Origin of the sequence: Streptomyces sp. NPDC051041 (genome assembly GCF_044456065.1) — a bacterium.
GTDB lineage: Bacteria > Actinomycetota > Actinomycetes > Streptomycetales > Streptomycetaceae > Streptomyces > Streptomyces glaucus.
This window is the reverse complement of the sequence record NZ_JBITFM010000004.1, coordinates 226,123-310,349: the sequence shown is the minus strand read 5'-3', so window position 1 is coordinate 310,349 and position 84,227 is coordinate 226,123. Positions and strand designations below refer to the sequence as shown.

The 84,227-nt window shown below is 73.2% G+C and carries 69 protein-coding genes and 2 pseudogenes (1 of these 71 running past the window's edge); 29 read left to right on the top strand and 42 right to left on the bottom strand.

Features of this window, described 5'->3' with window-relative positions:
• Window positions 1-117: 117 nt before the first annotated feature.
• Window positions 118-1,071, bottom strand: a complete 954-nt coding sequence (locus tag ACIBAI_RS10015) for a heme o synthase (RefSeq protein WP_399032677.1) — start codon at window positions 1,069-1,071, stop codon at window positions 118-120.
• A 373-nt stretch (window positions 1,072-1,444) separates the two neighbouring features.
• Here ACIBAI_RS10015 and tkt point away from each other — a divergent pair, with 373 nt between their 5' ends.
• The 5 genes from tkt to pgl are packed head-to-tail and all read left to right on the top strand — an operon-like array spanning window position 1,445 to window position 8,101.
• Window positions 1,445-3,532, top strand: a complete 2,088-nt coding sequence (gene tkt / locus ACIBAI_RS10010) for a transketolase (RefSeq protein ID WP_399032675.1) — start codon at window positions 1,445-1,447, stop codon at window positions 3,530-3,532.
• A 34-nt stretch (window positions 3,533-3,566) separates the two neighbouring features.
• On the top strand, window positions 3,567-4,685 hold the full coding sequence (gene tal, locus ACIBAI_RS10005) for a transaldolase (protein WP_399032673.1): 1,119 nt from the start codon (window positions 3,567-3,569) through the stop codon (window positions 4,683-4,685).
• A 4-nt stretch (window positions 4,686-4,689) separates the two neighbouring features.
• Window positions 4,690-6,213: a glucose-6-phosphate dehydrogenase gene (zwf, locus tag ACIBAI_RS10000; protein ID WP_399032671.1), complete on the top strand. Its 1,524-nt coding sequence runs from the start codon at window positions 4,690-4,692 to the stop codon at window positions 6,211-6,213.
• A complete protein-coding gene (gene opcA / locus ACIBAI_RS09995) occupies window positions 6,210-7,319 on the top strand; it encodes a glucose-6-phosphate dehydrogenase assembly protein OpcA (protein WP_399032669.1) in 1,110 nt (369 codons plus the stop codon). The genes zwf and opcA overlap by 4 nt, the downstream gene beginning before the upstream one ends.
• Window positions 7,316-8,101 (top strand): 6-phosphogluconolactonase, encoded by a 786-nt coding sequence (gene pgl / locus ACIBAI_RS09990; RefSeq protein ID WP_399032667.1) that lies wholly within the window; start codon window positions 7,316-7,318, stop codon window positions 8,099-8,101. Before opcA ends, pgl begins: the two co-directional genes overlap by 4 nt.
• Window positions 8,102-8,206: 105 nt before the next feature.
• Here the strand turns inward: pgl and ACIBAI_RS09985 are convergent, their stop codons facing one another.
• Window positions 8,207-8,800 (bottom strand): TetR/AcrR family transcriptional regulator, encoded by a 594-nt coding sequence (locus tag ACIBAI_RS09985; protein ID WP_399032665.1) that lies wholly within the window; start codon window positions 8,798-8,800, stop codon window positions 8,207-8,209.
• A 156-nt stretch (window positions 8,801-8,956) separates the two neighbouring features.
• Here ACIBAI_RS09985 and ACIBAI_RS09980 point away from each other — a divergent pair, with 156 nt between their 5' ends.
• Window positions 8,957-9,388 (top strand): nuclear transport factor 2 family protein, encoded by a 432-nt coding sequence (locus ACIBAI_RS09980; RefSeq protein WP_399032663.1) that lies wholly within the window; start codon window positions 8,957-8,959, stop codon window positions 9,386-9,388.
• Entirely contained in the window at window positions 9,385-10,242 is an 858-nt protein-coding gene (locus ACIBAI_RS09975; RefSeq protein ID WP_399032661.1) for an NmrA family NAD(P)-binding protein, read from the top strand. The genes ACIBAI_RS09980 and ACIBAI_RS09975 overlap by 4 nt, the downstream gene beginning before the upstream one ends.
• A 196-nt stretch (window positions 10,243-10,438) precedes the next feature.
• Here the strand turns inward: ACIBAI_RS09975 and ACIBAI_RS09970 are convergent, their stop codons facing one another.
• The 5 genes from ACIBAI_RS09970 to ACIBAI_RS09950 form a co-directional block, all read right to left on the bottom strand.
• The gene (locus ACIBAI_RS09970; RefSeq protein WP_399032659.1) at window positions 10,439-11,278 is read right to left on the bottom strand and encodes a carbohydrate ABC transporter permease; all 840 of its coding nucleotides are present in this window, start codon (window positions 11,276-11,278) and stop codon (window positions 10,439-10,441) included.
• Window positions 11,275-12,633: an ABC transporter permease subunit gene (locus ACIBAI_RS09965; RefSeq protein WP_399032657.1), complete on the bottom strand. Its 1,359-nt coding sequence runs from the start codon at window positions 12,631-12,633 to the stop codon at window positions 11,275-11,277. Before ACIBAI_RS09965 ends, ACIBAI_RS09970 begins: the two co-directional genes overlap by 4 nt.
• 1 nt (window position 12,634) lies before the next feature.
• The gene (locus tag ACIBAI_RS09960) at window positions 12,635-13,960 is read right to left on the bottom strand and encodes an ABC transporter substrate-binding protein (RefSeq protein WP_399032655.1); all 1,326 of its coding nucleotides are present in this window, start codon (window positions 13,958-13,960) and stop codon (window positions 12,635-12,637) included.
• Between the two features lie 48 nt (window positions 13,961-14,008).
• Window positions 14,009-15,646, bottom strand: a complete 1,638-nt coding sequence (locus tag ACIBAI_RS09955) for a glycoside hydrolase family 13 protein (protein WP_399032653.1) — start codon at window positions 15,644-15,646, stop codon at window positions 14,009-14,011.
• Window positions 15,647-15,860: 214 nt separating this feature from the next.
• Entirely contained in the window at window positions 15,861-17,123 is a 1,263-nt protein-coding gene (locus ACIBAI_RS09950) for an ABC transporter substrate-binding protein (RefSeq protein ID WP_399032651.1), read from the bottom strand.
• A gap of 122 nt (window positions 17,124-17,245) precedes the next feature.
• Here ACIBAI_RS09950 and ACIBAI_RS09945 point away from each other — a divergent pair, with 122 nt between their 5' ends.
• From ACIBAI_RS09945 to ACIBAI_RS09935, 3 genes are read left to right on the top strand one after another with little or no spacing between them, the layout of a single operon-like run.
• Entirely contained in the window at window positions 17,246-17,761 is a 516-nt protein-coding gene (locus tag ACIBAI_RS09945) for a PadR family transcriptional regulator (RefSeq protein ID WP_344600892.1), read from the top strand.
• Window positions 17,758-18,510: an ABC transporter ATP-binding protein gene (locus tag ACIBAI_RS09940; RefSeq protein ID WP_399032649.1), complete on the top strand. Its 753-nt coding sequence runs from the start codon at window positions 17,758-17,760 to the stop codon at window positions 18,508-18,510. The genes ACIBAI_RS09945 and ACIBAI_RS09940 overlap by 4 nt, the downstream gene beginning before the upstream one ends.
• A gap of 54 nt (window positions 18,511-18,564) precedes the next feature.
• The gene (locus ACIBAI_RS09935; RefSeq protein WP_399032647.1) at window positions 18,565-20,850 is read left to right on the top strand and encodes an FtsX-like permease family protein; all 2,286 of its coding nucleotides are present in this window, start codon (window positions 18,565-18,567) and stop codon (window positions 20,848-20,850) included.
• 84 nt (window positions 20,851-20,934) lie between these two features.
• Here ACIBAI_RS09935 and pgi read toward each other — a convergent pair whose 3' ends face one another.
• From pgi to ACIBAI_RS09870, 13 genes are all read right to left on the bottom strand, one after another.
• Window positions 20,935-22,590 (bottom strand): glucose-6-phosphate isomerase, encoded by a 1,656-nt coding sequence (gene pgi / locus ACIBAI_RS09930; protein ID WP_399032645.1) that lies wholly within the window; start codon window positions 22,588-22,590, stop codon window positions 20,935-20,937.
• Window positions 22,591-22,663: 73 nt separating this feature from the next.
• Window positions 22,664-23,932 carry an MFS transporter gene (locus ACIBAI_RS09925; protein WP_399032643.1) on the bottom strand — a complete coding sequence of 423 codons (1,269 nt, stop codon included), beginning with the start codon at window positions 23,930-23,932 and terminating at the stop codon, window positions 22,664-22,666.
• A 120-nt stretch (window positions 23,933-24,052) separates the two neighbouring features.
• A complete protein-coding gene (locus tag ACIBAI_RS09920; protein ID WP_003957010.1) occupies window positions 24,053-24,388 on the bottom strand; it encodes an RNA polymerase-binding protein RbpA in 336 nt (111 codons plus the stop codon).
• 238 nt (window positions 24,389-24,626) lie between these two features.
• Complete coding sequence (secG, locus tag ACIBAI_RS09915; protein WP_399032894.1) at window positions 24,627-24,857, bottom strand: preprotein translocase subunit SecG; 231 nt, start codon at window positions 24,855-24,857, stop codon at window positions 24,627-24,629.
• Window positions 24,858-24,958: 101 nt separating this feature from the next.
• Window positions 24,959-25,735, bottom strand: coding sequence for a triose-phosphate isomerase (tpiA, locus tag ACIBAI_RS09910; protein ID WP_399032641.1), 777 nt, complete (start codon window positions 25,733-25,735; stop codon window positions 24,959-24,961).
• Window positions 25,736-25,741: 6 nt separating this feature from the next.
• Entirely contained in the window at window positions 25,742-26,953 is a 1,212-nt protein-coding gene (locus ACIBAI_RS09905; RefSeq protein ID WP_399032639.1) for a phosphoglycerate kinase, read from the bottom strand.
• A 140-nt stretch (window positions 26,954-27,093) separates the two neighbouring features.
• Window positions 27,094-28,101, bottom strand: a complete 1,008-nt coding sequence (gene gap, locus ACIBAI_RS09900; RefSeq protein WP_344600906.1) for a type I glyceraldehyde-3-phosphate dehydrogenase — start codon at window positions 28,099-28,101, stop codon at window positions 27,094-27,096.
• Between the two features lie 235 nt (window positions 28,102-28,336).
• Window positions 28,337-31,315 (bottom strand): M14 family zinc carboxypeptidase, encoded by a 2,979-nt coding sequence (locus ACIBAI_RS09895; RefSeq protein WP_399032637.1) that lies wholly within the window; start codon window positions 31,313-31,315, stop codon window positions 28,337-28,339.
• A 151-nt stretch (window positions 31,316-31,466) separates the two neighbouring features.
• Entirely contained in the window at window positions 31,467-32,456 is a 990-nt protein-coding gene (gene whiA, locus ACIBAI_RS09890; RefSeq protein ID WP_344600910.1) for a DNA-binding protein WhiA, read from the bottom strand.
• Window positions 32,447-33,514, bottom strand: a complete 1,068-nt coding sequence (gene yvcK, locus ACIBAI_RS09885; protein WP_399032635.1) for a uridine diphosphate-N-acetylglucosamine-binding protein YvcK — start codon at window positions 33,512-33,514, stop codon at window positions 32,447-32,449. Before yvcK ends, whiA begins: the two co-directional genes overlap by 10 nt.
• Complete coding sequence (gene rapZ, locus ACIBAI_RS09880) at window positions 33,511-34,512, bottom strand: RNase adapter RapZ (RefSeq protein ID WP_399032633.1); 1,002 nt, start codon at window positions 34,510-34,512, stop codon at window positions 33,511-33,513. Before rapZ ends, yvcK begins: the two co-directional genes overlap by 4 nt.
• Window positions 34,509-36,551, bottom strand: a complete 2,043-nt coding sequence (uvrC, locus tag ACIBAI_RS09875) for an excinuclease ABC subunit UvrC (protein ID WP_399032631.1) — start codon at window positions 36,549-36,551, stop codon at window positions 34,509-34,511. The genes rapZ and uvrC overlap by 4 nt, the downstream gene beginning before the upstream one ends.
• 132 nt (window positions 36,552-36,683) lie before the next feature.
• A complete protein-coding gene (locus tag ACIBAI_RS09870) occupies window positions 36,684-37,106 on the bottom strand; it encodes a Rieske 2Fe-2S domain-containing protein (RefSeq protein WP_399032629.1) in 423 nt (140 codons plus the stop codon).
• A 180-nt stretch (window positions 37,107-37,286) separates the two neighbouring features.
• On the opposite strand from ACIBAI_RS09870, the gene ACIBAI_RS09865 reads away from it, so the two are divergent.
• The gene (locus ACIBAI_RS09865) at window positions 37,287-38,360 is read left to right on the top strand and encodes a LacI family DNA-binding transcriptional regulator (RefSeq protein WP_399032627.1); all 1,074 of its coding nucleotides are present in this window, start codon (window positions 37,287-37,289) and stop codon (window positions 38,358-38,360) included.
• Window positions 38,341-39,252, top strand: a complete 912-nt coding sequence (locus tag ACIBAI_RS09860) for a carbohydrate kinase (RefSeq protein ID WP_399032626.1) — start codon at window positions 38,341-38,343, stop codon at window positions 39,250-39,252. Before ACIBAI_RS09865 ends, ACIBAI_RS09860 begins: the two co-directional genes overlap by 20 nt.
• A 310-nt stretch (window positions 39,253-39,562) precedes the next feature.
• On the opposite strand, the gene uvrA is transcribed toward ACIBAI_RS09860, so the two are convergent.
• Window positions 39,563-42,577, bottom strand: coding sequence for an excinuclease ABC subunit UvrA (gene uvrA / locus ACIBAI_RS09855; RefSeq protein WP_399032624.1), 3,015 nt, complete (start codon window positions 42,575-42,577; stop codon window positions 39,563-39,565).
• Window positions 42,578-42,801: 224 nt separating this feature from the next.
• Between uvrA and ACIBAI_RS09850 the strand changes: the two genes are divergently transcribed.
• The 5 genes from ACIBAI_RS09850 (at window position 42,802) to ACIBAI_RS09830 (ending at window position 47,215) form a co-directional block, all read left to right on the top strand.
• Window positions 42,802-43,488, top strand: a complete 687-nt coding sequence (locus ACIBAI_RS09850) for a maleylpyruvate isomerase family mycothiol-dependent enzyme (RefSeq protein ID WP_399032623.1) — start codon at window positions 42,802-42,804, stop codon at window positions 43,486-43,488.
• Between the two features lie 60 nt (window positions 43,489-43,548).
• Window positions 43,549-44,205, top strand: coding sequence for an MBL fold metallo-hydrolase (locus ACIBAI_RS09845; RefSeq protein WP_344600928.1), 657 nt, complete (start codon window positions 43,549-43,551; stop codon window positions 44,203-44,205).
• A gap of 471 nt (window positions 44,206-44,676) precedes the next feature.
• Window positions 44,677-45,561, top strand: coding sequence for an ABC transporter substrate-binding protein (locus ACIBAI_RS09840; RefSeq protein WP_399032621.1), 885 nt, complete (start codon window positions 44,677-44,679; stop codon window positions 45,559-45,561).
• On the top strand, window positions 45,558-46,466 hold the full coding sequence (locus ACIBAI_RS09835; RefSeq protein WP_399032619.1) for an amino acid ABC transporter permease: 909 nt from the start codon (window positions 45,558-45,560) through the stop codon (window positions 46,464-46,466). The genes ACIBAI_RS09840 and ACIBAI_RS09835 overlap by 4 nt, the downstream gene beginning before the upstream one ends.
• A complete protein-coding gene (locus ACIBAI_RS09830; RefSeq protein ID WP_399032617.1) occupies window positions 46,463-47,215 on the top strand; it encodes an amino acid ABC transporter ATP-binding protein in 753 nt (250 codons plus the stop codon). Before ACIBAI_RS09835 ends, ACIBAI_RS09830 begins: the two co-directional genes overlap by 4 nt.
• A 43-nt stretch (window positions 47,216-47,258) precedes the next feature.
• Here ACIBAI_RS09830 and aroQ read toward each other — a convergent pair whose 3' ends face one another.
• Window positions 47,259-47,732, bottom strand: a complete 474-nt coding sequence (gene aroQ, locus ACIBAI_RS09825; protein WP_399032615.1) for a type II 3-dehydroquinate dehydratase — start codon at window positions 47,730-47,732, stop codon at window positions 47,259-47,261.
• A gap of 508 nt (window positions 47,733-48,240) precedes the next feature.
• On the opposite strand from aroQ, the pseudogene ACIBAI_RS09820 reads away from it, so the two are divergent.
• Window positions 48,241-49,499: pseudogene (locus ACIBAI_RS09820) on the top strand (MFS transporter).
• Window positions 49,500-49,511: 12 nt separating this feature from the next.
• Here ACIBAI_RS09820 and ACIBAI_RS09815 read toward each other — a convergent pair.
• From ACIBAI_RS09815 to ACIBAI_RS09790, 6 genes are all read right to left on the bottom strand, one after another.
• Window positions 49,512-50,612: a calcium:proton antiporter gene (locus ACIBAI_RS09815; protein WP_399032613.1), complete on the bottom strand. Its 1,101-nt coding sequence runs from the start codon at window positions 50,610-50,612 to the stop codon at window positions 49,512-49,514.
• A gap of 326 nt (window positions 50,613-50,938) precedes the next feature.
• A complete protein-coding gene (locus tag ACIBAI_RS09810; protein ID WP_399032611.1) occupies window positions 50,939-51,940 on the bottom strand; it encodes a TerC family protein in 1,002 nt (333 codons plus the stop codon).
• Between the two features lie 313 nt (window positions 51,941-52,253).
• Window positions 52,254-54,257: a TerD family protein gene (locus ACIBAI_RS09805; protein ID WP_399032609.1), complete on the bottom strand. Its 2,004-nt coding sequence runs from the start codon at window positions 54,255-54,257 to the stop codon at window positions 52,254-52,256.
• A 50-nt stretch (window positions 54,258-54,307) separates the two neighbouring features.
• Complete coding sequence (locus tag ACIBAI_RS09800; RefSeq protein WP_399032607.1) at window positions 54,308-54,886, bottom strand: TerD family protein; 579 nt, start codon at window positions 54,884-54,886, stop codon at window positions 54,308-54,310.
• Between the two features lie 182 nt (window positions 54,887-55,068).
• Entirely contained in the window at window positions 55,069-57,198 is a 2,130-nt protein-coding gene (uvrB, locus tag ACIBAI_RS09795) for an excinuclease ABC subunit UvrB (RefSeq protein WP_399032605.1), read from the bottom strand.
• Window positions 57,199-57,238: 40 nt separating this feature from the next.
• Complete coding sequence (locus tag ACIBAI_RS09790; RefSeq protein WP_399032603.1) at window positions 57,239-58,102, bottom strand: MHYT domain-containing protein; 864 nt, start codon at window positions 58,100-58,102, stop codon at window positions 57,239-57,241.
• A gap of 280 nt (window positions 58,103-58,382) precedes the next feature.
• On the opposite strand from ACIBAI_RS09790, the gene ACIBAI_RS09785 reads away from it, so the two are divergent.
• Window positions 58,383-59,306, top strand: coding sequence for a glycerophosphodiester phosphodiesterase (locus tag ACIBAI_RS09785; RefSeq protein ID WP_399032601.1), 924 nt, complete (start codon window positions 58,383-58,385; stop codon window positions 59,304-59,306).
• A complete protein-coding gene (locus ACIBAI_RS09780; protein ID WP_399032599.1) occupies window positions 59,303-59,857 on the top strand; it encodes a methylated-DNA--[protein]-cysteine S-methyltransferase in 555 nt (184 codons plus the stop codon). The genes ACIBAI_RS09785 and ACIBAI_RS09780 overlap by 4 nt, the downstream gene beginning before the upstream one ends.
• Window positions 59,858-59,914: 57 nt before the next feature.
• Here the strand turns inward: ACIBAI_RS09780 and ACIBAI_RS09775 are convergent, their stop codons facing one another.
• Window positions 59,915-60,343 carry a VOC family protein gene (locus ACIBAI_RS09775; RefSeq protein ID WP_399032597.1) on the bottom strand — a complete coding sequence of 143 codons (429 nt, stop codon included), beginning with the start codon at window positions 60,341-60,343 and terminating at the stop codon, window positions 59,915-59,917.
• A 649-nt stretch (window positions 60,344-60,992) separates the two neighbouring features.
• Between ACIBAI_RS09775 and ACIBAI_RS09770 the strand changes: the two genes are divergently transcribed.
• A complete protein-coding gene (locus tag ACIBAI_RS09770) occupies window positions 60,993-62,120 on the top strand; it encodes a magnesium and cobalt transport protein CorA (protein ID WP_399032595.1) in 1,128 nt (375 codons plus the stop codon).
• A 553-nt stretch (window positions 62,121-62,673) separates the two neighbouring features.
• Here the strand turns inward: ACIBAI_RS09770 and ACIBAI_RS09765 are convergent.
• A complete protein-coding gene (locus ACIBAI_RS09765) occupies window positions 62,674-63,306 on the bottom strand; it encodes a uridine kinase (RefSeq protein ID WP_399032593.1) in 633 nt (210 codons plus the stop codon).
• A gap of 324 nt (window positions 63,307-63,630) precedes the next feature.
• Here ACIBAI_RS09765 and ACIBAI_RS09760 point away from each other — a divergent pair, with 324 nt between their 5' ends.
• Window positions 63,631-65,121, top strand: coding sequence for a glutamate synthase subunit beta (locus ACIBAI_RS09760; protein ID WP_399032591.1), 1,491 nt, complete (start codon window positions 63,631-63,633; stop codon window positions 65,119-65,121).
• Between the two features lie 273 nt (window positions 65,122-65,394).
• Here the strand turns inward: ACIBAI_RS09760 and ACIBAI_RS09755 are convergent, their stop codons facing one another.
• From ACIBAI_RS09755 to ACIBAI_RS09745, 3 genes are all read right to left on the bottom strand, one after another.
• Entirely contained in the window at window positions 65,395-66,198 is an 804-nt protein-coding gene (locus ACIBAI_RS09755) for an SAM-dependent methyltransferase (RefSeq protein WP_399032589.1), read from the bottom strand.
• A gap of 89 nt (window positions 66,199-66,287) precedes the next feature.
• Window positions 66,288-66,563, bottom strand: a complete 276-nt coding sequence (locus ACIBAI_RS09750) for a DUF397 domain-containing protein (RefSeq protein ID WP_399032587.1) — start codon at window positions 66,561-66,563, stop codon at window positions 66,288-66,290.
• The gene (locus ACIBAI_RS09745; protein ID WP_399032585.1) at window positions 66,564-67,424 is read right to left on the bottom strand and encodes a helix-turn-helix domain-containing protein; all 861 of its coding nucleotides are present in this window, start codon (window positions 67,422-67,424) and stop codon (window positions 66,564-66,566) included.
• Window positions 67,425-67,651: 227 nt separating this feature from the next.
• Here ACIBAI_RS09745 and ACIBAI_RS09740 point away from each other — a divergent pair.
• From ACIBAI_RS09740 to ACIBAI_RS09730, 3 genes and pseudogenes are all read left to right on the top strand, one after another.
• Window positions 67,652-68,275, top strand: a pseudogene (locus tag ACIBAI_RS09740) (ATP-binding protein); the annotation flags it as partial.
• Between the two features lie 170 nt (window positions 68,276-68,445).
• Window positions 68,446-68,886, top strand: coding sequence for a hypothetical protein (locus tag ACIBAI_RS09735; RefSeq protein WP_399032583.1), 441 nt, complete (start codon window positions 68,446-68,448; stop codon window positions 68,884-68,886).
• A 266-nt stretch (window positions 68,887-69,152) separates the two neighbouring features.
• Window positions 69,153-71,093: an ABC transporter ATP-binding protein gene (locus tag ACIBAI_RS09730; protein ID WP_399032581.1), complete on the top strand. Its 1,941-nt coding sequence runs from the start codon at window positions 69,153-69,155 to the stop codon at window positions 71,091-71,093.
• Between the two features lie 16 nt (window positions 71,094-71,109).
• Here ACIBAI_RS09730 and ACIBAI_RS09725 read toward each other — a convergent pair whose 3' ends face one another.
• Both ACIBAI_RS09725 and ACIBAI_RS09720 read right to left on the bottom strand, forming a co-directional pair.
• Window positions 71,110-71,295, bottom strand: coding sequence for a hypothetical protein (locus ACIBAI_RS09725; protein ID WP_399032579.1), 186 nt, complete (start codon window positions 71,293-71,295; stop codon window positions 71,110-71,112).
• 466 nt (window positions 71,296-71,761) lie between these two features.
• Complete coding sequence (locus ACIBAI_RS09720) at window positions 71,762-73,618, bottom strand: FUSC family protein (protein WP_399032577.1); 1,857 nt, start codon at window positions 73,616-73,618, stop codon at window positions 71,762-71,764.
• 336 nt (window positions 73,619-73,954) lie between these two features.
• On the opposite strand from ACIBAI_RS09720, the gene ACIBAI_RS09715 reads away from it, so the two are divergent.
• Window positions 73,955-74,905, top strand: a complete 951-nt coding sequence (locus ACIBAI_RS09715) for an expansin EXLX1 family cellulose-binding protein (RefSeq protein WP_399032575.1) — start codon at window positions 73,955-73,957, stop codon at window positions 74,903-74,905.
• 90 nt (window positions 74,906-74,995) lie between these two features.
• Here the strand turns inward: ACIBAI_RS09715 and ACIBAI_RS09710 are convergent, their stop codons facing one another.
• From ACIBAI_RS09710 to ACIBAI_RS09700, 3 genes are all read right to left on the bottom strand, one after another.
• Window positions 74,996-75,778 carry a nucleotidyltransferase family protein gene (locus ACIBAI_RS09710; RefSeq protein ID WP_399032573.1) on the bottom strand — a complete coding sequence of 261 codons (783 nt, stop codon included), beginning with the start codon at window positions 75,776-75,778 and terminating at the stop codon, window positions 74,996-74,998.
• A gap of 200 nt (window positions 75,779-75,978) precedes the next feature.
• The gene (gene pip, locus ACIBAI_RS09705) at window positions 75,979-76,938 is read right to left on the bottom strand and encodes a prolyl aminopeptidase (RefSeq protein WP_399032571.1); all 960 of its coding nucleotides are present in this window, start codon (window positions 76,936-76,938) and stop codon (window positions 75,979-75,981) included.
• A gap of 41 nt (window positions 76,939-76,979) precedes the next feature.
• Window positions 76,980-77,768: a uracil-DNA glycosylase gene (locus ACIBAI_RS09700; RefSeq protein ID WP_399032569.1), complete on the bottom strand. Its 789-nt coding sequence runs from the start codon at window positions 77,766-77,768 to the stop codon at window positions 76,980-76,982.
• Window positions 77,769-77,917: 149 nt separating this feature from the next.
• On the opposite strand from ACIBAI_RS09700, the gene ACIBAI_RS09695 reads away from it, so the two are divergent.
• Window positions 77,918-78,547: an RNA-binding S4 domain-containing protein gene (locus ACIBAI_RS09695; protein ID WP_399032567.1), complete on the top strand. Its 630-nt coding sequence runs from the start codon at window positions 77,918-77,920 to the stop codon at window positions 78,545-78,547.
• 362 nt (window positions 78,548-78,909) lie between these two features.
• On the opposite strand, the gene ACIBAI_RS09690 is transcribed toward ACIBAI_RS09695, so the two are convergent.
• From ACIBAI_RS09690 to rpsA, 4 genes are all read right to left on the bottom strand, one after another.
• Complete coding sequence (locus tag ACIBAI_RS09690; protein ID WP_344600989.1) at window positions 78,910-79,290, bottom strand: tetratricopeptide repeat protein; 381 nt, start codon at window positions 79,288-79,290, stop codon at window positions 78,910-78,912.
• 50 nt (window positions 79,291-79,340) lie between these two features.
• Entirely contained in the window at window positions 79,341-79,949 is a 609-nt protein-coding gene (coaE, locus tag ACIBAI_RS09685; RefSeq protein WP_399032565.1) for a dephospho-CoA kinase, read from the bottom strand.
• Window positions 79,950-80,034: 85 nt separating this feature from the next.
• Window positions 80,035-80,973: a PAC2 family protein gene (locus tag ACIBAI_RS09680; RefSeq protein WP_399032563.1), complete on the bottom strand. Its 939-nt coding sequence runs from the start codon at window positions 80,971-80,973 to the stop codon at window positions 80,035-80,037.
• Window positions 80,974-81,250: 277 nt separating this feature from the next.
• Window positions 81,251-82,741: a 30S ribosomal protein S1 gene (gene rpsA / locus ACIBAI_RS09675; RefSeq protein WP_344600994.1), complete on the bottom strand. Its 1,491-nt coding sequence runs from the start codon at window positions 82,739-82,741 to the stop codon at window positions 81,251-81,253.
• A 307-nt stretch (window positions 82,742-83,048) separates the two neighbouring features.
• Between rpsA and ACIBAI_RS09670 the strand changes: the two genes are divergently transcribed.
• Both ACIBAI_RS09670 and hrpB read left to right on the top strand, forming a co-directional pair.
• The gene (locus ACIBAI_RS09670; RefSeq protein ID WP_399032560.1) at window positions 83,049-83,921 is read left to right on the top strand and encodes a class I SAM-dependent methyltransferase; all 873 of its coding nucleotides are present in this window, start codon (window positions 83,049-83,051) and stop codon (window positions 83,919-83,921) included.
• 97 nt (window positions 83,922-84,018) lie between these two features.
• A protein-coding gene (gene hrpB / locus ACIBAI_RS09665) for an ATP-dependent helicase HrpB (protein WP_399032558.1) crosses the window boundary here: on the top strand, window positions 84,019-84,227 show its start. It continues 2,338 nt past the right edge of the window; 209 of the gene's 2,547 nt are visible here — the first part of the coding sequence; the start codon lies at window positions 84,019-84,021; its stop codon lies beyond the right edge, outside the window.

Below are 84,227 nucleotides of genomic sequence, written 5' to 3'. Positions count from 1 at the left end.
GCTCCTCCTAAATCGTGGGGGGCGGCCGGCGGGCCCCGGCCCCCCCGGGGGGGGGCCGGCCCGGGGGGGGGGGGGGGGGGGGGGGCGCCCCCCCCCCCCCCCCCCCGCCGGCGGCGCTCAGCGCAGGAAGGGGTCCACCGCGATCGCCAGGAACAGCACCGACACATAGGTGATGGACCAGTGGAACAGCCGCATCTCCTTGAGCTTGGCGCCCGTCACCTCGGCCCTGGCCCGGTTCTGCAGCGCGTGCGCCTCCCACAGCCACCAGCCGCCCGCCGCCAGGGCGACCGCGGTGTAGAACCAGCCGGTGTAGCCCAGCGGGGTCAGCAGCAGCGACACCGCGACCATCACCCAGCTGTAGATCACGATCTGCCGGGCGACCACCTTGTTGGAGGCGATGACCGGCAGCATCGGCACGCCCACGCGCGCGTAGTCGTCCTTGACCTTCATGGACAGCGGCCAGTAGTGCGGCGGCGTCCAGAAGAAGATGACCATGAAGAGGACGACCGGGGCCCACGACAGCGAGTTCGTGACGGCCGACCAGCCGATCAGCACCGGCATGCAGCCGGCGATGCCGCCCCACACGATGTTCTGCGACGTGCGGCGCTTGAGGATCATCGTGTAGACGACCACGTAGAACAGCAGCGCGCCGAGGGAGAGCCAGGCCGACAGCCAGTTGACGGTGAGGCCGAACAGCAGCGTCGAGACGACCGCCAGCGTGATGCCGAAGGCGAGGCACTCGCGGGGGCCGACCATGCCGGTGACCAGGGGGCGCTGCGAGGTGCGGTCCATCAGCGCGTCGATGTCGCGGTCGAGGTACATGTTCAGCGCGTTGGCGCCGCCCGCGGACAGGTAGCCGCCGAGGCAGGTGAGCAGCACCAGCGTCAGGTCGGGCACACCCTGCTCGGCGAGGAACATCACCGGGACCGTGGTGATCAGCAGCAGCTCGATGATCCGCGGCTTGGTCAGTGCCACGAACGCCTTGACACGGGCCCCGAACGGCCGGTGACTGGAGCTCCTGCTCTCCCCCAGCACCCCCGCTGGACGGGATTCGACGGCCGTCACGCACACCCCTACAGAGACATCCCAGCAAGCCCGCCCGCGTGAAGTACGGGTAAAGGCTCGCGCGTACCACGCCACTGTAGACGTTGCCCATATCCCGGCCTCCGTGGGGGTGGGGTCGTGTTGGCGGACGTGATCCGACGGGCGCACAGCAGCTCGATCGAGCACCCGGATGAGCGGCCCCGTCTTCACCTGTCACCTGCGGTTCCGGGCGGTCGGCAGGCGCGCCGCGAAGAGTCCCGGCAGTCTGTGACGACACGCAAAAACGCACGTACTTCCGGGGGTAGGCTCGACACGGCCGGCCGACGCACGGACACGCCGGCCCCCGGTGGGCGCCCACGTGCACCGGACTACGACATGTGGAGAGGAGCCCTGACCCAGGGTGAGCACCAAGCCGACCACCACAGACTTCGACTGGACCGAGTTGGACCAGCGTGCCGTCGACACCGCGCGTGTCCTGGCCGCCGATGCCGTACAGAAGGTCGGCAACGGCCATCCGGGTACGGCGATGAGCCTGGCGCCGGCCGCCTACACCCTCTTCCAGAAGGTGATGCGGCACGACCCGGCGGACGCGGACTGGGTCGGACGGGACCGCTTCGTGCTGTCCGCCGGCCACTCGTCGCTGACTCTCTACATCCAGCTGTACCTGGCCGGCTTCGGCCTGGAGCTGGAGGACCTGAAGTCCTTCCGCACCTGGGGCTCCAAGACGCCGGGCCACCCCGAGTACGGGCACACCGTGGGCGTGGAGACCACCACCGGCCCGCTCGGCCAGGGCGTCGCCAACGCCGTCGGCATGGCCATGGCCGCCCGCTACGAGCGCGGCCTGTTCGACCCGGAGGCCGCCCCCGGCGAGTCCCCCTTCGACCACTTCGTCTACTGCATCGCCGGGGACGGCTGCCTGCAGGAGGGCATCTCCGCCGAGGCCTCCTCCCTGGCCGGCCACCAGAAGCTCGGCAACCTGATCCTGCTGTGGGACGACAACCACATCTCGATCGAGGGCGACACCGCCACCGCCGTCTCCGAGGACACCGTCAAGCGGTACGAGGCCTACGGCTGGCACGTGCAGCGCGTGGCGCCGCAGGAGAACGGCGACCTGGACCCGCGGGCGATCTTCGAGGCGATCCAGCGGGCCAAGGAGGTCACGGACCGGCCGTCCTTCATCGCGATGCGCTCGATCATCGCCTGGCCGGCGCCGAACGCGCAGAACACCGAGGCCGCGCACGGCTCGGCGCTGGGCGAGGACGAGGTCGCGGCCACCAAGCGGGTCCTCGGCTTCGACCCGGCCAAGACCTTCGAGGTCGCCGAGGAGGTCATCGCCCACACCCGCAAGGCCCTGGACCGGGGCGAGGCGGCCCGTGCCGTGTGGGAGAAGTCCTTCCAGCAGTGGCGGGACAACAACCCCGAGCGGGCCGCCGAGTACGACCGGGTCAGCAGGGGCGAGCTGCCCGCGGGCTGGGAGGAGAAGATCCCGGTCTTCGAGGCGGGCAAGGCGGTCGCCACCCGTGCCGCGTCCGGCAAGGTGCTCCAGGCGCTCGGCGCGGTGATCCCCGAGCTGTGGGGCGGCTCCGCCGACCTGGCCGGCTCGAACAACACCACCATCGACAAGACGTCGTCGTTCCTCCCGGCGGACAACCCGCTGCCGGAGGCCGACCCGTACGGCCGCACCATCCACTTCGGCATCCGCGAGCACGCGATGGCCGCGGAGATGAACGGCATCGCCCTGCACGGCAACACCCGCATCTACGGCGGCACCTTCCTGGTGTTCTCCGACTACATGCGCAACGCCGTGCGGCTGTCGGCGCTGATGCACCTGCCGGTGACGTACGTGTGGACGCACGACTCCATCGGCCTGGGCGAGGACGGCCCCACCCACCAGCCCGTCGAGCACCTGGCCGCGCTGCGCGCCATCCCGGGCCTGAACATCGTGCGCCCGGCCGACGCCAACGAGACCGCCATCGCCTGGCGGGAGATCCTCAGGCGCTGGACGAAGGAGTTCGGCAAGGGGCAGCCGCACGGCCTGGCCCTCACCCGGCAGGGCGTGCCGACGTACGAGCCCAACGAGGACGCGGCGCGCGGCGGGTACGTGCTGTTCGAGGCCGAGGGCGGCGAGGCGCAGGTCATCCTCATCGCCACCGGATCCGAGGTGCACGTCGCCGTGGAGGCGCGCGAGCGGCTCCAGGCCGAGGGCGTGCCCACGCGGGTGGTGTCGATGCCGTCCGTGGAGTGGTTCGAGCAGCAGGACCAGGGGTACCGGGACAGCGTCCTGCCGCCGTCGGTGAAGGCCCGAGTCGCGGTGGAAGCCGGGGTCGGACTGACCTGGCACAAGTACGTCGGGGACGCCGGCCGCATCGTTTCCCTGGAGCACTTCGGCGCGTCCGCCGACGGCAAGGTCCTTTTCCGCGAGTTCGGCTTCACTGCGGAGAACGTGGCGGCCGTGGCCCGGGAATCGATCGCCGCAGCACAGCGCTGACGCTCATACACGACACGTAGGAGATGGAATTTCCATGACCGACGCACTGAAGCGCCTCTCCGAGGAAGGCGTCGCGATCTGGCTGGACGACCTGTCGCGCAAGCGGATCACGTCCGGCAACCTCGCTGAGCTGATCGACCAGCAGCACGTCGTGGGCGTCACCACCAACCCGACGATCTTCCAGAAGGCGATCAGCGAGGGCGACGGCTACGACCAGCAGCTGTCCGACCTCGCCGCCCGCCGGGTGACGGTCGAAGAGGCCATCCGCATGATCACCACGGCGGACGTCCGGGACGCCGCCGACATCCTGCGGCCCGTCTTCGACGCCACCGGCGGCCAGGACGGCCGGGTCTCCATCGAGGTGGACCCGCGCCTGGCGCACGACACCAAGGCGACGGTCGCCGAGGCCAAGCAGCTCGCCTGGCTGGTGGACCGCCCCAACACCCTGATCAAGATCCCGGCGACCGAGGCGGGCATCCCGGCCATCGCCGAGGTCATCGGCCTGGGCATCAGCGTCAACGTCACGCTGATCTTCTCCCTGGAGCGCTACCGGAAGGTCATGGACGCGTTCCTGACCGGCCTGGAGAAGGCGAAGGAGCGCGGCCTGGACCTGTCGCAGATCCACTCCGTGGCGTCCTTCTTCGTCTCCCGCGTCGACACCGAGATCGACAAGCGGATCGACGCGCTCGGCACGGACGAGGCCAAGGCCCTGCGCGGCAAGGCCGCGGTCGCCAACGCGCGCCTGGCCTACCAGGCCTACGAGGAGGTGTTCGGCTCCGAGCGCTGGCAGGCGCTGGAGAAGGCCGGCGCCAACAAGCAGCGCCCGCTGTGGGCGTCGACCGGGGTGAAGGACAAGGCGTACAGCGACACGATGTACGTCACCGAGCTGGTCGCGCCGAACACGGTGAACACCATGCCGGAGGCCACGCTGCTGGCCACCGAGGACCACGGCGAGATCACCGGCAACACCGTCGCCGGCACCTACGAGCAGGCCCGTGCCGACCTGGACGCGGTCGAGGCGCTCGGCATCAAGTACGACGACGTGGTGCAGCTGCTGGAGAAGGAGGGCATCGAGAAGTTCGAGGCGTCCTGGAACGACCTGCTGAAGTCGACCGAGGCGGAGCTCAAGCGCCTCGCCCCCGCGGAGGGCTGAACAGGTGTCGAGCGGCAATCCGCTGCGTGATCCGGCCGACCGGCGGCTTCCGCGGATCGCGGGGCCGTCGGGGCTGGTCATCTTCGGTGTCACGGGTGATCTGTCCCGCAAGAAGCTGATGCCGGCCGTGTACGACCTGGCCAACCGGGGGCTGCTGCCGCCGGGGTTCTCGCTGGTGGGGTTCGCCCGCCGGGAGTGGGCCCATGAGGACTTCGCGCAGGAAGTGCACGACGCGGTCAAGGAGCACGCCCGCACCCCCTTCCGGGAGGAGGTCTGGCAGCAGCTGATCCAGGGCATGCGGTTCGTGCAGGGCACCTTCGACGACGACGCCGCCTTCGAGCGGCTGCGCGCCACGATCGAGGAGCTGGACAAGGCGCAGGGCACCGGCGGCAACTTCGCCTTCTACCTGTCGGTGCCGCCGTCGGCGTTCCCGGTGGTCATCCGGCAGCTGAAGAAGCACCGGCTGGCGGAGCAGCGCGACGGTTCCTGGCGGCGGGCGGTGATCGAGAAGCCGTTCGGGCACGACCTGGCCTCGGCCGAGGAGCTGAACGCGCTGGTGCACGAGGTGTTCGCGCCGGAGCAGGTGTTCCGCATCGACCACTACCTGGGCAAGGAGACGGTCCAGAACATCCTGGCGCTGCGCTTCGCCAACCAGCTGTTCGAGCCGATCTGGAACCGGTCCTTCGTGGACCATGTGCAGATCACCATGGCCGAGGACATCGGCATCGGCGGCCGGGCGGGCTACTACGACGGCATCGGCGCGGCGCGGGACGTCATCCAGAACCACCTGCTGCAGCTGATGGCGCTGACCGCGATGGAGGAGCCGGCCTCCTTCGACGCCGATGCGCTGGCGGCGGAGAAGACCAAGGTGCTCGGCGCGGTGCGGCTGCCGCGGGACCTGGCCCGGTCCACGGTGCGGGCCCAGTACACGGCCGGCTGGCAGGGCGGGGCGAAGGTGATCGGCTACCTGGAGGAGGAGGGCATCGACCCGAAGTCCACCACCGACACCTACGCGGCGATCAAGCTGGAGGTGGACAACCGCCGCTGGGCGGGGGTGCCGTTCTACCTGCGCACCGGCAAGCGGCTGGGCCGCCGGGTGACGGAGATCGCGGTGGTCTTCCAGCGTGCTCCGCACTCGCCGTTCGGCGCCACCGCCACCGAGGAGCTGGGCTCGAACGCGATCGTGATCCGGGTCCAGCCCGACGAGGGGGTCACCGTCCGGTTCGGCTCCAAGGTGCCGGGCACGTCGATGGAGATCCGGGACGTGTCGATGGACTTCGCCTACGGCGAGTCCTTCACCGAGTCCAGCCCGGAGGCCTACGAGCGGCTGATCCTGGACGTGCTGCTGGGCGACGCCAACCTCTTCCCGCGCACCGAGGAGGTGGAGCTGTCCTGGAAGATCCTCGATCCGATCGAGGAGTTCTGGGCCGCCCACGGCACTCCGGCCCGGTATCCGGCCGGGACCTGGGGGCCGGCCGAGGCGGAGGAGATGCTGCGGCGAGACGGACGGAGCTGGCGCCGGCCATGAGGACAGACCTGACCGACACCACGGCCAGCAAGATCAACAAGGCGTTGGTGCAGGGCCGCCGCGCCATCGGCACCCCGGCCGTGGGCATGGTGCTCACCCTCGTCATCGTCACCGACGAGGAGAACGCCTACGACGCCCTCAAGGCGGCCAGCAACGCCGCCCACGAGCACCCCGCCCGCACCCTGGTCGTCGTCAAGCGCGTCTCGCGCTCGCCGCGCGACCGCACGCAGTCCCGGCTGGACGCCGAGGTCCGGGTGGGCGCCGACGCGGGCACCGGCGAGACGGTGATCCTGCGGCTGTACGGAGAGATCGTCGACCACGCCGACTCGGTGGTGCTGCCGCTGCTGCTGCCGGACGCGCCGGTGGTGGTGTGGTGGCCGGTGAACGCGCCGCTCGACCCGGCGAAGGACCCGCTGGGCGCCCTCGCCCAGCGCCGGATCACCGACCTGTACGCCGCCGAGGAGCCGATCCGGGAGCTGGCCGCGCGGGCGGACGCCTACACGCCGGGCGACACCGACCTGGCCTGGACCCGGATCACGCCGTGGCGCTCGATGCTGGCGGCCGCCCTCGACCAGGTCGACTGCGAGGTCCAGGCCGTCGACGTGGAGGGCGAGGAGTTCAACCCGAGCTGTGAGCTGCTGGCGATGTGGCTCGCGGACCGGCTGGACGTCCCCGTCACGCGTTCGCTGTCCGGCGGACCGGGTCTGACGGCGGTCCGCATGGACACCGACTGCGGCCCGATCGTCCTGGACCGCGCGGACGGCTCGCTCGCGACCCTGTCCATACAGGGCCAGCCGGCCCGCGCGGTGGCGCTGAAGCGGCGGGACACGGCCGAGCTGATCGCGGAGGAGCTGCGGCGCCTGGACCCGGACGACACGTACGCGTCGTCGCTGCGGTACGGGGTGGACCGGCTGAAGCCGGCGAGGGACCCGGAGCCGGCGCGGCCGGCGGCCAAAGGAGAACCCGCGAGCGGCGGGGAGGAGCCGGTCGCGGTCCCCGCTCCCGTCGAGACCGCTGCGAAAGCACCCGCGGCGGAAGCGACGGCGAAGGCGCCGGTGAAGCAGGAGTCCCCCACCCCGGAACCGGTGCGGAAGGCGGCGAAGTGAGTACGGCACCCCAGCTCGTCGTGCACCGCGACAAGGAGCTGATGGCCCAGGCCGCGGCGGCCCGGCTGATCACGAAGATCGTGGACGCGCAGGCCTCCCGGGGCTCGGCGTCCGTGGTCCTCACCGGAGGCCGCAACGGCAACGGGCTGCTCGCCGCGCTGGCCGCCGCGCCGGCCCGGGACGCCGTCGACTGGAGCCGCCTGGACCTGTGGTGGGGCGACGAGCGGTTCCTGCCGGAGGGCGACCCGGAGCGCAACGTCACGCAGGCGCGGCAGGCGCTGCTGGACGCGGTGCCGGTGGACCCCGAGCGCGTGCACGCCATGCCCGCGTCGAACGGCCCGTACGGCACGGACGTGGAGGCGGCGGCGGCCGCGTACGCCCAGGAGCTGGCGCGGGCGGCGGGACCGGAGAACCACGGCCCCGTCCCGGTGTTCGACGTGCTGATGCTGGGTGTCGGCCCGGACGCGCACGTGGCGTCGCTCTTCCCCGAGCTGCCGGCGGTCCGGGAGACGGAGCGGACGGTGGTCGGCGTGCACGGCGCGCCCAAGCCGCCGCCGACCCGGATCACGCTCACGCTGCCGGCGATCCGCGCGGCCCGCGAGGTGTGGCTGCTGGCGGCCGGCGAGGACAAGGCGCAGGCCGCGGCGATCGCCCTGTCGGGCGCGGGTGAGATCCAGGCTCCGGCGGCGGGTGCGTACGGCCGGGCCCGCACGCTGTGGCTGCTGGACGCGGCGGCGGCCGCGCAGCTGCCGCGGTCGCTGTATCCGCCGGCGTCGCCGTGACGGCGACGGCGCCCCGGTCCCGGTGAGCGGCCGGTGTCCCACGACACACGTGGGGCACCGGCCGCTTCCGCGTTCCCGGGGCCGTGTCCGCCTCGCGCCGACCGGTCACGGCCCGGCGTCCGGCTCCCGCAGCACCCGGGTGACATGGGCGGCCAGGTCGGCCCGGAGGCTCTCCCGGGTCATGTGCTCGCGGTCGACGAGGTGGTCGACGAGGTCGGCGCGGACGGCCGCGAGCAGCGCGTGCGCGGTGAAGCCGGCGCCGGTCAGGCCGGGGATCTCCGCCAGGACGTCCCGCAGCGTGCGGTGCCACCAGTCGTAGTGGTCCGTTCGGTAGGGGCTGTCGCTTCCGGTCCCCTCCAGCGCCAGTGAGAGGTGCCGGTGGTCGAGCTTGAAGCACAGGACCGCGTCCAGCAGGGCGTGCACGCGCTCGACGGGCGGGGTGCCGGGGCCGAGGGGAGGGGGGCCGTCGGCGACGGCCCGGCGCAGCGGTTCGAGCCGGGCCTCGCAGAGCGCGAGGATCAGGCCGGTGCGGTCGGCGAAGCCGCGGAAGAGGGTGCCCTTGCCGACGCCGGCGGCGGCCGCGATGTCGGCCATGGTCACGTCCTCGGGGCGGGCGCACTCGGCGAACAGCCGGTCGGCCGCCGCGAGGACGGCTTCGCGGTTGCGCAGGGCGTCCGCGCGGGGCTTGCGCTCGGGCACGGGTTCCTCCGGTGAGACACGACGGGGACGGGGACGGACCCCGGCGGACACATGAAGCGGACCGCCGGTCCGCATCGACTTGATAAGCGGACCCTGGGTCCGTATTCTCGCTTAAGCGGACTCGCGGTCCGCATTCTATCGGAGGAGGAAATCGCCATGACCACGCACGCGCGGACGGCGGCCGACGTCTACCGCCACGGCCTTCGGCTGCTGCTCGACGGGAACATCCCCGCCTGGGTCGACCTGTGGGCCGACGACGGCGTGTTCGAGTTCCCCTTCGCCCCCGAGGGGTGGCCGAAGCGCCTGGAGGGCAAGGCCGCCGTGGGCGCGTACATGCGCCACTACCCCGAGCGCATCGAGCTCCACGAGTTCCCCGAGCTGGAGATCCACCGGACCGAGGACCCGGGGACCGTCGTGGTGGAGATGCGCGCCCTGGGGCGCCTGGTGCAGACCGGGCAGCCCTACGACATGACCTACATCGCCGTCGTGACGGTCGCGGACGGCCGGATCACCCGCTACCGCGACTACTGGAACCCGCTCGCGGTCCCGCGGGACGGCGCGGCCGACTTCGCGGAGGCGGGCCGGTGACCGCCTCCCCCGCCACCCTGGTCATCGGCGCCACCGGCACGACCGGCAGCCGGGTGGCCGCCGGGCTCACCGCACGCGGCCACCGGGTCCGGGCCGCGAGCCGGCGCGCCGCTCCCGTCGAGGGCGCCACCGCCGTCCGCTTCGACTGGTACGACCCCGCGACGCACGAGGAGGCCCTGCGGGACGCGGACCGGGTCTACCTCGTCCCGCCCCTCGCCTCCGCCGACCCGGCCGCCGTGATGCTGCCCTTCCTGGAACGGGCCCGGGCGGCCGGAGTGCGCCGGGCCGTGCTGCTCAGCTCCTCGGCGATCCCGGCCGGCGGCCCGGCCGTCGGGCAGGTGCACCAGGCCCTGCCCGGTCTGTTCGACGAGTGGGCGGTGCTGCGGCCGTCGTGGTTCATGCAGAACTTCACCGGCGACCACATGCACGCCCGCAGCATCCGCGAGCAGGGCGTGATCCTGACCGCGGCCGGTGAGGGGCGGGTGGCCTTCGTCGACGCCGACGACATCGCGGCCGTCGCGGTGCACGCGCTGACCGCCGGGCGGAGCCCCGACAGCGACCTGGTCGTCACCGGTCCGCGGGCGCTGAGCCACACCGAGGTGGCCGCCGTCCTCAGCGAGGTGACCGGCCGTGAGGTCGTCCACCGGCGGCTGACGTACGAGCAGCTGCGCGATCGCCTGGCGCTGAGCATGCCCCGCGAGTTCGCCACCGTGCTCGCGGACCTGGACCGGGCGATCGCCGGCGGGGCCGAGGACCGGGTCACCGACACCGTGGAGCGTCTGACCGGGCGTCCGCCGCGCGACTTCCGTGCCCACGTGGAGCGGGCCCTGGCGCGGGAAGCCGCCGTCCGGTGACCCGGCGGGCGGCGTCCGCCCGCCGGACAGCGGCGCCCGGTGCGTGCTTCGGCAAGCGGCGCGGGGGACGCGCGGCGGAGCCGCCCCCGTACCCGCGCGCCGTGCGGCGAACGGGCGTGCCGGGCGCCGCGACGCCGCGGGGAGCCGCCGGAGGGGCTCCGGGTGCCGGGCCGGCGCACCCGGAGCCCCTCCGGCGCTACTTCACCGACCCCGCCATCACGCCCTGCACGAAGTGCCGCTGGAAGGCGAAGAACACGACCAGCGGCACGATCAGCGACAGGAAGGCGCCCGGCGCCAGCACGTCGATGTTGCTGCCGAACTGCCGGATCTGCGACTGGAGCTCCACGGTCAGCGGCTGGGCGGAGCTGTCGGCGAAGAGCAGCGCCACCAGCATGTCGTTCCACACCCACAGGAACTGGAAGATGGCGAGGCTGGCGATGGCGGGCCGGCCCACCGGCAGCACGAGCCGGGTGAAGATCCGCCACTCGCTGCCGCCGTCCATGCGGGCCGCCTCCAGCATCTCCTTGGGCATCTCGGCGAAGTAGTTCCGCAGCAGGAACACCGCGAACGGCAGCCCGTACGCCACGTGGAAGAGCACCACGCCGGGGATCGTGCCGAACAGGCCGAGCTGGCCGAAGAGCTTGGCGACGGGCAGCAGGCCGATCTGCACGGGCACCACCAGCAGGGCCACCACGACCAGGAAGACGGCGTCCCGGCCCGGGAAGTCCAGCCAGGCGAAGGCGTATCCGGCGAGCGCCGCGACGACCACGACCAGCACGGTCGTCGGCACCGAGATCAGCACCGTGTTCCAGAAGGCCCGGGTGATCCCGCTGTTGTCCAGCAGCGCCGCGTAGTTGTCGAAGGAGAGCCGGCCGGGACTGGTGAACACCGTCCACCAGCCGCCCTCGGCGGTGTCCTCGGCGGACCGCAGGGACGACAGGAACAGCCCGGCCAGCGGGGTCATCCACACCAGCCCGACCACCACGAGGAAGGCCTGGACGACCCCGTTGGCCAGGGAGCGCCGGACGGTGTTCATCGCTGACTCCTTCGGAAGCGGCGGACGTTGAAGACCATGGCCGGGATCACCAGCAGCAGGAGCAGCACGCCCAGGGCGCTGCCCAGCCCCTGGTTGTTGCCGCCGCCGAACGACACCAGCCACATCTGGGTCGCCAGCACGGTGGCGTCCTCCTGCACGGGCCCGGGAGCGATGATGTAGACGAGGTCGAAGACCTTCATCACGTTGATCACCAGGGTCACGAAGACCACCGTCAGCACCGGCGCGAGCAGCGGGACGGTGATCCGGCGGAAGATCTGCCACTCGTTGGCGCCGTCCATCCGCGCCGCCTCCAGCGCGTCCCGCGGCAGCGTCGACAGCCCCGCGCCGATCAGCACCATCGCGAAGCCGGTCCAGATCCACAGGTAGGCCCCGATGATCGCGGGCGTGACGAGCGTCGGCCCGAGCCAGGAGACGCCCTCGTAGGGCGGGGCGAAGTTCGCGGCGGGGAGCCGGACGGTGTACGAGCCGTCGGCCAGGTCCGCGAAGCGGAAGGAGCCGTCGGACGCGGTGGTCGTGGAGGCGACCGCCCTGCCGTCGCGCACCGCCTCGACCCTCATCTCCGGCAGCCCGCTCTCCCGCCGGTCGACCACGCCCTGCTCCCCTCCCCCGCCGGGCGTGAAGTCGAGGTACACCACGCCGCGCAGTTCACCGGGGCCGGCCGTGCGCGCGGCGGCCCCGTACGCGGGCTCGGCGCCGGCGGGCAGGTCCTTCGGCTGCACGCCGACCAGGCCGAGTGCCACCGTGTCGCCCGGCGACACGCCGGTGGCCGTCCGGTACGAGCCGTCCGCCTCCTCCGTCAGCCCCTGCCCGTCCCGGGCCCGGGCCGTCGGGTAGGAGGAGGTGCCCTCGAAGGCGTCGTGGACGGCGACCACGGCGGCGTTCAGCACGCCCTTGTCCGGGTCCTCGTCGTAGGCGAGCCGGAAGATGATGCCCGCGGCGAGGAAGGAGACCGCCATCGGCATGAACAGCAGCAGCTTGAAGGCGGTGGCCCAGCGGACCTTCTCGACGAGGACGGCCAGGATCAGTCCGAGGCCGGTCAGCAGCGTCGGCGCGACGACGACCCAGACGGCCGTGTTGCGGATGGCCTTGAGCGTCGCCGGGTCGCGGAACATCTCGGCGTAGTTCTCGCCGCCCACGAAACGGGTGCCGGAGGCGTCGAAGAAGCTGCGGCCGACGGAGAACAGCACCGGGTAGACGACGAGCGCGCCCAGCAGGAGCAGCGCGGGCAGGACGAAGAGCAGGGCGACGCCCCGTCCCCGCCGCCGCGGGCGCCGGGTGGTCCCGGCGCCGGCGGCGGCCGGCGGGCTCGTCTCTTTCACGAGCGTGGTCGTCATGTCAGCCCCGGTACGCCTTGGCCGCCGCGGCCTCCAGCTTCGCCGCCGTGGCCTTCGGGTCGGACGGGTCGCGCAGGAAGTCCTGCAGCAGCTTCCACTCGCCGGCGCCCTTGGTGCCGCCGAAGGCCGCCGGGGCCTGGTCGGACATGTCGAAGCGGACCGAGTCCCCGGCCTGCACGAGGGACTCGGCGGTGGCCCGGGTGACGTCGTCGCCGTACGAGGCGAGGTCGAGCTTCCGGTTCGGGGAGAGGAAGCCGCCCGCCTCGGCCCACACGGCGGCGGCCTCCGGGGTGGCCAGGTACTCCAGGAGCGCCTGGGCGGCCTTCTGGTTCTTGCCGTCCTTCAGGACGACGGCCGCGTCGCCGCCGCTGACCACCGGCGCCCTGCCGTCGCCGACCGCGGGGAACGGGAAGAAGTCCGCGTCCTCGCCGATCGACTTGCCGAACTGGTCCTTGGCGACGCCGGCGACGAAGTCGCCCTCGTAGACCATGCCGGCCTCGGGCTCCGGCCCGAACACCTTCTCCACCGAGCCGGGGAAGTCGGTGTTCAGGGCGCCCTTCTGGCCGCCCGCGATCAGCTGCTTGTCCTTGAAGAGCTTGCCGAGCGTGGTGAGCGCCTCGACCACGGAGGCGTCGGTCCACTTCAGCTCGTGCGCGGCGAGGGCGTCGTACTTCTCGGGACCGGCCTGGGAGAGGTAGATGTTCTCGAACCAGTCGGTGAGGGTCCAGCCGTCCTGTCCGGCGACCGAGAACGCGGCGAGCCCGGAGTCGGAGACGGTCCGCCCGGCCTCCAGCATCTCGTCGTACGTCTTCGGCGGCTTCACCCCGGCCTGGGCGAGGGCGTCGGGGCTGTACCAGACGGTCGACTTGTGGGCGGCCTTGAAGTACAGGCCGTACAGGGTGCCGTCGACGCTGCCGTAGTCCTTCCAGACGTTCGCGTAGTTGGCCTCCACGGCCTGCCGCGTCTTCGGCGACAGCGGCTTGAGCCAGCCCTGCTTCGCGAACTGCTGGAGCACGCCGACCTGCGGGACCATCACGACGTCGGGGGCGTTGCCGCCCTCGATCTTGCTGCCGACGACGGTGGAGACGTTGTCCCCGGTGGACACGAACTGCGTCTTGGCGCCGGTCTTCTCGGTGAAGGCGTCCAGCACCTTCTGGAAGTTCTGCTGCTCGGTGCCGGACCAGACACCGGCCACCGTGACCGTCTGGCCGCTCAGCGCCTTGTCGCCGCCGGCGGCGGTGACGGGGCCGCCGCCGCAGGCGGTCGCGCCGAGCGCCAGGACGAGCGCGGTGCAGCTCGTGAGCAGGGTGGTACGTCGTCGCATCATCGTTGATGTCCCTTCGGTGGGATGGGAGGTGACGGTGGCTCGGCGGTCTCAGAGGTCGGTGATCCACCAGGCCGCCGTCGAGCCGGGCAGCACCCCGGCCTGGCAGGGGGCGCTGGCGAGCAGCGGGGTGCCGGGGACCGGCGCGGGCGTGGGGGCGGTGCCGAAGTTCACGGCGCACACCAGGTCGTCGCCGCGGACGAAGGCCAGGACGCCCGGCGGGGTCTCCAGCCAGCGCAGCGTGCCCTCGCCCAACTGGGGCAGCGCGGCGCGCAGTTGCAGGCCGTCGCGGTACAGGTGCCAGAAGGAGCGGGTGTCGGCGAGGGCCCGGTCGGTGGCGTACTCGGCGAAGTAGTCGGGCTGCGGCAGCCAGGGGCGGGCGTCCTCGGCGCCGGAGGTGAAGCCGAACGGCGAGGCCTGCCCCGACCACGGCAGCGGCACCCGGCAGCCGTCGCGGATCCGGGCGCGGCTGCCGGTGCGGCGGAAGATGGGGTCGGTGAGCACGTCGTCGGGCAGGTCGACGACCTCGGGCAGGCCCAGCTCCTCGCCCTGGTAGATGTACGCGGCTCCGGGCAGCGCCAGCATCAGCAGCGCGGCGGCGCGGGCGCGGGCGGCGCCCAGTCCGCTGCCCTGCGGGGTGGGCTCGCCGTAGCGGGTGACGGTGCGGACCTGGTCGTGGTTGTTGAGGACCCAGGTGACCGTGGAGCCGGTGCCGGCGATGTCCTCCATCGCCTCGGAGATGACCTTGCGGAAGGCGTCCGGGTCCCAGGGGGCGCTGAGCAGGTCGAAGAAGAAGGCCTGGTGCAGCTCGTCCGGGCGGACGTACTTGGCGTGCTCGCGGGCGGTGGGCACGGAGACCTCGCCGACCAGCAGGCGCTCGCGGCCGTCGCGGGCGGTGTACTCCTCGCAGATCGACCGCCAGCGCCGCCACACGTCGTGCACCTCGGGCTGGTTCCAGGCGAGCGGGTTGACCGAGTCGCGGGTGCGGGCGTCGGCCTCCGGGTCGTCGGAGTCGGGCAGGTCGGGGTGCTTGAACAGGCCGGCGGCGACGTCGATGCGGAAGCCGTCCACGCCCCGGTCCAGCCAGAACCGCAGGATGCGGTCGAACTCGGCGGCCACGGCGGGGTTGCGCCAGTTCCAGTCCGGCTGCTCGGGCGTGAACATGTGCAGGTACCACTGGCCGGGCCGCCCGTCGGCCTCGGTGACCCGGGTCCAGGCCGGGCCGCCGAACATGGCGTGCCAGTTGTTGGGCGGCTCGCCGCCGTCCGGGCCGCGGCCGTCGGCGAAGTGGAAGCGGGCGCGGGCCGGGCTGCCGGGCGGGGAGGCCAGCGCCTCGCGGAACCAGGGGTGCTCGCTGGAGCAGTGGTTGGGGACGATGTCCAGCAGGACCTTGATGCCGAGCCGGCGGGCGGCCGCGACCAGCAGGTCGAACTCGGTGAGGTCGCCGAAGACCGGGTCGACGTCGCAGTAGTCCGCCACGTCGTAGCCGTGGTCGTGCTGCGGCGAGGGATAGAAGGGGCTCAGCCAGATCCCGTCGACGCCCAGCTTCTTCAGGTACGGCAGCCCGGCCCGGACCCCGGCGAGATCGCCGATGCCGTCGCCGGTGCTGTCCAGGAAGCTGCGGACGTACACCTGGTAGATCACTGCGTCGCGCCACCAGTGGCGGGTGTCGATGCGCTGGAGACTCACCCCGTCGACCTGTCTGTGCGTGCGGAAGCCCGGGCGTGCGCGCTCCGGGCTGGTGGTTATGCATTCATGTTAAGTAGGCGTGTCGCGAAGGTGTCAACGAACAGTGCGCGGATACCGGTAATTTGAGGTTGAGGGATACCGACTTATACCGTCATTTCTCCCTCGGAGGAGACATCTCCGTTACCTAACAAGTAACTAGTGAGGGGACGGGAGGCTAGCGGCGGGAGATCGCGGCCAGCTCGCGCGCCAGCCTGCGCACCGCGGCCTCGGGCGTCTGGCGCCCGGTCATCGCGTCGTGCACGACCGCCTGCACCGCGAGGCTGACCTGGTCGTAGCGCGGGCTCTTGGGGCGCGGCGCGGCGGCCAGCACGCTCTCCCGCAGGGTCGGCAGGTAGGGGTAGTCGCGGACGAGTCCGGGGTCCTCGTACAGATCGGCGCGCACCGGCGGCAGCGCGCCGCGCGTGAGCACCTGGCGCTGGACGCGCTCGCTGGTCAGGTACGCGATCAGGCGCGCGGCCGAGTCGGGGTGCCGGGCGTGCGCGCTGACGGCCAGGTTGGAGCCGCCGAGGACGCTCGTCCCCGGCCCGTCCGGCCCCGGCAGCGGCACGGCGCCGACCTTTCCGGCGACCTTCGAGCCCGCGGCGGAGGCGCCGACGTAGGCGTACGGCCAGTTGCGCAGGAAGAGCAGCCGGCCGTCCAGGAAGGCCTGCTTGGACTCCTCCTCCTTGTACGTCAGCGCCTCCCGCGGTATCCAGCCCGCGCGCACCCCGCGGGCGAGGAACCCGATGCCCTCGCGGGCCGCCGCCGAGTCGACGGTGACGCGCTCGCCCTCGTCGCCGAGGATCGTGCCGCCCGCCGAGTAGACGGCCTCGGCCGCGTTGACGGTGAGCCCCTCATAGGGGAGGAACTGGCCGGCGTAGCCGCCGAGCCCGTGCCTCGGGGCGATGGTCCTCGCCTGCCGCTCCAGCTCGGCCCAGGTGCGCGGCGGCGGGACGCCCTCCGCGGCGAGGACGTCCTTGCGGTACAGCAGCAGACCGGCGTTGGTGACGTACGGGACGGCGTACAGCTGCCCGTCGTAGGTCGCGGTGCCGACGACCGGCGGCAGGAAGGCGCCGAGGGGGAAGCGGTCGCGCGGCAGGGGCCGTATCCAGCCCGCCGCGGCGAACTCCGACGTCCAGTTGACGTCGATGTTGAGCACGTCGAACCGGCCCCGGCCGCCGCGCAGGTCGGTGACCATCTGGGCGTGGGTCTCGTCGGCGGAGTCGGGCAGTTCGACGAGGGTGACCCTCTCCCCGGGACGGGCGCGGTTCCAGCCCTCCAGCAGGGGGCCGAGATAGCCGGTGAGGTCGCCGGCGGTGGCGAGGGTGAGCGGGCCGCGGCCCGGCCGGTCGTCGGCACGGGCGCCCGAGGCGACGTATCCGGTCAGGACGACGACGAGAACGAGGAGGCCCCTACCCGCGGCACGCATCCACCGCATAGGTTCCTCCCTGTACACCGGCCCCGGGCGCCTTCGTCCGCAGTCAGAGGCCATGTATACCTGTTAGGTATGGGCGATACTAGGGCCTGGCACACATTACGGAGGACAGGAGGACTGCACGCGTGCGCCTGCCCCTCCTGGCACTCCTCGCCCGCGGCCCCGCCCACGGCTACGAGCTGAAGCAGGACCTTGAGCAACTGCTGGGCTCCGCGTACCCTCAGCCGAACGTCGGCCAGATCTACGTCACCCTCGGCCGCCTCGAGAAGCAGGGACTGATCGAGGGCGAGGACGTCGAGCAGTCCAGCCGGCCCAACAAGAAGGTCTACCACCTCACCGACGCCGGGCGGGCGGCGCTGCGCGCCTGGTTCGAGGAGCCCGAGGACGAGCCGCGGGTGCGGGACGAGTTCTTCATGAAGCTGGCCCTGGCCCCGCAGACCGGTCTCGCCGACCAGATCGCCCTCATCAACAAGCAGCGGCGCCAGTACCTCAACACGATGCGTCAGCTGTCGCGGCTGGCCGCCGCCGAAGACCGGGACAACCGCATCGCCCATCTGCTGATCGAGGGCGCGATGCTGCACCTGCAGGCCGACCTCGACTGGCTGGAACGGTGCCAGGAAGAGCTGGAGGAGCTGGAGTGAGCGAGGGCCCCCCTCCCGTGCTGCGCGCCGAGGGCCTGGTCAAGACGCACCACGGCGAGGGCGCGCCCGCCCATGCCGTGCGCGGGGTCGACCTGTGCGTGGGGCGGGGCGAGTTCGTGGCGGTCACCGGCCCGTCCGGCGCCGGCAAGTCGACGCTGCTGCACCTGCTCGGCGGGCTCCAGCGGCCCGACGCCGGCCGCATCTGGCTGGACGGCGAGTGCACGGACGGCTACGGCGAGGCCCGCTGGGCCGTGGAGCGCCGCAAGCGCATCGGGATCGTCTTCCAGTTCTTCAACCTGGTGTCGAACCTGTCCGTCGCCGACAACGTGGAGCTGCCCGCCCTGCTCGCCGGGGTCCCGCCGAAGCGGGCGCGGGCCGAGCGGGAGGAGCTGCTGGCCGAGCTGGGGCTCGCGGGCAAGGAGCGCAGCATGCCGGGCGAGCTGTCCGGCGGTGAGCAGCAGCGGGTCGCGCTCGCCCGGGCCCTGGTCAACCATCCGCCGCTGCTGCTGGCCGACGAGCCCGCGGGCAGCCTGGACAGCCGGGGCACCCGCGAGGTGATGCGGCTGCTGTCCCGCTTCCACCAGCGTGGCCAGACGATCCTGCTGGTCACCCACGACGCCCGGCTGGCGAGCGCCGCGGACCGGGTGATCAGCTTCTTCGACGGGCGGATCGTGGACGACGCGGAGCTGGACGGCGGCCCGCCGCCGCGCCGCTCGGGAATCTCCGGCGTGCTGGAGCTCAGGGACTGACATGCGGGTGTACGACCGTGGCCGCGCCGTGTGCGGGCCGAGGGGCTGAGGCCGGTGCGAGCCACCCTGCGCTGGGCGCACTCCGATCTGCGCACGCACCGCGGCGAGGCGCTGTTCCTGGTCCTCGCCACGGCGGGCATCGTCGTGTCGCTGCTGCTGGCCACGGCCCTGTTCGGGTACGCGACCAATCCCTGGCAGCGCGTCTTCGCCCAGGCGCGCGGCGCCCACGTGTGGCTGCACACCGACGCCGCCGCCGACACCCGCGAGCTGGCGGCGCTGGACGGCGTCGAGTCCGTCGCCGGCCCCTATCCCGTCGCCTCCGTCACGGTCGCCTCGCGCGGCACGCGGGCCTCGGTCGAGCTGCGCGGCACCTCCGCCGAGCCGCCGTCCGTCGGCCGCCCGCTGCTCACCTCCGGGCGCTGGCTGGCGGCCACCGCCCCGAACGGCGTGGTCCTGGAGAGCCGGCTCGCCCGCACCCTGCTGGCCCAGCCCGGCGACACGCTCACCGTGCCCGGCACCGCACGGGAGCTGACCGTCGTGGGCGTCGCCGACAGCGCCGAGCCCCGCTACCGGCCGGGTGAGCGGCCGGGGCTGGTGTGGGCGCTGCCGTCCGCCGTGCCCGACCCCGGCGGGCAGGTGATCGGGCTGCGGCTGGCGGACCCCGGCGACACGGACTACGCCGTCCAGCGCGCCGTGACCGTGCTGGGCGCCGGGGCCATCGGCGAGGTCTCCACCTGGACGCAGGCCCGCGCCGAGGCGCAGGGCGACAACCGGCTGCTCGGGCAGGTGCTGGGCCTGTTCGGGCTGGGGGCGCTGGCCGCCGCCGGGTTCGCCGTGCACGGGGCGATCGGCACCCGGATCCGCGGCCATCTGCGGGACATCGCGGTGCTGAAGGCGATCGGCTTCACCCCGGGCCAGGTCGTCCGCGTCTTCCTGCTGCAGCACCTCGCCTACGCGCTGCTGGGCGCCGCGGCCGCCGCCGCGCTCACCGAGGCGCTGGGCAGCCGTGTCCCGGGGCGGCTCGGGGACGCGGTCGGCGTGTGGCAGGGGCTGCCCGGGCACACGCCGGCCCTGTGCGCGGTGCCGGTGGGAGCGGTGCTGTTCATCGGCGCGACCACCGGGCTCGCCGCGTGGCGGGCGGGACGGGTACCGCCGGTGCCGGTGCCGCGGCCCGCGGGGCCGCCGGGCGGGCGGCTGTCGGGGACGGCACGCCGGGCGCTGGGCCTGCGGGTGCCGCCCGCGCTGGTCCTGGGCTGGCACAAGGCGTTCACGCGCCGCCCGCGTTCGCTGGGCACGGTCGTCCGGCTGGCCCTGCCGCTGCTGCTGATCGTGGTGGCGATGAGCGCGTGGACCACCATCGACCGCTTCCACAGCAGGCCCGAGCAGGTCGGCCTGCCCGCCGCGCTCACCGTTCACGCGGACACCGGCCTGGGCGACGGGGAGGTGCGCGCCCTGCTGGAACGCGATCCGCAGGTCGCCGCCGCCCACCCGGGCGTCGAGGTCGCCGCCCTGGTCCCGGGCCAGACGGCGACCATCGCCCTGCGCGGCCTCGGCACCCGCGCGGACCCCTACCCGTACGCCCTGGCCGAGGGCCGGCCCGCGCGCGGACCCGACGAGGCGGTGGCCGGGCAGGGACTGCTCGACCTGCTGGACGTGCGCGTCGGCGACTGGGTGCGGATGACCGTGGGCGAGCGGCCGCAGATCCTGCACATCGTGGGCCGCAGCGTCGAGCCGGAGAACGCCGGCCGGGTCGTCTCCACCTCCCTCGACACCCTCCGCGAGAACGACCCCGGGCTCGGTCCGAGCTTCTACCAGCTCCGCCTGGACCCGGGCGCCGATCCGCACCGGGTCGCCGACCGGCTCGCCGCGGCCGGGCGCGGCCACCTCGACGTGCACACCGTCACCAACCCGGCCGACGGGCTCTCCCCCCTGCGCGGCGTCGTCCTCGGCCTGATCGCCGTCCTCGCCCTCATCGGCCTCATCGAGCTGCTGACGGCGATCGGCGGCACCGTACGGGAGAGCGAACGCGATCTGCTGGCCCTGAAGGCGATCGGCCTGTCCCCCCGGCAGATCACCGCGATCACGGTCACCGCCACCGGCTGCACGGCCCTGGCGGCCGTGCTCCTCGCCCTCGCCCTGGGGCTGCCGCTCGCGCACTGGCTGATCGACGCCCAGGGCAGGTCGAGCGGCATCGGCGCCGGCATCGCCCAGGGCCCCTCCCCCGCGCTCCTGCTGCTCCTGGGCGCCGCCGCAGTCCTCGGCGCGAGCGCCCTCGCCGCCCTCCCGGCGTCCCGCGCGGCCCGCCGGCGCCTCGCGGACACCCTGACCGCGGTCGCCTGACCGGCGGCCGCCCGGGTGCGGGCCGGCTCGCGGGAGCGGACGGCCGTGCGCCGCCCGCTCCCGCTCCCCCGGGCCGTCAGGCGGTCACTGCCGCCCGCGCAGCTCCCGGTAGGCGGCGACCAGGGCCTTGGTGGAGGCGTCCAGGCCCGCCACCTCGGCGCCCTCGGTCAGCGCGGGCTCGACGCGCTTGGCGAGGACCTTGCCGAGCTCGACGCCCCACTGGTCGAAGGAGTCGATGTTCCAGACCGCGCCCTGCACGAACACCTTGTGCTCGTAGAGGGCGACCAGCTGGCCGAGGACCGACGGGGTCAGCTCGCGCGCGAGGATCGTGGTCGTCGGGTGGTTGCCCTTGAACGTCCTGTGCGGCACCAGCTCCTCCGGCACCCCCTCCGCCCGCACCTCGTCCGGCGTCTTGCCGAACGCCAGCGCCTGCGTCTGCGCGAAGAAGTTCGCCATCAGCAGGTCGTGCTGCGCCTTGAGCCCGTCGCTCAGCTCGGCGACCGGCTCGGCGAAGCCGATGAAGTCCGCCGGGATCAGCTTCGTGCCCTGGTGGATGAGCTGGTAGTAGGCGTGCTGCCCGTTGGTGCCCGGCGTGCCCCACACGACGGGCCCGGTCTCCCACGCGACCTCCCGCCCGTCCCGGCCGACGTACTTGCCGTTGGACTCCATGTCCAGCTGCTGCAGATAGGCGGTGAACTTGGACAGGTAGTGGCTGTAGGGCAGCACCGCGTGCGACTGGGCGCCGTGGAAGTTGCCGTACCAGATGCCCAGCAGGCCCAGCAGCAGCGGCACGTTGGACTCGGCGGGCGCGGTCCGGAAGTGCTCGTCGACGAGGCGGAAGCCGTCCAGCATCTCCCGGAACCGGTCCGGCCCGATGGCGATCATCAACGACAGGCCGATGGCGGAGTCGTACGAGTACCGGCCGCCGACCCAGTCCCAGAACTCGAACATGTTGGCCGGGTCGATGCCGAACTCGGCGACCTTCCCGGCGTTCGTCGACAGGGCGACGAAGTGCTTCGCGACGGCCTCCTGGCCGGCGCCCAGCCCGCTCAGCAGCCAGGCGCGGGCCGAGGCGGCGTTGGTGATGGTCTCGATGGTGGTGAACGTCTTGGAGGCGATGACGAACAGCGTCTCGGCCGGGTCGAGGTCGCGGGTGGCCTCGTGCAGGTCGGCGCCGTCGACGTTGGAGACGAAACGGACCGTCAAGGAGCGGTCGGTATAGCTGCGCAGCACCTCGTACGCCATCGCCGGGCCCAGGTCGGAGCCGCCGATGCCGACGTTGACGACGTTCCTGATGCGCTTGCCGGTGTGGCCGGTCCACGCACCGGAGCGGACCCGCTCGGCGAAGTCGGCCATCCTGTCCAGCACGGCGTGCACGCCCGGCACGACGTTCTCCCCGTCGACCTCGATCACCGCGTCGCGCGGCGCCCGGAGCGCGGTGTGCAGCACGGCCCGGTTCTCGGTCGTGTTGATCCTCTCCCCGCGGAACATCGCGTCCCGCAGGCCGAAGACGTCGGTGGCGGCGGCCAGCTCCCGCAGCAGCCGCAGCGTCTCGTCGGTGACCAGGTGCTTGGAGTAGTCGACGTACAGGTCGCCGACCCGGAGCGTGTAGCCGGTGCCGCGGCCGGGGTCGGCGGCGAACAGCTCGCGCAGCTGCACCTCGCCCAGCTCCTCGCGGTGCTTGGCCAGCGCGGTCCACTCGGGCGTCTGGTCGAGCCTGGTACGGCCGTCTGCGTTCATCTCGTACTCCAGCCTTCTTCCTTGCCTGCCTGTGCTGCGTACCTTGTCCCGCTGCCGGTCCCAACCTAGTTGATCAGCGCGCTGCGTGAGCCGTCGAGGCGTCGTCGTGCGGTGCAACAGCAGGTACGTCGGGCTTGCGCGCGGGTTTCAGGGCGGTGACGGACAGCGCGAAGAAGGCGGCGGCGAGCAGGGCCGGGGTGTGCGCTCCCCAGGCCGTGACGGCGGCCCCGCCCAGCAGCGCGCCGAGCGGTGTCCCGGCCACCGCGAGGGTCCGGTAGGCCGAGCCGACCCGGCCAAGCGCCCCGGCGGGGCTGCGCTGCTGCATCAGGGTGGTCGTGCCGACGTTCCACACCATGCCCATGAACCCGAACACGGCCATGGCGGCCACCAGCGCGGCCAGACTGCGCACCGTCCCCATGACCACGAGCGCGGCGGTCTGCACGCAGCCGGCGAGCAGCACCCCGCGCACCCGCCCGACGCGGGCCGCGAGCCGCCGGTCGGCCGCTCCCCCGGCCAGGCTGCCGACCGTGTACGAGGTCGTCGCCGCCGCGTACCCCGCACTGCCCGCGTGCAGGCGGTCGGTCACCAGGAGCACCAGAGTGGCGACGAGGGCGCCCATGCCGATGTTGCACAGCGCGGTGGCGGCGCACAGGCCGCGCAGGACCCTGTCCCGTATCAGGATGCGCAGCCCGTCCGCGATCTCCCGGCGCAGCGTGCCGCCCGAGGGGCGGGCCGCCCGCTCGGGCGCGGCGGTCCGCACCGAGGCCACCAGCGCGGCGGCCGACAGGAAGGTGGCGGCGTCGACCGCGAAGGGCGCGGCGGCCCCCGCCGCCAGCAGCAGCGGCACGACCGGCCCGCCGAGCAGGCCGCCCGCGACGCGCTGGCCGGTCATCAGCCGCGCGTTGGCGCTGCCGAGCGCGTCGGGGCCGACCAGGGAGGGCAGCAGGGCCGTGGCGGCGTTGTCGAAGAGCGTCTGGAGCGTGGTGAGGGCGAAGGCGAGCGCGACGAGCAGCCCGATCGAGACGTGACCGCAGGCGACGGCCACCGCGAACGCCGCGACCAGCAGCCCCCGTACCGCGTCCACCGCCCACATCGCGCGCCGCTGGTCCACGCGGTCGGCGACGGCGCCGCCGAGCAGTCCGAAGAGGATCCACGGCAGATAACCGCAGGCGGTGACGGACACGACGAGCAGTGGCTCGTCGGTCAGCGACACGGCCAGCAGGGGCAGCGCGGCCGTGCGCAGCGCGTCACCGAAGCTGGAGAGCACGGCGGCGCTCCACAGCCGCCCGAATCCTCCGCGCCACGCGGGCGCACGCCCGGCTTCCGCCTCGGCCGTCGCCATGATTCCCCCTACGGTTCGCCCGATGGACACACCGTAGGGGGCGCCACTGACAACCGGCCCCGGGCGGCCGGAAACAGCTCCGGCCAGACACCTCTCGGTGCCCGGCCGGTTCCTGAACTCCTAGATCTCGCCCCGCAGTTTGGCGAGCGCCTCGGCGAGGATCGCCTCGCCGTCCGCGTCGCTGCGGCGCTCCCGCACGTACGCCAGGTGCGTCTTGTACGGCTCGGTGCGCGGCGGGTCCGGCGGGTTGTCCCGGTCCTGTCCGGCCGGGAAGCCGCAGCGGGGGCAGTCCCAGGTGTCGGGGACCTGCGCGTCGCTGGCGAAGCTCGGCTGCGTCTCGTGCCCGTTGGAGCACCAGAAGGAGATGCGCAGACGCGGCGCGGACTCGCCGCGCTCGGCCTCGCCCATCGGCCCCGCCCCGACCCGGCTGCCTCGGATCGCGTTGCCACTTGCCACGGTCGTAACTCCCTGCGTGATGGTGCCGCGAAGCGAGTCGGCGTTTCGCTTCGCTGCGAGCGCCTCAGTCTACGTAAGGCCCAACGCGCGTCCAGTGATGGGAGTTACAGCCCCCGCACCCAGACGCACGCCCCATGATAGGCCGCGCAGGGCAGCGCGTACCGAACATGGGGCGTCGAGTGCAGAGGTGCGTGCCGCGAGGGCGGCGCCGACCAGGGGTTCGCGGTCGGTACGCCGGTCAGCTGTTCGCCTTCATCAGGATCCCGAGCACGATGATGCACGCGAACCACAGCAGACCGACCACCACGGTGATCCGGTCGAGGTTGCGCTCGGCGACCGAGGAGCCGCCGACGGACGACTGCATGCCGCCGCCGAACATGTCGGACAGGCCGCCGCCCTTCCCCTTGTGCATCAGCACCAGCAGCATCAGCAACAGGCTGAAGACGATCAGGGCGATCGAGAACCCCATAACCACGGCTGGACCAACTTCCTCGGATTCTGACGGACGACGGGGTCCAGCGGACACTGCTGGACCCCGCAAGGGTACGACGTATCGCCGTTACCGCATACTCACTGATCGCGGAAGCGTACGATCTTGACGAACTCGTCGGCGTCCAGCGAGGCGCCGCCGACCAGGGCGCCGTCAATGTCGGGCTGCGCCATGATCTCGGCGACGTTGCCGGCCTTGACCGAGCCGCCGTACTGGACGCGCACCTTGTCGGCCACCTCCTGCGAGTACAGCTCGGCGACCTTGGCGCGGACGGCGGCGCAGACCTCCTGGGCGTCCTCGGCGCCGCAGACCTTGCCGGTGCCGATGGCCCAGACCGGCTCGTAGGCGATCACGATCGTCTCGGCCTGCTCGGCCGGGAGGTCCTTCAGGCCGGCCTCGACCTGGGCGAGGGTGTGCGCGACGTGGTTGCCCGCCTCGCGCACCTCCAGCTCCTCGCCGACGCACAGGATCGGGGTCAGGCCGTGCTTGTAGGCGGCCTTGACCTTGGCGTTCACCAGCTCGTCGGTCTCGTTGTGGTACTGGCGGCGCTCGCTGTGGCCGATCACCACGTACGTGCACTTCAGCTTGGCCAGCATCGGGCCGGAGATCTCGCCGGTGTAGGCCCCGCCGTCGTGCGCCGAGATGTCCTGGGCGCCGTACTTGATGCGGAGCTTGTCGCCGTCGACCAGGGTCTGCACGGAGCGCAGGTCGGTGAAGGGCGGCAGGACGGCGACCTCGACGGCCTCGTAGTCCTTGTCGGCCAGGGCGAAGGCGAGCTTCTGGACGTGGGCGATGGCCTCCAGGTGGTTGAGGTTCATCTTCCAGTTGCCCGCCATCAGCGGCGTGCGCGTGCTCATAAGGGGTCAGTCCTCCAGTGCGGCGAGGCCGGGGAGCGTCTTGCCCTCGAGGTATTCGAGGGAGGCGCCGCCACCGGTCGAGATGTGGCCGAATGCCTGCTCGTCGAAGCCCAGGGTGCGCACGGCGGCGGCGGAGTCGCCGCCGCCGACCACGGTGAAGCCCTGGGAGTCGACGAGGGCCTGGGCGACCGCCTTGGTGCCCTCGGCGTAGTCGGGGTGCTCGAAGACGCCCATGGGGCCGTTCCAGAAGACGGTGGCGGCGTCGGCGAGCTTCGAGGCGTACAGCTTGCGGGTCTCGGGGCCGATGTCCAGGCCCTCCTGGTCGGCGGGGATGGCGTCCGCGGCGACGACGGCGGGGTTGGCCGGCGCCTTGGTCTTCAGGTCCGGGAAGTCGGTCGAGACCAGCGCGTCGACCGGCAGGACCAGCTCGACGCCCTGCTTCTCGGCGCGCTCCAGGTACTCGGTGACGGCCGGGATCTGGTCCTCCTGCAGCAGGGACTTGCCGACCTCGTAGCCCTTGGCCTTGAGGAAGGTGTAGGCCATGCCGCCGCCGATGAGCAGGCGGTCGGCCCTGCCGAGCAGCTGGTCGATGACGGCGAGCTTGTCGGAGACCTTGGCGCCGCCGAGGGCGACGACGTACGGCCGCTTGACGTCCTCGGTGAGCTTCCTCAGGACGCCGACCTCGGTGGCGATGAGGTGGCCGGCGTAGTGCGGGAGCTTCTTCGGCAGGTCGAAGACCGAGGCGTGCTTGCGGTGCACCGCGCCGAAGCCGTCGCCCACGTAGACGTCCGCGAGGGCGGCGAGCCGGTCGGCGAAGGCGCCGCGGTCGGCGTCGTCCTTGGCGGTCTCGCCGGGGTTGAAGCGCAGGTTCTCCAGGACGGCGACCTGGCCGTCGGCGAGGCCGGAGACGGTGGACGTGGCGGACTCGCCGACCGTGTCCTCGGCGAACGCGACGTCGGCGCCGAGGAGTTCGCCCAGGCGCGCGGCGGCGGGAGCGAGGGAGAAGGCCGGGTCCGGGGCGCCCTTGGGGCGGCCGAGGTGCGAGGCGACGACCACGCGGGCGCCCGCGTCCGCGAGGGCCTTGACGGTGGGCAGGACGGCGCGGATGCGGCCGTCGTCGGTGATGGCGGTGCCGTCGAGCGGCACGTTCAGGTCGGCGCGGACGAAGACCCGCTTGCCCGCGACGCCTTCGGAGAGCAGTTCGTCGATCGTCTTCATGGGGACTCCTGAGGGGCTCGTGATCGCTCGGAAGCGCTCGTGATCGAACAGGGCTGATCTGTACGTGAGTCAGGGCTCGGGCAGCGCGGTCGCGCGCTGCCCGAGCCCTGCTCTCACATCGAGGTGCCCGCTCTGTTCGGTCAGAGCTGGTCGCCGACGAAGACCGTCAGGTCGACGAGGCGGTTGGAGTAGCCCCACTCGTTGTCGTACCAGCCGATGACCTTCACGTTCTTGCCCTCCTGGACCATGGTCAGGGAGGAGTCGAAGGTGCAGGACGCCGGGGCGTTGACGATGTCGGAGGAGACGATCGGGTCCTCGGTGTACTCGAGGATGCCCTTGAGCTCGCCCTCGGCGGCCTTCTGGAAGGCGGCGTTGACCTCTTCCTTGGTGACCTCGCGGGACAGCTCGACGACGAGGTCGGTGACCGAGCCGGTCGGGACCGGGACGCGCATGGCCATGCCGTCCAGCTTGCCCTTGAGCTGCGGAAGGACCAGGGCGGTGGCCTTCGCGGCGCCGGTGGTCGTCGGGATGATGTTCTCGGCGGCGGCCCGGGCGCGGCGCAGGTCCTTGTGCGGGAAGTCCAGGATGCGCTGGTCGTTGGTGTAGGCGTGCACCGTCGTCATCAGGCCCTTGACGATGCCGAAGTTCTCGTCGAGGACCTTCGCCATCGGCGCCACGCAGTTGGTGGTGCAGGAGGCGTTGGAGATGACGTGGTGGTTCGCCGGGTCGTACTTGTCCTGGTTGACGCCCATCACGATGGTGACGTCTTCGTTCTTCGCCGGGGCGGAGATGATGACCTTCTTGGCGCCGCCGGCGAGGTGCTTCTCGGCGTCTTCCTTCTTGGTGAAGATGCCGGTGGACTCGATGACGACGTCGACGCCCAGCTCGCCCCACGGGATGTCGGCGGGGTTGCGCTCGGACAGGACCTTGATGGTCCTGCCGTCGACGGTGATGGTGTCCTCGGTGTGCGAGACCTCCTGCTTGAGGCGGCCGAGGATGGTGTCGTACTTCAGCAGGTGAGCGGTGGTCGCGGTGTCACCCAGGTCGTTGACAGCCACGATCTCGATGTCTGCACCCTGCTCCAGCAGCGCGCGGAAGTAGTTACGACCGATGCGGCCAAAGCCGTTGATGCCTACGCGGATCGTCACGAACCGATCTCCTCGTTGGTACGCCGGCTCTCGATGCCGGCGAGCTGTATGGGATGTCCCCGACCACCCCCGACCCTACCTCCCCGAGGCCGCCGGGGTGACATCGAGCGGCCCGTACAGGGCGGTGCGGTCCGTACCCGCCGGTAGGGGTACGGACCGCCCGGACCGCAGGGGCCGGCGGGGACCTGATTCACCCGATTTCGCTACGGAGAGTCAGTGCCCCTCGGCCGGTGTTTCACTCGTCCAGAGCCTTCAGGGCCTTGGCCAGGAGCGTCTTGCGGTCGGCCGCCGCGGGCAGGTGCTCCAGGCCGAAGCCCAGCAGCACGGTGTCGTCCGTGGTGACCGCTCCGTAGGTCTGGAACAGCGCCCCGGTGCGCGTCCAGTCCTTCACGACGGCCGGGCTGCCCGCGGGCGGTCCGGCCGCCCTCCAGGCGCCCAGCGACGTCTCGAAGCCCTCCGTCTCCCGTGCGCTGCCGCCGACGACGAGCGAGGCCTCGTCGGCGAGGACGCCGCGGCCGCCGGTGCCGGGGTCGGTGACGTAGCTGAGCGAGATCTCGACCGTCTTCCCGGCGTAGGCGCCCAGGTCGAAGCTCACCTGCTGCCAGCCGCCGGAGGCGCCGGTGAGGCTGTGCCACGACCCGGTGGTGCCGGTCGCGGTGCAGCCGTCCGGGGACACGGTCAGGTAGCGCTTCAGCCAGGGGTGCTCGCCGACGTAGAAGCCGCCCGCGCACTCCTCGGGCACGGCGGTGCCGGTGGCGCCGCCCGCCTCGGGCAAGGTGGTCCAGTCGTCGGCGCCGGCGGTGCGGGCCTCGACCAGGACGTGGTCGTAGCCGGGCTCGGTGTCCCACAGCAGCCGGGTGCGCAGGGCCGGCCGGTCGGCGGCGTCGACACCGGTGAGGTCGATGGTGCGGGCGAGGCGTTTGTAGGCGTCGTCGGTGTGGACGGCGGCCGCCATGGCCGTGCCCGCGTAGGGGCCGTACGGGCCGGCCGTCCCGTCGAAGCGGCCCGCGCCCGCGGCGGCGAACCGGGGGTACTCGTCCGCGGGCAGCTCGTCGGAGGTCACCCCGTAGGTGCCCGCCGCGTCCAGCGGGTTGCCGGGGGCGTCGCCGAGCGCGCCGGTGAAGCCGCCGAGCCTGCCGGAACCGGTGAAAGCGCGGGCCCCGGGGGTCGACGTGCGGGTGTAGGCGCCCAGGTAGTACTGGCTGAAGTCGTCGGACAGGTTGCCGCCGCCGAGGTCGACGCTGCCGCCGGCCTGCTCGCCCGCCTCGATCAGCTTGCCGCCCTCGTTGAGGAAGGCGCGCAGTTCGAGCTGGGTGGCGACGCCCGGGACGGCCGCGCCCGTGTAGTGGACGACGGTGCCGAAGTGGCTCAGCACGCCGAGCGCGTCGGGCGCGCCCCGGGCGGCCACGTCCCACACGTCCGCCCGGCGGCCGGCGGCCCTGAGCGCGTCGACGTACGTCCGGGCCCGGGCGGCGGCCGTGCCCTCCTCGGCGACCACGAGCACGTCCGCGCGCGGGCGCTCGGCCACGGTGTACGTGAAGTGCTCGCTGGAGACCTTCCGGCCGCTCGCCGTCTCGCCGGTGAACCACACCTCGACCTCGTCGCCCGGTGCGCCGTCCTCGACCTCGGCCCGGTACTCGTCGAAGTAGAGGTTGTCGTCCCCGCCGTAGGTCTCGCCGCCCTTCCACGGCCTGAGGGCCGTGTCCCGGACCCGGCCGCCGTTGACGCGGTACCTGAGCTCCTTGTCGCGCACCGCCTTGCGTACGACGACGGAGACCTCCTGGTCCGCGCCGCGCGCGTACGACGTGGTGAACGCGGCCGGGGTGAAGTCCGCGGCGCTCAGGCCGACCGCGGAGGACGGCCGGTCGGGGTGCGCGGCGGTCTCGGCGACGGAGAGCGCGAACGGGACGTTCCTGGCGAACTCCTGCTGGATCAGCTTCTCGTCGTCCGGGAAGGTGAAGATCGACCGGCAGTCGGCCGCCTTCCACCGGTCGTCCGGGTCGGCGTCCGAGGCGGTCTGGCAGGTCGACATCTCGGGGGTGAACATCGCCATGCCGTTGACGTTCGCCGCGTGACCGTCCGCCTCGCCGTTGGTGGTGTACAGCTCGGAGGAGACCTGCGGGTGGTAGCCCGGGATCGCGGAGTTGCCGGGCGTGCCGGCGAGCGCCCTGTACAGGACGTCGTCCGGGGTGTCGGTGGCCACCTGCCAGCCGACCCCGTAGAGGAGGAGTTCGGCGGCCGAGTGGTAGTTGATGCCGTACTCGAAGCCGATGCGCCGCTCGAAGGCGTCCAGCGCCCGGGTCTCGGGCTCGGAGTTGGGGCCGGCGCCGCGGTAGGTCTGGCTGGCGGGGTGGGGGGACGAGCCCTCGTCGTCGTAGCCCCACTTGTAGGCGAAGTTGCGGTTGAGGTCGACGCCGTCGCCGGTGGAGATGACGCCGTCGCCGTTGACGTCCCGGAGGTTCTTGCGCCACAGGCGGGTGTCGTCGCTCTCGAAGGTGTAGTCGTAGCCGTCGGGGTTGGCCGACAGGACGAACCACAGTTCGGTGGAGTCGACGATCTTCCTGACGCGCTGGTCCGTCGTGTAGTGGTCCAGGTAGTGGTGCATCAGCCGCCGGGTCATCTCCGGGGTGATCCACTCGCGCGCGTGCTGGTTGGACAGGTACAGGACGGCGGGCTTGGAACCGTCCTCGGACTTCCTGGCGCCCTTGGTGAGCTTCAGGGCGAGGATGTCCTGGCCCCTGACGGTCCTGCCGATGGAGACGACCTTGGTGAGGCCGGGGTGCTGCCGGGCGGTCCGGAGGATCTCCTCCTTCAGGCCGCCGCTTCCGCCGTACGGGCGGAACACGCCCTCGGCGGCGTCCTCGACCCGGGCCTCGGCCCGGGCGGAGAGGGTGTGCTCGGCGAGGTCGACGCCCTGTTTCTCCAGTTTCCTCGCCTGCTGGTCGGTGAGGTGGACCTCGACGGTGGCCGTGCCCCGGTCGGGCACCTGCTCGCCGAGTTCGTGGCCGTCCTGGCCGGCCGCCAGCAGCAGCGGCACCTGTTTCCTGGTGACGTCGGCGCGGAAGACCTTGACCTCGCCGGTGTCGGGGATCTCACCGGCGCCGGAGCCGGATGCGGAGGAGGTGCCGGGTTGTGCCTGGGCGATGGGTGCGAGGCTCGCTCCGCCGATCAGGAGCGCGCCGACAGCGAGGATCGATCTCGCTCTTCGTCTCATGAACCCCCCTAGCGTGGGTCCGCCGCAGCAGCGAACAGGTGCCAGGCTCATGACACTTCATGGTCGAGTCAAGGGTGCCTCGACGACACGCGAACGCCGGTGCCGATCACCCGAGTGGACGCCCGCACCGGCGTTCCGGCCCTCCGTCACATCAGCCCGCGAGGTTGTCGGCCAGTTCCTCGGTGAGGTTGGCCTCCGTGCCCGGGATGCCGAGGTCGGCGGCGCGCTTGTCGGCCATGGCCAGCAGGCGGCGGATGCGGCCGGCGACGGCGTCCTTGGTCAGCGGCGGGTCGGCGAGCGCGCCCAGTTCCTCCAGGGAGGCCTGCTTGTGCTCCATGCGCAGCCGGCCCGCGGCGGCGAGGTGCTCGGGGACGTCGTCGCCGAGGATCTCCAGGGCGCGCTGCACACGGGCGCCGGCGGCGACGGCCGCGCGGGCGGATCTGCGCAGGTTGGCGTCGTCGAAGTTGGCCAGCCGGTTCGCCGTGGCGCGGACCTCGCGGCGCATCCGGCGCTCCTCCCAGGCCAGCACCGACTCGTGGGCGCCCAGCCGGGTGAGCAGCGCGCCGATCGCGTCGCCGTCGCGGACGACGACCCGGTCCACGCCGCGCACCTCGCGGGCCTTGGCGGCGATCGACAGCCGGCGGGCGGCGCCGACCAGGGCGAGCGCGGCCTCGGGCCCCGGGCAGGTCACCTCCAGGGAGGAGGAGCGGCCGGGCTCGGTGAGCGAGCCGTGCGCCAGGAACGCCCCGCGCCAGGCGGCCTCGGCGTCGCAGGTGGCTCCGGAGACCACCTGCGGGGGCAGGCCGCGGATCGGGCGGCCCCGCCCGTCGACCAGGCCGGTCTGCCGGGCCAGCTGGTCACCGCCGGCGACGACCCGCACGACGTAGCGCGGGCCGCGGCGCAGCCCGCCCGGCGCCATCACGATCAGCTCGGAGCCGTGGCCGAAGATCTCCAGGATGTCCCGCTTGAGGCGGCGGGCCGCCATCGCCGTGTCGAGCTCCGCCTCGATCACGATGCGCCCGCTCACCAGGTGGAGGCCGCCGGCGAACCGCAGAAGGGCGGAGACCTCCGCCTTCCTGCAGCAGGTCCGGGTGACGGGGAGCCGGGAGATCTCGTCCTTCACCGCTGCCGTCATCGCCATGGGCCGATCCTTCCATGCATCCGAAAAATACGGTCGTACGCGGCGGCCAACAGTTCCGGGTCGTGCCTCGGGGTTCCGTCGGTCCGGGCCACCGGCGCCAGCTCCACCGCGGCGCCGAACCGTTCGGCGGCGTCGGTCAGCGAGTCGCGGTCGGGCACGGCGGCCTCGTCGGCCAGCACCACGTCCAGGGCGAGTTTAGGGGCGTGTCGTCCCAAAACCTCCAAATGACGCTGCGGGGAGAAGCCCTCGGTTTCCCCGGGCTGCGGTGCGAGGTTCAGGGAGAGTATCCGGCGCGCCTTCGTCTGCGTGAGCGCGTCCAGCAGCTCGGGCACGAGCAGGTGCGGGATGACCGAGGAGAACCAGGAGCCGGGGCCGAGCACCACCCAGTCCGCGTCGAGGACGGCCTCGACCGCCTCGGGGACGGCGGGCGGGTCGTTCGGCACCAGGTGCACGGACTGCACCTCGCCGGGGGTCAGGGCCACCGTCGCCTGTCCCCGCACGATGCCCACCTCCTCGGGCCGGTCCGGGTCGTGGCCCTTGACCAGGGCCTGGAGCTCCAGCGGCACGGCCGACATGGGCAGTACGCGCCCGTGCGCGCCGAGCAGCCTGCCGACCAGGTCCAGGGCCTGGACGTGGTCGCCGAGCTGTTCCCACAGGGCGACGATCAGCAGGTTGCCGACCGCGTGGCCGTGCATCTCGCCCTTGGACTGGAAGCGGTGCTGGATGACCCGGGCCCAGGTCTGGCCCCAGTCGTCGTCCCCGCACAGCGCGGCCAGCGCCTTGCGCAGGTCACCGGGCGGCAGCACGCCCAGCTCGTCGCGCAGGCGCCCGCTGGAACCGCCGTCGTCGGCCACGGTGACGACGGCGGTGAGGTCGCCGGTGATCCGGCGCAGCGCGGCGAGCGAGGCGGACAGGCCCATGCCGCCGCCGAGGGCGACGACCTTGGGCTGGGTGCCCCGGCGGCGCGGCCGGCCCCCGCGGGCCTCGGCCGGACGGCCGCCACGTCCCTCGGACACCACCCGGCGCAGCCTGCTCAGCCGCGGAGTACGTACTGTCATTCGCGTCCCATGTCCCGGTGCACGACCACCGTCTCCACACCCTCGGCCGCGAGCCGGGCGGCCAGCTTCTCCGACATGGCGACGGAGCGGTGCTTGCCGCCGGTGCAGCCGACGGCGATGGTCACATAGCGCTTGCCCTCCCGACGGTAGCCCCCGGCAACGAGCTGCAGCAGCTCGGCGTAGCGGTCGAGGAACTCCTTGGCGCCGGGCTGGTCGAAGACGTACGCCGCCACCTCCTCGTTGAGGCCGGTGTACGGGCGCAGCTCCGGGACCCAGTGCGGGTTGGGCAGGAAGCGGCAGTCGACGACGAGGTCGGCGTCGACCGGCAGGCCGTACTTGTAGCCGAAGGACATGACGGTGGCCCGCAGTTCGGGCTCCTCCTCACCGGCGAACTGGGCGTCCATCTTGGCGCGCAGCTCGTGCACGTTGAGGCTGGAGGTGTCGATCACCAGGTCGGCGTCGCCGCGCAGCTCGCGCAGCAGCTCGCGCTCGGCGGCGATGCCGTCGACGATGCGGCCGTCGCCCTGGAGGGGGTGCGGACGGCGCACCGACTCGAAGCGGCGCACCAGGGCCTCGTCGGAGGACTCCAGGAAGACGATCCGCCGGGTGACGCCCCGGGCGTCGAGGTCGGCGAGGGACTCGCGGAGGTTGTCGAAGAAGCGGCGGCCGCGGACGTCGACGACGACCGCGATCCGGGCCACGTTGCCCTGGGAGCGGGCGCCGAGCTCCACCATGGTGGGGATCAGCGCGGGCGGCAGGTTGTCGACGACGAACCAGCCCAGGTCCTCCAGGCACTTGGCGGCCGTCGACCGGCCCGCCCCGGACATGCCGGAGATGATCACCAGTTCGGGGATCGCCGCGTCGGGGACCCCGGCTGTTTCCTTGCCCGTACTCACCTGTGCTCCGTTGTCGTGGACGGCGTGCCGGGAGCCGTCCTCGCCGGTCCCCTTGCGTGCCGGATCCCGCCCCGCTGCGGGCTGTGTGCCGTACTCGGTCATCTCTCCTGCCCCCGTCGTTCCTCCGGGGCGCCCGCGGGCACGGGCTCCCCCCGGGAGCCCGTGGTCGTCCCGGGCGTCCCGTCTTCCACGTCTTCCATGATCTCTCCGGTCGCCGTGTTCACGGCGGGCGCGGCCGGAACCGCCTGGGCCAGGGCCGCGGCGACGGTCTCGGCCGTCTTGCGGCCTATGCCGGGCACCTCGCAGATCTGGTCGATCGTCGCGGACCGCAGCTTCTTCACCGAACCGAAGTGCTTGATCAGCGCCTGTTTGCGGGTGCCGCCGAGACCGGGCACGTCGTCCAGCGGGCTCGACCGGATGCGCTTGGCGCGCTTGGCGCGCTGGTAGGTGATCGCGAAGCGGTGGGCCTCGTCGCGGACGCGCTGCAGCAGGTACAGGCCCTCGCTGGTGCGGGGCAGGACCACCGGGTCGTCCTCGCCGGGCAGCCAGACCTCCTCCAGGCGCTTGGCGAGGCCGCACACGGCGATGTCGTCGATGCCCAGCTCGTCCAGGGCCCGGCGGGCCGCCGCGACCTGCGGCTGACCGCCGTCGACGACGACGAGCTGCGGCGGGTAGGCGAACCGCCTGGGCCGCCCGTCGTCGTCCCTGGGCTCCTCGTCCTCCGTCCACTCGCCGGTCCGCTCCTTCTCGGCGAGGTAGCGCCGGAAGCGGCGGGTGACGACCTCGTGCATGGACCGGACGTCGTCCTGGCCCGCGAAGCCCTTGATCTGGAAGCGCCGGTACTCGCTCTTGCGGGCGAGCCCGTCCTCGAAGACGACCATGGAGGCCACCACGTCGTCCCCCTGGAAGTGCGAGATGTCGTAGCACTCGATCCGCAGGGGGGCGCTGTCCAGGCCGAGGGCCTCGGCGATCTCCTCCAGGGCGCGCGAGCGCGTGGTGAGGTCGGAGGCGCGCTTGGTCTTGTGCAGGACGAGCGCCTGCTGGGCGTTGCGCTGCACGGTCTCCATGAGGGCCTTCTTGTCGCCGCGCTGCGGGACGCGCAGCGACACGCCGGAGCCGCGGCGGCCGGCCAGCCACTGCTGGACCGGCTCCAGCGGGTCGGGCAGGGCGGGGACGAGGACCTCCCTGGGGACGGCGTCCCCGGTCTCCTCGCCGTACAGCTGCTGCAGGGCGTGCTCGACGAGGGCGCCGGTGTCGATCTCCTCGACCTTGTCGGTGACCCAGCCGCGCTGGCCGCGGACGCGCCCGCCGCGGACGTGGAAGATCTGCACGGCCGCTTCCAGCTCGTCCTCGGCGACCGCGATCAGGTCGGCGTCGGTCGCGTCGGCGAGCACGACCGCGCTCTTCTCCATGGCTTTCTTCAGGGCCCCGATGTCGTCGCGCAGGCGGGCCGCCCGCTCGTACTCCATCTCCTCGGCCGCCTGGGCCATCCGCTTCTCCAGTCGGCGGATGTAGGTGCCCGTGCGGCCGGCCATGAAGTCGCAGAACTCCTCGGCCAGGTCCCGGTGCTCCTCGGCGGAGACGCGGTCGACGCAGGGCGCGGAGCACTTGCCGATGTAGCCGAGCAGGCAGGGCCGGCCGGTGCGGGCGGCGTTCCGGAAGACGCCGGCGGAGCAGGTGCGCACCGGGAAGACGCGCAGCAGCAGGTCCACGGTGTCGCGGATGGCCCACGCGTGGGTGTACGGCCCGAAGTAGCGTACGCCCTTCTTCTTGTGACCGCGCATCACCTGGACGCGGGGGTACTCCTCGTTCATCGTCACCGCGAGGTAGGGGTAGCTCTTGTCGTCGCGGTACTTGACGTTGAACCGGGGGTCGTACTCCTTGATCCAGGAGTACTCCAGCTGCAGCGCCTCGACCTCCGTGGACACCACCGTCCACTCCACGGACGCGGCCGTGGTGACCATGGTGCGCGTGCGCGGGTGGAGGCCGGCCAGGTCCTGGAAGTAGTTCGCCAGGCGCTGGCGCAGGCTCTTCGCCTTTCCGACGTAGATCACCCGGCGGTGCTCGTCACGGAACCGGTAGACCCCGGGGGAGTCGGGGATCTCACCCGGCCCGGGGCGGTAGCTGGAAGGGTCGGCCATGAGTCACACCCTACTGGCGCGGACCGACAGTCCGGCGGGCCTGTGGACGACGCCGGCCCTCCCCGGCAGCGGTCCGGCCGGGCCGGTCCCGGCCGGACGGCGCCGGCCGTCCGGCCGCGGCCCGCCGGCGGTTCAGGCGTCGGGCCGCACGACGATCGCGCCGTTCTCCTCCCGCACCGGCAGCTCCGGCAGCGGCACGGTGGCCGGGGAGCGCAGCACCTCGCCGGTCGTGGCGTCGAACTCGCTGCCGTGGCAGAAGCAGACGAGCCGGGTCCCCTCCAGCTTGCCGATCGGGCACCCCGCGTGCGTGCAGATCGTGCTGTACGCCTTCAGCGAGCCGTCGGCGGCCCGGCTGACCACCACGTCGTGGTCCCGGTACAGCGCGGCTCCGCCCTCGGGCACCTCGCCCGGGGCGCCGAGCTCCACGGGCGCGGTCGGTGTCGTGGGCGCCGGGCCGCCGCCCGGCGCGCACGCGGCCGGGCCGAGTGCGGCGACGGGGGTGAGCGCCGCTCCCCGCAGGAGGGTACGACGGCTCGGGGAGGGACGGCCGGGCATGGTGTCTCCACTGGTCAGGGGGTGTGCGGGCGGCACGATACCGGGCGGGGGCACGGGTGGGGGCGGCGGGGCGGAGAGACGCAAGTGCGGGCGGAAGGAGGGCGTAAACGCTTGCGCAAGCGTTTACGCCGGCCTCCGGGGTGCGGTACCGTCCGGCCGGACGGCGGAAGGGAGGGCGGGATGGCCACCATGGCCGACGTCGCGCGGAGCGCCGGGGTCTCCGTGGCGACCGTCTCGCATGTGCTGAACGGCACACGGCCGGTACTGCCCCACACCCGTCAGGCGGTCCTGGACGCCGTCGAGGAACTCGGCTACACCCCGAACACCCTCGCCCGTTCCCTGGTGACCTCCCGCACCCGGTCCATCGGGCTCGCGGTGTCGACGATCAGCAACCCGTACTTCACCGAGATCCTCCAGGGCGTGGAGGCCGGCGCGCTGGAGCACGGCTACAGCCTGCTCATCGCCGATCCGCACGACGATCCCGGACACGAGCGCAGGGCCGTCCGGCTGCTGCACGAGCGCCGTGTGGACGGCATGATCGTCGCGCCCTCCGCCGACCCGCGCGGACTCCTCGCCTACCTGGGGCGCCACGCCGTACCGACCGTGTTTCTGGACCGGCTGGTCGACGCCGCGGCGGACGGCGCCCCGCGCTTCGACCAGGTGTGCGCCGAGAGCGCCGGGCCGACCGCCGGGCTGGTCACGCATCTCGCCGGGCTGGGCCACCGCCGTATCGGCCTGGTCGCGGGCCGGCCGGGGCTCAGCACCACGCGCGAGCGGATCACCGGCTACCGGCACGGTCTGGCGGCGGCCGGGCTGCCCTACGACGAGCGGCTCCTGGTGCACGGCGACTCCGAGTCGGCCGGTGCCGAACAGGCCACCGCCGCCCTGCTGTCCCTCGCCGTACCGCCCACCGCGCTGGTCACCGCCAACGACGCGATGACGCTCGGCGCGCTGCGCGCCCTGCGCGACCGGGGCCTGTCCGTCCCCGGCGACATCGCGCTGTGCTGCTTCGACGACTTCCCCTGGGCGGACCTGTTCTCGCCCCGGCTCACCGCGGTGGCCCAGCCCGGCAGGGAACTCGGCGCCCGGGCCGTACGGATGCTCCTGGAGCGCCTGGCCGCACCGGACCGGCCCGCCCGGACCGTACGACTCCCCTGCACCTTCGTCCACCGCACCTCGTGCGGCTGCCCCGACCAGCCGACGCGGCCCGAGCCGCCGAGAAAGGAACCGTCGCATGATCGTCGTCGCCGGTGAGTCACTGATCGACCTGGTGCCGCAGGGCACGGGCGCCCTGGCGGCGCTGACGCCGGCGCTCGGCGGCGGCCCGTACAACACGGCGGTCGCGCTGGGCCGTCTCGGCTCCCCCACCGCCTTCTGCTCCCGGGTGTCGTACGACGCGTTCGGCGAGGCCCTGCTGGACCGGCTGCGGGAGACCGGGGTGGACGTGTCCGCGGTGCAGCGCGGCGCGGAGCCCACGACGCTCGCCGTCGCCTCGGTCGGCCCGGACGGCTCGGCCGCGTACTCCTTCTACGTGGAGGGGACGGCGGACCGGCTGTTCACGGCGCCCGCCGCCCTGCCGCCCGGCACCCGGGCGGTGTCCTTCGGCACCTGCTCGCTCGTCCTGGAGCCGGGCGCGAGCGCCTACGAGGAGCTGATGCGGACGGCGTCCGCGCAGGGCCTGTTCACCGCGCTCGACCCGAACATCCGGCCGGGGCTGATCCCCGACGCGGACGCCTACCGGGCCCGGTTCGAGAGCTGGCTGCCGTCGGTGTCGCTGCTCAAGCTCTCCGAGGAGGACGCCCGGTGGCTGGGCGGCACCCCGCGCGAGTGGCTGGCCGCCGGCCCGTCGGCCGTCGTGATCACCCGGGGCGGCGACGGGCTGACCGCCTTCACCCGGGACGGCGCCGAGCACGCGGTGCCCGGTGAGAAGGTCGACGTGGTGGACACGATCGGCGCCGGTGACACGGTGAACGCCGCCCTGCTGCACGGCCTGGCCGAGCACGGCGCCCTGTCCCCGGCCGGCCTCGCGGACCTGGACGCCGAGGGCTGGACGCGGCTGCTGCGGTTCGCGGCCCGGGCGGCGGCGGTCACCTGCTCGCGCGCGGGCGCGGAGCCGCCGTACGCCTCCGAACTGGCCGGCGTCTGAGGCCGTCCGGGCAGCGGCGGACCGCTCACCGTGCGGGACGCCGGGGTGCGGCCACGGCCGTCGGGCCCGGCGGGCGCGGGACCTGCCCGTCGGCGGCGGACGGCGCGCCGGGCCGGGACGGCCGGCCGGGATCCGGCGCGGGGAGCCCCGGACCGGATGCGGGCGCCGGGACCGCCCGGTGGCGTGGTGAGGGCCGCGGCCGGACGCGGCGTTCGACGCCCGCGGGCAGCCGGTGCCGAGCCGGTACGCGGCAGCGGTGCGCCCCGCGGACCGTGCCCGCGGGGCGCACCGCTGCGCGGCGCCGGACGGCTCAGGCCTTGCGGGCCCGGGTCGTCTTCTTCGCGGCGGCCTTGCCGGCCGCCTTCTTGGGGGCGGTGTCGTCGACCGCCTTGGTGGCGGTCTTCCTCGCGGTGGCCGCGGCCGCGACCGTCTTCCTGGCCGTCGTCCTGCGCGGGGCCTGCACGGGGGCCGCGTCGCTGACCCGGTCGGCGCCGAGGATCTCCCGCAGGAACTTGCCGGTGTGGCTGGCCGGCACCGCGGCGACCTGCTCGGGCGTGCCCTCGGCGACCACCAGGCCACCGCCGGCGCCGCCCTCGGGGCCCATGTCGACGACCCAGTCGGCGGTCTTGATCACGTCGAGGTTGTGCTCGATGACGATGACCGTGTTGCCCTTGTCGACCAGTCCGGACAGCACCTTCAGCAGCTTGCTGATGTCCTCGAAGTGCAGACCGGTGGTCGGCTCGTCGAGGACGTAGACCGTGCGGCCGGTGGAGCGGCGCTGCAGTTCGCTGGCGAGCTTCACCCGCTGGGCCTCGCCGCCGGACAGGGTGGTCGCGGACTGGCCGAGCCGGACGTAGCCGAGGCCGACGTCGTTGAGCGTCCTGAGGTGACGGGAGATCGCCGGGACCGCCTCGAAGAAGTCCATGGCCTCCTCGATCGGCATGTTCAGGACGTCGGCGATGGACTTGCCCTTGTAGTGGACCTCCAGGGTCTCCCGGTTGTACCGGGCGCCGTGGCAGACCTCGCACGGGACGTACACGTCCGGGAGGAAGTTCATCTCGATCTTGATCGTGCCGTCGCCCGCGCAGTTCTCGCAGCGGCCGCCCTTGACGTTGAAGGAGAAGCGGCCGGGCATGTAGCCGCGGACCTTCGCCTCGGTCGTCTCGGCGAACAGCTTGCGGATGTGGTCGAAGACGCCGGTGTACGTCGCCGGGTTGGACCGGGGGGTGCGGCCGATGGGCGACTGGTCGACGTGGACGACCTTGTCGACGAGGTCGTCGCCGTCCACCCGCGTGTGCCGCCCGGGCACGCTGCGCGCGCCGTTCAGCTCGCGCGCCAGGTGCGTGTACAGGATGTCGTTGACCAGCGTGGACTTGCCGGATCCGGACACGCCGGTGACCGCGGTGAACACCCCCAGCGGGAAGGACACGTCGATGTCCCTGAGGTTGTTCTCGCGGGCGCCGTGCACGGTGAGCCGGCGGGACGGGTCGATCGGGCGCCGGGCGTCGGGCACGGGGATGGACTTCCGGCCGGACAGGTACTGGCCGGTCTGCGACTCCTGGTTGGCGAGCAGTTCCTTCAGAGAGCCGCTGTGCACGACCTTGCCGCCGTGCTCGCCGGCGCCGGGGCCGATGTCGACGATCCAGTCGGCGGTCTTGATGGTGTCCTCGTCGTGCTCGACGACGATGAGCGTGTTGCCCATGTCGCGCAGCCGGACCAGGGTCTCGATCAGCCGGTGGTTGTCGCGCTGGTGCAGACCGATCGACGGCTCGTCGAGGACGTACAGCACGCCCACGAGCCCGGAGCCGATCTGGGTGGCCAGGCGGATGCGCTGGGCCTCGCCGCCGGAGAGCGTGCCCGCGGCGCGGTTCAGCGAGAGGTAGTCCAGGCCGACGTCGACCAGGAACCGCAGCCGCTCGTTGACCTCCTTCAGCACGCGCTCGGCGATCTTCTTGTCGCGGTCGCTGAGCTTCAGCTCGCCCAGGAATTCCGCGCAGTCGCTGATCGACATCGCGGAGACCTCGGCGATCGACTTGCCCTCGATGGTGACCGCGAGGACGACGGGCTTGAGGCGGGTGCCCTGACAGGTGGGGCAGGGCACCTCGCGCATGTAGCCCTCGAAGCGCTCGCGGCTGGCGTCGGACTCGGCCTCGCTGTGCCGGCGCTTGACGAAGGGGACGGCGCCCTCGAAGGCCGTGGTGTAGCGGCGCTCGCGGCCGTACCGGTTGCGGTAGCGGACCTCGACCTGTGTCTTGTGGCCGTGGAGCAGGGCCTTCTTGGCGCGCTGCGGCAGGCCGGCGAAGGGGATGTCGGTGCGGAAGCCCAGCGCGTCCGCGAGGGCGCCGATCAGCCGGCCGAAGTAGTCCTTGGTGTGACCGTGCGACCAGGGGTGGATGGCGCCCTCGTCGAGGGTCTTGTCCGGGTCGGGGACGATCAGCTCGGGGTCGACCTCCATGCGCGTGCCGATGCCGGTGCAGTCGGGGCAGGCGCCGAAGGGCGAGTTGAAGGAGAAGGAGCGGGGCTCCAGCTCCTCGAAGGACAGGTCGTCGTACGGGCAGTACAGGTGCTCCGAGTACATGCGCTCGCGCTCGGGGTCGTCCTCGGGGAGATCGACGAAGTCGAGCACGACCATGCCGCCCGACAGGCCGAGGGCGGTCTCCACGGAGTCCGTGAGGCGGCGCTTGGCGGAGTCCTTCACCGTGAGGCGGTCGACGACCACCTCGATGGTGTGCTTCTCCTGCTTCTTCAGCGTGGGCGGGTGGGAGAGCTGGATCGTCTCGCCGTCCACCCGCGCGCGGGAGTAGCCCTTGGTCTGGAGGTCCGCGAAGAGGTCGACGAACTCGCCCTTGCGCTCGCGCACCAGCGGCGACAGCACCTGGAAGCGGCTGCCCTCCGGCAGCTCCAGGACCTTGTCGACGATGGCCTGCGGCGACTGGCGCGAGATCGGGCGGCCGCACTCGGGGCAGTGCGGCTTGCCGATGCGCGCGAAGAGCAGCCGCAGGTAGTCGTAGACCTCGGTGATCGTGCCGACCGTCGAGCGCGGGTTGCGCGAGGTCGACTTCTGGTCGATGGAGACCGCCGGGGACAGGCCCTCGATGAAGTCGACGTCCGGCTTGTCCATCTGGCCGAGGAACTGGCGGGCGTACGAGGAGAGCGACTCCACGTAGCGCCGCTGGCCCTCGGCGAAGATGGTGTCGAAGGCCAGGGAGGACTTGCCCGACCCGGACAGACCCGTGAAGACGATGAGCGAGTCGCGAGGCAGGTCGAGCGAGACGTTCTTCAGATTGTGCTCACGCGCGCCACGGACGATGAGACGGTCGGCCACGCCGGTCCGCACCTTTCTTGAGAGAAGTGACAGGGGCGGGGCCCCCGTGCTTCTTCAGACTAGGGGGAGCCACTGACAACGCCGGTCGGATTCACGAGTTGCCAACAAACCCCGGCTATCCAGGATGCCCGACGCCGCCCCCGACCTTATAGCACATGCATTCGATTTGCGGGGCGAGGCCGGTGTCTTCACCCGAAGGAGTGGCCTGGTCTAGGGTCGGCACCATGGTGGATCACGTGCGTGACCTGGCGTCTGTACGCGACGCGACGGAGCGGCTGCTGACCGCTGTCGGCGAACTGGACGACGTGTCTGTGACGGAGCCGTCACGGCTGCCCGGGTGGACCCGCGGTCATGTGCTGGCCCATCTGTCCCGCAACGCCGACGCCCTGGTGAACGTCCTCCGGGGGCACCCCATGTACGCCTCCGAAGAGGCCCGGGAGGCCGACATCGAGCGGGACGCCCCGCGCCCCTTCCGCGTGCACCTCGCCGATCTGCGCGAGAGCGCGGACCGCTTCCAGGCGGCGGGGGCCGCGCCGGCCGACTGGTCGCGCACGGTCCGGCTGCGCAACGGGGTCACCGACGCGGCGTCCCGGGTGCCGTTCCGGCGCTGGGTGGAGGTGGAGCTGCACCACGTCGACCTCGGGCTGGGGTACGCGCTGGAGGACCTGCCCGAGGAGTTCACGGAGCGGGAGATCGGCTTCCTCGCCGAGCGGTTCACCGGGCACCCGGACGTGCCTCCCGTCCGCCTCACCGACGGCACCCGCGTCTGGAGCACCGGCCGGGAGGGGAACGGCCCCCGGGTGACGGTCACCGGGTCCCCGGCCTGCCTGCTCGGCTGGCTCGCCGGTCGGCGGGACGGATCCGGGCTGACGGCGACGGGCGGCCCGCTGCCCGGACTGCCCCCGCTGTAGCGCCTCCCCGCCGCGGCGGACGGGCGGCCCCGGACCGCTCCCCGCTATAAGCTGGCCGCCATGACGTACAGCGGTCAGGTGACGGTCGGCGGTCCTGCCGACGTGCACGAGCTCAAGGACCTGATGATCACCAAGATCGCGGTCGGTCCGATGAACAACAACGCCTACCTCCTGCGCTGCCGGGCCACGGACGAGCAGCTGCTGATCGACGCCGCCGCCGACGCGGCGTCGCTGCTCGGCACGATCGGTGACGACGGCATCGCGTCCGTCGTCACCACCCACCGGCACGCCGACCACTGGCAGGCGCTCGCCGAGGTCGTGGCGGCCACCCGCGCGCGCACCTACGCGGGCCGGCACGACGCCGAGGGCATCCCCGTGCCGACCGACGTCCTGGTCGACGACGGCGACACCATCCGGGTGGGGCAGGTGGAACTCACCGCGCGCCACCTGGTTGGGCACACGCCGGGCTCGATCGTCCTCGTCTACGACGACCCCCACGGGCATCCCCACGTCTTCACGGGGGACTGCCTCTTCCCGGGAGGCGTGGGCAACACCCGCAAGGACCCGCAGGCGTTCGCCAGCCTGATCCACGACGTCGAGACGAAGATCTTCGACGTGCTCCCGGACGAGACGTGGGTGTACCCCGGCCACGGCCACGACACCACGCTGGGGGCGGAACGGCCGCATCTTCCGGAGTGGCACGCGCGCGGTTGGTGAGCCGGGGCGCGGGACCGGCTGTACGGCCCGGTCCGGGGCGGCGGCCGCGGTGCGGGGCCGGGACTCCCGCGCAGGGCCTGCCCCGGGGCCGGCGAGAAGACCGCCGCGAAGCGGGACCGGGGCTCCCGTGCGGGGCTTGCGCTCCGGCGTGCACGGCGCGCGACCGCGCGGGGCGCGAGCGCGGTGGGCAAACGTACGACGCCGGCTCCCGCGTACGCGCCCCGGGTGAATGCTTCGCCCGCGCCGGCGCCGTACGCGCGCTCCCGGTGCGCGTGGCGGCGCGGTCCACTGGAAGCGGCCCCGCGCAGGAGGACGGCTCCTGGGCGGACGGGCCGCCGGTCCTTCGGTCCCCGCCCTCGGCCGGCGGCCCCGGCAGGCCGCGCGAACGGCGTTCACGAGACCGCAACACCCGTTCCCACCATGCGGACAACCGCCTCGACAGACCGGACTGCGGGCTGCGAGTCTCCCGCCATGCGTCCTGCCCCTCGCGCGCCGCGCCGCGCCGCAGCCGTCATCGTCTCGGTCCTGCTCGCCACCGCCGCCGGCTGTGCCCCGCAGCCGGAGGAGCCGGCGTCCGGCGCGCCCTCCGGGCCGGCCGGAACCGTCTGCGCCAAGGGCAAGGCGGCCACCAGGACCGCGGGGAAGCTGACGATCGCCACCGACCAGCCCGCGTACGAGCCGTGGTTCGAGGACGACGACCCGTCCAACGGCAGGGGCTTCGAGTCGGCGGTCGCCTACGCCGTGGCGAAGCAGCTCGGTTACGACAGGAGCGCCGTCGTCTGGCGGACCGTCCCCTTCACCAAGGCGTTCGCGCCCGGCGAGAAGACCTTCGACTTCGACATCAACCAGGTGTCCATCAGCGCCGAGCGCAAGAAGGCCGTCGACTTCTCGTCCGGCTACTACGACGTGCGCCAGGCCGTCGTCGCGCTGAAGGACTCCAGGGCCGCGCGGGCGCGGACCGTCGCGGACCTGAAGGACGTCAAGCTGGGCGCCCAGGTCGGCACCACCAGCCTCGACTACATCGACGACGTGGTGCGGCCGAAGCGGGCGGCGGCCGTGTACGGCAAGAACGACCAGGCCAAGTCCGCGCTGCGAAACGGCCAGGTGGACGCCATCGTGACCGACCTGCCCACCGCCTTCCACATCACCGCGGCCGAGGTGACGGACGCGCGGATCGTCGGACAGTTCGAGAACCAGGGGGACACGCCGGAGCAGTTCGGGCTGGTGCTCGACAAGGGCAGCGCGCTCACTGCCTGCGTGACGCGGGCCGTGGACGCCCTGCGGGAGAACGGCACGCTCGCGCGGCTCGAGCAGCAGTGGCTGTCGGACGCCGTCGACGCCCCGGTGCTGAAGTGACGGTCGCGAAGGACGCCTCCGGCCGGGAGGGCGCGGACGGCGGCCCCGGGGCGGACGACGCGTACGTCCCCTCGCGGCGGCGGCTCGACCGCGAGCGCCACCGGCGCGCCCGTGCCCGCCGCGCCACGGCGGTCGCCGCGCTCTCCACCCTCGTCACCGGCGCCGTCCTCTACCTGGTCGTCGTCAACGCGCCGGGCTGGCCGCGCACCAGGGAGACGTTCCTCGACCCGGGGTACGCGCGCGAGGCGTTCCCCCGGGTCCTGGAAGGGCTGTGGCTGAACGTCCGGCTGCTGCTGGCCTGCGGGGCCTCGGTCCTGGTCCTCGGCGTGCTGATCGCCGTCGCCCGCACGCTGCGCGGCCCGGTGTTCTTCCCGCTGCGGGTGCTGGCCGCCGCGTACACGGACTTCTTCCGCGGGCTGCCGCTGATCATCAACCTGATGATCGTGGTCCTGGGCGTCCCGGCGCTGCGGCTGCAGGGCGTGACCGTCGACCCGGTGCTGCTGGGCGGTGCGGCGCTGACGCTGACGTACTCGGCGTACGTGGCCGAGGTGTTCCGCGCCGGCATCGAGTCCGTGCACCCCTCGCAGCGCGCCGCGGCCCGCTCGCTGGGGCTCACCCACCGGCAGGCGCTGCGGTACGTGGTGCTGCCGCAGGCCGTGCGGCGTCAGGTGCCGCCGCTGCTGAACGACCTGGTCTCGCTGCAGAAGGACACCGGGCTCGTGTCGATCGGCGGCGCGGTGGACGCGGTGCGGGCCGCCGACGTCATCGTGGGCCGCAGCCTCAACTACACGCCGTACGTCGTCGCGGGACTGGTCTTCGTCGCGCTGACCATCCCGATGACCCGTCTGACGGACTGGGTGACGGCCCGGATGGACCGCCGGCGGGCACAGGGAGGGATCGCATGAGCGGGGCACCGGTGCTGCGGATGGAGTCCGTGCGCAAGAGCTTCGGCGGCACGGTGGTGCTGCGGGACGTCGGCCTGGAGGTCGCCCCGCACACGGTGACCGCGCTGATCGGCGCCTCCGGGTCCGGCAAGTCCACGTTGCTGCGGTGCGCGAACCTGCTGGAGGAGATCGACGACGGGGCGATCTGGCTGGACGGCGAGGAGATCACCGGCCCGCGCGTCGACCAGGACGCGGTACGGCGGCGTATCGGCGTGGTCTTCCAGGCGTACAACCTGTTCCCGCACATGACGGTCCTGGAGAACATCACTCTCGCTCCGCGCCGGGTGCACGGCCTCTCCCGCGTTCGGGCCGAGGAGCGCGCCCGGGAGCTGCTGGAACGGCTCGGGCTCGGCTCCCGGGCGGGCGAGTACCCGGACCGGCTGAGCGGCGGCCAGCAGCAGCGGGTGGCGATCGCGCGCGCCCTGGCCGTGCGTCCCCGGCTGCTGCTGCTCGACGAGATCACCGCCGCCCTGGACCCCGAACTCGTCGGGGAGGTGCTCGCCGTCGTCCGCGGTCTGAAGGACGAGGGGATGACCATGGTGCTGGCCACGCACGAGATGGGCTTCGCCCGCGAGGTCGCCGACCAGGTCTGTTTCCTGGACGCGGGCGTGGTGCTGGAGCGGGGCACGGCCGAGCGGGTACTCGGCGACCCGCGGCAGGAGCGGACGCGGCGCTTCCTGCGGCGGATCGTGGAGGCGGGACGGCTGTGAGCCCTGGAGGGCGGTGCTGGGAGCGTGCGCCCGCCGGCCGGGGCTACGCGTCGGCCTGTCCCGCCCCCGCCAGTGCGGCGACCCGCTCCACGCCGAACACATAGCCCTGCACACCGCATCCGGCGATGACGCCGTCGGCGCGCAGCGAGACGTAGGAGTGGTGCCGGAACGACTCGCGCCGGTGGATGTTGGAGATGTGGACCTCGATCACCGGAAGCCCGTCGCAGGCGTTGAGCGCGTCCAGGATCGCGACGGACGTGTGCGAGTAGGCACCCGGGTTGATCACGATCCCGCAGTGCCCGAGCCGTGCCTCGTGGATCCAGTCGACCAGCTCGCCCTCGTGGTTGGACTGCCGGAAGTCGACCGTGCCGCCGTGCGCGGCCGCCGCCTCGACGCACCGGGCCTCGACGTCGGCGAGGGTGTCGGACCCGTAGATCTCCGGCTGGCGCCGGCCGAGCAGGTTCAGGTTGGGGCCGTTGAGAATCATGATCGGGGCGCTGGCCAGGGTGCGGGGCACGGTTCCTCCGGTCCGTTCGGGAAGGCGGTCCGCTGACGACCGCTGCTCGGACCCGGTTTATCACGCTGCGCGGACACCGCGGCGGGCCGTGCCTCTCCGGCGCGATCACGCCCGTCCGCCCGGCGAAGCCCGTGCCCGGCGACCGCGTCGCCGCACTCTCCCCCGGGGCCTGCGGGGTCTTCCCGCCGCCCGGCGAGCCGGGGCTCGAACGGCTGCGCGAGGAGGCCGGTCCGGAGCCGGCCGGGATCCGGCGGCCCGCGGGACGGGCGGGACACCGAGGGAGCGGGCCGCCGGCCTCCATGCCGCCTTCGCCTCCTCCACGTGGGCTTCGGACGCGCCGCTCCGCAGGTGGTGGTCCCCCGCGGGGGTGTCGTGCGCGCCGCCGGTCCCGCCCGGCGCGCCGCCGTCACGCACTGACCCGCGCGACCCCTGCGCGCCCCCATAACCGGCAGTCACGGTGGGTAGTTGACGCGGCATGCGCGAGGTACGCACGGTAAGGCCTCCGTCGATGCTGCGGCTCGCGGCCGCCTCGCTCGCCGGGACGGCCATCGAGTTCTACGACTTCTTCGGCTACGGGACCGCGGCGGCGCTGGTGCTGGGTCCGCTGTTCTTCCCGGCGTTCTCGCCGCCGGCGGGACGCTGGCCGCGTTCGCCACGTTCGGCGTGGGCTTCGTGGCGCGGCCGCTCGGTTCGGTGCTGTTCGGGCACGTCGGGGACCGGTGCGGGCGCCGGCCGGTCCTCGTCGCCTCCCTGCTGCTGACCGGCGTCTCGACCGTCGCGGTCGGCTGCGTACCGGCGTACGGGCCGATCGGGGCCGCCGCTCCCCTGCTGCTCGTCGCTCTGCGCTTTCCGCAGGGGCTCGGGCTCGGCGGGGAGTGGGGCGGGGCCGTGCTGCTGGCCGCGGAGCACGCACCCGCCGAACGGCGTGCGCTGTGGTCGAGCTTTCCGCAGGTCGGGCCCTCGGTGGGCTTTCTGCTCGCCAACGGGGTGATGCTGGCGCTGTCGGCGACGCTGTCCGAGGCGCAGTTCGCGCAGTGGGGGTGGCGGGTGCCGTTCTGGGCGGCGGGCGTGCTCGCCGTGCTGGGGCTGTGGCTGCGTTCGCCGCTCGCCCAGAGTCCCCGGTTCCTCGAACTCGACGACCGCGCGCGCGTGCCGATCGCCGAGGTGGTGCGCGACCACTGGCGGCTGGTCCTGCGGACCGCCGGGGCGCTCGCGGCCGGATACGCGATCTTCTACGCCGTGACGACCTGGTCCCTGGCGTACGCGACGGAGCGGCTCGGGGTGGGCCGCAGCGTGATGCTGGCCTGCATCACGGCCGCGGTGGTGGTCAAGGGCGCGCTGACCCCGCTGGCGGCCCTGCTCGGCGACCGGTACGGGCGCCGGCCGCTGTGCCTGGCTGGATGCGCGGCCGCCGCCGGGTGGATGTTCCCGATGGTGGGGCTGCTGTCGACCGGCGCGCCGCTGCTGATGTTCCTCGGCTTCCTGGGGGCGCTGCTCGCGTTCATCACGATGTTCGCGGTGATCGCCGCCTATCTGCCGGAACTGTACGAACCCCGGGTGCGCTGCACGGGCGCCGCGGTCGGTTACAGCCTCCGGGGTCCTCGGCGGCGCGCTCACCCCGATCGCGGCGACGGCCCTGGCCGGGCAGGGCGGCCGGGTGCCGTGGGGGGTGGGTGCGTATCTGACCGGGGTCGCCCTGCCCAGCCTGGGCTGCTTCCGGAGACGCGTCCGGCGCCGGCGGTGGTGGCGGAGCCGGTGACGGAGTGAGCCGGAAGGGCCTCAGGGATTGAACGCCAGCTCCAGGTACGCCGCGAACACCACCAGGTGGACCCCCGCCTGGAGCGGTGTCGCCCGGCCCGGTACCACGGTCAGGGAGCCCACCACGACGGTCAGGGCGAGCAGCACCATGTGGGTGGCGCCGAGGCCGAGGACGAGCGGTCCGGGGAGCCAGACGGACGCCAGGGCGACCGCGGGGATGGTCAGGCCGATGCTGGCCATCGACGAGCCGAGTGCGAGGTTGAGGCTGGTCTGCACCCGGTCGCGGCGGGCGGAGCGCAGCGCGGCGATGGTCTCGGGGAGCAGCACCAGCAGGGCGATGACCACACCGACGACGGCGTGGTGCAGCCCGGCGGCCGCGACCCCGGACTCGATGGTGGGCGACACCCCCTTGGCCAGGCCGACCACGCCGATCAGCGCGAGGCCCAGCAGACCCAGGCTGACCAGGGCGGTGCGGGCGGAGGGGGCGTCGGCGTGGTCGTCGGCGGTGATGACCTCGCCCTGCCGGGTGATCGGCAGGAAGTAGTCACGATGGCGCACGGTCTGGGTGGTCACGAACAGTCCGTACAGGACCAGCGAGGAGAACGCCGCGAAGGCGAGCTGGACACCGGAGAACTCCGGGCCGGGCTTGCTGGTCGTGAACGTCGGCAGCACCAGGCTGAGTGTGGCCAGGGTGGCGACGGTCGCGAGGGCGGCGCCGGTGCCCTCGGCGTTGAAGATCGCCGTGCCGTGGCGGAGAGAGGCGACGAGGAGGCTGAGGCCGAGCACGCCGTTGCAGGTGATCATCACGGCCGCGAACACCGTGTCCCTGGCCAGGGTCGCGCTCTTGTCCCCGCCGTCCGCCATCAGCGTGACGATCAGGGCGACCTCGATGATCGTGACGGCGACGGCGAGGACGAGGGAGCCGAAGGGTTCACCGACGCGGTGCGCGACCACCTCGGCGTGGTGCACGGCGGCCAGCACGGCCCCGGCGAGGACCAGGGTCACCAGTGCCACGACCGCGCCGGGCAGGTCGCGCCCCCAGGTGAGCGCCAGCAGCACGACCGCGACCGTGGGCAGGAGGGTCGTCCACCGGGGGACGAGCGCCTGGAGCCGAGCGGTCACACAGCGATCGTCGCAGACATGCCCGGGCCGCGCACTCCGATGCCCGGGGCCCTGCCCCTCCGGAGTGCGCGGCCCCTGTGGCAGCGTGCGGTTCGCGGATCCTCCGCCCGGCCGGCGCAGCCGTCCCGCCTTCCGGAGGCACTGCCGCACCTCCCCTGGCGTTCGGTCCCGGAGCCGACGACTCGGACGCCCCTGAAGGGCGCTTCCGCCCGGCCGGGGCGCTCCGGTCCGGAACGCGCTCGGTGCCGGACAGACGCCGGGAGCGGCGGCCGGCAATGCGCCGTCCGCCGCTCCCGGCGTCCCGACCGTGGCTGCGGCCGGTGGGATCAGGCCTCGACGCTGTCCTTCGCGGCGCCTTCGCCCCGCTGCTGCGCCGCCTCGGCCGCCGCCTGCTTCCTGGAGGCCCGCAGGCTGGTGATCGTGGTGACGATCAGGACCGAGCAGATCACGCCGAGCGAGACCGGGATGCTGATCTCGGGGACGTGGACCCCGGACTCGTGCAGGGCGTGCAGGACCAGCTTCACGCCGATGAAGCCGAGGATGATCGACAGGCCGTAGCTGAGGTGGACCAGCTTCTTCAGCAGGCCGCCGATGAGGAAGTACAGCTGCCGCAGGCCCATCAGCGCGAACGCGTTGGCGGTGAACACGATGTACGGGTCCTGGGTCAGGCCGAAGATCGCGGGGATCGAGTCGAGCGCGAAGAGCACGTCCGTGGTGCCGATCGCCAGCATCACGACCAGCATCGGCGTCATGACGCGCTTGCCGTTCTGCCGGATCCACAGCTTGGTGCCGTGGTAGCGGTCGGCGACACCGAACCTGCGCTCGACGGCCTTGAGCAGCTTGTTCTCCTCGTACTCCTCGTCCTGCTCCTCGGCCCGGGCCTCCTGGATGAGCTTCCAGGCGGTCCAGATCAGGAAGGCGCCGAAGAGGTAGAACACCCAGGAGAAGCTGGCGATGATCGCGGCGCCCGCGGCGATGAAGACGGCCCGCAGGACCAGGGCTATGAGGACGCCGATGAGGAGCACTCGCTGCTGGTACTGGGACGGCACCGCGAACTTCGCCATGATCAGGACGAAGACGAAGAGGTTGTCGACGCTCAGCGACTTCTCGGTGATGAAGCCCGCGAAGAACTCGCCGGAGGGCTGGCCACCGGCGAAGACGAGCAGGCCGAGCCCGAAGAGGGCGGCCAGCGCGATCCAGACGGCGGTCCAGATGCCGGCTTCCTTGACGGACACGTCATGGGGCTTGCGGCCGATGAAGAAGTCGACCGCGATCAGGGCGCTCAGGCCCACGATGGTCAGGACCCACAGGGTCAGGGAAACATCCACTGCGCCTCCGGCAGTACGTCACGGTTACGGATCGTGGCAACCGGAGGTCTCTTCCACCCGGGCCCCTGCGCGTCGGACGCAGTGAGGCCGCGGGCCGACGCCCCGGGACCCGGCCGGGTCCGTACTGACGGGCACGCCGCAGCAGACAGGGAGTACTCCCCTCCGTGCGGACAACAGTACCCGAATCACCAAAGGAAGGTAAAGAGCTTGGTAATGGAAATCCCAAATGCGCTGGTCAACGTTCTTTACGAATGCTTGGCACGAGCGGTGGTCACCATCTCGCACACGCCCGCCGGCCGCCGGCTCCGCACCCTCACCGATGCCGTGCCCGGCGAGCCGCGGCCACCCGGGTGAGCACCTGCTGGAGCACCTGGCTGCCGGGCGGGACGAGCGGGGGCTCGTACGTCCACGCATGTCCCACCCACGGGTCGGCGAGGTGGTCGTCGGGCACCGGGGTCAGACGCAGCAGTGAGCGCCACAGCGGATCGAGCAACGGCCCGTAGCCCGCGGACTCCTCGCGGTCGGCGATCATCATCAGGTGGACGCCGGCGGCCGGTCCCTCGTCCGCGAGGTAGCGCAGCCGGTTCACCGCCCGGTCGTCGAAGCCGTGCGGGAAGTCGTTGACGATCAGCAGGTGCTGGGCGGTGTCGAAGCCGGGCGGGAGCGCGTCGGCGGCGCCTCCGCGCACCGCCATCTGCACCAGGTCGACGTGCCGGGTGAGCCGGGCCAGCACGTCCGCCACGCCCGCCGCGCCCCTGGCGGGCGGGGCCGCGAGCACGTCGGCCCGCACCAGCGGGGCCAGCGCCTGCGCGCCCGAGCCGGCCGGGTCGACGACGTGCACGGTGAACTCGCCCGCCGGGTGGACGGCGAGCAGCCGGCCCGCGTGCGCCACCGCCGTCTCCAGGGCGAGGCGCCGCACCTCGTGGGAGTCGGCCGCGTCTCCGCCGAGCGACGGGGTACGTCCGCTGTCGATCCACAGCCCGCGCTCCAGCGGCAGCCGCACCAGCATCGGGATGCGCACCCGCGCCGCCTCGGGCAGGTGGAGATCGCCCAGGCGCAGGGCCATGGGAATCTCCACGGGCACCCGGTAGCCGCGCCAGACGGGGTTGTCCCAGCGGGCGTACGCCGGCGGCAGCGCGGGTTCGACCACCTCGGCCTCGGCGGCGAGCTGGGCGAGGTCCCGGTCGAGGGCCTCCTCGGCCCGGGCGACGAGCTGGGCGTGCCGGGCACGGGCCGCCTCGCGCGCGGCATCGCCCTGTCCGCCGATGCGGTTGCGCGGGTCGGACAGGACCTGGTCGAGCTCCTTCTCCATGCGCGAGTCCGCGAAGTCCACGGCGCCGCGGTAGGCGGCCGTGGTGCGGGCCAGGTCCTCGAACATGCCCCACACCTGGTTGTAGAGCCGCTCGTCCATGGACCAGCCGGTCGCGTCGCCCGCCACGGGTCGCGCGGGCTGCACCGGCGGGGGCGACGGGGCGGCGGTCCGGCGGCGCGGGTGGTTGTAGTCGATCGGGCCGTCGGCGGTGGGCACCGGCGGCCGGGTGGCGGAGGACGGGCCCGCCGGGCCGGCTCCGCCCGGGTGCGGCGACTGCGGCGCGGGCTGCCCCGGCGTCCGGGCGCCGTCCGTGCCTTGCGGACCGTACGGATGCGTCGGCAGGGTGCTCCGGGGCGCGGGGGCGTCCTGGTCCGGGCCGGGCTCCGGTGCGGCCGCCTGCCGGGAACGGCCGCCGTCCGGGCGGGGCGGGGGCGCCGGGACCGAGCGGGCCGGGCCCCGGGCCACCGCCTCGTCGATGCTGTTCGCGAGCCGGTGGGCCGCGGGCAGTCCCTGGTCGGCGAGGAGCTCGGCGAGGCCGCCGGTATACCCCTGCCCGACGGCGCGCACCTTCCAGGCTCCCTGGCGCCGGTAGAGCTCCAGGGCGACGACGGCCGACTCGGCGTCCAGTCCGGTGACGGTGTAGCTGACGGCCTCCGTGCCGTCGGGACCGGCGACGGCGACGAAGGGGGCGGCCACGGCACCGAAACGGGCCGGTCCCCCGCCGGGAGCAGGCGGCAGGGCGAGCAGCACGTGGACGCGGTGGACGGCGTCCGGCAGGGCGTCCAGGTCCACCGCGAGGCGATGGTCGGCGGCCGCCTGCCGGGGGACCTCCAGGCCCGGCAGGGCGGGCGCGTCCGGGTGGGCCACCCGTTCCACGCCGTGGACCCTGCCGCTCTCGTCGCCGAGTGTGGCCGCGGCCACGATCGGCGTGCCGGCCGAGATCCGGATCTCCAGACGGGACTGGGAGAGCGGGTGGTTCTGTCCCCGCACCAGCTCGGCCGTCATCGCCTTCCCCCTGTGTCGGTCGCGGTGTGCGGTGCGCTTCCCCGTCGGGTCTACAGGGTCGGCAGGATCGCCGGCATCAGGTCCTGGAAGGTGCGCCCGTTGGCCGGAACGCCGAGAGCGGTCATCGTCCAGCTCCCGCCCGTACGGTGCACCTTCGCCATGATCTGGGCCGTGTAGGCGCCACCGCCGGCGAGCGTGTAGCGGGCGAGCTCCTGGCCGTTGGTCTCGTCGACCAGGCGGCAGAAGGCGTTCTGCACCTCCTGGAAGGACTGTCCGGTGAAGGAGTTGACGGTGAAGACGATCTGGTCGATGTGGACCGGGACGCGCTGCAGGTCGACGAGGATCGCCTCGTCGTCGCCGCCCTGGCCGACACCGCCGACGAGATTGTCCCCGGTGTGGCGCACGGAGCCGTCGTCGCTCACCAGGTGGCGGAAGAAGACGACGTCGACCGGCTGCTTGTCCGCGAACAGGACGGCGGAGGCGTCCAGGTCGATCTCCCGCGTCCGCGAACCGAACAGGCCGCGCCGGGGAGCCGCCTGCCAGCCGAGACCCATGCGCACCGCGGTCAGGCTGCCGCCGTCGTTCTTCTGCAGACTGATGGCCTGACCCTTGGTCATGTTGACGGTCACGCGCCGATTCCCCTCTCGAGCTGTCCCCTGTTGCCGCGGCGCCCGCGGTTGACCAGAACCCTACGCAGAGGCGCTGACGGCGGCGTACCTCGATCCGCGCTTTGTGTCGGTCCTGCAACACAGCGCGTGCCCGGCTGCGGCCCCGGGTCCGTGCGCGGGTGCGGGCCGGGGCCCGCGGGCCGTCAGGACAGGCCGGCCTCCTGCATCTGGCGGAGTTCCTTCTTCATCTCGGCGACCTCGTCGCGCAGCCGGGCCGCGATCTCGAACTGGAGGTCGGCGGCGGCGGCCCGCATACGGGCGGTCAGGTCCTCGATCTGCTCGGCGAGCTCGGCCGCCGGGCGGTCGGTGGGCACCGCCTCCCTGGCCTTGCCCTTTGCGCCCGCCGACGCCTTGCCGCCGAGGGCGGGCACGGGAGCCTTGGCGCCCTTGCCGTCCTTGTTCTTGCGGTAGCCCGTGCCGAGCAGCTGCTCCGTGTCGACGTCCTCGCGGGCGATCCGGGCCACGATGTCGTTGATCTTCTTGCGGAGCGGCTGGGGGTCGATGCCGTTCGCCTTGTTGTACGCGATCTGCTTCTCCCGGCGGCGGTTGGTCTCCTCGATGGCCTTCTCCATCGCCGGGGTGATCTTGTCGGCGTACATGTGGACCTGACCGGAGACGTTGCGCGCCGCGCGGCCGATGGTCTGGATCAGGGAGGTCCCGGAGCGCAGGAAGCCCTCCTTGTCGGCGTCGAGGATCGCCACCAGGGAGACCTCGGGCAGGTCGAGGCCCTCCCTGAGGAGGTTGATGCCGACCAGGACGTCGTACTCGCCGGCGCGCAGCTCCCGCAGCAGCTCGACACGGCGCAGGGTGTCGACGTCGCTGTGCAGGTAGCGCACCTGGATGCCGAGTTCCACGAAGTAGTCGGTGAGGTCCTCGGCCATCTTCTTGGTGAGGGTGGTGACCAGGACGCGCTCGTCCTTCTCGACGCGCTTGCGGATCTCGTGCACCAGGTCGTCGATCTGGCCCTCGGTGGGCTTGACCACGACTTCCGGGTCGACGAGGCCGGTGGGGCGGATGATCTGCTCGACGACGCCGTCCGAGCGGGAGAGCTCGTACTGCCCCGGGGTCGCGGACAGGTAGACGGTCTGTCCGATCCGCTCCTGGAACTCCTCCCACTTCAGGGGGCGGTTGTCGAGGGCGGAGGGCAGGCGGAAGCCGTGGTCGACGAGGGTGCGCTTGCGGGAGGCGTCGCCCTCGTACATGGCGCCGATCTGCGGGACGGTGACGTGCGACTCGTCGATGACGAGGAGGAAGTCGTCGGGGAAGTAGTCGAGCAGGGTGTTGGGCGGGGAGCCGGGCGAGCGGCCGTCGAAGTGCATCGAGTAGTTCTCCACGCCGGAGCAGGTGCCGATCTGGCGGAGCATCTCGATGTCGTACGTCGTGCGCATCCTCAGGCGCTGGGCCTCCAGGAGCTTGCCCTGCTTCTCCAGCTCGGCGAGGCGCTCCCCCAGTTCCTTCTCGATGCCGTTGACCGCGCGCTCCATGCGCTCCGGGCCGGCGACGTAGTGGGAGGCCGGGAAGACGTACAGCTGCTGGTCGTCGCTGAGGATCTCGCCGGTGATCGGGTGCAGTGTGGACAGCGCCTCGATCTCGTCGCCGAACATCTCGATGCGGACGGCGAGTTCCTCGTAGACCGGGAAGATCTCGATGGTGTCGCCGCGGACCCGGAAGGTGCCGCGGGTGAACGCCGTGTCGTTGCGCGTGTACTGGATGTCCACGAAGCGGCGCAGCAGCTCGTCCCGGTCGACCTCGTCGCCGACCCGGAGGGTGACCATGCGGTCCACGTACTCCTGCGGCGTGCCGAGGCCGTAGATGCAGGAGACCGAGGCGACCACGACGACGTCACGACGGGTGAGCAGCGAGTTGGTCGCGGAGTGGCGCAGGCGTTCGACCTCCTCGTTGATCGAGGAGTCCTTCTCGATGTAGGTGTCGGACTGCGGGACGTACGCCTCGGGCTGGTAGTAGTCGTAGTACGAGACGAAGTACTCGACCGCGTTGTTCGGCAGCAGCTCGCGGAACTCGTTGGCCAGCTGGGCGGCCAGTGTCTTGTTGGGCGCCATCACGAGCGTGGGGCGCTGGAGCTTCTCGATCATCCACGCGGTGGTGGCGGACTTGCCGGTGCCGGTCGCGCCCAGCAGGACGACGTCCTTCTCACCGGCCTCGATGCGCCGGGCGAGCTCGGCGATGGCCGCCGGCTGGTCGCCGCTCGGCTGGTAGGGGCTGACGACCTCGAAGGGCGCCACCGTGCGTTCGATGTGGGAAACGGGCCGCATGGAACCAACCGTACGACCCCCCACTGACAACCAGGCCGGCTCAGCGCTTCTGCGGGGTGCGGGACCGGTGCGCGAGGTGCCGGCAGGTGCGGGCCTGGGGGCGCCGGGCGGACCGCTGGACGACGGCGTGGGCCGGTATGCCCGGTTTGCGTTCGATGGGGGGCGGGACGGGCTTCCCCATGACCACCCGCGGATCGAAGATCACCACGACGCCCGCGAGGAGCAGGAAGGCCAGCGGGCCGATCAGCATGGGCGCGAGCAGGGCGGCGACCGACTCGCCCGAGGCGGGCGCGGCCGTGCCGTGGAGGTGGACGGTGAGGGCGGCCATGCCGGTGTAGTGCATGCCGCTGACGGCGAGCCCCATCACCAGGCTCGCGCCCACGCTCCACAGGAACCCCCTGGCCTGCCCGGCGGCCCACAGGGCGGCGGTGGCGGCGGCCACCGCGACAAGGACGGACGTCGCGACGGTGAGCGTGTCGTACTCTAGCCTCCCGTCCAGGCGCATGCCGGCCATGCCCAGGTAGTGCATCGAGGCGATGCCCAGGCCGGTGATGGTCCCGCCGGTGAACAGGGCCGTTCCCCGCGCGCCCCGGTAGCCGACCATGAAGACCCCGATGCCCACCATGACGATGGCGACGGCCAGACTCGCGAACGTCATCGCCCTGTCGTAGTGGATCGGCACACCCCGGACCGTGAACCCCATCATGGCGATGAAGTGCATGGTCCATATGCCGGAGCCGATCGCCGCCGAGCCGAGGGCGAGCCAGCCGGGGCGCCAGGACCGGGCGACCAGCATGGGTCTGATGGTGCAGCGCAGGCCGAGGGCGCCACCGAGACAGGCCATGAGGTAGGCCACCAGCGGTGTGACGAGTCCGTAGCTGAATCCGTCGACCGTGCCTTGCATGCGCGGCTGCCCTTCCGCCCTCTTGCGTTCCGGAATTACCTGATGTGCGCCCCCTCCCAAGGCCGCACCAGCGGCCAGGGTCGACGCAGAGAGTATGACTCCCACTGGAATGGTCGAACGATTTTCCGGCAAAGAAACACGGCCTTGCCCCAGTTGTGCGGCCCCGGTGAGCGCAGTCGGGCGACGTCGTTCGATCCGTGGCCATCGTGCATCCCTCTGCCGTTGACCGTCTGCTGCCACAGTTGTGCTGTCCGTGATCCCTCGAACGCGAGGAGTACGCATGCACGTGCGCGCCGTTGCCGCCCTGACCACCGCGCTCCTGGGGACCGCCGCTGTCCTGTTCCCCTCCGTCCACGCCGGAGCCGTCGCCGACGGTGGCGGCCGGCCCCTGGTCCTCGCCCACCGGGGCGCCTCCGCGTACGCGCCCGAGAACACCCTGGCCGCCGTCGACAAGGCGGCCGAGCTGGGCGTCCGCTGGGTGGAGAACGACGTCCAGCGCACCAGGGACGGCGAGCTGGTCGTCCTCCACGACGACGACCTGCGGCGCACCACCGACGTCGAGGAGGTCTTCCCCGACCGGGCGCCCTGGAAGGTGAAGGATTTCACGGCGGCCGAGATCGCCCGCCTGGACGCGGGAAGCTGGTTCGGCCCCGCGTACGCGGGCGTGCGCGTACCGACCCTGGAGGAGTACCTGCGCCGTGTCGAGCAGCACCGCCAGAAGCTGCTCCTGGAGATCAAGAACCCCGAGCTGTACCCGGGCGTCGAAGGGCAGATCCTGGAGGTCCTCGGCAACGAGGGCTGGCTCGACCGGCGGCATGTGAGGGACCGGCTGGTCGTGCAGAGCTTCAGCGCGGACAGCCTGCGCACCGTGCACGGTCTGGAACCGCGCGTCAGGACCGGTTTCCTCGGCGCGCCGCCCCTGACGGACCTGCCCGCGTACGCGCACTTCGCCGACCAGATCAACCCCTCGTACGGCTCGCTCTCCCCGGCCTACGTCTCGGCCGTCCACGCGTTCGACGGGCCGCACGGCAGGCCACTGGAGGTCCTGGCCTGGACCGTCGACACCGCGGACACGGCCCGCCGGGTCGCCGGGTACGGCGTCGACGGCATCATCACCAACAAGCCCGACGTGGTGCGGGACGCCGTGCGCGGCCGGTGGGACCCGCCGGCGTTGTCGGTGGCGGGTCGTACCGTGGGCGCATGAACAGCGATGGGCGGGACGAGCAGCGGATCGTGTGGGCCGTCGTCGGCACCGGCATCGGTCCGCTGTTGCTGGCCGCGTCCCGGGAAGGCCTGGTCAACGTGGTGTTCCACGCCACGGACGCGGTGCGCGACAGGGCGCTGGACCGGCTTGCGGCACGGTTCGGCGCACGGCCCGCCGAGGCGCCCGGCTCACCGCTGCTGGCCGAGGCGATACGGCAGGTCGAGGCCTACTTCGCGGGTGAGCGCCGCGGCTTCGAGCTGCCGTTGGACTGGTCGCTGATCTCCGGCTTCAACCGGGAGGTGCTGCGGGAGCTGGCCACCGGAGTCCCGTACGGCACGGTCGTCGGCTACGGCGATCTCGCCCGGCGGGTGGGCCAGCCCGGCGCCGCCCAGGCCGTGGGGATGGCGATGGGCGCCAACCCGTTGCCGGTCGTGGTGCCGTGCCACCGGGTCGTCGAGAGCGGCGGCGGCATCGGCGGCTTCGGGGGCGGTCTGGAGGCCAAGCGCAGGCTGCTCGCGCTGGAGGGGGTGCTGCCCGAGCCGCTGTTCTGAGGGCCCGGGCGGGGGACGGCCCGCCCGGGCGGTTTCCCGGCGGGACCGCGCCGCGGGTCACTCGTAGTGCCGTGCCTCCAGGACGTTGCCGTCCGGGTCGCGGAAGTAGAAGCTGCGCTTGGCCGGGCCGCGGGCGCCGTAGGAGTCGTACGTGAAGTCCGAGACGGGGACCGACCGCTCCTCCAGGCGGTCGCGCAGCGCCTCGAAGTCGTCCGCCGGCAGGGACAGGCAGACGTGGTTCACGGGATGGCCCGCGCTGCCGGCGGCGCCGGGCACCATGGTCATGCGCTCGGCCATGGCCAGGGGCATGAGGTCGAAGATGGTCTCCTCGTTGAGGCGTACGGAGGGGAAGGGGGCGGTCCCCGCGGCGAAGTCGGTGACCCTCAGGGGCGCCATGCCGACCGCCTTCTCGTAGAAGTCGGCCGCGGCGACCGGATCGCGCACCCACAGGACGACGTGATCGATGCGTGGCGTGTTGTCCTTCATGGCCCAAGGCTCGTGTCGTCGCCCACCGGGCGCAAGAGGTGTGTCCGGTGCGGCGCCCGCCGGGGGAGAAAAGCCGGCGGGCAGGGGGCGGCGCGCGGTGCCGCGACCGCGCCGCCGGCGGGCCGGGACACCACCGAAGCGCCGGCTGCACCGATCCGCCGGCAGCACCGGCCGAGTCCGACGCCCGGCGCTTCGAGGTGCCGGAGCGTCGTGGGTCGGACAGGGCGGCGCCGGTGTCGTGGCAGTCCGCTGCGCCGGTCGCCGGTCGCCGGTCGCCGGTCGCCGGTCGCCGGTCGCCGGTCGCCGGTCGCCGGTCGCCGGGGAGAGGGTCACCGGCTCACATCACGCCGCGATCACTCCGGTTGCCCGGCTTGCCGGAAGTGGCCGGCGCCCTGGTGCGGCGGACACCGGCAGCGTCGCGAACCACGACCGGACGAGGCGTCAGCACGTGCTCCGGGCAGTGCCTCCGCGCTTTCCGGGACGGCGCCGCGGAAGGCGCGCTCCTTCCTCCACAGGCGGGAACAAACCGGAATCTTCCGTTTCCACAGGCTTACCCGGAGCACACGCCCGCCTGGCAGACTGACGCGTCAAGGCGCAGGTGCGCGACACGAGGCGCGAGGCGCGAGGGGATCCACGCAAGGAGAACCAGATGTCCATGGCCGGGAATCTGCGGAAGGTCACGAACCTCGGCACGGTCGGCGGCCTCCGCAAGGTGGCACGGCTGGCCCGGCGCCGCTCCCGGGTCGATCTCAGTCATCCGGCCCGTTCCCCGCTGGGTTCCTCGGTGGTCAACTGCGTGGTGTACCGGGACGGTGTCCGCGCGCCCGCGGACGGCGGTCTGGTCGACACCGTGGAGCGGGTGCGCAAGCGCGGCCACGGCTTCGTCTGGCTCGGCCTGCACGAGCCGACGGACCAGGAGTTCACGGGCATCGCCGACCTCTTCGACCTGCACCCGCTGGCGGTCGAGGACGCGGTCGAGGCCCACCAGCGGCCCAAGCTGGAGCGGTACGGCGAGACCCTGTTCGCGGTGTTCAAGACGGTCTGCTACGTGGAGCACGAGGAACTGACGGCCACGAGCGAGGTGGTGGACACCGGCGAGATCATGGTGTTCGTCGGCCAGGACTTCGTGATCACGGTGCGGCACGGGCGGCACGGCTCGCTGGGCCCGTTGCGTGAGGAGCTGGAATCCGACCCGCAGCAGCTCGCCAAGGGGCCGTCCGCCGTGCTGCACGCGATCGCGGACCATGTGGTCGACGACTACCTGAGCGTCATCGACTCGGTGCAGTCGGACATCGACCAGGTCGAGACGGACGTGTTCGCGGAGACCGGCGCGCGGGCCGATCCGGGGCGGAACTACCAGCTCAAGCGGGAACTTCTGGAGCTGAAGCGGGCGGTGGTGCCGCTCACCCGGCCGCTGGAGGATCTCGCCACGCGGCCGATCCGGGTGGTCGATCCGGAGATACAGGCCTACTTCCGCGACGTCTCCGACCATCTGCTGCGGGCCAGGGAACAGATCGCCGCCTTCGACGAACTGCTCAACTCCATCCTGCAGGCCCATCTCGCCCGGGTGACGGTCGCGCAGAACGAGGACATGCGGAAGATCACCGCCTGGGCCGCGATCGTCGCCGTGCCGACGATGGTCTGCGGGATGTACGGCATGAACTTCGACCACATGCCGGAACTGCACTGGCGGTACGGCTACGGAATGGTCATGGGCGTGATAGCCGTCGCCTGTCTGACGCTCTACCGGGGCTTCCGGCGCAGCGGCTGGCTCTGACCGGCGGTGCGCCCCGGGTGCCGGCACGGCACGGAGCGCACCGCCGGTCCCGGTGCCCTCGGCTCTCGTCACACCGCCCGGCGGCCGTGCCCGGGGTTCCGGGAGGACGGGGTCGGGCCGGAAGGAGCACGGTCTTCCGCGGCGCGCTCCGGATGATCACTCGGGTCTCGGCGTCCTTCTCCGCGGGCGGGCCGGCGCCGGGGTACGTGCGCGGACGCTCCCCGCGGGAGCGGTTTCGCCTCGCCCGGGACGACCTCGGCGGTGCCGTGGATCCCGGCCGAGGCGCGGACATCGGCGAGATCCGGGACCGGCCGGCCGGTGCCGGGAGCGCGATGGAAGCCGCGCACCTCTGACGTCCGTGGCGGCGAGGGGAGCGCGGGGCGCTCTCGCACCTGTTCCGGACCACCGGTTCTGTGGGCCCCGTCGGGGCCGGAAGCGGCGGCGAGGTTCCCGCCGTCGTGGGGAGCGCGGGCCGTGACGTCGACGGCCGCGGAGGAGGCCGTCGTGGCCACGGTCCGGCTGCCCTCGCCCGCGCAGGGGGAGGCGGTGCCGGTCAGCCGCTCCAGGCCGGATGGCGTGGGTCGTCGGCGCGGACCAGGACCTCGGCGGTACCGGCGGGGTCGGTCTCGTGCTCGTAGCGCTCGAAGGCGGGCAGGGTCCAGTGCTCGGTCTCGGGGGTGCGGCGGCGCAGAGCGCCCTGGGAGAGCAGGACGTGGACGCTCAGATCGAAGGGGAACCAGTGGCGCAGCAGGAAAGGTCCGTGTAGCAGCAGGAGTCCGCCGGGCGGGAGGGTGACGTAGGGGCTGCGGGTGGCGCGGTCGGTGACGGGGTCCCACAGGTCGGGCAGCACACGTCCGTCGCCACCGGGTTCGAGGGGGTCGAAGACCTCGCGCCACAGGGCGCCGGTGTCGTACCAGCCGCTGTAGTAGGCCTCCACGTCCTGGTGGCCGTATTCCAGGCGGAGGGAGGCGGGGCGCAGGAAACCCTCCGTGCCCACGACGAGCGAGGGGCGTCCGCGTATGCGCAGGGCCGCGGAGACGCGTGCGGCGAGGTCGCCCGGGCGGGCGGCCGGGGCGCCGTCGAAGGCGATGCGCGGCCAGGGGCTGCCGTCGGCCGGCTGCAGGTCGAGCAGGCGCTCGGCGAGTCGGTCGCCGAGCCGGTCCCAGGTGATCGCTTCGAGTCGCACAGCGCCCATGATGCGCCGGCCGCCGGTCAGGGCGCGTGCCGCCGGTGGGCGTGGCGGGCGGCGAGCGGTTGCGGGAGGCGGGTCCCGCTCCGGGCGCGGGCGGCGTCGAGGAGTCGGTGTCCGCACGATCGCCTCGGCCGCGGCGGCGGCCGCGTGCCGGCACGATTCCCCCCTGCCCGGTGGCGCGGCCGCGGCAGGGCGTCCCAGCCCGCGGGAGAGCGCTGCCCGGCACTCCGCGTCCGTGGCCGGCGGAACGTATCGTGGCCGAAGGAGTGCCGCCCGACGACGCACGGCCTGCCGCACACGGACGTGAGGAAGACGGCCATGGCCGATCCCAAGGGCTTCATGACCACCCCCCGCCAGGACTGGCCGCGCAGGCCCGTCGAGGAGCGGGTCCGGGACTGGGACGAGGTGTACGTGCCGGGGGCGCTGCTGCCGATCATCGGCGGGCAGGCCGGCCGCTGCATGGACTGCGGCATCCCCTTCTGTCACGACGCCTGCCCGCTCGGCAATCTCGTCCCCGAGTGGAACGACCTGGTCTCCCGTGACGACTGGCGCGCGGCGAGCGACCGGTTGCACGCCACGAACAACTTCCCCGAGTTCACCGGCCGGTTGTGTCCGGCGCCGTGCGAGGCGGGCTGTGTGCTCGCCATCAACCAGCCCGCGGTCACCATCAAGAACGTCGAGTGCGCCGTCGCCGACAGGGCCTGGGAGGAGGGCTTCATCCGGCCGAACCCGCCGGACCGGCTCTCCGGGCGGAGGGTCGCGGTCGTCGGATCCGGGCCGGCCGGGCTCGCCGCGGCACAGCAGCTGACCCGCGCGGGACACACGGTCGTGGTGTACGAGAAGGACGACCGGATCGGCGGGCTGATGCGGTACGGCATCCCCGGATTCAAGATGGGGAAGCACCATCTGGAGCGGCGGATCGAACAGATGCGGGCCGAGGGGACGGGGTTCCGTACGTCCACGGCGGTCGGGCGGGATCTCGGCGCCGACGAGCTGCGGGCGCGCCACGACGCCGTGGTCGTCGCCACCGGTGCGACCGCTTGGCGGGAGCTTCCCGTTCCCGGAAGGGAGCTGGCCGGAATTCACCAGGCGATGGAGTATCTGCCGCTGGCCAATCGGGTGTGCGAGGGGGACCTGGAGATCTCCCCGCTGTCCGCCGCCGGCAAGCACGTCGTCATCGTCGGCGGCGGCGACACCGGCGCGGACTGCCTGGGCACGGCGGTGCGGGAAGGCGCCGCGTCCGTCACCCAGCTGGACATCTACGCCCAGCCGCGCGCCGAGCGCGACGAGGAGGCGGAGCCCTGGCCGACGTATCCGGCGCGGATCTACCGGCTGTCGGCGGCGCACGAGGAGGCGCGCGATCTGCGGACCGCGCCGGTGGCGGACGCGGACGCGCGCCTGTTCGCCGCGTCCACGCTCCGTTTCACCGGGGACGCGGACGGGCGGGTACGGTCGCTGCACCTGGTGGAGGTGGACGCGCGGCGCCGCCCGGTGCCCGGCACCGGGCGCACGCTCCCCGCCGACCTGGTGCTGCTCGCCCTCGGCTTCTCCGGGCCGGACCGGGGGGACGGGCTCATCGACCAGCTGGGACTGGAGCTGGAACCGCGTGGCACGATCGCGCGGGACGCCCGCTTCGCCACGAACGTCCCCGGCGTGTTCGCCGCGGGGGACGCCGCCCGCGGGCAGTCCCTCGTCGTCTGGGCGATCGCCGAGGGACGGGCGGTGGCGGCGGCCGTCGACCGTCACCTGACCGGACGTTCACGACTGCCGGCCCCGATCGGGCCGTACGACCGGCCCATGACGGTGTGAGCGGCCCGCGGTGCGGCCGGGCCGGACGGTGTGGAGGCCTGTGACCGTCCCGGAGGACCGTCCCGACGAGAGCCTGCGGCCGCTCCGGAGGAGAGGGCTGTGACCGTCCCGCGGAAGGGCCTGCGACCGCTCCGGGGAAGGACCGCGACCTTCTGGGAAGGACTGCGACCGCCCCGGAGGAGGATCCGTGGCCGTCCCGGAGGGAAGCCTGCGGCCGGGCTGAGGACCACAGCCCGGCCGCAGTCACCACGCCTTGTGCCTCGGCGCGCTGCCTCAGGGCTTGCGCCCCACCGCCCCGTAGCCCGGAATCACCCCGTCGTCCTGGCCCGGCACCGGCTCCCCGAGCTCGGGGTGCCACTGGTGGGGCACCTGGACGCCCGGTTCGACCAGGTCCAGGCCGTCGAAGAAGCGGGTGAACTCCTCGCGGGAGCGCAGGGCCAGGGTGACCCCGGCGGCCTTCATCTTCTCGGTGGCCGCCCGCGACTCCTCGGGGGTGAAGTCGGAGGTCGCGTGGGTCATCACGAGGTAGCTGCCGGACGGCAGTTCGGCCAGCAGCCGGCGGACCAGGTCGTGCGCTCCCTCCTCGTCGGAGACGAAGTGCAGCAGCGCGATGAGGGACAGCGCGACGGGTTCGGTGAGGTCCAGGACCTTCTTCGCGCCCTCGACGATCGCGTCCGGATCCCGCACGTCGGCCTGCAGGTACTCGGTCACCCCCTCGGGCGTGCCGCGCAGCAGGGCCGCCGCGTGGGCCAGCACGATGGGGTCGTTGTCGCAGTAGACGACGCGCGCGTCGGGTGTGATCTTCTGGGCCACCTGGTGGAGGTTGGGCTCGGTCGGGATGCCGGTGCCGATGTCCAGGAACTGCCGTATGCCGTTCCCGGCCAGCCAGCGCGTGGCCCGGTGCATGAACGCCCGGTTGACCCGCGCCATCACCGGCACGCGCGGGTCGAGGGCGAGCATCTGCCGCCCCATCTCCTCGTCGACCGGGTAGTTGTCCTTGCCCCCGAGGTACCAGTCGTACATCCGTGCGGGATGGGGCTTGCTGGTGTCGATCGCGGTGGGGGGTTGCCCGGTCATGGCGCGCTCCGTGAGGGTCTGCGGTTATCGGTGATCAACTCAGTGCCAACATAAGGGAATCGACAGAACTCAACAGATGACAAAACGTCTCAGGACAGCAGGAAGTCGGCCACCCCCGCCTTCGCGCCCTCGATGAAGGCCGTCATCTCGTCGGAGGTGTAGATCAGCGCCGGCCCGTCGGGGTCGGTGGACTGCCGCACGGCGATCCGGCCGTCGGCGAGCTTCATCGCCTCCAGGCAGTTGCCCCCGTTGCCGCCGCTCCACGGCTTGTGCCAGCCCTCGCTGCCCAACTCCCGCGCGGGCATGCCGTTGTAGATCCGCTCGGTGCGGGCCCGCGGCTTGTGCTGGGATTTGATGCGATCCATTCACAGCTCCTTGCGGAGATCCCTCAGGATCTCCTTCGTGCGATGTGCCGTGGCGGCCTGCGCCGCCATGCGGTCCATGACCTCGAGGTGGGTCGCCACCTCCACGCGCGCGTCCAGGTAGACGGCGCCGGTCAGGTACTCGCTGTAGACCATGTCCGGGAGTTCCGGCATGGGGAATCGGAACAGCACGAAGGGCCCGTACGTGCCGGGGTGCGGCCCGTCGGCGAACGGGGCGACCTGCAGCGTCACGTTGGGCAGCTCCGTGGCGTCGAGCAGTCTGTCGATCTGGGCACGCATCACCTCCGGACCGCCCACCGGGCGGCGCAGTACGGTCTCGTCCATCACGACCCACAGCCTGGGCGCGTCCTTGCGGGTGAGCAGTTCCTGGCGCCGCATGCGCAGCGCGACGTGACGCTCGATGTCCTCGGGCCGGGTCTGGCCGATGGCGCCCGACTTCAGCACCTCGCGCGCGTAGTCCTCGGTCTGCAGCAGCCCGGGGACGAAGTGCGGTTCGTAGCTGCGGATGAGGCTCGCCGCGCCCTCCAGGCTGACGTACATGGAGAACCAGTTCGGCAGGATGTCGTGGAACCGCTGCCACCAACCGGGCCTGTTGGCCTCCTCGGCGAGCTGGACGAAGGCGTCGGCCTCCTCGTCGGAGACGCCGTAGGCCTTCAGCAGCAGCTGGAGGTACGGGATCTTGAGCGCGACCTCGGCCGTCTCCATGCGGCGGATCGTGGCGGGGGCGACGCGGAGGACGCGGGCGGCCTCCTCGCGTTTGAGCCCGGCGCGTTCCCGCAGATCCAGCAGGCGCCGGCCGAGGACGACCTGGCCGACCGTCGGCGCGGACCGCGGTTCGCTCACGCTCCACCTCCACAGGAGAAATCCATCGGGCCGGCCGCGCACCGCGCGCGGACAGCCCGGCGGCGCCACTCGAAGACCTTTTCGAAAGCCGGGGCCGGTTCCCCGCGGTCTCAATTGGCGCCGCTCGACGTGCTGTTGCGTGCAGTGTGCCATGACCCTCCACCGAGTCACACAGCACTCTGCAATTTTCAGAGTGACACTTGCCAAGTGTTCGAGACGGGGAGATAGTGGCAAGCGTGATTCCGCCCGCGCCTTTAGGAACAGACGCCGCCGCAGGCCGTCCCGGCCCCGGTGCCGCGACGGGAGCCGGTCCCGTGGGGGCCACCGCCCAGCGCCGGTTCCGCTTCGAGCTGGCCGCTCACCCGGGCTCTCCCGCACAGGCCAGACGTCTGACGCGCGCCCGGCTGTCCGGCTGGTCGGTGTGCGAGGACACCTGTGACACCGCGGCCCTGGTGGTCTCCGAGCTGGTCACCAACGCGATCGTGCACACCGCGAGCCGTCACATCGTGTGCGAGCTGCACGACGGTGACGACCTGGTGCGCATAGCCGTGCGCGACGAGGGCTGCGCACCGGGCCGGCCGCAGGCCTCGGCCCGGCAGCGGCCCGAGGAGGAACACGGCAGGGGGCTGCTTCTCGTCGACGCCCTGTGCCGTGCCTGGGGCGCCCAGGAGCAGGGCCCCGGGCTCCTGGTCTGGGCGGACCTCCCCCGCCGGGCCGACGGCTCCGGCGGCCCGGCCGAACCCCGCGACGACCTGGGCTGGGGCGCCCCCGCCAAGCCCGGCACGCCCGGCGGCTCGGGCGACGGGCAGGAGACGCGCAGGCCCCGGGAGGACCGGACACGACGGGAATCGCAAGCATCCCGGGAAGACCGTGCGCAACGGGAAGCGCGGACGCCTCAGGAGGACCGGGCTCAGCGGGAGGAGCGGGAGCCTCGGGAGGAGCGGACGCACCGGGAAGCCCGGGCGCACCACAGGGTCCAGCCGCACCGGAGGATGCCGGCGCGTCGGGAGACGAGGGCCGCATGGGAGTGAGGGCTGCGTCCGGCGGCCGGGCGCTCACCCTGGACACGCTGGTCCGCCTCCAGCGCGGGCTGGGCGGCCCGGCGACGCCCCGGCGGCTGCCCGTGCCCGAGGGGATGACCACCCCACTGGGCTGCGACGCGGTGGTGGCGCCCGCCCGCCTGGGTCCGCTGGTGCTGCCCCGGCTGCCGCGCGTGGGATGCGTGTACGCCGACGAGGCGCACTGGTGGTGGATCGTTCCGTCCGACTCCGACTACGCCCTGGAGTGGCCGGCGCCCGCCCGGTACGTCACCGGCGCGGTCCTCCCGGACGCCTCCGACCCGCCCGGCCTGGTCCACCGTTCCGAGGACACGCTCCCGTACACCCCGCCGATCCCGCTCTACCTGGCCCTGTGCCGGGTCATCGGGACGGTCCCCACGTGGTCGCGGCCGGTCAGCGCGTAGCTTTCCGGCCGTCCCGCGCCTCCGACCGCCTCGCCCGCCCCCGCGCGCTCTTCCCTCGCCTCCGAGGAGCCCTTCCCGCTCCTGCGGGGAGCCCTCCCGTCCTCCCGAGGCCCCTTTCCGCCCCCCCCACCGGCCACCCGCCGGGCCCCGGACCCCGCTCCCGTCGGCGTGCGCCCGCGCGCTTCGGCCTCCCCCGCCTGCGCCCTGCCCAGCGGCCTCCCGCCCCGCGATAGTGGCCGTTCGTCCACGAGCGCGGGAGGTCCAGGGTGGGAAAGAGGCGCGACGCGGGCGCACCCGGGGTGTCCGAGTCCGAGCGGCTGCTGTTCGGCGGTCCGCTGCGCTACGACATGGGCTGGAACCAGCACGCCGACGCGTTCCTGGAGCTGAGCTTCCGGGCCATGATCTCCCGGTTGCCGTCCCTGCTGGCCGCCAGCCTCCGGCTCGCCCGGCAGGCCGACCGGCGCGCCACGCGGACCGTGCTGGCCGCCGAGGCGGGCCGGGGCGCGGCACAGGCGGTGGCCCTGCTCGCGGTCAACAGCGTGCTGGGCCGGCTGATGGCGGACGGCCCGATCGAGGGGCGGCTGCGCGGAGCGGTCCCCGCGCTGGTCACCGTCGCCGCCGTGATGCTGGTCGCGGCGCTGCTGCGGGCCGTGACCACATACGGCACCGGGCGTCTGGAGCCCAAGGTGGAGCGGGTGGCGACCGAGCTGTACCTGGAGCGGGCGGCGGCCGTGGAGCTGTCCGCGATCGAGGACCACGCCTTCCACAAGCTGCTGGACACCGCCCAGTACGGCGCCGCCTCCGCCCGCCGGATGATCATGTACGGGACGCGGGTGATCAACGCGATGATCTCGCTGGTCGCGGCGGCCGGCGTGCTGACCGTGCTGCACCCGCTGCTGTTGCCGCTGCTGGTGACGATGACCCTGCCGAGCGCCTGGAGCGCGCTGACCGTCGCCCGCCGGCGGTACGAGTCCTTCCACGCCTGGGTGCAGCACGCGCGGGCGGGCCGGCTGCTGGGCAACCTGCTGATCGAGCCGGAGGCGGCCCCGGAGATCCGGGTCCACGGGGTGGGCGCGTTCCTGCTGCGGCACTTCCGCGCGATGTCGGAGACGGCGGAGGCCGAGCAGGCCCGGCTGGCCCGGCTGGCGGCCCGTACCGGTCTGATCGCCGCGGCCTGGACGGGCCTGGCGACGGTGGCGACGTACGCCACGCTCGGCGGGCTGCTGCTGGCGGGGGCGATGGCGCTGTCGGTGGCGGGCACGGCGGTGATCGCGATCCGCACCGGTTCGCAGAGCCTCGACACCCTCGTCGTCGAGGTGAACGCGCTGCACGAGGAGGCCCTGTTCGTCGGCGACCTGGAGCGGCTGTACGCCGAGGCGGCGGAGCGGGCGATCCCGGCCGGCGGGCAGCCGCTGCCGGAGGATCCGAAGGAGATCCGCTTCGAGAACGTGACGTTCCGCTATCCGGGCGACTCCGCCCGCCCCGCCCTCGACGACATCAGCCTCACCCTCCCCCTCGGCCGGATCGTGGCACTCGTCGGCGAGAACGGCTCCGGGAAGACGACCCTGGTCAAGCTGCTCGCCGGGCTGTACACCCCGGACCGGGGCCGGATCCTGTGGGGCGGGGTCGACGCGGCGACCGCGGACCGGCAGCAGATCGCCGAGCGCATCGCGATGGTGGCGCAGGACTTCAAGCGGTGGCCGTTCACGGCCCGGGTGAACGTCGCCGTGGGCCGCTCCTCGGCGCCGCTGAGCGAGGAGCGCCTGCTGGCGGCGGTCGCCGAGGCGGGGGCACAGGACGTGGTGGCCGACCTGCCGCGCGGCCTGGACACGCTGCTGGCCCGCAATTTCAGCGGCGGGCACCAGTTGTCCGGCGGCCAGTGGCAGCGGCTGGGGATCGCCCGTGCCGCCTACCGGCGCGGGCGCATCCTGATCGTCGACGAGCCGACGGCCGCGCTGGACGCCCGGGCCGAGCTGGAGGTCTTCGAGAAGATCCGCGCCCTGGCCGGCAGCGGCCAGACGGTGGTCCTCATCACCCACCGGCTGGCCTCGGTGCGGCACGCGGATCTGGTGCACGTCCTGGACCAGGGGCGGCTCGTGGAGTCGGGCACCCCCGACGAGCTGCTCGCCTCCGGCGGTGTCTACGCGGAGCTGTACTCCCTCCAGGCGGAGCAGTTCACGCGGGTACCCGCCCCGAAGGCGGGCTGACCCGGCCGGAGCGGACTCACGCGGTGGCGTCGGCCGCGCCGTCGCCGCTGCGGACGATCACCAGGAACATGTCCGTCGCGAGGTCCATGACCACCTCGGCGGGCAGGCCCTCCAGACGCCGCGCGTGCGCGAACTCCTCCGCCGGCCACGACCCGCGCGGCCCTCCGGCGGGAAAGCGTTCGAGCACCGTTCGCCCGTTCACCCTGCACCTCCCTGTAGCGCTGTCCTCGTAGAGTTAAACGTCAACCATGGGGTGAACGCCTCGCGAAGTGACAGTACTGAGACGTAGTTGACACCTGTTCACCCTCACGTGTGAGGAACGTCTCGGCTCATTGACCACTTTCCTCGCTCTCCGTGATGCGAGGGGTACTGGTCGTGGCGGTGGGTGCGCTCATTTCCCGCAGGCGTCCCGGAAGTCGGCACGGGCCCCTCGGGTTTTCCCCTCCTCCCGGGGTGCCCGCCCTGCGACGGGCGGCGCGCGCGAGGGCGGCGCGGGTCGTGCGCGGGTCGTGCGCGGGCCGGGGCACGGACCGGTGAGGGCCACGGGGACGGCCTCGGCCCGGCGGTCCGGTCGCCCGCCTGTCGGACTGCCCGCCTGTCGGACTGCCCGCCTGCCCCGCCCGGCGGTCCGCCCTTCCGGCTGCCCGCCCGGTCAGCCGCCCGCCCGGCTACCCGGCGAGCGGCGGTTCCGGCAGCCGCAGTCCCAGGCGCTCGCGCCGGTGGGCGAGCTCGTCCCGCAGTTCGGCGAGCCGCTCGACGTGCCGGGGCGTGAGCCGGCCCGTGTCGTCGAGGTGGACGGCGCAGGCGGTGGTGGTGTCGACGAGCCGTTCGAGGGTGGCGGCCACCTCGTCCGCGCCCTCGGCGTGCCGGGCGAGCGCGGGAAGCTCGGCACCGGCGAGGGCGATGGCGCCACGGGCCTCGGCGAGCGTGCGGTAGGCCTCGCGGCGCAGCCGCCAGCGGGTGGCGCGGTCGTCGGACTCGCTCAGCACGTGGACCAGGTAGGCCCGGGCGGCGCCGCCCGCCGCCGCGAGCCGGGCGCGTACGCCCCCGCCGTGCTGCCCCGGCACCGGCAGATGCCCGACGATCAGCACGATGGCGCAGGCCAGCAGCGTCTCGCCGATCCGGGCGGCGGAGGCCTGCGGCTCCCCGCCGGCCATCACCAGGGCCAGGACCAGCACGGTGACCACGGCGGTCTGGGCGGCGAAGTGCCGGGTGGCGACCGGGATGAGCGCGCCGCTGACAGCGACGAGCGCGATCAGTCCGCCCGGCCGGGGCAGCACTGCGGCGAACCCGGCGAAGAGGAGGGCCCCGAGCACGGTCCCGGCCGCGCGGCACAGCACGCGCGAGACGAGGGGCCCGAGATCGGGCTTGACCAGGAAGACGACGGTGGCGGGGAGCCAGTACCAGTGCGCGTGCAGCCCGTACCAGCGGGCGTGGTGCAGGACCTGGGCGACGGCGGCCCCGGCCCCGAAGCACAGCGCGACGCGCAGCCCGTACTCCCGCCCGGCGGCGCCGAGAACGGTGCGGGCGAGGGAGCCGAGGGACCGCCTGCGGGTGTGCAGGTCGCCGCCCGCGGCCCGGTCGAAGGCCTCCGCGGCGTGCAGGAGGGCGTCGTCGAGGGCGCGCAGGGCGGGCGCCGAGCGGGCGGGGGCGGGCAGCCGCCCGCTGTGCGTGTTGCCGCGTACCGCGGCGGCCAGACGCCGGGGCCCCGCCCAGGCGCGGGCGGGCACGGCCTCGCCCGCCCAGGCGAGCGCGGTGGCGGCCTCGGCGAGGGGCAGCGCTGCGGCGTACTGCGCGTGCAGCCGCCGCTCGGCCGCGGCGGAGGCGTACCGCCGCAGCCGGGGCCCGGCCAGCGCGTCCTGCGCGTGGTCGAGGGCGGCGGTGAGCGCGGCGCGGCGCCGGGTGGCGTCGGGCCCGCCGGCGGCGGCGAGGAGCGCGGCGATCGCGTCGTACACGCGGGCCACCGCCTCCCGCTCCCCGTCGAACCGGAAGTCGCGGGCGCGCGAGCCGGGCGTCGGCAGCGCCAGCCGCAGCGCCAGCAGCCATCCGGCTCCCGCGAGGAAGGCGAGCGCCCGTTCCCACCCGGTGTCCGGCAGCGGCATCCCGGCTCCCACGGCGGCGGCGACGAGCAGTTGCGTCCCCGCCGCGGAGGCCACGGGCCCGGCGGCGCTGACGCCGCCGCCGACGAACCCGAGCCCGGTGAACAGCAGGGTCAGCGGTACGGCTCCCATGTGCTGCCCGGCGTACGTCCCGGCGAGCAGCCCGAGGGCGCCCGCCAGCGCGGGCGCCCCGATCCGCTCGGCACAGGCCCGCCGGCCGCCCGGCCGGTCGTTGATCCCGGCGAACATGGCGGCGACGGCGGCGACGACGCCGAGGGAGGCGCGGCCGGCCAGGACGGCGACCAGGAGCAGCGGCCCGGCGGCCAGCGCCCCCCGCGTGACCGCGCTCCAGGGGACGGGTCCGCGCTGCACGCGCAGGGGGTGGGCGAGCCAGGGCGGGAGTGCGGGGGTGACGCTGCGGGACACGGGGCTCCTGTCGTCCGGTCGGGGGCGGTGACGTGCTGTCGGGCGACGGTGACCGGGCGGTGGGCTCCACCGTAGGCGCGGAAAGACAGGCGGAGGGAACGCGGCTGTTTCGCCGAGGTGACGCTCGGCCGCCGGTCGGCGCGGACCTGCCCGTGCCCCGTGACCGCGCGCCGCCGGGCACGGGCGGGGCCGCGTCGGCCGGGCGGCTCCCGGCAGGGCGGTGCGGGCGGAGCTCCGTCCGCCGCGCCGCCGCCGAAGTCCCCGGCAACCTTTCCGGTCCCGGCGGCCACTGACGGTCCGAGAGCGCGTTCCCCCGAACCACGTAAGGACCCGCCCGTGGCCTCCCCCTCCCACCGCCGCCCCCGCCGCACGCGGCGCACCGCCGTGGTCTGCGCCGTCGCCGCGGCCACCGCCGGGCTCCTCGTGTCCCTGGCCGTGGCGTTCCGCCCGGCCGGCGGGCCGGACACCGTGCGGGCCGCGGCCACGCCCGCCACCGGCACCCGGCAGAGCGTCCCGTCCGCGGCGACGGAGCCGACACCGCCCACGGCCTCCCCGGCCCCGGCCACGACGCCCGCCACCGGCGCCCCGGCACCGGCCGCGACCACCGCGTCGGCGCGGCCGTCGCCGGCCGGCGCCCCCACGCCCGCCGCGCGTCCGGCCGCCGCCGCGGCGCCGCTGGCCGGGAGGATCGAGCCCGGGGCCGTCCGCGACGGGGTCGCCACCCACTACGACGCCGACGGCGACGGGGCCTGCCTGTACGGCCCGAGCCGCGACCTCATGGTCGCGGCGATGAACACCGCCGACTACGAGACGTCCAAGGCGTGCGGGGCGTACGTGCTCGTCCGCGCGGGTAACGCCTCCGTCACGGTCCGGATCACCGACGAGTGCCCCCTGCCCTGCGCGCCCGGACAACTCGACCTCGGCAAGCAGGCCTTCGCCGAACTCGCCGATCTCTCCGCCGGCCGGATCGCGGTCACCTGGCGCCTGGTGAGCCCCGGCACGTCCGGGACGATCTCCCTCCGCTACAAGACCGGCTCCAGCAGTCACTGGTGCGGCATCCAGGCGATCGGCCACCGCAACCCGCTGGCCCGGCTGGAGGTCGGCACCGGCGGCGGCTGGCGCCGGCTGACCCGCACCGAGTACAACTACTTCCTCTCCCCCGACGGCACCGGCTGCGGCGGCCCCGTCAGGCTCACCGACATCTACGGGGAACAGCTGACCGTCGACGGCGTCCCCGTGCGGCCGGACGTCGTCCAGCCGGCCCGCGTCCAGTTCGCCCGGCACTGACGCGGTGCCGTCCGCCGGCGGCCCCGCTCCCGGCGACCGGGTCCGCGGCCGGGCGGATGCGGGGGCCGCGGGGAAGCGCGCACCTCCCGGTCAGCGCCGCCGGGCCGCCTCCACGGCCCGCCCCAGAAGCGCCCCGGCCTCGGCCACGGCCCGGGCCAGCCCCTCCGGATCGGGCGTCAGACCGCCCACGAGGGCGTCGACTTCGGCCAGCCCGGCCCGCTCGACGAGCCCCTTCTCGTTCGTCACCCACTCCCCGCGCGCCGCCAGCACCGCGTGCGCGGTCTGCGTCGCGGCCACCGCGACGGCGCCCGCGACCTGGGCGAGGGCGCCCTTCGGGGCGTGGCCGGCCTCGGCGTAGGAGAGGGTGGCGGCGGCCAGGCCGTGCCAGTGCGCGGGAGCGGACTCGCGCAGGGCCGGCGGATAGGCGGCCGGGCGGGGCAGCGCGCCCCGCAGCACCCGGTTGACGGCGAGTTCGGCGACGACCAGGTAGCTGGGGATGCCGGCCAGGTGGAACAGCAGCGGCTCGACGCGGAAGCGGCCCGCCTCCGCCTCCGCCAGTTCGTGCTCCACCACGTCGAGGTCGCGGTAGTGGACGTCGACCCGCCGCCCGTCGATCGTCAGCCACGCGCCGCCGTTGAAGACGCCGCCGCCCCAGTCGCCGATCCCCGAGACCTCGCCCTCCCAGCCGACGGCGCGCAGATCAGCGGGGTCGAAGCCGCCCCGGTAGTAGACCGCCAGGTCCCAGTCGCTGTCGGGCCGCTCGGTGCCCTGGGCGCGGGAGCCGCCGAGAGCGACGGCCCGGACGCCGGGGAGCGCGGCGAGGCGGTCGGCGACGGCGTCGAGGAAGGCGGCGTGGTCCGTGGACAAGGGCACTGTACGGCTCCGGTGTCGAGGGGGCGGCACATCGTCACCGGAAGCGTACGGCGGTGCGGCGGCGCCCCACCACCCGCTCCGCGACGCGCGGCGCACCGTGTCCGGAAACGGCCCCGGCCGCCGGCCGGGGCAGCAGGAGCCGGGCCTCCTCGGGGCGCGGGGGCGCCCGCCCGGTTCCCGTGGAGGCTCCGGCCCGTCGGCTACTCGGCGTACCGGTCCGTCGCCGCCACCAGCGCCTCCGGCACGCCCGGCTCCCCCGCGCCGTGCCGGGCGTCGTCGACGACGATCAGCTCGCTGCCGGGCCAGGCGTGGTGGAGCCGCCGGACGACGCCGAGCAGGTTGCCGAAGTCGAGACTGCCCTGCACCAGCGTGCCGGGGATGCCCCGGAGGAGGTGCGCGTCGCGCAGGACGACGCCCTCGTCGTTCCCCTCGCCGAGGAAGTGGCCGTTGCCGAAGTAGTGGGTGACCGTGCGGGCGAAGCCCAGGCGGAAGACGGGGTCCTCGTAGCGCGCCACCGAGCGCGGCGGCGCCGGGACGATCGCCGTCTCCCAGTCCGTCCAGGCCCGGGCCGCCCGTGCCCGCACCTCGGGGTCGGGCGACTCCAGCAGCCGGTTGTACGCGGCGGCGAGGTCGCCGTCGCGCTCGTCCGGGGGCAGCGCGGCGAGGAACCGTTCGAAGGCCTCCGGGAAGATCTTCCCCAGCCCTCTGGTCAGCAGCTCCACCTCCGCGGCGGAGCCGGTCGCGACCCCGGTGAGGACCAGCTCGGACACGATCCCGGGGTGCGTCTGCGCGTACCGCAGTCCCAGCGCCGACCCCCACGAGCCGCCCCACACCAGCCACCGCTCGACTCCCAGGTGGCGCCGCAGCAGCTCCAGGTCGGCCAGGAGACGGGCGGTGGTGTTGACGCTCATGTCGGTCTCGTGCGCGCTCGCGTGCGGTGTCGAACGCCCGCACCCCCGCTGGTCGAACAGCACGATCCGGTACGCCTCCGGGTCGAAGAACCTCCGGAAGTACGGCGTGCAGCCCGATCCGGGTCCGCCGTGCAGCACCACCGCGGGCTTGCCGCGCGGATTCCCGCAGGTCTCCCAGTACACGCGGTTGCCGTCACCGACGTCGAGCATGCCGTGCGCGTACGGTTCGATCTCCGGATACAGGCCCATCCGCGCAACGTAACGCTCCCGCGGCCCTCCCGTCGCGCCCTTTACGGCCGGTCCGTGGGACCGGGGGGCGGGGCCGGGGTCCCGTGGGGCAGGCCCGCCGCCCCGGCCGCCGTGCGCAGCACCTCCCGCAGCATCGCGGGGGTGAGCCGGCCCGTGAACGTGTTGCGCTGGCTGACGTGGAAGCACCCGAAGAGGTCGAGGCCGTCGAGGCGGACCCGCGCCCCGTGCGCGAAGGCGGGCCGGGGCCTCGGCACGGTCCACCCCGCCGCGGCGAAGGCGGGCAGCGCGGCCTGCCAGCCGAAGGCGCCGAGCACGACCGCGGCCCGCAGCGTGGGCCGCAGCAGCCGCAGCTCCTGCACGAGCCAGGGGCGGCAGGTGTCCCGCTCCCCGGGGGTGGGCTTGTTGGCGGGCGGGGCGCAGTGCACCGGCGCGGTGACGCGGACACCGTACAGCTCCAGGCCGTCGTCTGCGGCGACGGAGGCGGGCTGCGAGGCGAGTCCCACGTCGTGGAGCGCCTGGTACAGCACGTCCCCGGAGCGGTCCCCGGTGAACATCCGGCCCGTGCGGTTCCCGCCGTGCGCCGCCGGGGCGAGCCCGACGATCAGCAGCCGGGCGTCCGCCGGTCCGAATCCCGGCACCGGCCGGCCCCAGTACGTCCAGTCCGCGAAGGCGGCCCGCCGGGTGCGCGCCACCTCCTCGCGCCAGGCGACCAGCCGGGGACAGGCCCGGCAGTCCGCGATGCGCCGGTCGAGCCCGGCCAGCCCGGCGGGGCCGGGGGGATCGGCGGGGCCGCGGGACCCGGCGGGTCCGTGGAGTCCGGTGGCGTCCATGTCCCAACCGTAGAGCCCCGCGACGCGGCCCGGAGGGCTGCGAACGCACGGCTCGGGAGGGGGACCGCGCCCGGGCGCCGGCCGCCGGCCCGCCCCCTCCCCGCGTCCGGCCGCTCCGGGAGGGCCGCCCGGGGGCTAAGGTCGGGGGCATGGCTTCCGAGCGTGACCAGGACACAGGCGGCATGGGCGGGGACGGGACCGGCGCGGACCGGGACGGCCGGGCGGCCGGCGCCCGGGGTCCCGCCACGGCGGCGCCGGACCTCGGCGCCGGGCAGGGGACCGGTGCCGGCCGGGACTCCGGTACCGCACCGGACGCGGCCGCCGACCCCAAGGTCGCCGCCGCGGTGGCCGCCGCCGAGGCGGCCGCCCCGAAGAACGGCGAGAACGTCCGCATCGACAGCTGGATCTGGGCCGTACGCCTGGTCAAGACCCGCTCCATCGGCGCGACCGCCTGCCGGGGCGGTCACGTCCGGGTGAACGGCGAGCGCGTGAAGCCCGCGCACTCCGTACGCATCGGCGACGAGGTGCGGCTGCGGCACGAGGGCCGCGAGCGGATCGTCGTCGTCAAGCGGCTGATCCGCAAGCGGGTCGGCGCCCCGGTGGCCGCCCAGTGCTACGTCGACAACTCCCCGCCGCCCCCGCCCCGTGAGGCGGTCGCCCCGATCGGCATCCGCGACCGCGGCGCGGGCCGCCCGACCAAGCGGGACCGCCGCGAGCTGGAACGTCTGCGCGGGCTGGAGGGCATGCGGGGACCCGGGGGCCGTCCCGAAGCCCGCTGACCGCCCGCCGGCGCTCCCCCGCTCGTCCCCGGCGCGGGTCCGCGGCGAGGAGTACGTCCCGGACGGGAGCGGTGAGCGCGCCGTGTACGGGCGGGAAAGCCCCCGACCGCCCGCACGCGCCGCGGGCGCGGTCCCGGCTGAGCGTGTGGGGCTGGTCCGAACCGCCTTCGGGACGGTCGCGTTCCGTTCCCGCCGGACGGCCGGGGGCGGGCCGTCGCCTGCGGGGTGCCGCGGGTGGTCGTGACCGGCGACCCGGCCGTGGTGCTCGGGCACCCGCGCCGCCGGCCGGGCCCGGACGTCCCGTCGCACCCGCCGCCGGACCACCGCCCGTGGGAGGGCGCGGGATCGGGCGCCGGCCGGCGCTAGGAGTCGAAGCGGGCCCGCTGCAGGTACTGCGGGTTGGGGTCCAGCGCGGCGGCCAGGCGGAAGTGGCGCCGGGCCTGGTCGGGGCGTCCCTGGCGCTCGTAGGTGCGGGCGAGCGCGAAGTGCGCGAACGCGTTGTCCGGCTCCCGCTCCAGGACGATGGTGAACTCCAGCTCGGCGGGCCGGAGCTGGGCGGCGGCGAAGAAGGCCCGCGCGCGCAGCAGCCGCGCCGCGGTGTTCTCCGGGTGGGCGGCGATGACCCCGTCGAGCAGCTTCACCGCGCCCCGCGGGTCCCGCGCGGCGAGCAGTCGCTCGGCGGCGCGGAAGTCGATGACGTGCGTCTCCGGGGTGCGTCCGGTCGAACCGCTGGTCTCGGGCACGGCAGAGTCCTTCCCTTGCTGACCGGATTCAACGCCCGCGGGCAGGGGCGCTATTCCCCGGACGACCGCGCCCGGCGGACCAGCTCGGCCCAGACCTCCCGCACGCGCCGCTCCAGCCGCTCCAGCGGTACGTCGTTGTCGATCACGATGTCCGCGATCTCCCGGCGCCGCTCGCGCGTCGCCTGCGCGGCCATGCGCGCGCGTGCGTCCTCCTCGGTCATGCCGCGCAGCCGGACCAGCCGGTCGAGCTGGGTGGCGGGATCGGCGTCGACGACGACCACGACGTCGTACAGCGGCGCCAGGCCGTTCTCCGTGAGGAGCGGGACGTCGTGGACGACGACGGCGTCCTCGGCGGCGGCCTGTTCCAGCTCGCGGGAGCGGGCGCCCACCAGGGGGTGCACGATCGAGTTCAGGACGGCCAGCTTCTCCGGGTCGGAGAACACGATCGAGCCCAGCCGGGGCCGGTCCAGGCTGCCGTCCCCGGCGAGCACCTCCTCGCCGAAGGCGTCGACGACCGCGGCGAGACCGGGCGTGCCCGGTGCCACGACCTCGCGTGCGATGCGGTCCGCGTCGATCAGCACGGCTCCGCACTCCACGAGCAGCCGCGACACCTCGCTCTTGCCGGCGCCGATCCCGCCGGTCAGGCCCACCTTCAGCATGGACGGAAGCTTAGGGCCCGGCGCCGGCCGGGCGTCCGGCGGGACCGGGCCGGCCGGGAGGCCGCCGGTCCCCCGGCTCGGGGGGCTAGTTGTCGCCCTCCCGCTCCGCCAGGAACTTCTCGAACTCCCGTCCGATCTCGTCCGCGGAGGGGATGTCGACGGGCTCGGCGAGCATGTTGCCCCGGGTCTCGGCCCCGGCGGCGGCGTCGTACTGGTGCTCCAGGCCCTGGACGAGCGCGGTGAGCTCCTCGTCCCCCTCCCGGATCTGCCGCTCGATCTCCAGCTGCGTGCGGTACGCGTCGGTGCGCAGCGCGTGCGCGATGCCGGGCAGGACCAGGCCGGTGGCCGCCGTGATGGCCTCCAGGACGGTCAGCGCCGCGTCCGGGTAGGGGGAGCGGGCGATGTAGTGCGGCACGTGCGCCGCGACGCCCAGGACGTCGTGTCCGGCCTCCATCAGCCGGTACTCGACGAGGGACTCGGCGCTGCCGGGCACCTGCGCCTCCTCGAAGGGGCTGCGGTGCCCCGGGACGAGGTCGGTGCGGTTGCCGTGGGGGGTGAGGCCGACGGGGCGGGTGTGCGGCACGCCCATGGGGATGCCGTGGAAGTTCACGGACAGGCGGACGCCGAGCCGCTGGACGATCTGCTGGGCGGCCGCGGCGAACCGCTCCCACTCCACGTCCGGTTCGGGTCCGGACAGCAGCAGGAAGGGCGCTCCGGTGGCGTCCTGGACGAGCCGCACCTCGATGGCGGGCTCCTCGTAGCCGGTCCAGCGGTCGCGCTTGAAGGTGAGCAGCGGGCGACGCGCACGGTAGTCCACGAGCCGGTCGTGGTCGAATCGGGCGACGACCTGGTGGGGCAGCGAGTCGAGCATCCGGTCGACGATCTGGTCGCCGGTCTCACCCGCGTCGATGTATCCGTCGAAGTGGTAGAGCATGACAAGTCCGGCCGATTCCTGGGCGAGCGCCATGTCGACGACGGCAAGCCCCTTCGGCTCCCATGCGTACAAACCCTGCGGATCAAGCACTGTGACCGCTCCTCCTCTTGTTCGTACCGCACAACATGATCAGGGGCGCGGGCATTCCCCTCCCACGCCCCTGATCAGGCTCTCCCCACCCGCGTTTCCCGCGTCGCCGCGGTGTGTGACGGATCGCGGCGACCGCACGCGCAGGCGGGGGGACGCGGCCCTGGTCCTGCCGCGGACACCGGCGGACGCGGACACGCCGAGGGCCCGTACCCCACGTGGGGTACGGGCCCTCGGTCATCGACCGGACCTCAGCGGCTGAGGCTCCCTGCGGAGGGGATCAGCTCTGGCCGCCGGCCAGCTTCTCGCGCAGCGCGGCCAGCGCCTCGTCCGAGGCCAGGGCGCCGGAGCTGTCGCCGCCCTCGGAGGAGTACGAACCGCCGGACGCGGCCGGAGCGGCGGCCTCGCCACCCTCGGCAGCGGCCTGGGCGTCCGCCTCGCGGGACTTGATGACCTGCGCCTGGTGCTGCTCGAAGCGGGCCTGCGCCTCGGCGTACTGGCGCTCCCACTCCTCGCGCTGCTTCTCGTAGCCCGGCAGCCAGTCGTTGGTCTCCGGGTCGAAGCCCTCGGGGTAGATGTAGTTGCCCTGGTCGTCGTAGGACGCGGCCATGCCGTACAGGGTCGGGTCGAACTCGACAGCGGTCGGGTCGGCACCGAAGGACTCGTTGGCCTGCTTCAGGGACAGCGAGATCCGGCGACGCTCCAGGTCGATGTCGATGACCTTGACGAAGATCTCGTCGTTGACCTGGACGACCTGCTCCGGGATCTCCACGTGGCGCTCGGCCAGCTCGGAGATGTGGACCAGACCCTCGATGCCCTCGTCCACGCGGACGAACGCACCGAACGGAACCAGCTTCGTGACCTTGCCGGGCACGACCTGGCCGATCTGGTGGGTGCGGGCGAACTGCTGCCACGGGTCTTCCTGGGTCGCCTTCAGCGACAGGGAGACGCGCTCGCGGTCCATGTCGACGTCGAGGACCTCGACGGTGACCTCCTGGCCCACCTCGACGACCTCGGACGGGTGGTCGATGTGCTTCCAGGACAGCTCGGAGACGTGGACCAGACCGTCGACGCCACCCAGGTCCACGAAGGCACCGAAGTTGACGATGGAGGACACGACACCAGACCGCACCTGGCCCTTCTGGAGGGTGGTGAGGAAGGTCTGGCGGACCTCGGACTGGGTCTGCTCCAGCCAGGCACGGCGGGACAGGACCACGTTGTTGCGGTTCTTGTCCAGCTCGATGATCTTCGCCTCGAGCTCCTTGCCCACGTAGGGCTGGAGGTCGCGGACGCGGCGCATCTCGACCAGGGAGGCCGGCAGGAAGCCGCGGAGGCCGATGTCGAGGATGAGACCACCCTTGACGACCTCGATGACGGTACCGGTGACGATGCCGTCCTCTTCCTTGATCTTCTCGATGGTGCCCCAGGCACGCTCGTACTGGGCGCGCTTCTTCGAGAGGATCAGGCGGCCTTCCTTGTCCTCCTTCTGGAGGACCAGGGCCTCGATCTCGTCGCCGACGGCGACGACCTCGTTCGGGTCGACGTCGTGCTTGATCGAGAGCTCGCGGCTCGGGATGACACCTTCGGTCTTGTAACCGATGTCGAGCAGGACCTCGTCCCGGTCGACCTTCACGATGACGCCGTCGACGATGTCGCCGTCGTTGAAGTACTTGATCGTCTCGTCGATCGCTGCGAGGAACGCTTCCTCGTTACCGATGTCGTTGACCGCTACCTGCGGGGTGGAAGCGGTGGTCTCGGTGCTGCTCGTCATGTGGAAAAGGGCTCCGGTACGGACATTGAAGTCGTAGGTACTGCTCACGCTGGAGCCCGTTTCGCTCTGCAGAAGCCGGACAGCCAAGGAAGCGCCTCACCAGAGAACTGGTGATGGCGCCTCGACAACCGAGGGGACATACAACAGATGCGAGCGCAGCCTGCTACGTCTGAGGTGCGCAGGCCCGCAGCGCAACTTGTAGCATACGGGGGCAGCCGGGCGGGGTCAATGCGCGAAGCCGCACACCCGGGGCGGATCCCCGCATAACCGGCACAGAGTCTGCCGACCGGGGCCACCCGAACGCGCGATGCCCCTTTTGCGACCCCCGTCGCGGCGGGTCGGACGGAAGAGTACGACGAGGGAGCCGATCATCCAAGAGCCCGAAGCGCCCGAACCGGAGGCCACCCGGCGCGCCGCCGACGTCGCGGAGAGCGCCCGGGCCAACCGGGGCTGGTGGGACCGCAACGCGGACGAGTACCAGATCGAGCACGGCACCTTCCTCGGCGACGACCGCTTCGTGTGGGGCCCGGAGGGGCTGGACGAGGCGGAGGCCGGGCTGCTCGGCCCGCCGGAGGAGCTGAAGGGCCGCGACGTCCTGGAGATCGGCGCGGGCGCGGCCCAGTGCTCGCGCTGGCTCGCCGGCCGGGGCGCGCGCCCGGTGGCCCTGGACATCTCGCACCGGCAGCTGCAGCACGCGCTGCGCATCGGCGGGTCGTTCCCGCTGGTGTGCGCCGACGCGGGGGCGCTGCCCTTCGCGGACGGCTCCTTCGACCTGGCGTGCTCGGCGTACGGGGCGCTGCCGTTCGTGGCGGATCCGCGGCTGGTGCTGCGGGAGGTGCGCCGGGTGCTGCGGCCGGGCGGGCGCTTCGTGTTCTCGGTCACCCATCCGATCCGCTGGGCGTTCCCGGACGAGCCGGGACCCGAGGGACTGACGGTGTCCGCCTCCTACTTCGACCGCACGCCCTACGTCGAGCAGGACGAGCGGGGCCGCGCGGTGTACGTCGAGCACCACCGGACCCTGGGCGACCGGGTGCGGGACGTCGTGGCCTGCGGCTTCCGGCTGGTGGACCTGGTGGAGCCGGAGTGGCCCGCCTGGAACACCGCCGAGTGGGGCGGCTGGTCGCCGCTGCGCGGGACCCTGATCCCGGGGACCGCGATCTTCGTGTGCGAGCGGGACTGACCCCGGTGCACGAGCGGGACCGGCCTCCGTCCGCGCGCGGGGCCGGAGGGACCCGCGCGCGGGCGGGCGGGTCCGGGGGACGTACGACACTGGGGGCGTGATCCGTTACGACGTCCTGGACGCCCTGCCCGTACGCGCTGCCCTGCCCGCTCTGGACGACGCCCTGGAGACGCACGGCACCGCCGTCCTCGTCGCGCCGCCCGGTACCGGCAAGACGACCCTGGTGCCCCTGGCCCTGGCGGGGCTGCTCGGCGAGGGGCCCGCGCGGCGGGTGGTCGTCGCCGAGCCGCGGCGGATCGCGGCGCG

Coding starts and splice junctions, on each gene's coding strand:
- tal (WP_399032673.1), top strand. CDS start 3,567: ATGACCGACGCACTGAAGCGCCTCTCCGAGGAAGGCGTCGCGATCTGG.
- opcA (WP_399032669.1), top strand. CDS start 6,210: ATGAGGACAGACCTGACCGACACCACGGCCAGCAAGATCAACAAGGCG.
- ACIBAI_RS09980 (WP_399032663.1), top strand. CDS start 8,957: ATGACCACGCACGCGCGGACGGCGGCCGACGTCTACCGCCACGGCCTT.
- ACIBAI_RS09970 (WP_399032659.1), bottom strand. CDS start 11,278: ATGAACACCGTCCGGCGCTCCCTGGCCAACGGGGTCGTCCAGGCCTTC.
- ACIBAI_RS09965 (WP_399032657.1), bottom strand. CDS start 12,633: ATGACGACCACGCTCGTGAAAGAGACGAGCCCGCCGGCCGCCGCCGGC.
- ACIBAI_RS09960 (WP_399032655.1), bottom strand. CDS start 13,960: ATGATGCGACGACGTACCACCCTGCTCACGAGCTGCACCGCGCTCGTC.
- ACIBAI_RS09950 (WP_399032651.1), bottom strand. CDS start 17,123: ATGCGGTGGATGCGTGCCGCGGGTAGGGGCCTCCTCGTTCTCGTCGTC.
- pgi (WP_399032645.1), bottom strand. CDS start 22,590: ATGAACGCAGACGGCCGTACCAGGCTCGACCAGACGCCCGAGTGGACC.
- ACIBAI_RS09925 (WP_399032643.1), bottom strand. CDS start 23,932: ATGGCGACGGCCGAGGCGGAAGCCGGGCGTGCGCCCGCGTGGCGCGGA.
- secG (WP_399032894.1), bottom strand. CDS start 24,857: ATGGGGTTCTCGATCGCCCTGATCGTCTTCAGCCTGTTGCTGATGCTG.
- tpiA (WP_399032641.1), bottom strand. CDS start 25,735: ATGAGCACGCGCACGCCGCTGATGGCGGGCAACTGGAAGATGAACCTC.
- ACIBAI_RS09905 (WP_399032639.1), bottom strand. CDS start 26,953: ATGAAGACGATCGACGAACTGCTCTCCGAAGGCGTCGCGGGCAAGCGG.
- ACIBAI_RS09895 (WP_399032637.1), bottom strand. CDS start 31,315: ATGAGACGAAGAGCGAGATCGATCCTCGCTGTCGGCGCGCTCCTGATC.
- whiA (WP_344600910.1), bottom strand. CDS start 32,456: ATGGCGATGACGGCAGCGGTGAAGGACGAGATCTCCCGGCTCCCCGTC.
- yvcK (WP_399032635.1), bottom strand. CDS start 33,514: ATGACAGTACGTACTCCGCGGCTGAGCAGGCTGCGCCGGGTGGTGTCC.
- rapZ (WP_399032633.1), bottom strand. CDS start 34,512: ATGACCGAGTACGGCACACAGCCCGCAGCGGGGCGGGATCCGGCACGC.
- uvrC (WP_399032631.1), bottom strand. CDS start 36,551: ATGGCCGACCCTTCCAGCTACCGCCCCGGGCCGGGTGAGATCCCCGAC.
- ACIBAI_RS09870 (WP_399032629.1), bottom strand. CDS start 37,106: ATGCCCGGCCGTCCCTCCCCGAGCCGTCGTACCCTCCTGCGGGGAGCG.
- ACIBAI_RS09865 (WP_399032627.1), top strand. CDS start 37,287: ATGGCCACCATGGCCGACGTCGCGCGGAGCGCCGGGGTCTCCGTGGCG.
- ACIBAI_RS09860 (WP_399032626.1), top strand. CDS start 38,341: ATGATCGTCGTCGCCGGTGAGTCACTGATCGACCTGGTGCCGCAGGGC.
- ACIBAI_RS09850 (WP_399032623.1), top strand. CDS start 42,802: ATGGTGGATCACGTGCGTGACCTGGCGTCTGTACGCGACGCGACGGAG.
- ACIBAI_RS09845 (WP_344600928.1), top strand. CDS start 43,549: ATGACGTACAGCGGTCAGGTGACGGTCGGCGGTCCTGCCGACGTGCAC.
- ACIBAI_RS09840 (WP_399032621.1), top strand. CDS start 44,677: ATGCGTCCTGCCCCTCGCGCGCCGCGCCGCGCCGCAGCCGTCATCGTC.
- ACIBAI_RS09830 (WP_399032617.1), top strand. CDS start 46,463: ATGAGCGGGGCACCGGTGCTGCGGATGGAGTCCGTGCGCAAGAGCTTC.
- ACIBAI_RS09805 (WP_399032609.1), bottom strand. CDS start 54,257: ATGACGGCCGAGCTGGTGCGGGGACAGAACCACCCGCTCTCCCAGTCC.
- uvrB (WP_399032605.1), bottom strand. CDS start 57,198: ATGCGGCCCGTTTCCCACATCGAACGCACGGTGGCGCCCTTCGAGGTC.
- ACIBAI_RS09790 (WP_399032603.1), bottom strand. CDS start 58,102: ATGCAAGGCACGGTCGACGGATTCAGCTACGGACTCGTCACACCGCTG.
- ACIBAI_RS09785 (WP_399032601.1), top strand. CDS start 58,383: ATGCACGTGCGCGCCGTTGCCGCCCTGACCACCGCGCTCCTGGGGACC.
- ACIBAI_RS09780 (WP_399032599.1), top strand. CDS start 59,303: ATGAACAGCGATGGGCGGGACGAGCAGCGGATCGTGTGGGCCGTCGTC.
- ACIBAI_RS09775 (WP_399032597.1), bottom strand. CDS start 60,343: ATGAAGGACAACACGCCACGCATCGATCACGTCGTCCTGTGGGTGCGC.
- ACIBAI_RS09770 (WP_399032595.1), top strand. CDS start 60,993: ATGTCCATGGCCGGGAATCTGCGGAAGGTCACGAACCTCGGCACGGTC.
- ACIBAI_RS09760 (WP_399032591.1), top strand. CDS start 63,631: ATGGCCGATCCCAAGGGCTTCATGACCACCCCCCGCCAGGACTGGCCG.
- ACIBAI_RS09755 (WP_399032589.1), bottom strand. CDS start 66,198: ATGACCGGGCAACCCCCCACCGCGATCGACACCAGCAAGCCCCATCCC.
- ACIBAI_RS09750 (WP_399032587.1), bottom strand. CDS start 66,563: ATGGATCGCATCAAATCCCAGCACAAGCCGCGGGCCCGCACCGAGCGG.
- ACIBAI_RS09735 (WP_399032583.1), top strand. CDS start 68,446: ATGGGAGTGAGGGCTGCGTCCGGCGGCCGGGCGCTCACCCTGGACACG.
- pip (WP_399032571.1), bottom strand. CDS start 76,938: ATGGGCCTGTATCCGGAGATCGAACCGTACGCGCACGGCATGCTCGAC.
- ACIBAI_RS09700 (WP_399032569.1), bottom strand. CDS start 77,768: ATGGACGCCACCGGACTCCACGGACCCGCCGGGTCCCGCGGCCCCGCC.
- ACIBAI_RS09695 (WP_399032567.1), top strand. CDS start 77,918: ATGGCTTCCGAGCGTGACCAGGACACAGGCGGCATGGGCGGGGACGGG.
- coaE (WP_399032565.1), bottom strand. CDS start 79,949: ATGCTGAAGGTGGGCCTGACCGGCGGGATCGGCGCCGGCAAGAGCGAG.
- rpsA (WP_344600994.1), bottom strand. CDS start 82,741: ATGACGAGCAGCACCGAGACCACCGCTTCCACCCCGCAGGTAGCGGTC.
- ACIBAI_RS09670 (WP_399032560.1), top strand. CDS start 83,049: ATGCCCCTTTTGCGACCCCCGTCGCGGCGGGTCGGACGGAAGAGTACG.